General features: G+C 38.5%; 112 protein-coding genes, 1 tRNA gene, 3 pseudogenes and 1 other annotated feature (1 of these 117 running past the window's edge). Of the genes and pseudogenes, 26 read left to right on the forward strand and 90 right to left on the reverse strand.

What is annotated here, in order from left to right:
• Window positions 1–82 precede the first annotated feature (82 nt).
• The 8 genes from HMPREF2984_RS00425 to HMPREF2984_RS00460 all read right to left on the reverse strand — a co-directional run bounded on the left by HMPREF2984_RS00425 (window position 83) and on the right by HMPREF2984_RS00460 (window position 7822).
• Window positions 83–1039, reverse strand: a complete 957-nt coding sequence (locus tag HMPREF2984_RS00425; protein ID WP_003024372.1) for an ABC transporter permease — start codon at window positions 1037–1039, stop codon at window positions 83–85.
• Window position 1040: 1 nt separating this feature from the next.
• Entirely contained in the window at window positions 1041–2105 is a 1065-nt protein-coding gene (locus tag HMPREF2984_RS00430) for an ABC transporter permease (RefSeq protein ID WP_003042044.1), read from the reverse strand.
• The gene (locus HMPREF2984_RS00435; RefSeq protein ID WP_003024370.1) at window positions 2098–3633 is read right to left on the reverse strand and encodes an ABC transporter ATP-binding protein; all 1536 of its coding nucleotides are present in this window, start codon (window positions 3631–3633) and stop codon (window positions 2098–2100) included. The genes HMPREF2984_RS00430 and HMPREF2984_RS00435 overlap by 8 nt, the downstream gene beginning before the upstream one ends.
• Before the next feature lie 136 nt (window positions 3634–3769).
• The gene (locus tag HMPREF2984_RS00440; protein ID WP_003024369.1) at window positions 3770–4825 is read right to left on the reverse strand and encodes a BMP family lipoprotein; all 1056 of its coding nucleotides are present in this window, start codon (window positions 4823–4825) and stop codon (window positions 3770–3772) included.
• Window positions 4826–4897: 72 nt separating this feature from the next.
• The gene (locus HMPREF2984_RS00445) at window positions 4898–5287 is read right to left on the reverse strand and encodes a cytidine deaminase (RefSeq protein WP_070669989.1); all 390 of its coding nucleotides are present in this window, start codon (window positions 5285–5287) and stop codon (window positions 4898–4900) included.
• A complete protein-coding gene (deoC, locus tag HMPREF2984_RS00450; RefSeq protein WP_003042499.1) occupies window positions 5274–5936 on the reverse strand; it encodes a deoxyribose-phosphate aldolase in 663 nt (220 codons plus the stop codon). Before deoC ends, HMPREF2984_RS00445 begins: the two co-directional genes overlap by 14 nt.
• An 18-nt stretch (window positions 5937–5954) precedes the next feature.
• The gene (locus HMPREF2984_RS00455; RefSeq protein WP_057489677.1) at window positions 5955–7232 is read right to left on the reverse strand and encodes a pyrimidine-nucleoside phosphorylase; all 1278 of its coding nucleotides are present in this window, start codon (window positions 7230–7232) and stop codon (window positions 5955–5957) included.
• Window positions 7229–7822 (reverse strand): class I SAM-dependent methyltransferase, encoded by a 594-nt coding sequence (locus tag HMPREF2984_RS00460; RefSeq protein ID WP_070669991.1) that lies wholly within the window; start codon window positions 7820–7822, stop codon window positions 7229–7231. Before HMPREF2984_RS00460 ends, HMPREF2984_RS00455 begins: the two co-directional genes overlap by 4 nt.
• Window positions 7823–7917: 95 nt before the next feature.
• Between HMPREF2984_RS00460 and coaA the strand changes: the two genes are divergently transcribed.
• The 3 genes from coaA to HMPREF2984_RS00475 all read left to right on the forward strand — a co-directional run bounded on the left by coaA (window position 7918) and on the right by HMPREF2984_RS00475 (window position 9718).
• Window positions 7918–8838: a type I pantothenate kinase gene (gene coaA / locus HMPREF2984_RS00465; RefSeq protein WP_049533158.1), complete on the forward strand. Its 921-nt coding sequence runs from the start codon at window positions 7918–7920 to the stop codon at window positions 8836–8838.
• A gap of 53 nt (window positions 8839–8891) precedes the next feature.
• A complete protein-coding gene (gene rpsT / locus HMPREF2984_RS00470) occupies window positions 8892–9143 on the forward strand; it encodes a 30S ribosomal protein S20 (protein WP_020999623.1) in 252 nt (83 codons plus the stop codon).
• Between the two features lie 65 nt (window positions 9144–9208).
• Window positions 9209–9718, forward strand: a complete 510-nt coding sequence (locus HMPREF2984_RS00475; RefSeq protein ID WP_070669992.1) for a DNA topology modulation protein — start codon at window positions 9209–9211, stop codon at window positions 9716–9718.
• A 48-nt stretch (window positions 9719–9766) separates the two neighbouring features.
• Here HMPREF2984_RS00475 and HMPREF2984_RS00480 read toward each other — a convergent pair whose 3' ends face one another.
• Window positions 9767–11380, reverse strand: coding sequence for a M20/M25/M40 family metallo-hydrolase (locus HMPREF2984_RS00480; protein WP_070669994.1), 1614 nt, complete (start codon window positions 11378–11380; stop codon window positions 9767–9769).
• 176 nt (window positions 11381–11556) lie between these two features.
• Between HMPREF2984_RS00480 and HMPREF2984_RS00485 the strand changes: the two genes are divergently transcribed.
• Window positions 11557–13005 carry an alpha-amylase gene (locus tag HMPREF2984_RS00485; protein ID WP_070669997.1) on the forward strand — a complete coding sequence of 483 codons (1449 nt, stop codon included), beginning with the start codon at window positions 11557–11559 and terminating at the stop codon, window positions 13003–13005.
• A 386-nt stretch (window positions 13006–13391) separates the two neighbouring features.
• On the opposite strand, the gene HMPREF2984_RS00490 is transcribed toward HMPREF2984_RS00485, so the two are convergent.
• From HMPREF2984_RS00490 to HMPREF2984_RS00520, 7 genes are all read right to left on the reverse strand, one after another.
• The gene (locus HMPREF2984_RS00490; RefSeq protein ID WP_070669999.1) at window positions 13392–14738 is read right to left on the reverse strand and encodes a sensor histidine kinase; all 1347 of its coding nucleotides are present in this window, start codon (window positions 14736–14738) and stop codon (window positions 13392–13394) included.
• Window positions 14728–15402: a response regulator transcription factor gene (locus HMPREF2984_RS00495; protein WP_003024352.1), complete on the reverse strand. Its 675-nt coding sequence runs from the start codon at window positions 15400–15402 to the stop codon at window positions 14728–14730. Before HMPREF2984_RS00495 ends, HMPREF2984_RS00490 begins: the two co-directional genes overlap by 11 nt.
• A 272-nt stretch (window positions 15403–15674) precedes the next feature.
• The gene (locus HMPREF2984_RS00500) at window positions 15675–16130 is read right to left on the reverse strand and encodes a hypothetical protein (protein WP_049507117.1); all 456 of its coding nucleotides are present in this window, start codon (window positions 16128–16130) and stop codon (window positions 15675–15677) included.
• Between the two features lie 385 nt (window positions 16131–16515).
• Window positions 16516–17214, reverse strand: a complete 699-nt coding sequence (locus HMPREF2984_RS00505) for an alpha/beta fold hydrolase (RefSeq protein WP_059220783.1) — start codon at window positions 17212–17214, stop codon at window positions 16516–16518.
• Between the two features lie 130 nt (window positions 17215–17344).
• Window positions 17345–17416 (reverse strand) — tRNA-Arg (locus HMPREF2984_RS00510).
• Between the two features lie 39 nt (window positions 17417–17455).
• On the reverse strand, window positions 17456–17803 hold the full coding sequence (rplS, locus tag HMPREF2984_RS00515; RefSeq protein WP_003024326.1) for a 50S ribosomal protein L19: 348 nt from the start codon (window positions 17801–17803) through the stop codon (window positions 17456–17458).
• A 149-nt stretch (window positions 17804–17952) separates the two neighbouring features.
• Entirely contained in the window at window positions 17953–18912 is a 960-nt protein-coding gene (locus HMPREF2984_RS00520) for an ROK family glucokinase (RefSeq protein ID WP_003027901.1), read from the reverse strand.
• A gap of 315 nt (window positions 18913–19227) precedes the next feature.
• Between HMPREF2984_RS00520 and HMPREF2984_RS09825 the strand changes: the two genes are divergently transcribed.
• The gene (locus HMPREF2984_RS09825; protein WP_003027902.1) at window positions 19228–19623 is read left to right on the forward strand and encodes a helix-turn-helix domain-containing protein; all 396 of its coding nucleotides are present in this window, start codon (window positions 19228–19230) and stop codon (window positions 19621–19623) included.
• An 842-nt stretch (window positions 19624–20465) separates the two neighbouring features.
• Here the strand turns inward: HMPREF2984_RS09825 and HMPREF2984_RS00535 are convergent.
• The 6 genes from HMPREF2984_RS00535 to HMPREF2984_RS00560 all read right to left on the reverse strand — a co-directional run bounded on the left by HMPREF2984_RS00535 (window position 20466) and on the right by HMPREF2984_RS00560 (window position 27246).
• Entirely contained in the window at window positions 20466–21260 is a 795-nt protein-coding gene (locus tag HMPREF2984_RS00535; RefSeq protein WP_224785102.1) for an aldo/keto reductase, read from the reverse strand.
• A gap of 252 nt (window positions 21261–21512) precedes the next feature.
• Entirely contained in the window at window positions 21513–22355 is an 843-nt protein-coding gene (locus HMPREF2984_RS00540) for an alpha/beta hydrolase (protein ID WP_049533844.1), read from the reverse strand.
• Complete coding sequence (locus tag HMPREF2984_RS00545) at window positions 22348–23676, reverse strand: PTS sugar transporter subunit IIC (RefSeq protein WP_070670001.1); 1329 nt, start codon at window positions 23674–23676, stop codon at window positions 22348–22350. The genes HMPREF2984_RS00540 and HMPREF2984_RS00545 overlap by 8 nt, the downstream gene beginning before the upstream one ends.
• Window positions 23677–23816: 140 nt before the next feature.
• A complete protein-coding gene (locus tag HMPREF2984_RS00550) occupies window positions 23817–24746 on the reverse strand; it encodes a hypothetical protein (protein WP_070670003.1) in 930 nt (309 codons plus the stop codon).
• Window positions 24747–25091: 345 nt separating this feature from the next.
• Complete coding sequence (gene thrB, locus HMPREF2984_RS00555) at window positions 25092–25958, reverse strand: homoserine kinase (RefSeq protein WP_070670005.1); 867 nt, start codon at window positions 25956–25958, stop codon at window positions 25092–25094.
• A gap of 1 nt (window position 25959) precedes the next feature.
• Entirely contained in the window at window positions 25960–27246 is a 1287-nt protein-coding gene (locus HMPREF2984_RS00560) for a homoserine dehydrogenase (protein ID WP_070670007.1), read from the reverse strand.
• 178 nt (window positions 27247–27424) lie between these two features.
• Between HMPREF2984_RS00560 and HMPREF2984_RS00565 the strand changes: the two genes are divergently transcribed.
• Window positions 27425–28375 carry a polysaccharide deacetylase family protein gene (locus HMPREF2984_RS00565; protein ID WP_003024277.1) on the forward strand — a complete coding sequence of 317 codons (951 nt, stop codon included), beginning with the start codon at window positions 27425–27427 and terminating at the stop codon, window positions 28373–28375.
• Window positions 28376–28407: 32 nt separating this feature from the next.
• Here the strand turns inward: HMPREF2984_RS00565 and HMPREF2984_RS09555 are convergent, their stop codons facing one another.
• The 6 genes and pseudogenes from HMPREF2984_RS09555 to HMPREF2984_RS00590 form a co-directional block, all read right to left on the reverse strand.
• On the reverse strand, window positions 28408–28569 hold the full coding sequence (locus HMPREF2984_RS09555; RefSeq protein ID WP_003024275.1) for a hypothetical protein: 162 nt from the start codon (window positions 28567–28569) through the stop codon (window positions 28408–28410).
• Window positions 28570–28583: 14 nt separating this feature from the next.
• Window positions 28584–29894, reverse strand: coding sequence for a GTPase ObgE (gene obgE, locus HMPREF2984_RS00570; RefSeq protein WP_049533833.1), 1311 nt, complete (start codon window positions 29892–29894; stop codon window positions 28584–28586).
• A gap of 57 nt (window positions 29895–29951) precedes the next feature.
• A complete protein-coding gene (locus HMPREF2984_RS00575; RefSeq protein WP_003024272.1) occupies window positions 29952–30086 on the reverse strand; it encodes a DUF4044 domain-containing protein in 135 nt (44 codons plus the stop codon).
• 143 nt (window positions 30087–30229) lie between these two features.
• Window positions 30230–30433, reverse strand: a pseudogene (locus HMPREF2984_RS00580) (hypothetical protein); the annotation flags it as partial.
• A 103-nt stretch (window positions 30434–30536) separates the two neighbouring features.
• A complete protein-coding gene (gene galT, locus HMPREF2984_RS00585; protein ID WP_070670010.1) occupies window positions 30537–32018 on the reverse strand; it encodes a UDP-glucose--hexose-1-phosphate uridylyltransferase in 1482 nt (493 codons plus the stop codon).
• A 72-nt stretch (window positions 32019–32090) separates the two neighbouring features.
• Window positions 32091–33269 (reverse strand): galactokinase, encoded by a 1179-nt coding sequence (locus tag HMPREF2984_RS00590; protein ID WP_070670012.1) that lies wholly within the window; start codon window positions 33267–33269, stop codon window positions 32091–32093.
• Between the two features lie 241 nt (window positions 33270–33510).
• On the opposite strand from HMPREF2984_RS00590, the gene HMPREF2984_RS00595 reads away from it, so the two are divergent.
• Window positions 33511–34512, forward strand: a complete 1002-nt coding sequence (locus tag HMPREF2984_RS00595; RefSeq protein ID WP_059220790.1) for a LacI family DNA-binding transcriptional regulator — start codon at window positions 33511–33513, stop codon at window positions 34510–34512.
• Window positions 34513–34514: 2 nt separating this feature from the next.
• Entirely contained in the window at window positions 34515–35450 is a 936-nt protein-coding gene (gene birA / locus HMPREF2984_RS00600; protein WP_049533826.1) for a bifunctional biotin--[acetyl-CoA-carboxylase] ligase/biotin operon repressor BirA, read from the forward strand.
• Window positions 35451–35511: 61 nt separating this feature from the next.
• Here the strand turns inward: birA and HMPREF2984_RS00605 are convergent, their stop codons facing one another.
• The 14 genes from HMPREF2984_RS00605 to HMPREF2984_RS00670 all read right to left on the reverse strand — a co-directional run bounded on the left by HMPREF2984_RS00605 (window position 35512) and on the right by HMPREF2984_RS00670 (window position 49338).
• Window positions 35512–35928, reverse strand: coding sequence for a YjdF family protein (locus HMPREF2984_RS00605; protein WP_003036787.1), 417 nt, complete (start codon window positions 35926–35928; stop codon window positions 35512–35514).
• A 231-nt stretch (window positions 35929–36159) separates the two neighbouring features.
• Window positions 36160–36354, reverse strand: coding sequence for a DUF3272 family protein (locus HMPREF2984_RS00610; RefSeq protein ID WP_003024260.1), 195 nt, complete (start codon window positions 36352–36354; stop codon window positions 36160–36162).
• A gap of 38 nt (window positions 36355–36392) precedes the next feature.
• Entirely contained in the window at window positions 36393–38057 is a 1665-nt protein-coding gene (gene dnaX, locus HMPREF2984_RS00615) for a DNA polymerase III subunit gamma/tau (RefSeq protein WP_070670014.1), read from the reverse strand.
• Window positions 38057–38554, reverse strand: a complete 498-nt coding sequence (locus tag HMPREF2984_RS00620; protein ID WP_070670016.1) for a GAF domain-containing protein — start codon at window positions 38552–38554, stop codon at window positions 38057–38059. Before HMPREF2984_RS00620 ends, dnaX begins: the two co-directional genes overlap by 1 nt.
• Window positions 38555–38620: 66 nt before the next feature.
• Complete coding sequence (locus HMPREF2984_RS00625) at window positions 38621–39244, reverse strand: SAP domain-containing protein (protein WP_049533870.1); 624 nt, start codon at window positions 39242–39244, stop codon at window positions 38621–38623.
• A 554-nt stretch (window positions 39245–39798) separates the two neighbouring features.
• Complete coding sequence (locus HMPREF2984_RS00630) at window positions 39799–42420, reverse strand: pneumococcal-type histidine triad protein (RefSeq protein ID WP_070670018.1); 2622 nt, start codon at window positions 42418–42420, stop codon at window positions 39799–39801.
• Between the two features lie 8 nt (window positions 42421–42428).
• Complete coding sequence (locus HMPREF2984_RS00635; protein ID WP_070670020.1) at window positions 42429–43352, reverse strand: metal ABC transporter solute-binding protein, Zn/Mn family; 924 nt, start codon at window positions 43350–43352, stop codon at window positions 42429–42431.
• Window positions 43353–43494: 142 nt separating this feature from the next.
• Complete coding sequence (gene trmD / locus HMPREF2984_RS00640; protein ID WP_049533869.1) at window positions 43495–44220, reverse strand: tRNA (guanosine(37)-N1)-methyltransferase TrmD; 726 nt, start codon at window positions 44218–44220, stop codon at window positions 43495–43497.
• Window positions 44210–44728 (reverse strand): ribosome maturation factor RimM, encoded by a 519-nt coding sequence (gene rimM, locus HMPREF2984_RS00645; RefSeq protein WP_049533813.1) that lies wholly within the window; start codon window positions 44726–44728, stop codon window positions 44210–44212. The genes trmD and rimM overlap by 11 nt, the downstream gene beginning before the upstream one ends.
• 196 nt (window positions 44729–44924) lie before the next feature.
• Window positions 44925–45293, reverse strand: coding sequence for a 50S ribosomal protein L7/L12 (rplL, locus tag HMPREF2984_RS00650; RefSeq protein ID WP_003024225.1), 369 nt, complete (start codon window positions 45291–45293; stop codon window positions 44925–44927).
• A 70-nt stretch (window positions 45294–45363) separates the two neighbouring features.
• A complete protein-coding gene (gene rplJ, locus HMPREF2984_RS00655; RefSeq protein ID WP_070670021.1) occupies window positions 45364–45864 on the reverse strand; it encodes a 50S ribosomal protein L10 in 501 nt (166 codons plus the stop codon).
• A gap of 38 nt (window positions 45865–45902) precedes the next feature.
• Window positions 45903–46037: a sequence feature (ribosomal protein L10 leader region), on the reverse strand.
• 145 nt (window positions 46038–46182) lie between these two features.
• Entirely contained in the window at window positions 46183–47034 is an 852-nt protein-coding gene (locus HMPREF2984_RS00660; RefSeq protein ID WP_049533782.1) for a MerR family transcriptional regulator, read from the reverse strand.
• A gap of 291 nt (window positions 47035–47325) precedes the next feature.
• Window positions 47326–48207 carry a 4-hydroxy-tetrahydrodipicolinate synthase gene (dapA, locus tag HMPREF2984_RS00665; RefSeq protein ID WP_049533780.1) on the reverse strand — a complete coding sequence of 294 codons (882 nt, stop codon included), beginning with the start codon at window positions 48205–48207 and terminating at the stop codon, window positions 47326–47328.
• A gap of 54 nt (window positions 48208–48261) precedes the next feature.
• A complete protein-coding gene (locus HMPREF2984_RS00670; RefSeq protein ID WP_057489689.1) occupies window positions 48262–49338 on the reverse strand; it encodes an aspartate-semialdehyde dehydrogenase in 1077 nt (358 codons plus the stop codon).
• 347 nt (window positions 49339–49685) lie between these two features.
• On the opposite strand from HMPREF2984_RS00670, the gene HMPREF2984_RS00675 reads away from it, so the two are divergent.
• Entirely contained in the window at window positions 49686–50378 is a 693-nt protein-coding gene (locus tag HMPREF2984_RS00675; RefSeq protein ID WP_049533776.1) for a YoaK family protein, read from the forward strand.
• 194 nt (window positions 50379–50572) lie between these two features.
• Here the strand turns inward: HMPREF2984_RS00675 and HMPREF2984_RS00680 are convergent, their stop codons facing one another.
• The 3 genes and pseudogenes from HMPREF2984_RS00680 to HMPREF2984_RS00690 all read right to left on the reverse strand — a co-directional run bounded on the left by HMPREF2984_RS00680 (window position 50573) and on the right by HMPREF2984_RS00690 (window position 53546).
• Entirely contained in the window at window positions 50573–51226 is a 654-nt protein-coding gene (locus HMPREF2984_RS00680) for a DNA alkylation repair protein (RefSeq protein ID WP_049533859.1), read from the reverse strand.
• Between the two features lies 1 nt (window position 51227).
• A pseudogene (locus HMPREF2984_RS00685) lies at window positions 51228–51769 on the reverse strand (N-acetyltransferase family protein).
• A 106-nt stretch (window positions 51770–51875) separates the two neighbouring features.
• Entirely contained in the window at window positions 51876–53546 is a 1671-nt protein-coding gene (locus HMPREF2984_RS00690; RefSeq protein ID WP_049533774.1) for a formate--tetrahydrofolate ligase, read from the reverse strand.
• A gap of 137 nt (window positions 53547–53683) precedes the next feature.
• On the opposite strand from HMPREF2984_RS00690, the gene HMPREF2984_RS00695 reads away from it, so the two are divergent.
• The 5 genes from HMPREF2984_RS00695 to HMPREF2984_RS00715 all read left to right on the forward strand — a co-directional run bounded on the left by HMPREF2984_RS00695 (window position 53684) and on the right by HMPREF2984_RS00715 (window position 58108).
• The gene (locus HMPREF2984_RS00695; protein WP_057489691.1) at window positions 53684–54376 is read left to right on the forward strand and encodes a phosphopantothenate--cysteine ligase; all 693 of its coding nucleotides are present in this window, start codon (window positions 53684–53686) and stop codon (window positions 54374–54376) included.
• Entirely contained in the window at window positions 54373–54924 is a 552-nt protein-coding gene (gene coaC / locus HMPREF2984_RS00700; protein ID WP_003029349.1) for a phosphopantothenoylcysteine decarboxylase, read from the forward strand. Before HMPREF2984_RS00695 ends, coaC begins: the two co-directional genes overlap by 4 nt.
• On the forward strand, window positions 54908–55471 hold the full coding sequence (locus tag HMPREF2984_RS00705; RefSeq protein WP_003024201.1) for an ECF transporter S component: 564 nt from the start codon (window positions 54908–54910) through the stop codon (window positions 55469–55471). The genes coaC and HMPREF2984_RS00705 overlap by 17 nt, the downstream gene beginning before the upstream one ends.
• A 179-nt stretch (window positions 55472–55650) precedes the next feature.
• On the forward strand, window positions 55651–57369 hold the full coding sequence (locus tag HMPREF2984_RS00710) for a phospho-sugar mutase (RefSeq protein ID WP_049533769.1): 1719 nt from the start codon (window positions 55651–55653) through the stop codon (window positions 57367–57369).
• Window positions 57370–57760: 391 nt separating this feature from the next.
• Window positions 57761–58108: a DUF6568 family protein gene (locus HMPREF2984_RS00715; protein WP_049533767.1), complete on the forward strand. Its 348-nt coding sequence runs from the start codon at window positions 57761–57763 to the stop codon at window positions 58106–58108.
• 115 nt (window positions 58109–58223) lie between these two features.
• Here the strand turns inward: HMPREF2984_RS00715 and mutY are convergent, their stop codons facing one another.
• The 5 genes from mutY to HMPREF2984_RS00740 all read right to left on the reverse strand — a co-directional run bounded on the left by mutY (window position 58224) and on the right by HMPREF2984_RS00740 (window position 62808).
• The gene (gene mutY, locus HMPREF2984_RS00720) at window positions 58224–59393 is read right to left on the reverse strand and encodes an A/G-specific adenine glycosylase (protein WP_049533764.1); all 1170 of its coding nucleotides are present in this window, start codon (window positions 59391–59393) and stop codon (window positions 58224–58226) included.
• Between the two features lie 66 nt (window positions 59394–59459).
• Entirely contained in the window at window positions 59460–60437 is a 978-nt protein-coding gene (gene pta, locus HMPREF2984_RS00725) for a phosphate acetyltransferase (RefSeq protein ID WP_070670023.1), read from the reverse strand.
• A gap of 10 nt (window positions 60438–60447) precedes the next feature.
• A complete protein-coding gene (locus HMPREF2984_RS00730; protein WP_059220803.1) occupies window positions 60448–61338 on the reverse strand; it encodes an RluA family pseudouridine synthase in 891 nt (296 codons plus the stop codon).
• A complete protein-coding gene (locus tag HMPREF2984_RS00735) occupies window positions 61335–62153 on the reverse strand; it encodes an NAD kinase (protein WP_003029339.1) in 819 nt (272 codons plus the stop codon). The genes HMPREF2984_RS00730 and HMPREF2984_RS00735 overlap by 4 nt, the downstream gene beginning before the upstream one ends.
• On the reverse strand, window positions 62137–62808 hold the full coding sequence (locus HMPREF2984_RS00740) for a GTP diphosphokinase (protein ID WP_049533759.1): 672 nt from the start codon (window positions 62806–62808) through the stop codon (window positions 62137–62139). Before HMPREF2984_RS00740 ends, HMPREF2984_RS00735 begins: the two co-directional genes overlap by 17 nt.
• Window positions 62809–62903: 95 nt before the next feature.
• On the opposite strand from HMPREF2984_RS00740, the gene HMPREF2984_RS00745 reads away from it, so the two are divergent.
• The 6 genes from HMPREF2984_RS00745 (at window position 62904) to HMPREF2984_RS00770 (ending at window position 67522) form a co-directional block, all read left to right on the forward strand.
• A complete protein-coding gene (locus tag HMPREF2984_RS00745; protein WP_049533757.1) occupies window positions 62904–63464 on the forward strand; it encodes a CYTH domain-containing protein in 561 nt (186 codons plus the stop codon).
• Between the two features lie 83 nt (window positions 63465–63547).
• Window positions 63548–64507 (forward strand): ribose-phosphate diphosphokinase, encoded by a 960-nt coding sequence (locus tag HMPREF2984_RS00750; RefSeq protein WP_049533856.1) that lies wholly within the window; start codon window positions 63548–63550, stop codon window positions 64505–64507.
• Window positions 64508–64516: 9 nt separating this feature from the next.
• Entirely contained in the window at window positions 64517–65632 is a 1116-nt protein-coding gene (locus tag HMPREF2984_RS00755; RefSeq protein ID WP_070670025.1) for a cysteine desulfurase family protein, read from the forward strand.
• A 5-nt stretch (window positions 65633–65637) separates the two neighbouring features.
• Window positions 65638–65985 (forward strand): DUF1831 domain-containing protein, encoded by a 348-nt coding sequence (locus tag HMPREF2984_RS00760; RefSeq protein ID WP_070670027.1) that lies wholly within the window; start codon window positions 65638–65640, stop codon window positions 65983–65985.
• A gap of 172 nt (window positions 65986–66157) precedes the next feature.
• Window positions 66158–66802 (forward strand): redox-sensing transcriptional repressor Rex, encoded by a 645-nt coding sequence (locus tag HMPREF2984_RS00765; RefSeq protein ID WP_070670029.1) that lies wholly within the window; start codon window positions 66158–66160, stop codon window positions 66800–66802.
• 27 nt (window positions 66803–66829) lie between these two features.
• Window positions 66830–67522: a gamma-glutamyl-gamma-aminobutyrate hydrolase family protein gene (locus tag HMPREF2984_RS00770; RefSeq protein WP_003029325.1), complete on the forward strand. Its 693-nt coding sequence runs from the start codon at window positions 66830–66832 to the stop codon at window positions 67520–67522.
• Here HMPREF2984_RS00770 and radC read toward each other — a convergent pair.
• From radC to pcrA, 21 genes and pseudogenes are all read right to left on the reverse strand, one after another.
• A complete protein-coding gene (gene radC, locus HMPREF2984_RS00775; protein WP_003024167.1) occupies window positions 67519–68199 on the reverse strand; it encodes a RadC family protein in 681 nt (226 codons plus the stop codon). The genes HMPREF2984_RS00770 and radC overlap by 4 nt on opposite strands.
• Before the next feature lie 86 nt (window positions 68200–68285).
• Window positions 68286–68939 (reverse strand): phosphate signaling complex protein PhoU, encoded by a 654-nt coding sequence (phoU, locus tag HMPREF2984_RS00780; protein WP_049533751.1) that lies wholly within the window; start codon window positions 68937–68939, stop codon window positions 68286–68288.
• 163 nt (window positions 68940–69102) lie between these two features.
• Complete coding sequence (gene pstB, locus HMPREF2984_RS00785; protein ID WP_003029320.1) at window positions 69103–69861, reverse strand: phosphate ABC transporter ATP-binding protein PstB; 759 nt, start codon at window positions 69859–69861, stop codon at window positions 69103–69105.
• Between the two features lie 42 nt (window positions 69862–69903).
• Window positions 69904–70707 carry a phosphate ABC transporter ATP-binding protein PstB gene (pstB, locus tag HMPREF2984_RS00790; protein ID WP_003029316.1) on the reverse strand — a complete coding sequence of 268 codons (804 nt, stop codon included), beginning with the start codon at window positions 70705–70707 and terminating at the stop codon, window positions 69904–69906.
• An 11-nt stretch (window positions 70708–70718) separates the two neighbouring features.
• Window positions 70719–71603 carry a phosphate ABC transporter permease PstA gene (pstA, locus tag HMPREF2984_RS00795; RefSeq protein WP_059220808.1) on the reverse strand — a complete coding sequence of 295 codons (885 nt, stop codon included), beginning with the start codon at window positions 71601–71603 and terminating at the stop codon, window positions 70719–70721.
• Window positions 71593–72504, reverse strand: a complete 912-nt coding sequence (gene pstC / locus HMPREF2984_RS00800; RefSeq protein WP_003042518.1) for a phosphate ABC transporter permease subunit PstC — start codon at window positions 72502–72504, stop codon at window positions 71593–71595. Before pstC ends, pstA begins: the two co-directional genes overlap by 11 nt.
• 21 nt (window positions 72505–72525) lie before the next feature.
• The gene (locus tag HMPREF2984_RS00805; RefSeq protein WP_003029312.1) at window positions 72526–73392 is read right to left on the reverse strand and encodes a phosphate ABC transporter substrate-binding protein PstS family protein; all 867 of its coding nucleotides are present in this window, start codon (window positions 73390–73392) and stop codon (window positions 72526–72528) included.
• A 105-nt stretch (window positions 73393–73497) separates the two neighbouring features.
• Window positions 73498–74802 carry an RsmF rRNA methyltransferase first C-terminal domain-containing protein gene (locus HMPREF2984_RS00810; protein WP_049533746.1) on the reverse strand — a complete coding sequence of 435 codons (1305 nt, stop codon included), beginning with the start codon at window positions 74800–74802 and terminating at the stop codon, window positions 73498–73500.
• Complete coding sequence (locus HMPREF2984_RS00815; protein WP_059220810.1) at window positions 74803–75576, reverse strand: inositol monophosphatase family protein; 774 nt, start codon at window positions 75574–75576, stop codon at window positions 74803–74805.
• Entirely contained in the window at window positions 75560–75844 is a 285-nt protein-coding gene (locus tag HMPREF2984_RS00820; RefSeq protein ID WP_003029307.1) for a UPF0223 family protein, read from the reverse strand. The genes HMPREF2984_RS00815 and HMPREF2984_RS00820 overlap by 17 nt, the downstream gene beginning before the upstream one ends.
• 1 nt (window position 75845) lies before the next feature.
• Window positions 75846–76247 (reverse strand): Spx/MgsR family RNA polymerase-binding regulatory protein, encoded by a 402-nt coding sequence (locus HMPREF2984_RS00825; RefSeq protein WP_003042028.1) that lies wholly within the window; start codon window positions 76245–76247, stop codon window positions 75846–75848.
• A gap of 121 nt (window positions 76248–76368) precedes the next feature.
• Window positions 76369–77301 carry a bifunctional riboflavin kinase/FAD synthetase gene (locus HMPREF2984_RS00830; RefSeq protein WP_049533855.1) on the reverse strand — a complete coding sequence of 311 codons (933 nt, stop codon included), beginning with the start codon at window positions 77299–77301 and terminating at the stop codon, window positions 76369–76371.
• Between the two features lie 25 nt (window positions 77302–77326).
• Window positions 77327–78205, reverse strand: coding sequence for a tRNA pseudouridine(55) synthase TruB (truB, locus tag HMPREF2984_RS00835; RefSeq protein ID WP_003042441.1), 879 nt, complete (start codon window positions 78203–78205; stop codon window positions 77327–77329).
• A 56-nt stretch (window positions 78206–78261) separates the two neighbouring features.
• Window positions 78262–78396 carry a hypothetical protein gene (locus HMPREF2984_RS09790; RefSeq protein WP_257362367.1) on the reverse strand — a complete coding sequence of 45 codons (135 nt, stop codon included), beginning with the start codon at window positions 78394–78396 and terminating at the stop codon, window positions 78262–78264.
• A gap of 115 nt (window positions 78397–78511) precedes the next feature.
• Window positions 78512–81694 (reverse strand): SIR2 family protein, encoded by a 3183-nt coding sequence (locus HMPREF2984_RS00840; protein ID WP_003042869.1) that lies wholly within the window; start codon window positions 81692–81694, stop codon window positions 78512–78514.
• 13 nt (window positions 81695–81707) lie between these two features.
• The gene (locus tag HMPREF2984_RS00845) at window positions 81708–82979 is read right to left on the reverse strand and encodes a DUF2130 domain-containing protein (protein ID WP_059220814.1); all 1272 of its coding nucleotides are present in this window, start codon (window positions 82977–82979) and stop codon (window positions 81708–81710) included.
• Between the two features lie 124 nt (window positions 82980–83103).
• The gene (locus HMPREF2984_RS00850; protein WP_003043032.1) at window positions 83104–84843 is read right to left on the reverse strand and encodes an ABC transporter ATP-binding protein; all 1740 of its coding nucleotides are present in this window, start codon (window positions 84841–84843) and stop codon (window positions 83104–83106) included.
• Window positions 84836–86605, reverse strand: a complete 1770-nt coding sequence (locus tag HMPREF2984_RS00855) for an ABC transporter ATP-binding protein (protein WP_049533736.1) — start codon at window positions 86603–86605, stop codon at window positions 84836–84838. Before HMPREF2984_RS00855 ends, HMPREF2984_RS00850 begins: the two co-directional genes overlap by 8 nt.
• Window positions 86606–86870: 265 nt before the next feature.
• Window positions 86871–87770, reverse strand: a pseudogene (locus tag HMPREF2984_RS00860) (helix-turn-helix transcriptional regulator).
• A 24-nt stretch (window positions 87771–87794) separates the two neighbouring features.
• Window positions 87795–88193 (reverse strand): NUDIX hydrolase, encoded by a 399-nt coding sequence (locus tag HMPREF2984_RS00865; RefSeq protein WP_059220819.1) that lies wholly within the window; start codon window positions 88191–88193, stop codon window positions 87795–87797.
• 28 nt (window positions 88194–88221) lie between these two features.
• A complete protein-coding gene (pcrA, locus tag HMPREF2984_RS00870; RefSeq protein WP_049533733.1) occupies window positions 88222–90504 on the reverse strand; it encodes a DNA helicase PcrA in 2283 nt (760 codons plus the stop codon).
• Between the two features lie 152 nt (window positions 90505–90656).
• On the opposite strand from pcrA, the gene HMPREF2984_RS00875 reads away from it, so the two are divergent.
• Window positions 90657–91859, forward strand: coding sequence for a cation diffusion facilitator family transporter (locus HMPREF2984_RS00875; RefSeq protein WP_022525000.1), 1203 nt, complete (start codon window positions 90657–90659; stop codon window positions 91857–91859).
• Window positions 91860–92119: 260 nt separating this feature from the next.
• Here HMPREF2984_RS00875 and HMPREF2984_RS00880 read toward each other — a convergent pair whose 3' ends face one another.
• The 7 genes from HMPREF2984_RS00880 to HMPREF2984_RS00910 form a co-directional block, all read right to left on the reverse strand.
• A complete protein-coding gene (locus HMPREF2984_RS00880; protein ID WP_003029282.1) occupies window positions 92120–92953 on the reverse strand; it encodes an amino acid ABC transporter substrate-binding protein in 834 nt (277 codons plus the stop codon).
• A 9-nt stretch (window positions 92954–92962) separates the two neighbouring features.
• Window positions 92963–93592, reverse strand: coding sequence for an amino acid ABC transporter ATP-binding protein (locus HMPREF2984_RS00885; RefSeq protein WP_003029281.1), 630 nt, complete (start codon window positions 93590–93592; stop codon window positions 92963–92965).
• A 9-nt stretch (window positions 93593–93601) separates the two neighbouring features.
• Window positions 93602–94243, reverse strand: a complete 642-nt coding sequence (locus HMPREF2984_RS00890) for an amino acid ABC transporter permease (RefSeq protein WP_049533853.1) — start codon at window positions 94241–94243, stop codon at window positions 93602–93604.
• Between the two features lie 142 nt (window positions 94244–94385).
• Window positions 94386–94943 carry a signal peptidase I gene (lepB, locus tag HMPREF2984_RS00895; protein ID WP_003042836.1) on the reverse strand — a complete coding sequence of 186 codons (558 nt, stop codon included), beginning with the start codon at window positions 94941–94943 and terminating at the stop codon, window positions 94386–94388.
• A gap of 155 nt (window positions 94944–95098) precedes the next feature.
• A complete protein-coding gene (gene pyk, locus HMPREF2984_RS00900; protein WP_003024114.1) occupies window positions 95099–96601 on the reverse strand; it encodes a pyruvate kinase in 1503 nt (500 codons plus the stop codon).
• 58 nt (window positions 96602–96659) lie between these two features.
• Window positions 96660–97670, reverse strand: coding sequence for a 6-phosphofructokinase (pfkA, locus tag HMPREF2984_RS00905; RefSeq protein ID WP_003042339.1), 1011 nt, complete (start codon window positions 97668–97670; stop codon window positions 96660–96662).
• An 82-nt stretch (window positions 97671–97752) separates the two neighbouring features.
• Complete coding sequence (locus tag HMPREF2984_RS00910; RefSeq protein ID WP_070670031.1) at window positions 97753–100854, reverse strand: DNA polymerase III subunit alpha; 3102 nt, start codon at window positions 100852–100854, stop codon at window positions 97753–97755.
• Between the two features lie 155 nt (window positions 100855–101009).
• Here HMPREF2984_RS00910 and HMPREF2984_RS00915 point away from each other — a divergent pair, with 155 nt between their 5' ends.
• Genes HMPREF2984_RS00915 through HMPREF2984_RS00925 form a run of 3 tightly spaced genes read left to right on the forward strand, consistent with a single transcriptional unit; the run spans window position 101010 to window position 102893 of the window.
• The gene (locus HMPREF2984_RS00915; RefSeq protein ID WP_070670033.1) at window positions 101010–101375 is read left to right on the forward strand and encodes a GntR family transcriptional regulator; all 366 of its coding nucleotides are present in this window, start codon (window positions 101010–101012) and stop codon (window positions 101373–101375) included.
• Between the two features lie 3 nt (window positions 101376–101378).
• Window positions 101379–102074, forward strand: a complete 696-nt coding sequence (locus tag HMPREF2984_RS00920) for an ABC transporter ATP-binding protein (RefSeq protein ID WP_037597212.1) — start codon at window positions 101379–101381, stop codon at window positions 102072–102074.
• Between the two features lie 21 nt (window positions 102075–102095).
• Entirely contained in the window at window positions 102096–102893 is a 798-nt protein-coding gene (locus tag HMPREF2984_RS00925) for an ABC transporter ATP-binding protein (RefSeq protein WP_070670034.1), read from the forward strand.
• Window positions 102894–103029: 136 nt separating this feature from the next.
• Here the strand turns inward: HMPREF2984_RS00925 and recJ are convergent, their stop codons facing one another.
• The 9 genes from recJ to miaA all read right to left on the reverse strand — a co-directional run bounded on the left by recJ (window position 103030) and on the right by miaA (window position 111587).
• The gene (recJ, locus tag HMPREF2984_RS00930) at window positions 103030–105264 is read right to left on the reverse strand and encodes a single-stranded-DNA-specific exonuclease RecJ (protein WP_070670036.1); all 2235 of its coding nucleotides are present in this window, start codon (window positions 105262–105264) and stop codon (window positions 103030–103032) included.
• A 95-nt stretch (window positions 105265–105359) separates the two neighbouring features.
• Complete coding sequence (locus tag HMPREF2984_RS00935) at window positions 105360–105776, reverse strand: GNAT family N-acetyltransferase (protein ID WP_049533718.1); 417 nt, start codon at window positions 105774–105776, stop codon at window positions 105360–105362.
• Window positions 105754–106491: a class I SAM-dependent methyltransferase gene (locus HMPREF2984_RS00940; protein ID WP_049533716.1), complete on the reverse strand. Its 738-nt coding sequence runs from the start codon at window positions 106489–106491 to the stop codon at window positions 105754–105756. Before HMPREF2984_RS00940 ends, HMPREF2984_RS00935 begins: the two co-directional genes overlap by 23 nt.
• A gap of 9 nt (window positions 106492–106500) precedes the next feature.
• A complete protein-coding gene (locus tag HMPREF2984_RS00945; RefSeq protein WP_049533714.1) occupies window positions 106501–107256 on the reverse strand; it encodes an SDR family NAD(P)-dependent oxidoreductase in 756 nt (251 codons plus the stop codon).
• A 9-nt stretch (window positions 107257–107265) separates the two neighbouring features.
• Window positions 107266–107874 carry a histidine phosphatase family protein gene (locus HMPREF2984_RS00950; protein WP_070670038.1) on the reverse strand — a complete coding sequence of 203 codons (609 nt, stop codon included), beginning with the start codon at window positions 107872–107874 and terminating at the stop codon, window positions 107266–107268.
• Window positions 107875–107909: 35 nt separating this feature from the next.
• On the reverse strand, window positions 107910–108839 hold the full coding sequence (gene rnz, locus HMPREF2984_RS00955; protein ID WP_070670040.1) for a ribonuclease Z: 930 nt from the start codon (window positions 108837–108839) through the stop codon (window positions 107910–107912).
• A 10-nt stretch (window positions 108840–108849) separates the two neighbouring features.
• Complete coding sequence (locus tag HMPREF2984_RS00960; protein WP_070670042.1) at window positions 108850–109479, reverse strand: cystathionine beta-lyase; 630 nt, start codon at window positions 109477–109479, stop codon at window positions 108850–108852.
• A complete protein-coding gene (hflX, locus tag HMPREF2984_RS00965; protein WP_049533707.1) occupies window positions 109472–110710 on the reverse strand; it encodes a GTPase HflX in 1239 nt (412 codons plus the stop codon). Before hflX ends, HMPREF2984_RS00960 begins: the two co-directional genes overlap by 8 nt.
• Window positions 110703–111587: a tRNA (adenosine(37)-N6)-dimethylallyltransferase MiaA gene (miaA, locus tag HMPREF2984_RS00970; RefSeq protein ID WP_049533706.1), complete on the reverse strand. Its 885-nt coding sequence runs from the start codon at window positions 111585–111587 to the stop codon at window positions 110703–110705. Before miaA ends, hflX begins: the two co-directional genes overlap by 8 nt.
• A gap of 77 nt (window positions 111588–111664) precedes the next feature.
• On the opposite strand from miaA, the gene HMPREF2984_RS00975 reads away from it, so the two are divergent.
• Window positions 111665–111835, forward strand: coding sequence for a DUF3042 family protein (locus HMPREF2984_RS00975; RefSeq protein ID WP_003024081.1), 171 nt, complete (start codon window positions 111665–111667; stop codon window positions 111833–111835).
• A gap of 105 nt (window positions 111836–111940) precedes the next feature.
• On the opposite strand, the gene HMPREF2984_RS00980 is transcribed toward HMPREF2984_RS00975, so the two are convergent.
• Genes HMPREF2984_RS00980 through HMPREF2984_RS00990 form a run of 3 tightly spaced genes read right to left on the reverse strand, consistent with a single transcriptional unit; the run spans window position 111941 to window position 115048 of the window.
• Window positions 111941–113218 carry an ABC transporter permease gene (locus HMPREF2984_RS00980; protein WP_049533703.1) on the reverse strand — a complete coding sequence of 426 codons (1278 nt, stop codon included), beginning with the start codon at window positions 113216–113218 and terminating at the stop codon, window positions 111941–111943.
• Complete coding sequence (locus HMPREF2984_RS00985; protein ID WP_003024078.1) at window positions 113218–113910, reverse strand: ABC transporter ATP-binding protein; 693 nt, start codon at window positions 113908–113910, stop codon at window positions 113218–113220. The genes HMPREF2984_RS00980 and HMPREF2984_RS00985 overlap by 1 nt, the downstream gene beginning before the upstream one ends.
• Window positions 113894–115048 carry an efflux RND transporter periplasmic adaptor subunit gene (locus HMPREF2984_RS00990; RefSeq protein ID WP_049533699.1) on the reverse strand — a complete coding sequence of 385 codons (1155 nt, stop codon included), beginning with the start codon at window positions 115046–115048 and terminating at the stop codon, window positions 113894–113896. The genes HMPREF2984_RS00985 and HMPREF2984_RS00990 overlap by 17 nt, the downstream gene beginning before the upstream one ends.
• A 259-nt stretch (window positions 115049–115307) precedes the next feature.
• On the opposite strand from HMPREF2984_RS00990, the gene gorA reads away from it, so the two are divergent.
• Window positions 115308–115343 carry the 5' portion of a glutathione-disulfide reductase gene (gorA, locus tag HMPREF2984_RS00995; protein WP_049533697.1) on the forward strand. It continues 1314 nt past the right edge of the window, so 36 of the gene's 1350 nt are visible here — the first part of the coding sequence; the start codon lies at window positions 115308–115310; its stop codon lies off the right edge, out of view.

A 115343-nucleotide genomic window follows, 5' to 3' on the forward strand; every position in this document is an offset into this window, starting at 1 on the left:
TAAATGTTGCACTTATTCTTGCAATTTATCTTATCAAAAAAGCCAGGCTACTTTGAAAAGTAACTTGGCTTTTTGCAATAGTTTATTTTGATTTAATATAATTGACACCGTCTGCTTTTGGTGCAACAGCTTTTCCGAAGAATGCTGCCAACACAACAATAGTCAATACATAAGGTGCAATTTGTAGGTACACAGCTGGTACATGTGATAGGAATGGTAATTGACTTCCGATAACGGCCAAACTTTGAGATAGTCCAAAGAATAAACTTGAAAGCATAGCGCCAATTGGATTCCATTTACCAAAAATCATAGCAGCCAGTGAGATGAATCCTGGTCCGATAATGGTTGTAGCAGCGAAATTTACGGAAATAGATTGTGCATAAATCGCTCCACCAACACCGCCAAGAAAACCTGAAATCATCACACCGTAATAACGCATGAGATAAACATTGATACCGAGGGTGTCTGCCGCTTGTGGGTGTTCCCCTACGGAGCGCAAACGAAGCCCAAATTTCGTCTTAAACATAATGAACCATGCTAGGAAAGCAAATGCAACTGCAATATACCCCATTAAGCTGGTATGTTTAAAGAAGATATCTCCAATGACTGGAATATCTGATAATAGTGGAAAATTAAATTTACCAAATGATACTTGAATATTATCTGTTTGCCCTTTATTATAGAAAGCTTTTACCAAGAAAATCGCTAACGCAGGCGCCATCAAATTGAGCACTGTACCACTGACAACGTGGTCCGCACGGAAATTGATAGTCGCTACAGCATGAATGAGTGAGAAAATTAGTCCCACAATACCACCGACTAAAAGTGCTAACCAAGGAGTTAAACTTCCAAAGGTATTCACAAAAGTAAGGTTAAAGACAACTCCTGAGAAAGCTCCCATAACCATAATACCTTCAAGTCCGACATTGACAATCCCAGCATGCTCTGAGAAGGCACCACCGATACTAGTAAAGATTAAAGGTGCCGCATAAATCAGCATAGAGGAAACTAACAGACTTAACATTGTTACAAAATTCATCTTATTTTCCTCCCTTTACTTTTGCTTGTTTTCTTGGTTTGATAAAGTGTTCAATGATGTAATGAATACTTACAAAGAAAATAATTGATGCTGTTACAATATTGACCAATTCCGCTGGAATCGTTGCGGTGTTCATACCTGGAGCTCCGACTTGAAGCACGGCAAATAAGAATGCTGCAAAGAGAATACCAATTGGTGAATTATTTGCCAGCAAGCTAACGGCCATACCATTAAAACCGACAGCTAGGGAACTTCCTTGTACATAGACATTTTGGAAAGTTCCAAGTCCTTCAACAACACCTCCGACACCGGCAAGAGCACCTGAGATAATCATTGAAAGGATAATTGTTCTTTTAGCAGACATCCCTGCATATTCACTCGCATTTGGATTTAGCCCGACAGAACGGATTTCAAATCCAAGCGTTGTTTTTTTCAGCATAAACCAAATAAGGACAACTGCAATGACCGCAAAGAAGATTCCGATATTCATCCGTGAATTATTGGTCAATGCTCGTAGCCATTCTGTTTGATAGGTTGCATTAGCTCCAACTTTAACACTTGAGTCAATACTTTGCATAACACTTTTTGGGAAACTATGAATCATTGCATTTCCAACATAAAGAACGATGTAGTTCATCATAATCGTAACGATAACTTCACTCGTTCCCAAATAAGCACGAAGAATACCAGGAATAGCACCGATAATCCCACCAGCTACTGCTGCAATGACAACTGTAGAAAGAATCATAATTGGACGAGGAAGATTAGGAAATGAAAGTGCAAACCAGCCACTCAAAATCCAACCAGCTAAAGCTTGCCCTGGCAAGCCGACATTAAAGAATCCAGCCCGACTTGCTACTGCAAACCCAAGAGCAATTAAAATAAGTGGACCCATTGCACGGAAAATTTCACCAATACTGCGGATAGTACCAAAAGCAGCTTTGAACAACTCTTCATAACCCCAGATAGCATCATAGCCAAAAATCCACATGATAATGGCACCGAGTAAAATTCCAAGAACAACGGAAATCAAAGGCACCGCAATTTGCTGTGTTTTCTTAGTCATTTGAATCTCCCTTCTTAATTTCACCACCAGCCATCAAGATACCCAACTCTTGTTTATTTGTTTCTGCTGGGGTAACAATACCTTGAATCTTACCATCATGGATAACAGCGATACGGTCTGAAACATTCAGGATTTCATCTAATTCAAAGCTGACAACAAGTACTGCTTTACCCTTATCACGTTCTTCAATCAAACGTTTATGAATGTATTCAATCGCTCCGACGTCTAATCCACGAGTTGGCTGACTAACGATTAAAAGGTCAGGATTGCGGTCTATTTCACGAGCAATAATGGCTTTTTGTTGATTTCCTCCTGAAAGAGCAGATGCTGGAACACTTTCACTTGCAGCCCGAACATCAAATTCATCCATTAACTTTCGTGCATAAGAAGTGATATTATTGTAATTCAAAATTCCATTTTTGCTTAATGGCTCCTTGTAATAAGTTTGCAGAGCCATATTCTCAGACAACATCATATCTAAAACCAAGCCATCACGATGACGGTCTTCCGGCACATGACTAACTTGCATTTCGGTAATTTTCCGCGGAGATAAGCCAACGACTTCTTTACCCTTAATGGTAATGCTACCTGATTTCACCTTTCGAAGACCTGTGATTGCTTGAACTAGCTCGCTTTGTCCATTGCCATCAATCCCGGCAATCCCAACAATTTCACCAGCTCGTACATCCAAAGATAAATTTTTAACAGCAGGCACACCACGATTCTCATTCACAACCAAATCCTTAATAGATAGAACAACTTCTTTTGGATTTGAAGCTTCTTTTTCCGTTGTAAAGGATACCGAACGTCCCACCATCATTTCAGCAAGATCTTTATTCGTTGCGCCACCAATCTCAACGGTTTGAATACTCTTACCACGACGGATGACAGTGACACGATCAGAAACAGCACGGATTTCATCCAATTTGTGCGTAATCAAAATGATGGATTTTCCTTCCTTAACTAGATTTTTCATGATATGTTCTAGTTCTTCAATTTCCGAAGGAGTTAATACTGCTGTTGGTTCGTCAAAAATCAAGATATCTGCGCCACGATACAATGTTTTCAAGATTTCAACACGTTGTTGCGCACCGACTGAAATATCTTCAACTTTTGCAGTCGGATCCACAGCTAAACCATATTTTTCGGATAGTTCCTTGATGTCTTTGATTGCCTTTCGAATATCTAAAACACCATTTTTGGTCGTTTCACTACCCAAAATGATATTTTCAGCAACCGTAAAAGCCTCTACCAGCATGAAATGCTGGTGAACCATTCCAATTCCTAAAGATGCTGATTTCGATGGAGAATCAATTGTCACTGATTTTCCATTCACAGTAATCTCACCACTTGTTGGCTCAAGCAAGCCAGCCAACATATTCATCAGAGTAGACTTGCCCGCTCCGTTTTCTCCTAAAAGTGCATGAATTTCACCGCGTCTTAGATTTAAGTTGATTTTATCATTTGCGACAAATTCACCAAAAATCTTGGTTATTTCGTGCATTTCAATGACATTCTCATGTGCCATATGATTGATTCCTTTCAGAAATTATTTTATTTCAGTAAAACTCACTAAAAGATTAGCCAGCTTTACTGAGACAAAAGCTGTCTCAATCTCAAAAAAGCGACCCACGAAGGTCGCTTCTTGAGTATCAGGTTATTATTTATTCTGTAGGAACTTTAATACTTCCGTCAAGGATTTTTGCTTTTGCATCTTCAACAGCTTTTTTAGCATCATCTGATAAGTTCTTAGTTGTCAAATCTACCCCACCGTCTTTCAGACCGTAAGTTGTAGTTTTTCCTCCTGGGAATTTATCTTTTGCTGTTTTGTTAGCAATATCTTTTACAGTACCACCAACTTTTTTCAAGCTAGATGCCAAAACAAAGTTAGATTCTTTGCCGTCTTTAGATTTGTATTTACCTTCATCGTTTTGGTCGCGGTCAACACCGATAACCCAAACTTTGTCAGATTCATTTCTAGTTTCGTTGATAGATTTTGCTTCGTTGAATACACCAGCACCAGTACCACCGGCTACTTGATAAACAACATCTGCACCAGCTGCATATTGAGCTGCTGCAATCGTCTTCCCTTTAGAAGCATCTCCAAAGCTTTCAGCGTATTTCACATCAATCTTAATAGAAGGATCTACTGATTTCACACCAGCTTCAAAACCTTTTTCAAAACGAGTTAATACAGCACCTTTGATACCACCAACAAAACCAATCATTTTTGTTTTAGTTGTTTTGGCTGCAGCCACACCAGCAAGGTAAGCAGCTTCGTTATCTGCAAAGAGTGCAGAAGCTACATTCTTTTGACCTTTAATTTCATCATCAATAATAACATAGTTAATATCAGAGTGATCCTTTGCAGCAGATTCTACTGCATTACGAAGAGCAAATCCAATACCAAATACTAATTTGTAATTGCTAGAAGCAGCTTGCTCAAGGTTTGTAGCGTATTCAGATTCGTTTGTAGATTGGAAGTAAGTAAAGCCATGGTCTTTTGTCAATCCATTTTCTTTACCCCAAGCTTGCAAACCTTCCCAAGCAGATTGGTTAAATGATTTATCATCTACACCACCTGTATCTGTAACAATTGCAGCTTTCAAATCCGTCTTTGCATCTTTATTATCTGATTTAGATGCACGGTTACCACATGCAGCAAGTCCAATTGCTGCGACAGCTACTAGACCAAGGCCTAGCCATTGTTTCTTGTTCATCTCTGAACCTCCTAAATAAGATGTGCAACAACGTTGCAAGATTAACTATGGTCAAATGACCTTTTTTACTAACTAGTCTAAGTTAGTAAAAGAATATGGAAGTAATTCCTTGACCGTCATCACGACCGTCGATTTATCTTTGGCAACAAGCGTTACCTTTAAATCCTTAGAAAAAAATTCGGCCATTACTTGTCGACAAGCTCCGCATGGAGAAACATGCTGTTCGGTTTCACCGTAGACGATTAACTCCTCAAAGTCTGTGACGCCTTCAGAAACCGCTTTAAAAATAGCTGTGCGTTCCCCGCAATTTGTCAAACCAAAACTAGCATTTTCAATGTTCACACCTGTAAAAATCTGACCATTTTTTGCTACTAGTACGGCACCAATTGGAAAATGAGAATAAGGAACGTAGGCCTTTTTACTTGTCTCAATAGCTAGATCAATCAACTCAGTAGTCGCCACTAGCTTTTTCTCCTTTCATAATGGCTACACCAGAAGAAGCTCCGATACGCGTTGCGCCTGCTTCAATAAATGCAACTGCATCTTCATACGAACGAGCCCCACCTGAAGCTTTAACACCCATATCTGGACCCACTGTCTTTCTCATCAATGCTACATCATGAACAGTAGCTCCACCTGTTGAAAATCCAGTTGAAGTTTTTACAAAGTCTGCACCAGCTTTTTGGGCTAACTGACACGCTACAACTTTTTCTTCATCAGTTAACAAACAAGTTTCGATAATTACTTTTACAAGTGTGTCACCGCTTGCTTCCACAACAGCAGCAATATCTTCTTCTACCAACACCAGATTTTGAGATTTCAAAGCACCAATATTGATAACCATGTCTACTTCGTCTGCTCCGTTCTTAATGGCATCTTTTGCCTCAAAAGCTTTTACAGCAGGTGTATTTGCACCCAAAGGGAAACCAATAACCGTACAAACCTTAACATCTGTATCTCGTAATCCTTCTGTTGCAAAACTGACCCATGTTGGATTAACACAAACACTTGCAAAATCATATTCTCTTGCTTCTTCAATCAATTTTTCAATTTGCTCTTGTTGAGCATCTGGTTTCAAAAGCGTATGATCGATGTATTTATTTAACTTCATTTTCGGTTCTCCTGTAAGTTAAGCGATTACTTCAATAATCTCTTGAACTTTTTTTGACTCATTACTTATTTTAACATTTTTTTTGAATTCTGTAACTAGTTCTTGTGAAATTTTTTCATTTGCATAAACTTTTGCGACAATTTCACCAATTTTGATTGATTCTCCGACTTTCTTTTCAAAAACAATTCCTGTTTCAAAGTCTAATGCATCCATTTTCACAGCTCGGCCAGCACCCATCCGCATAGCAAATAGACCAAATTCCATCGCTGGTAGTTCAGAAATATAACCAGCTTCATCTGCAGTTACTTCTACAACGTATTTTGCTGAAGAAGGGCGGTACAAATCTTCTAAATCGCCACCTTGCGCTGCAACCATGGCTTCAAATTTTTGAAGAGCTGAACCATTAAATAGATGTTCTCGAACCTCGTCTACAGTTTTTTCGACATTTGCTAAGCCGAGCATGATTTGACCTAATTCACAAATAAATTCAGTCACATCTTCCCGACCTTTTCCTTGCAAAATATCCAAAGCTTCAAGGATTTCCAAACGATTACCAATGCTAGTTCCCAGAGGTTGGCTCATATCAGTAATAACTGCTGTCGTCCTACGCCCAACCGCCTTTCCTAAATCAACCATAGTACGAGCTAGAGCACGCGCATCTTCTAGATTTTTCATAAATGCGCCTTCCCCAACTGTCACGTCTAACAAAATGCTATCCGCACCAGCTGCAATTTTCTTGCTCATAACAGAACTTGCAATCAGAGGAATCGTATCGACGGTAGCTGTCACATCACGCAAAGCATAAAGTAACTTATCAGCTTTCACCAACTGATTTGACTGACCAATGACGGATAGTCCAATATCCTGTACTTGCTTAATAAATTCTTCTTGGCTGCGCTCAATTTGAAATCCTTTAATGGATTCTAATTTATCAAGCGTTCCCCCTGTGTGACCGAGTCCACGACCGCTCATTTTAGCAACAGGGATTCCAAAACTAGCTACCAAAGGCACCAGTACAAGCGTTACCTTGTCTCCTACGCCTCCGGTTGAATGCTTATCAACCTTAACGCCAGATATAGCTGACAAATCAATTTGCTGACCTGTCCCTACCATAGTCATCGTCAAATCAGAAATCTCGCGAGTGCTCATGCCTTTAAAATATACTGCCATTGCAAAAGCTGACATTTGATAATCTGGCACAGTTCCGGCAACATATCCTTCAATTAACCACTTGATTTCATCGCTGGTTAATTCTAAGCCGTCCCGCTTTTTCTGAATCACATCAACTGCTCTCATATTTCCTTCCTACTTCTAAGGATATAATATCCCTTATCTTTTTTTAGAATTTCGCAGTTTCCAAAAACTTCTTCCATCTTGGCTTTGGCACTTGGGGCACCTTGTTTTTTTTGAATAACAATGGTTAAATCCCCACCGTCTAGTAAGTGCGTATAACTTCCTGTAATCACCTCATGAACGACCTGTTTCCCAGCTCGAATTGGTGGATTGCTGATAATGTGATGAAATCTCCCTTCTACATTTTGATAAAGATTAGATTGAAAAATCGTAGCTAGAACTTGATTACGATCAGCATTCTGACGAGCTAAATCAAGAGCACGTTGATTTATATCAACAAGCGTTGCTTCAACTCCTTTAGCCTTGACTAAAGTAAGTCCCAATGTTCCATAGCCACAACCAACATCCAATATACTTTCATGCTCATGAAAATCAAGACATCTTAAAAGCACTTGACTTCCATAATCAATCATTTTCTTACTAAAGACTCCTGCATCAGTCAAGAAAGTCATCTTTTGACCCAGAAGCTGAACCTTCAATTCGTGAATATCATGCTCTGCATCTGGATTTTCTGCGAAATACATTTTAGTCATAAAACTATTTTAACATAAAGACCTTTTATTTGTAAACCGTTTACAATTTGTTTAAAATTATGATATACTAATGGTCATATTAATAGGAGTCCTCTATGAATAACGAATTTATCCATTTTGAAAAAATTAGTCGAAAAACTTGGCAAAATCTGCATCGTAAAACAACCCCGCCTTTGACGCAAAAAGAATTGAATTCTATCAAAAGTTTCAATGATAAGATTAGCCTTCAAGATGTAACAGACGTTTATCTCCCTTTAACCAATCTTATTCAGATTTACAAGCGTTCAAAAGAGGATTTGGCATTCTCAAAAGGGATTTTTTTACAGAAAGCAAGCAAGCGGCAACCGTTCATCATTGGTGTTTCTGGAAGTGTCGCTGTTGGAAAATCTACTACTAGTAGGCTGTTGCAAATACTTTTATCTCGGACATTTTCAAATGCAACTGTTGAATTGGTAACAACAGATGGATTTCTTTATCCTAATGCTCATTTGGAAGAGCAAAATCTCCTCAAGCGCAAAGGATTTCCAGAAAGTTATAACATGGAGTTGCTACTTGATTTCCTTGACAACATCAAAAATGGACAAGACTATCAGATTCCCGTTTATTCACATGAAATTTATGATATTGTTCCTGATAAAAAACAATCTGTTACAGCTACAGATTTTGTCATTGTTGAGGGTATCAACGTTTTCCAAAATCCACAAAATGAACGCCTCTATATGACGGATTTCTTTGATTTTTCGATTTACGTGGATGCAGAAGTTGAAAATATCGAAACTTGGTATCTGGACCGCTTTAAAAAATTGCTCACTTTAGCAAAAGAAGATCCAAATAACTATTATCATCCTTTCACTTCTCAGCCAGAAAGTAAAGTTATGGAATTCGCTCAAAATGTCTGGAAGTCGATTAACCTTGTGAATTTGCAAGATTATATCGAACCCACACGCAACCGAGCTGAAATTATTCTTCATAAAACAGAAAATCATGAGATTGATGAAATTTACTTAAAAAAATAAAAAGGCTTGTCAAATCTCAACTTTTCATATATAATTAGATAGTTAGTATATCATTGGAGGTGAAAACATTGGCAAATATTAAATCAGCTATCAAACGCGCTGAATTAAACGTTAAACAAAACGAAAAAAACTCAGCTCAAAAATCAGCTATGCGTTCTGCAATTAAAGCATTTGAAGCAAACCCTTCTGAAGAACTTTTCCGCGCTGCAAGCTCAGCTATCGATAAAGCAGAAACTAAAGGTTTGATCCACAAAAACAAAGCGAGCCGCGATAAAGCACGCCTTGCTAGCAAACTTGCAAAATAATCTGCATAACGTAAAAAAGAGCTCAGTGGAGCTTTTTTTTGTTGCATCGGTAAGAAAGGCTCTATATGAAAATCGCAATTATCGGCTACTCCGGCTCTGGAAAGTCTACACTTGCTAAATATTTAGCAAAACATTATGACATCTCACTGCTTCATTTGGACACGCTACAATTTCTACCCAATTGGGAAATGAGTGACCGCAGCTGGATGCAAGAGCAAGTCAAGACTTTCTTAAACGAGAATCTGTCTTGGGTGATAGACGGAAACTACAGCTCCTGTTGCTATGAAGAGAGAATGGAGCATGCAGACCAAATTATTTTTTTAAATTTCTCGCGTTGGAATTGTCTTTTACGGGCTGCAAAGCGTTATTCCAAGAACAGAGGTAAGGTCAGAGACAGTATGGCACAAGGCTGCCCTGAAAAGTTTGACTGGGAATTTATCCGGTGGATCTTACATGACGGACGAACTGCTAACATTCGGAAACGATATGAGAAACTTCAAAAAATGTATCCCTACAAATTTATAGTTCTTCATAACCAAAAAGAACTAGATAACTTTTTAGAGCAATTTTCATAAAAAACAAGAGCTATATTCAGTTCAGTTAAGAATACAGCTCTTGTTTTTTTATTTTTTAATACTGTCAATATGTTCTAGCAAATATAACAGAAATTGAGGAATCGTCTCCAACATATCCTTTTCATAGACGCGTTCTGTTAACTGATGTAAATCTTTTCCCCAAGGTCCCAGATTGATGCCGGGGACATTGATGTCCTGAATTTTCTCAAAATCAATCGAATATAAATGTTCAGGAACAGTCATACTCTCGATAATTTTCTGATATTCTTCAACAGATTTTTCTAAAGCACAATAACTAATGTCACAGATTCCCATAAAGAACTCTTCTACTGCGAGATGACCAGTCTCTGTGTCAGATAAGTATCCACTATAAAGTGCAATGAGTTTTTCTATATCAACCACGCTATTTTTCAGATGCCGACAATTCATAGAAGGATAATAAGGCGGCGCAATAGCCAGCACAACAAATGCTTCCTTTTTATCATAGAAATCTAACACCTTTTGAACAGTTGCAATGGTTATTTCTTGATAGCTTGAACCCGCTTGAAATGCTTCATGAGAAGATTGGTTTACCCTTTGCATAAATTCTTCAAATCCAGCCTTCTTTTGACATAACTGGATTAACTCTTCATAAGTCAATACATGAGGTTTTGTGACTTTTTTATCCTCTTTATAAGTTACCTGCAAAGCCTGATAACGCTCACAAAACTCATCAATGGCTTCTTGGCAGAGTTGTTGAATCGTCGTCATCAGCTCTTTTGGACTTTTATCTAAATAAAGAACACTAAAATAGCCTGCTGCTCTGAGAACGGTTGACACATCATAATTTTCCTTCAAATCACGCATGTAAGACCACGAAGGCAAAGGGGCTTGCTCTCCATAAATTGAATCCGACAAGCAGGGATTAAGGTCAATTTTTTCCACTACTTTTGCGAGGAGTGAAACAGCATTGATACCCTTGAGAGGTTCTTTCATGTGGGATAGAATACCCTGCGTCACCACGACAGGCATCATTTTCCCAACTGTTCCAACATGCAATACTTTTTCTTGAGCTGAAGGACTTTCAAATGGTTCTGAATCAATCGCCAAGATATAATTCAGATGAAATTTCTTTTTCAGATTAGCAAGCAAACCTACAGCAGCTCGCATTCCCTGAGAATAGGATTCCTCATCTCCAACTGATAAATAAAGAAGATTCACTTTTCCTTCTGCTTTGCTCGCATATTCTGTTACTACTCCCAATTGCAAAGCCAATGCAGCTTTCATATCACATGACCCACGACCAAACTGCCATTCGTTAGAACCGATATCTTCTAGTACATCTTGACCTAATGAAGCACTCGCTAAAGCCTTTTTCAAAGCAGCATTGTCAAAAGCAATTTCTTTTAAATTGCCAAAGTCCTCGATATCAACTGTATCATGGTGGTGAAACAAAATTACTGTATCTGCACGATGACGTTTTACCAAAGCCCAATTAACATTACGCTGATAAATATCATCCGGAATCTGATAGGTGCCAAAGTAATCTGAATGCTCTTGAAAATACGGCAAACTGCCAATATATTGATTGAGAAAATTTTCAATATTTCTTTCTGAACTCGTATGCGTGAAACTCTCAATCGCCATGCTCTTGTCAAAAATATCTTGAATCCTATTTTTCATCAATGGCTCCTTCAACTTTTTATAAAAATAGCTCACTAGCCTTATTATATACCTCAACAATCATCGTTTCAATCTTTTTTTCATCCTTTGACTCTATAAAATTTACGCAAACGTTTGCGTTGTAAAGATTATTTTGCTAAAATAATAGCCAACAAGACAAGAAAGAGGTATCTCGTATGAAAAATCAAACATTAATGCAATATTTTGAATGGTATCTACCAAATGACGGGCAACATTGGAATCGTTTGGCTACAGACGCTCCACATCTAGCTTCTAAAGGCATTCGCAAGGTTTGGATGCCACCTGCTTTCAAAGCAACTAGTTCTAATGATGTCGGCTACGGCATTTATGACTTATTTGACTTGGGCGAATTTGACCAAAAGGGAACCGTTCGGACAAAGTATGGCTTTAAGAAAGACTATTTGAAGGCTATCTCAGCACTCAAAGAAAATGGGATTGAGCCCATTGCAGATATCGTTTTAAATCACAAGGCGGCAGCAGATTACAAAGAGAGATTTACTGTTATTGAAGTTGACCCAAATGATCGTACAGTCGCCCTCTCTGAACCTTTTGAAATAAAAGGCTGGACCAAGTTCACATTCCCTGGTCGCCATAAAAAATACAATGATTTTGAATGGCATTGGTACCACTTTACAGGAACGGATTATGACGCTAAGCGAAATAAATCAGGGATTTACCTCATTCAAGGGGACAACAAAGGTTGGGCTGATGATGACTTAGTAGACAATGAAAATGGAAATTTCGACTATCTCATGTACGCTGACCTTGATTTTAAGCACCCAGAAGTCATTCAAAACCTTTATGATTGGGCAGATTGGTTTATCGAAACGACCGGCATTCATGGCTTTAGATTGGACGCTATTAAGCATATTGACTCTTTCTTTATGGGAAATTTTATCCGCGACATTATGGCGAAGTATGGAGAAGATTTCTATGTCTTCGGAGAGTTTTGGAATGGTGATGAAACTGCAAATAACGATTATTTAGGAAGTATTGACTATCGTTTTGATCTCGTAGATGTCAAACTGCACCACAACTTATTTGATGCTAGCCGTGCTGGGGCGGACTATGATTTGCGAAATATTTTTGAACAAACGCTTGTCAAAAACCACCCTAAATCGGCTGTTACTTTTGTCGATAATCACGACACACAACGTGGACAAGCGCTAGAATCAACTGTTGAAGAATGGTTTAAACCTGCTGCTTATGCGCTTATTTTGCTTCGTGAAGCTGGGCTTCCTTGTGTGTTCTACGGAGATTACTATGGTATCAACGGCGAGTTCGCTCAACAAAGTTTCCAAGAAGTCCTAGATAAACTGTTAGACATTCGGCTCAACTTAGCCTATGGTGAACAGACTGATTATTTTGATGACGAGCATTGTATCGCTTGGACTCGTTCAGGAAAAGACAACGGACAACCAATTGCTGTCATCATAAGTAACGACCAAGCAAATTCAAAACGCATGTATGTTGGTGAAAATTGGGCTGGTAAGGAGTTCAAAGATTACTTAGGAAACAGCTCTTCAATCGTGACAATCAAAAAAGACGGCTGGGCAGATTTCCCAGTTGCAGAAAAGTCAGTTAGTGTCTGGTCTGTGCAATAAAATAAAGAACACAGCAAGATTGAAACCAAAATTCGTTCTCTCTGTCGATTAGGGCGACAAAGCAAACCGAAAGTTGGGAGTCTTGTCCGCCGCCCGGCTGACAGCATAAACTAAAAGTCAGGCAACTCGTCCGCCCGGCTGACAGCATAAACTAAAAGTTAGACAACTCGTCCGCTCGGCTGACAGCATAAACTAAAACTCAGGCAGTCAGTCAGCTCGGCTGACGAAAGCAACGTTGGCATCCCAGCCTCAACCATTCAACTCTGCTTTTAAACAAGATAAAAACACGAACAGATCAAGATAGCCAACTACTAATCCTGACTTTGTTCGTGTTTTTCTCATCTTCCGAAACAACCTTCCCCCTATGGATACAAGTTATTCCTGACTTATTTTTTCTTTCTATTGTCCGTTCTAATGGCAATCTTCACCTCAAAAATGGTTCCTTTCGGCTTATTATCTTTCACCGTAATAGTCCCTTTAAGGGCTTCTGTGATTTGCTTTGCAAGCGACAAGCCTAGACCAAAACCGCCTGTCTGCCGAGTCCGTGCTTTATCAACACGATAAAAACGATCAAAAATCTTTTTCTTATCTGCCGTGCTAATCCCCGGACCATTATCTGCAACTTTCAAAAAAAGGGTCCGGTCATTCGCTGAAATCGTCAACTCAATTACACCGTCTTCATCTGTATATTTCAAGGCATTATCAAACAGAATTGTCATCAATTGCTTCAGCAAGGTCTTGTCTGTTTTAATCATACGGTGAATCCTATTGTCAAATCGGAAAGTTTTCCCATTTTCTGCGGCAACCATTTCATAGTTGGTAAAGGTCGTATTAAAGAAATTTGGCTCGACATCGCCAATTTCTGGTTTAATCCCGTCATCGCGTCGTGCTAGATTGAGTAGATTTGTCGTCAACATTTTCATGTTTCGCACTTCATCCAAACTAGAAGCAATACTTTCGCTTGATTCCATAATGGTGGCTTCTGGTTTTCTAAACAAGGTTTCCAAACGATTTTGCAAAACTGCTAGAGGCGTCCGCAACTCGTGACTAGCATTTTCAACAAAGTTCTTTTGCTTTTGAATACTCTCCAACAAAGGTTTTACGCTAACCCGAGCCAGATAGACACTTGCAATCAAAGAAATTCCCCAGAAACTAATCATTACCACGACTATTAGATGCTCATGATTTTGACTGGTTTGTTCCAATTGGCTGATATTGATAAAGACGGCTGCGTATTTAACGTTCGTTTCCAAATTAGGCAATTTCACCTTAAATAAAATCGTCCGATAGGTTTCTTCTCGGCCATAATTGCTTTTTACCTGGACTTGCCGAATGCGATCCAATTGCTTGCTATTAAAGGAAAGTTTGTTAAGTCCCAGAAAATTATTGCTAGTAATAATCGGCTTGTAATTCTTATCAAATAAGATAACTTCCGTATTGGCACTGACATTTGGTTTATCAGTAAGCTCTTTGTCACCCGTATCGGCTTTAGGATCTCCGTTGTCTGACTTCTGTTCCAGCCCCACTCTCCGAGCGAGCGCCAAATTGATGACAGAAGCGGAATCCTGACTGAGACTTTTCAAGTTATTATCGACCGTTGTATAAAGGCTTGAGCGCATCACCTGAATGATAATCAGAGTCATGGCTGAGAAAATGAGAGTAAAAATACCAAAATTGCGAATGAAATAAGAAAAATCATCCGCATACCATGTTTTTTTTAGTTTATTCAGCATCTTTTAAAATATATCCGACGCTGCGAAGCGTTTGAAGATTGTTCGCAAAGGTCGTCCCTTTCAATTTTTTCCGGATTTTTGAAACATAGACTTCTACGACTGAAATCGTTGTATCACTATCAAATCCCCACAAGCGATCGAAAATCTGTGTCTTAGGCAAAATGACATTTTGATTTTGCAAGAAATACACCAGCAAGTCAAATTCTTTTCCGAGCAATTCTACTTCATTTCCGTCTACAAGTGTTGTGTTAGTTGATAAATTAACAGTGACATCGCCATAAGAAAGGGTGTTTTCATTGAACTTGCCAGAACGCTTCAACAGAGCTTGAATCCGCATTTTTAACTCTTCTAGATAAAATGGCTTGGTCAAATAATCATCAGCACCCAGTTCAAAACCATGTCCTTTATCATTCAAACTTTCTTTGGCTGTCATGATTAGCACAGGAGTTGTGACACCTTTTTCACGCAATTCTTTCAAGACTTGGAAGCCGTCTTTTTCTGGCAACATCAAATCAAGCAATATAAGGTCGTACACGCCACTCTCAGCCTCGTACAATCCTTCCTCACCGTCAAAAACTTGCATGACATCTGCAAAATCATCCAAAAAGTCAAATACTGAATTAGATAGACCGAGGTCGTCTTCCACTAATAGAATCTTAATCATACGCTTTTCCTTCTAAAATATAAGTCTGGAACAAAAGTTCCTAGTTTCAAAATTCGTTATGCACTAAACTAACGATGCAGTAGCAGATTGCTCAAAACAGCACTTTGAGGCTTGAGGGGATAAGATCACGAACTAAACATTTTGAATGTTTAGTTCTGCCCACTCCTTTAATCGTGAACCAAGTACAAGTAAAGACTTCTTCTCACTTCACCTTTTTGAAAATCAATCTACTAACGTTTTGATTCTATTATATCATGACTTCCTCTGAAATATTAAGAATTTGTTGTATTTGAATCATTATTTTCTGTCGTGCTACTATTCTTATCTGATTTGGTTGAACCGTCAGCATTTGATGGAGCTTTTTTCTTTGAGTTATTACTGTTTCCTGAGCCATTTTGGCTATTACTATTGTCACTTTGGTTGCCATTTTGTTGGGGTGGCATTCCATTTGGACCACCTTGGTTATTTCCGTTTTGTTGTCCACCTGGAGGCATTCCTGGACCACCTTGATTTTGGTTCCCCTGTTGCTGGTTATTCTGTGCCTGAGTTGTTGTGCTTGTCTGTACTTTTGCCTGCTGATTGAGTGCATTTGTTGCTAAAGAGCCAATGCCTAGCCCACCGAGAAGACCAACAGCGAGTGATCCGCTCGCTACAACAGTCATCCACCATTTGGTACTTTTTTCAACCATGATCATCTTCTCTCTCTTCCTTGTGTTCTCTTGTTTCATTTTTATCAAATTCCTTCTTTCTATTTTTAAGCGATCAGAGATTGCATTCCAAAGAGTATTGCCACAATAACTTCTTTGATGCCAAAATTTATCAGACAAACAAATTTAACTTTGAGTTTTTCATCTCATCACGTCCTTTCTTTTGAATGGAACTATCATATCTACTTTTTCTTAAAAGTGACTGAATTTTTTCTTAAAAGAAACTAAAAATAAAGAGAGAAAATAGTAAAATGATACACAAAATATAAAAAGAAAAAACTAAATCAGAATATTCCAATTTAGTTTAGAAGATTATCTCATAAAACTTGTCCTAGAAAAGGCAAAGAGCATAGTCTCTTTTCTCAAAAGAGTGACCTAATTTCCATTTTATCTTCAAGTAATGCTGCTATTCTTTCGGTTTTTCCATATACAATGAATGACTACAGCTAGTCATTTCTATGAGGTTTAGAAAGTTCGGGATGGTCTGTATAGCCCTCTTTTTCCAAATTGGCGTTTCCTTATTTATTTCTGGAATGAACAAAATTGCATTTTTATTTTTCAAAAAGGACAAATTTCTAAAAGCTTGCCGTCTTATTGTCAATAAATGAGTCATTAACTTTTTAGATAAGCTTAAATGCCAATGTTTTTGAACTTTATCAAAAACAAAACTTTCTTTTGCCGCCCTCTCCAAATCTTCTGACCATACAGCAGAGCTTTGTTTTTCAGTTATAACAGCTTTCTTTAGGCTTTCATAAACACTCGTTTGAAGATAATTCAGAGAATCTTCAATTTCTACATTCAAAGGGCAAATTTTATCCATATTAATGTATCCACCATCTAATAAGACGAGATGCGTAATTTTATCATAGACACTTGTTAGATAAACTGCTAAATCTGCTCCCAAAGAATGGGCTATTAACAGAATATCGTCATCCATATCAACTTGTGCCATAAACCAATCTTTCAACGCCTGTAATGAAATCAGTTGCTCTTCCAACCTAGAATCATAAATATCTAGATAAGTAACTGGAAAAGACAGTGCATTAAAAAAGTCCTGGGGATAATAGCAATTGCAGCCTAGTCCTCCAATAAAATAAGCCTTCATATTCTTATCCTTTCAGTCAGATGTTTCCAAAACAAAGTTTACTTTTATATTTTATTGAGAATAACAAGCAAATATTGAACTCAAAAAACACAAAAGCCCTTCAACAATAAGGACTTTTGAGGACACATTATGTCCCCTGCCGGAATCGAACCAGCAACTACTCCTTAGGAGGGAGTTGTTATATCCATTGAACTAAGGGGACTAGAGAAAAACTCTGCCAAGTGACAGAGTTAATTCTACATTAACGGCGAATTTCTTTGATACGCGCTGCTTTACCTTGCAATGCACGAAGGTAATACAATTTCGCACGACGTACTTTACCGTAACGCACTACTTCAATCTTTTCAACACGTGGTGTGTGAAGTGGGAAGATACGTTCAACACCTACACCGTTAGAGATTTTACGAACAGTATAGTTTTCTGAAATACCAGCACCTTTACGAGCGATAACCACACCTTCGAAAATTTGGATACGTTCGCGATTTCCTTCGACAACTTTCGCATGAACACGAACAGTGTCACCAGGACGGAATGCAGGAATATCAGTACGAAGTTGACCTTCAGTCAAACTTTGGATTAATGGATTCATTTTTCTTCTCCTATCTTACTAATCTTGCAGTTCAAGACCACAGCGGATTAGTCGTTTTCTAGTGCTTCCATTGCGCACTAACTAATATTATAACAAATTCTATAATAATTGTAAATGCCTTATTCGGATTATTCTTCCATTTTAGCGAATTATTGAAGAACCAATGAAGCTGCTCCAATGACGCCTGCATCATTTCCAAGCGTTGCAAGTGCAAGTTTTGTTGATGTACGCACTTGAGGGAAAGAATTTTCTTCATAGACCTTACGAACACCGTCTAGCAAAAATTCACCTGCTGCAGAGACGCCACCACCAATGACAATTGTTGACGGATTTAAGATAGATCCGATATTCGCACAAGCTATACCAAGATAACGTGCAAAATTGCGATAAACAATGAGGGCTAGTTCATCACCAGCTTTAGCCAAATCAAAGACAATTTTTGCATTAACGTCTTCACCGTTATCAATCAATTTTTTCAGCTCTGCATCACCAGCATATTCATCAGCGTAGCGACGCGTTAAATTGACAATTCCCGTTGCAGAAGCTACAGTTTCTAGGCAACCTTTTTTGCCACAAGTACAGAGAATCGGCTGGTCAAAATCAACTGTGATATGTCCCAATTCTCCGGCTGCTCCAGCTACACCATGCAGTAGTTTTCCTTCCGCAACAATGCCACCACCGACACCTGTCCCAAGTGTCATAAAGACGACATCTGGTTGGTTTTCACCAGCACCTTTCCAACGTTCGCCAAGCGCAGCTACATTCGCATCATTATCAATAAAGAAAGGAATGCCAGTCGCTTTTTCAATTTTTTCTTTTACGGGTTGAAGGGTTTTCCAGTTTAAGTTGTAAGCTCCGATAACAGTTCCTTTTTCACGATCCACGACACCAGGAGAACCCATACCAATTCCAATGAAATCTTCAGCTGAAAGGTTTAATAATTTCAAGCGATGGTTGATCGATTCAATCATATCATCAACAATATGACTGCCTTCATCTAAAATATTTGTCTTAATAGACCATTTTTCTTGAACTTCTCCTTCTTGGGTCAGAATCGCAAACTTCACAGATGTACCACCTAGGTCAATCCCAATAATTTTTTTAGACATGCTACTCTCCTCTAATAACTTTTTTTCATTCTTATTATATCAGATTTTTTACGAATTGAAAAGGTTTGCATAGAACTTGAATAGTTTTGAATGACTTGTGCTACTCTCTGCTTTCATTTTACAAGACAAATAAAAAATTGCACAATAACGATAGATAATATTAGTATTCATTTTACCTATAGTTAAAACTGTCCAATTCATTGATCAAAAAGGAGACATCATGCTGAATTTACAACACTTGGAGCAACTCATTGTTTTACCTTGTCTAAGGCAGCCGAAGTCCTACTCATCTCTCAGCTATCCTTAACTCGAAATATGCAAATGCTGGAAGATGAATTGGGAGTTACTCTTTTTGAGCGAAGAAAAAATAAATTAAGTTTCACGGAAACCGGTCATCAAACAGTTAAACTAACCAAAAAATTTCTGAAACAAAAACAAAAATTTCTCGATGATGTACAACATTTTGCATTAAAAGAAAGTACTATTTTTGGTGGTGTTAATGCGCCGGGAGCCATCTTTGAACTGGAAAGTCGTATAAAAGAAAAGGGCTTGGAACAACACATTCAAATTGAGCAAAAGACGAATGACGAATTGGAAAAAGCTCTGGATGACGAAAACGTTCACTTCATTGTAACAGACTATCCTATCAAAAAGAGCATATTCTTTCCATGGGGCTTTTCATGGAGCAACTTTACTTATCCGTTCCCTTGACTCACCCGTATGCCACACGAAAAGAGATAAAACTTGCAGAATTGGCTAATTTGACTATGCTGCTGCGGATCGGATCTAGGCATTTGGCAGCCATTAGTCAATCAACTGACGCAAACAAAGTTTATTGTTCAAAAAGATTGGGTAGCCTTTGTTGATTTGGTAAATGCTTCTGAATTACCAACTTTTTCTACCAATATTACTCAACAAAACACTGAAGAATCCACTGTGAATAGTCAACGTATCCAGATTCCTATCTCGGACAAAGAAGCTACCAAGACTTTCTACATTTCCGTTTTGAAGAAGAATAAAGCTATTTTACAGGAGTTGGTGAAAACTAAATGATCTATGTTTATGAAAAAACATGATATATTCACTATAAAATAAGATTATTAAACAACTAAATACTGTTCTAGTATTAAAACTGAATAAGATGAAAAAGCCCAACTCAATCAAAATAAAAAGTTAGGCTTTTTTCTTGGTGCTATTGTATTGTAAAATAAGATGATTAGTTAAAATACTTGCCCTTTATATACAGACCTATCACCAAAATATTTTCTAATAGAAATATCACAAATACGATTAATTTAACATATTTGTTTGGAAATAACAATGCAATAATTGGTAAGATAAAATAGCTAGCAAGAACAAATAGACTAAATTTTGGAGTTAACATTAGATAACCTTTCAAAAATTATAATAAAGCATTCTTTACATCAGATTACTTACATATATAATAATCTTTTTCAAACGAAAATCAACTAATTATACCCAATTGTTATTAAAATATTATCTGAATGAAAACTAACGTAGTTATTTTCTGAAATCAAACAAAAATCCTGTTTTCATTTTCTCCCCAGAAATCCTAAAAAGAGATCTATTGTGCTGGCTTCTTGATGATTAAAGAAAAGGCTGGTTTGGGTGTCCATGCTTGCAATCTTTACCATATTCTCTGCACTGAGTTCAAAGTCAAAAACATCAATATTTTCCTTCATTCGCTCAAAACATGAAGACTTAGTTAAGCAAACGATTCCCCGTTGAACTTGCCAGCGAACCATGACTTGTGCAGTGGATTTACCATGTTTATCAGCAATACTTTTGAGAATTGGATTGTTGAAAATGTCACCACGACCTTCTGCAAAAGTAGCCCAAGATTCAATTTGCACCTTATTTTTTATCATATTTTCTTGTGCGAATATCTGTTGATTCAGTGGGTGAGTTTCCACTTGATTGACTTGTGGTGTAATCTCATTGAAAGCTACAATGTCGCTGAGACGATCTGGATAGAAATTAGACACACCAATCGCTCGAAGTTTTCCTTCTTTGTAAAGCTTTTCCAAAGCACGGTAGGCACCATAATAGTCACCAAAAGGTTGGTGGAGCAACATAAGATCCAGATAATCTAACTTCATTTTGTCAAGAGATTCTAAAACCGAGGCATAAGCCTTGTCGTAGCCATAGTTGGATAGCCAGACTTTACTAGTGATGAAAAACTCTTTGCGGTCAATCCCAGACTCTCGAATCGCCTCACCTATTTCCTTTTCATTGGCATAGGCTTGAGCAATATCAAAATGACGATAACCTGCCTTGACAGCATTTAGTACAGCACTCTTGGTATCTTTGGGAGCAATTCGGTACACTCCAAAACCTTAAATTGGAATTTCGACACCGTTATTTAAGGTTATATTTTGCATGTGATTTCCTCTTTTAGCAATTTTTATCATAAGTATAACGCTCTTTTCAGAAAAAGTACAATAGCAAAATTGCAGAGTAATATGCAAAAAATGAATAGCAATTATCGTCCGATTCATAATTTATAACAACAAAAAGAGGAGATTAGGGTAGATGACCATGATTGTGTCAGCAGCCCTAGTCGTCTGTCCTACTCCTTCTCAATTTCTTTGATTTCGCTGGTTTTGTCTATCTATAAGGCGCTCTTGAACTAAGGAGACAACCTCATCATTGGTTGGCAAGTCCGAGTGCTGGGCATCCGCACCTGTGACTGTGGTTTCAGTATAGTGCGCTGCTTGTCCTTGATAAATATATTTCCCTGCACTCACGCTCGCATCTGGTACCAATTCGTCTGAATCATAAGTAATGGTTCCTGCAACAGAATACATAGCTAAAGTAGTCGGAATATTTTCGCGATTTTTGATGAAATCAGCTAACATCTCAGTTTTGTTGTTGATATTGGTTTCAGTAAAGTTATAAGGCGTTCCGATTGTCATCAACTTCTTCAATTCCACATCATAGCTGCCGAGGTAATTTTCAATAAAAGCTGTGTAAATTAAACCACCATTCGAGTGACCCAAGCCTTTAAAATTATTGAAATTGTATTTTCCTTGGAGATTTTCAAAGGCAGCGTCAACCATTTTGGCCTGTTTTTTGATGTTACTATAGCCATCTTTATTATTTTCAAAACCAATTACAATGATTGGCTCGTTATCATTCGCTGCGATAGAGCCATTATATGTAATTCGTCCGTCATTCCAGACCTTAACTTTGAGCAAGCTATGCTTCACGCCACGACGTCTTTGATTGAGCTTTTGAACCAAGCCGTCAAAGCGGCTCTCCGTAGCAGAACTACCTGGTATCATAATGATTGGCGACATCCGAGCATTATAAAATTTAGCAATTTGATCAATGTTTTTTCTCGTCCAACTATAAGAGGGAATTGCTAGTCCTATCAAAAAAATTAGAACAATTAGTAGCACTATTTTTACCTTTTTAGTCATGTTCGCCTCCTTTCTGATCCATTTGTCTGAGTTCCCCATGAATCCGGTCATTAAATCTCACAAAGGGGATATAAATGAGAACATCGATAATAAAAATGAAAATTCCTACTGCTAATGCTCGCAAACTTCCGCCTGTCCCAATAAAAGCATAGAGTACACTTGGCGCTCCGCTAGGAACTGGATAGACAGCCGGAGGCATTATTCTAAAATATAGAAAAATACTAGCTACAAAGACATTCAGCATTGGTACGAGGATAAAAGGGATTAAAAATAGAAAATTGAAAAATATAGGAATCCCGACCATAAAGGCTACGCCGTGGTTAAATAAGGAAGGAAAGATACTCTTCAAACTGACATCGCGATCCTTGTCACTGCGTGATTTCCATAAAATGGCTACGAGAAGAGCTAAAACTCCGCCCAGACCTGAAAACGTTCCATAAGCATCATACAGATTGGTCGTTGAAAAGAGATAAGGTACCCCTGTTGTAGTATGATGTTTCAAAGCATAATTAAGATTATCTAATGCAAACGAATCATTTATAAAAGGAATATTGTTGAAGAGATTGCTATTTCCAATCCAAGCGCTAAAAGTCCGTAAGGCAGTATTCATTTCAATGACAAAGATATTGTTTCGATTGACAATTAAGCCTGACAAAAAATTTGCAATTGTTGAGAAAACATTGTATCGATTGCCCAGATTAATGAGAAAACTAACCAAGACAGCCAGAGCAAACGAGCAGAAGATAGGGCGCAACGTTTTAGGGTAATAAATAAAATGCTCATCTACAATGTGATCATCATTCGGACTTGAAAATCGAAAAATTTGTCCCACCACATAACCAATCAATATTGCAACAATTAGATTGATATTGACAGGAAGATTGATTCTCGTCAAAGCGCCGTCATTTAAAACCACCGAAAATAATTCGCGTGAATTGATTAATAAGCTAAAAATAAAGGCTGTAATCCCAGCTGTCCCCGTACTACGACCATAATAACCAGCTGTGTACTTTGCACTAAAATAAGTTGCTAATGGTCCTGCCAATCCTCCTATTAGATAGGTGAAATTTGTCGTAACTAAGCTAATAGTTGAAAAATGAGGAAACCAATGCCGAATCGCAAAAAGATTGTTGATATAGCCATTTATACCAAAAATGGATTCAGAAAAAACCATTGTTATCGTCGTCAGCAAGAAAAACGGAAAGAGCGATACCAATGTTTCTTGTGTAATTTTAATGAAACTCATTTGCCGAAAGGCAATCATTTTTTTTATTAGGTATTGATCTATACTACTTTTTCTGGTTAATTTATTGAATATCATAGCTTGATTGTAGCATAGTTGAGATGACGATTCAATTAGCTTCTTTAAAATTAAATGCTAAATGTTTTGAATAGTTATTCTTTAATGTTTTTGATCAGATCTAAAAAGGCTCAGATAAAAATCTAAACCTTTGAATTCTTTTACCCTAATTTTCTTGTAACATATTTTTGTGACTGTGCAGACAAAACGCTAATAATCGTTCCCACAGCACCGGCACCTGTGAATAATAATAGCAAACCAAGATTTGTCCAATAAGAGATATGCACTTCATTGCCATTAAAAATATACTCTGTTAGATCAGTAAAGGCTGTAAAAACATCCACTCCTTCTGCTTTTGCAAGCTGAATAGCATAGTCAAACTGATGTGCAACCAACATCATCACAAACATAAACACGACACTGATTGCAATCCCAACTTTAGATAACTTTTTACCTAACAATTCATATCCTTTAATCGTACAAACTCCCATGACAATCCCTGCAACAACAGCTACATATCCAAGTTGAGCAATCACCAAGATAACAATTCCCCCTATCAAGCTCCCTAGAAAGGCTCCTACCGTCCCTGCTAAGATACTTTCCTTTTGGTGGTCATAAACTTGGTTTTCAATTGACAAGTTTGAGCTTAATTCTTGAAATGCTTCTGGTGAAAGCAGTAAAAGGTTCCCTCCGACTTGATAAAGATCTACTTGCCCTGCTTTTCCGGTCTGCTCACAAACATTCGTAAGATTTTTTTCTTTCAAGAACACGATAATGTCTTGTAATCCTTGACGAATATGTTCACGTGTTTTTCCTTTAGTCATACCAGTTTTAATATAAAAAGTTGCTTTATATAAATTAACCTGATAAGTTTTCAAAGCCTTAGAAGATTTCGTCAACTCTTTAAATTCTTCCAAAGACGGTAATGCTTCACCATTTTTTACCGAACAACAAATACAGTAATGATTTTTTTGATTCGTTTGTTCAATATAGAAAGTATAACCATCTTTTTGACCAAAAATAACAGATGAAGTCTCATCAAACTGCAACCCTAACTCATCCGCAAGCGCCTGCAAATCAAGTTTATTCATAACCGTGCTCCTTTATATATTCTTTATTTATTATAGCATACATTTGAATAAATAGACAAGAGGAGATTTTTTGTAAAAATATTAAAAGAGGTTAGGACAAAAATTCCCAACCTAAAAAGTACACTATCGCAGCGACTGATTGCTCAAAGTACTGCCTTGAGGTGGCAGTTCGAGCTTTCCAAGCGGTTCACTTTTCAAGCTCAGAAGAGCCACTTTTGGCGAAAACTTCGTTTTCCTTGTCTGCCCTCACAATAGTTGCTCAGACTATTGAGCAACCTTACGAAAGTAGGATTACGAACTAAATTTTCGTTTCATTAGTTCTGTTCCACCCTCTTCACTCTCTTCTCAATTTTCTACTCGGACGCCTTGGCCATCAACCTGAAGTTCAAAAACTTGTCCTTTAAATTGTTGCTCTTCTATTTTATCTTTTAGCATATTCGACTGTTCTTTTGGTGCTAGAACCATCACAGTAGGTCCTGCTCCTGATAGATAAGTCGCATACGCACCGTTTTTCTTTGCCAACATCTTGATTTTTGGAAATTCCTTAATCAAACCTTGGCGAAAACGCTCATGAAAACGGTCGGACTCAATAGCACGCCCCGCTGTTACCATATCGCCCTTCATTAAAGCGGCAATAGCCACATTCGCTACAGAGCTTGCAGTGACAGCTTCACGATAAGATAAACCTTTTGGAAGAACGCTACGGCTGTCTTTAGTACGCAATTCATAATTTGGAACATAGGCAATAAAGCTTACTTCTGGAAATTCCGTCACTACAGTTGAAACTTTCTCGTTTAAATAACTAGAAATCGTCAAATTACCATAAATAGCAGGTGCTACATTATCTGGATGTCCCTCAATTTTCGTCGCAAAATTCAATTTTTCAGCATTTGACAACTGCAAATTTGCCAATTGATTTGCAAGTTCAATCCCTGCAACAATAACGGAACTAGAAGAACCCAGACCACGCGCTAAAGGAATATCACTTGTCATTTTTAAATGATGAGGTTGAATAGCTGGAGCAATTCTGCGCGCCACTTTAATCAATAAATTCCGTTCGTTAGAAGGAATACGCCGCTCCAAATCATGCTCAATCATCCAATGGTCGCTTTCTCCCAAAACTTCAATGGTTAGATATTTACTGACAGCTACACCAACCGAATCAAATCCCGGACCAATATTCGCACTCGTTGCAGGTACAATAATTTTCATTTTATTCTCCTAATACTTTGAAGGTGTTTAATAATTTAAAATCAGAAGTTGCCTGCAATTTTCGAGTGACATTTTCTAGCTGCGTTTTGTTGACAGCATGAGTAATAATCACAACACGTGCGGTATTTCCGTCTGTTCCTTGTTGCAGAATTTGTTTAAAGGAGATATTTTCAGCATTAAAAATTTCTGCTAAGCGTAAAACTTGTCCTTTCGCATCAGGTGCTAATATCGAAAAGTAGTACAGGCTCTTACGATCTTCTGGTTTAGCCAGAACTAATTCACGCCGGAACTCATTAAAGGCTTTTCCAACGGTTCCTTCGTTTATCCGTCGAACAATCCGAATAATATCTGCGACAACGCTTGTTGCAGTGGGTTTTTGTCCAGCACCTGGACCGTAATACATCGACTCACCAATACCTATAGATTCCACAAAGACTGCATTCATCACGCCATTCACACTAGCAAGAGGATGAGATTTTGGTAAAAAGGTCGGTGTGACTTCTGCAGCGAGACCTGATTCCGTTTCTTCAATGGAACCAACTAATTTGACAACATAGCCTAATTGCTGCGCAACTGCTACATCTTCTGGTGTAATATTGCGAATGCCTTGGTGGGCGACATCTTCAAATTTAACCGTCATTCCAAAGGCAAATTGACTCAAAATAACCATTTTATATGCAGCATCAATCCCATCCACATCATTGGTTGGGTCACTTTCTGCAAATCCAAGTCGTTGTGCTTCAGCAAGTGCCGCCTCATAAGACCAGCCCTCTTCTACCATTTTGGTCATCATGAAGTTGGATGTCCCATTGACCACACCAAGAATACGTGTAATTTTATCAGAAGCTAGGGAATTAACAAGCGTGCGTAAAATCGGAATTCCTCCCGCTACTGCCGCTTCATAGTAAAGAGCTACCTTGTGTTTTGCAGCAATCTCAAGCAACTCAGCGCCATGAACTGCCAGCAAGTCTTTATTTGCAGTGATAACATGCTTACCTGCCTCTAGCGCTTGAGTGATGAAAGTTTTTGCAGGTTCAATACGCCCCATCAATTCAACGACAATCGTTACTTCATTATCATTTAAAATTTCATCAATCGTCGTGACAAAATTAAAATGATTTCCTGCTGCTAACAAGCATTCTTTTTCAGCATCATCTTTTACCAATACTTTCGCAATTTCAATTTCTGAATGAGCTGCTTGCACAATCTTTTCACTATTTTCTTTCAATAAAAATGGAACACCACTAGCAACTGTCCCAAAACCAAGTAAAGCAATTTTAATAGACATGACTACTCCTTGAGATTTTATGCTTTTTATTATAGCAAATAAACTTGTTTTTTTCTAGTAAGCAGACTTTAGGATTTTTATAAAAATAATAGAAATCTATTTTAAAAAATTGTGAACGGTTAGTCAGAAATATGGTAAAATATACATAGTGATTTAAAAGTAAAAGGAGTTCCACATAATGGGAAAACATTCTGGTAATCGTTCTGTACGAAATCGTATTCGTAAGAGGAGACAACGACGTGCTATTATAAGCTTCATCTTATTGGTTGTTCTGGTTATTGCAGGAACATTTATGTGGAAACGCTCTGGAACAAATCTGGCTAATAACCATACCAGAACTGCCACTTCAAAAGTGAGCAAATCTTCTACTTCTCAAGCAACTACTGAAGAAACATCTGGATCTAGTGAAAAAGTAAGCAAAGTGAAATGGATAAAGCAAGATCAGCCTGTTAAATTCCCTATTTTGATGTACCATGCGATTCACAATATGGATCCTTCTGAAGCAGCAAATGCTGGTTTGATTGTCTCGCCTGAAACGTTTGAAAGTCATTTGAAAGCTCTAAAAGACGCTGGCTATTATACTCTCACGCCAAAGGAAGCCTATAAAGTTTTGACTGAAAATGTCCTTCCGAAAAATAAAAAAGTCGTTTGGTTGACCTTTGATGATAGTTTGAGAGATTTTTACACCAATGCTTTCCCACTTCTTCAAAAATACCAAATGCGGGCAACCAATAATGTCATTACTGGTTTTGTCGAAAATGGACGCGAGGATATACTGACGCTTGCGCAAATCAAGGAAATGAAGCAAAAGGGAATGTCTTTTGAAGATCATACCGTTAATCATCCGGATTTATCCCTTTCAAGTGCAGAAACACAAACGACAGAATTGCAAGCTTCTAAGCAATATCTAGACAGCAACCTGTCACAAAACACAACGACGGTTGCTTATCCTTCTGGACGTTATAGTGAAACAACGACACAGATTGCTGAAAGCCTCGGCTATAAAATGGGGTTAACAACCAACAATGGACTAGCTTCTCTTAATGACGGACTTCTAACCCTCAACCGTGTCCGTGTCAATCCAACCACAACTGCCCAAGACTTATTAAACGAAATTACCACAAACTGAAAAATAGGACTTAGCTCAAAAATGAGCAAGTCCTATTCTTTTTTCTTTTGTGCTAATTTTTCACGTTCCAAGCGAAGCTTTCGGTTCGGATTGAGTTTGTTAAAAAGTTTTTCAAGCTTTTTTTCATTCCAAACGTCAGCTGCAGAAACGAAATTGCCATTTTCATCGCGAAAGGATATTGGTTTATCACCCATGATATCACTCCTTTTTAGTCTACAAATTCAAATTCAAACTTGCCGATGCGAACTAAGTCACCATCCTTAGCACCACGCGCCCGCAATGCTTCGTCTACCCCCATACCACGTAGTTGCCGTGCAAATTTCATGACAGCTTCCTCACGGTCAAAGTTCGTCATGGTAAAGAGTTTTTCCAACTTATCACCAGATAAAACCCAGGCAGCGTCATCATCGCGTGAAATTTCAAAGGCTGGAGCATCTTCATCAAAGCCATAGTAGGCTTCTTCTTCCATTTCAGACTCATCATAAAGCAGAAATTCAGGTGTTTTATCAAGCAATTCTGCAGTTGCATCCAAAAGCGTTGACAAGCCTTGTTTCGTCAAACTTGAAATTGGAAAAATCTGTGGCAGTTCATCAAATTCATCATAATTTGCTACTAATTTTTCTTTAAAGACTTTTAGATTCTCTGCACTTTCAGGCATGTCCATTTTATTAGCAACAATAATCTGTGGACGTTCCATTAAGCGAAGATTGTAGGATTCCAATTCCTTATTGATAGCAAGATAATCTTCGTAAGGATCACGTCCTTCGCTAGCTGACATATCAATGACATGCAAGATGACACGAGTTCGCTCAATATGGCGAAGAAATTGTGTCCCAAGTCCTACACCTTGGCTAGCTCCTTCAATCAAGCCAGGCAGGTCTGCCACAGCAAAGGATTCACCGGACTGTGTCCGAACCATTCCAAGATTAGGTACAATGGTCGTGAAATGATAAGCGCCAATTTTCGGTTTAGCAGAAGTGATAACACTCAAAAGAGTGGATTTCCCAACAGACGGAAACCCAACCAAACCAACATCTGCCAAAATTTTCAGTTCCAACTGGAGTTCACGTTCTTGTCCCGGTTCACCGTTTTCAGAAATTTCTGGTGCTGGATTTTTAGGCGTCGCAAAGCGAATATTGCCACGACCTCCACGACCTCCATGAGCTACGACGAACTCTTGCCCATTTTCAATCAAATCTGTCAGGATTTTCCCTGTTTCAGCATCACGAACCGTCGTCCCTTGCGGTACATGAACAATGAGGTCTTCTGCTCCACGACCGTGCATTCCCTTGGTCATCCCCTTTTCACCAGACTGAGCCTTAAAATGACGATTGTAACGAAAATCCATCAAAGTGCGAAGCCCTTCATCTACGACAAAAACAACATTGCCGCCACGACCACCGTCACCGCCCCAAGGTCCTCCATTTGGGACATACTTTTCACGGCGGAAAGCTACCATGCCATCACCGCCATTGCCAGCCTTGACTTTTATCTTAGCTGTATCCAAAAACATACTCATATTTTTCTCTTTTCTCGTTTTCCACTCTAAAAAAACGCTCTTTCAAGCGTTTGAGGATTAGAAATTGCTCAAAGCACCAAGTGCACTTGCAAAGATTGCTCCAACCGTTACCAATAACATGATAACAACTACAATCAAAGTCAATTTTTCAAATCCTGTTTTTTTCCGTTGTCCATTATCACCAAAAGCCACGATATTACCTCTATGTATTTAATTTACTCTTCTAATTGTAACATGAAGAAGATAGTTTTTCAAATGATAGCTGAAATAAAAAGATTACAACTGAAAATTACTAAAAAGTAAAAATCCAACAGGCTTCCTGCTGGATTTCAATGTCAATCAGCGTAACCGTTTGGATGTGTCGAATGCCATTTCCAAGCTGTTTCGATAATCATCTCAATATTGTCAAATTTCGGTTGCCAACCCAAGACCTGACGTGCCTTGTCAGACGATGCGACAAGTGTATCCGGATTTCCTGGACGACGATCTGCGATTTCAAGTGGAATGGGGTGCCTTGTCACCTTTCGTTCGGCTTCAACCAATCAATCAACTATGTGGGAGCCGATATAACCAACTCCTCCTAATGCTAAAATTGCCATAACCATTCCTTCCTATTTTTTAGATTATATCATAAAAAGGGCGCTATTTCTTAAGACCAACTGATTCAACGAAACGCATAAAGGCGATTTGACCTTCTTTTGTGCGCTTGTAAACACCTGCATCTTCCAAGACACGTTTGAAAATCTGACCAACCGAAGCACGCACGATTGTCTGGACTGATTCTGCTGTTATATCTGAATGGCTATCTTTTAACTGCTCAGCCCACGTTTGATGATAAGGAGCCACTTCTTTTCTTTGTCCCAAAAGAAATTCTTCAACTTCTTTTAACTCATTTTTCAAACGAGGTGGGAGAATCGCTAAGCCCATGACCTCAATCAAACCAATGTTTTCTTTCTTGATATGCTGAACATCTTTATGAGGATGATAAATACCATCTGGATGCTCTTTTGACGTTTGATTGTCCCGAAGAACCAAATCTAACTCAAACTTGCCATTTTTTTGGCGTGCGATTGGAGTAATGGTATGGTGCGATTCACCATTTGACTCAGCTACAATCTGAACAGTCGGATCGGAGTAACTGCGCCATTTCTGTAAAATTTTATCCGCCAAATCTATCAATACGGATTTATCAGTTGATTGCAACCTTAAAACCGACATGGGCCAGTTGACAATACCAGCTTCTACATTTTCAAAACCTGCAAAGATGAAAGTTTTGTCCAGCTCTGCCTTTTCCATAGGAAAAGTATGTCGTCCACCTTGATAATGGTCGTGAGTGAGAATGGAGCCTCCTACGATAGGAAGATCCGCATTGGAGCCTGCAAAATAACCCAGAAAAGTCTCTACAATGTCCAAAAGACGTTCAAAAGTAGCACGACTGATAGCCATAGGAGTATGCTTGCTATCTAAAAAGATACAATGCTCATTAAAATATGCATAGGGCGAATACTGAAAGCCCCATTCTCGTCCGGCTAAATCAAAGCGGATAATTCGATGATTCGCTCGCGCTGGATGATCTAGTCGCCCTTGATACCCTTCATTTTCAAAACAAAGCTGGCAAGCTGGATAGTAGCTCGTCTTGGCTTTCTTAGCTGCTGCAATTTCCTTGGGATCTTTTTCTGGCTTAGAAAGATTGATTGTAATCTCCAAATCACCATATTCAGTCGGTGTTTGATAGGCAATGTTTTTAGAAATGGCTTTGACCTTGATATAATCATTACGCTTACTAAGCTCATAAAAATCAGCAATAGCCCGCTTGGGATCTTGTTCATAAGTCTGCCAAAATTGCTGATTGAGCTGACCGGGTGCTGGCGTGACTAAATTCATCAACTCTGCCCCAAGAATATCCTGTTCTGCGAGAGTTGAGCCGATTTTTCCAACTGCTAAAGCAACTTCTAGTAAATCATCTTTGAGATCAATTAAGCTGGTTGCTGCTGTCTCTTGCTTTGCAGCTTCTTCTCCAACCAGACTCATGACGCGATTTGCTAGATAAATCCGGTCGATTTCTGTAAAAGAGCTATTTGCTATGACCTCCGTTACAAAGGCATTCAGTAAATTTCGTGCCATTGATTTTCCTTTCTTTTATAGAAAGGGCTGAAATCCTCGTCAGCCCTTATTACTATTATGTAAAACGCTCGCTTAATCCAATACGCGACTGCCACCAGCAATTTCAGCAATATAGAAGCTCGGTGCATAACCTACGACTTCTTCATATTTTTGACCAACATTTTTTTGAAAAGCTTCCACTGCGTCTTTACGAACCAAAGCAATGGCACAACCGCCAAATCCTGCTCCTGTCATGCGAGCGCCCAGCACTCCTTCTTGCTCCCATGCAGTATGAGCCAAGGTATCCAACTCTAATCCTGTGACTTCATAATCATGTTCAAGTGAGACATGAGATGCATTCATTAAGCGACCGAATTTTTCCAAATCGCCAGCTTGCAATGCAGCTTGAGCTTGGAGTGTCCGTTGATTTTCCAACACAGCGTGACGAGCGCGTTTGAGTCGATTTTCATCTTGAATTAAGTAGCTGTATTCATCAAAATCCCACTCATTTAATTCACCCAAGGTTGCAATAGAGAGTTTTTGCTTTAATTCCTCTACTGCTTTTTCACACTCTGCACGGCGTTCATTGTATTTGGAGTCTGCTAGTTCACGACGCTTGTTTGTATTCATGATGACAACCACATTGTCTTTAAGATTAAGCGGCACTAACTCGTATTCGAGCGTGTTCGTATCTAAGTAAATTGCCCGTTGATCTGCTCCCATGCCAATGGCAAATTGATCCATGATACCAGAATTAACACCGATAAATTCATTTTCTGTTTGTTTACCAATTTTTACTAAATCCAAACGATCTAATTTTAAATCAAACAGTTTCTCTGCAATAATTCCTGTCAATAGTTCCAATGAAGCTGATGAAGATAGGCCTGAACCATTTGGGATATTTCCAAAAACATAGATGTCCATTCCTTTGTCAATGACATACCCCGCCTTTTGCAAGAAATGAAGCACACCTTTTGGATAATTCGTCCAATTATGCGCTTTTTCAAAACGAAGATCTTCTAGCGGCACCTCAATAATTCCCTTATCTTCAAAATTTGCTGAGTAAAAACGAAGTAAATTATCGTCACGCTTGCGCGCTGCCCCATAAGTTCCTAATGAAATAGCTGCAGGAAAGACATGCCCGCCGTTGTAATCGGTATGCTCACCAATCAGGTTAATGCGACCTGGTGAGAAGAATGTATGATCTGCTTCTGTTCCAAAAATTGTTGCAAAGTTTGAACGCAATTGTTGAGTTGAAAGAGTTGTTGACATAAAAAGTCTCCTTTTATTTTGTTAGGTCTTGTAACCGTTTTATCATTTTTATTATAAAACACCATTAGTAAAATTTCAAGTATTTTAGTAAATTTTTACCGGAATTTTATCAATCAAGTTGTAAGAAGTATTACTCACCAACTTTTCATAGTAAAGTTTAGGAAATTTACTAAATATTTTTGTATTTTACTAATTTTTAAGATATAATAGACATATTCTTTAAAGAAATTAGGAAACAATCATGGCAACGATTAAAGATATTGCAAAAAGTGCTGGTGTCTCTCCAGCAACTGTATCGCGCGTTTTAAATCACGACCAATCTATGTCTGTGAGTGACGAGACTCGCCAAAAAATATTTGACATTGCAGAAGAATTAGAATACAAAAAAACAAAAAGAGGAAGCAATCGCAATTCTCAAAACCGCAGAATTGCGATTGTGGAATGGTACACAGAAGAGGAGGAACTAGACGACCTCTACTACTATGCTATCCGAATCGGCGTAGAGAAAAAAGCCCAAGAGTTGGGTTATGATGTTATGCGCTTTTTCAATAATGAAGAATTAGAACAGCTCGTTCAAGTTGACGGTATCGTTGCGATTGGAAAATTCAGCCCTCAAAAGATAAAGGAGTTGGAACTCCACACAGAGCAGCTTGTTTTTATTGATAGCAATACGCTTGCCTATGGCCATAGCTGCGTCACAATAGACTTTGAAAATTCTGTTATAGCTGTTCTTAATCACTTTTTAGAAAATGGGCACCGGCAAATTGGACTGCTAGTGGGGCAAGAACAAACTTCTGACAAAACCACTACCTTATCTGACCCACGCTTAGTAACCTTTAAAAATTATCTAACTGAAAAGCAACTCTATCAGGAAAAATACGTCAAAATAGGAAACTTTTCATCTGAATCAGGTTATTCTATGATGAAAGAATTGATTGAAAATTTAGGTGAACAACTTCCAACTGCATTTTTCATGGCAAGTGACGCCTTAGCTGTTGGTGCTCTTCGAGCACTTCAAGAAGCTGACATCCCTGTACCAGATCGTGTTAGTTTGATTGCTTTTAACGATACATCTATCGCCAAGTACGTCTATCCACCACTCAGCACGGTTACTGTCTTTACAGAAGAAATGGGCAGACAAGGCTTGCAACTGCTGCACGAGGAATTTCAACATGCTGAACTAACCATTCCTCGTATGGTAACACTTGCTACCACCCTAACCCTTAGAAAGAGTAGCTTATAGAAATGAAAACATACGAAATTTTATTTGACATTTTAAGTCGAGAATCTGACTATATCAGCGGTGAAAAATTAGCACAGGAGTTAGGAATTTCACGCACTTCTATCTGGAAAGCTATTCAGCGTTTGGAAAAAGAAGGGATTCGTATTGAATCCATAAAAAATAAAGGTTATAAACTCATCTCTGGTGACTTGCTGATTACTAAAAAAATAGAAGAAGCTGCTCCCATCCACGTTTCCTTCAATCCAAACTGCCAATCCACTCAGTTAGATGCCAAAGCTGGTATTGAAGCTGGTAAGCCTGCCAATACGCTCTATCTTGCTTCCTATCAATCAGCTGGTCGTGGACGCTTTGGCAGAAATTATTTTGCTCCAGATCAAGGCGGGATTTATATGTCCCTTCATCTGAAACCCAATCTCCCTTTTCAACAAATTCCCGCCTATACTATCCTGACTGCTGGAGCCATTTATAAGGCTATTAAAGACCTCACTTTAATGGAAATGGACATTAAATGGGTCAATGACATTTACTACAAGGGCAAGAAAATAGCCGGCATTTTAACCGAAGCTATTACTTCTGTCGAGACGGGCTTAGTCACTGATGTGATTATTGGAGTGGGCATCAATTTCGCAATCTCTGATTTTCCGAAAGAGTTAAAAAATAGGGCTGCCTCTCTCTTCCACGAAAAGCAACCTATCACACGCAATGAACTCATTGCTGAAATTTGGAAAGATTTTTATGAATGTGAGCCAGACGAGCTGATTTACCTTTACAAACAACACTCCCTTGTCTTAGGTCGGACGGTCACTTTTTGCCAAAATGACAAAGACTACAAAGGAGTTGCCAAGGAAATATCAGATACCGGGCAGCTATTGATCCAATTAGATACCGGACAAGAAATGTGGCTAAACAGCGGTGAAGTTTCTTTAACAAGTTGGTAAATAAAAGAAGGAGATAAATTGAATAAACATCAACTTGTCTCCTTCTTTTTTCGGCACAAAATCAATGACCTTTGTGCTTTTCTTTGCGTTTTTGCTGTTTTAATTGGAATTTTCTATTTTGCATATATTCTTTTTGAGCTTTCAATCTGGAACGTTTAGCTTGTTTATCTAACTCTTGTTGCAGTTTTAGTGCATCTTGTGATTTCGTTGAGCGTTTTTCACGCTTCATTTCTTTTTTTGCTAATCGCTGCAAGCGTTTGGGATTTGCACAATGTCTTTTTTTCTTTAGTGCAACAGCCGGGCTAAATTGTAGTTGTGAAAACTTCTGATTAACAAATTCCAAAACCTCGTTCATTTGGGGCTCAACTCCAAATGTCACCCGACAAACGGACAAACCTTGAGCATTTTCTTGCTCAAATAGGCCATAATAAAAGCCATTTTCAAAGTATATGGTCAATTCTAATGAAACATGTTCCATACAGCATCCTCCTTAAATACATTACAAAGAAGGGACAACCAAGGAGGAGGGTTACTGATAGTCGTGACCTACTTCAATTGTCATTAGAAAAACAAATCTAGCCTGTCACGAATATGTTCGGACTACCAACCGAAACTGTGTTTTTATCTTTGCACTTTTATTTTACAGCAAGCAGAATATTTTTTCAAATTGAAAAGAAAAGGTTGAGGATTTTCGCCCCAACCTTTCTTGTTATTTTTTACGTTTGATATGTTTGTCAATTTCGTCCACTATTTTACCCATGACATAGCTCACCTGTAAATTGCGAATCACTAGAAGCGCCCAGAAAACGGCAAATAAATAGTGTCCTGACATCATTGCTTCGTTAAAAAAATACGTTTCAATTGCTGTGAAAAAAGCTGTTGTAAGAAATTGTTGTCTTGTCATGATTCTATTATAGCACGAAACAGCAGAAAAATCTAAATTCAGTCCTCTTGAACGGTAATTTTTTCCGCTAAGAAATCAAATCCTTCTGGAATGACTGTATTCTCTTTTTCTTCAGCTTGTGGTGCGTTTTCTCCACGCGCTTTAGCCGAAAATTCAGCCCGAATCTCTGTCCAATCTGTCATAGAAACCGCCAAGATGTCTGGTGAAAATCCAGCAGCATTGCTTAATAAATTCCCAAACATGGTGTTGAGATTTTCCCGTTTCATGGTTTGTTCTGCATTAAAGCTTGACTCAAATGCAAGAATAGCGTGGTTTTCGTTAGCTGCGACGGGTTGTGAGCCGACTAAAAGTGCCTTATCTGCTCCGGCTAAACTTTCAATAATTTCTCCCCAAGCATTCTGCAACTTGGTTAAATTACTGCGAGCCAGGCTAGGATTTTCAACTGCTTCTTGCAGAATGGCATTCACTTTATGGCGGTCTACTCGATAACCCTTGCTTGTTTTGGCTGAGCGTGTTGCCTGTACTGGCTTACTAGGTGCGGAACTTGACTGCAAACTTGCCAATTGATTTTTAAGCTGGCTGATTTCTTCTTTGAGCGTTTCTATCTCGCCTGCTATATTGGAGGGTAATTCTGCTTTATCTTGCCCTTCTGCCAGTCGAATGGTCATCATTTCTGTATAAATCTTGGGTTGCAAGCTGTTCTTGATTTCCGCAAGGCTCTTCGTTGCAATCTCAATCAACTCAAACAATCTTTCTTGCGGAGTCTTGAGGTTTTCTAAAAAGCTTTCACTCGTATGCGTATTTTCTCCACCCGTTTTAATGATGAGCAAATCTCTAAAATATTGCAGCAGGTCTGTGACAAAGCGAGCCATATTTTTGCCGCTGTCGAATATGACATCAAGATTTTTTAATGCCACTGACGTATCATGCGCTAATACAGCTGCTACATACGCGTCTAATGCTCCTAAACTGATAGAACCCGTGATTTCTTCAGAAATAGCCGTTGTCAGCTGATTGTCTTGAGTCAAGCTGAGGGCTTGGTCCAAGATAGATAGGGCATCTCGCATACCACCTTCTGCTCGTCTTGCAATAATCTGCACCGCTTCATTTTCAAAGTCAATATTTTCTTGCTGCAAAATCCACTCAATATGCTCTACAATATCTTTGGTCTTAATCGACTTAAACTCAAAGCGCTGAACACGCGAGAGAATGGTTGCTGGTATTTTATACAACTCTGTCGTTGCTAAAATAAAGACGACATTCTCTGTTGGCTCTTCCAAAGTCTTAAGAAGCGCATTAAAAGCGCCCGTTGAGAGCATGTGAACCTCATCAATGATATAAACCTTGTGTTTAGCTAAGCTAGGAGCGTAAGTAGATTTGTCACGAATATCTCGGATTTCATCTACACCATTATTGGAAGCCGCATCAATCTCGATGACATCTTCTAGGCTTCCTTCGGTAATGGCCTTACAAATATAGCACTCATTACAAGGCTCGCCGCCCTTTTGGTTGGGGCAATTCATGGCTTTGGCAAAAATTTTGGCTACACTGGTCTTTCCTGTTCCTCTAGGACCTGAAAAGAGATAAGCATGACTGATTTTATCTTGCTCAACTGCCTGCCGCAAGGTTGTCGCCACGACTTCCTGCCCGACTAGCTGACCGAAGGTTTGGCTTCTATATTTTCGATATAAAGCTTGATACATTAGGCTTTGTCTCCAAACATTTCAAAATTCCAACTTGTTTTCTCTAGTAAGAGAGCCACAAAATTTTCCAAATATTCTCGATCAATCTCATCGTAATCCGCTACCAGATGAGAATCCAAATCCAGCACTCCTATTAATTGGTCGTTTTTGACCATTGGCACCACAATCTCACTACGTGCCCTGCTATCACAGGAAATGTAGTTACCATACTGGGTAACATCTTCGACGATCACCGTCTGCCGTTTGGCTGCTGCTTCACCGCAAACACCTTTTCCTAAAGCAATGTGCACGCAGGAAACGCCCCCTTGAAAAGGACCTAACACCAACTCGTTTCCGTCATAAAGATAAAAGCCAGTAAAGACAGAATGAGGCAAGGCTTGGTTTAGCAGAGCAGAGCTGTTTGAGAGATTCGCCAACGCATTGCTTTCGCCTTCTAGTAATGCTTCAAGTTGTGCTAAAAGTAATTGATAATTTGAAATTTTTTCTGATTGATTCATACTTTCTATTATATCAAAAAAAACAGCCTCGTGACTGTTTTTTCGCAAGTGGGCAAATCATTCTTCTTATTTCCTTTTCCAATACATAGAAATATCATCCCAAAAGTTCTTTACTAGCTGCTGGTGATAGACTTTAGGAGCGGTTGAATGTTTTACTTTCTGCCAAAGAATAGCGGCAACTTTTAGTTTAGGCTGAAAAGAAGCATTGCTTGTGTCAGCGCAGAAATCTTTGACAAATTGATTCCACTGACAGCTAGAAGTATCATATTGAGCATAGCTTGATTGTCCTTGATAAATCGCTATCATATCTCGCAGTGTGAATTCAACATCTTTTTCTGCTTTTACCTTTCGCCAAGCTGCCGCCATGTCCGCTGTAAACTTGAATGAACTGCTACCCATCTGCTGAGCGAAAAACTCCCGAAATCGGGTATTAAAGGCAAAACCACAAGTAAGTAAGGGCGTGTCTAAAGTAAGCTCTACATCTTTCTCTTTCTTAGTCTTTAAACGGACTTTCTTTTGAGCAACATTCCCTGCAAAATATTGTTTGATTTGTGCTTCTAGCTCTTTTTTGACCCCTGAATGCTCCTTCCCCAATCGTTTGCAAATGTCTGCCAATTCTGCACGATACCAATAATATTGAGAAAACTCTTGATAAGTCTTTATCGTTGTAAAATCCGGTCTATCCCACATGATGTGTTTCCCTTCCCTCTTTTTCATAACCTATTATACCACCAATAAAGTCATTCCTCAAAAATGATAGATTTGTTAGTTTATAAAAAGTCGTTCGAGGGTCGGACGAAGTGAATTAGTTTTAATTGAGACAATCCGACCCTCGGATGGAGTGAATCTCTTTTGGTTGAAGTAATCTGACCCTCGGACGGAGTGAATCTCTTTTGGTTGAAGCAATCCGACCCTCGGACAGGATAAATTAGTTTTGGTTTGTTCTATTCGCTCGGCGGACAGAATGAATTCCTTTTGGTTTGGCTTGTCTGCTCGGCGGACGAAATGAAATCATTTTGTTTTGTCCTATCCGCCCGGCGGACGAAGTGAAATCATTTTGTTTTGTCCTATCCGCCCGGCGGACAGAGTAAATTGCTTTTAGTTTGTCTTATCCGCTCGGCGGACGGAGTGAATCTCTTTTAGTTTGTCTTATCAGCCTGGCGGACAAGATAAAACTTCCCTTTATAAACATAGAATAACAAAAGAGCTGGAAAGTCAATTTCCAACTCTTGAGGGGTGCATTATTAAGAAACCAATTCTCCTGTGAGTACATTGATAGACTTGACAGTTCCTGTCGAATCAGTATAGCTGACTGTCTTGTTTTCAGGATGATAGGTAAAGTTTTCTAAGCTCAAACCATATTTAAAAGCAATGTTAATCAGTTTTTTTCGGAAATCTTGCAGAGACAATCCATAGCTTGCTGCGCGTGCCTTTTCAGCTTCTTCTTCAGCATTAACTGTTGGTTTTTCAGTCCCTTCTGAATTTTCCTTTTCATCATCTACCTCTTTACTTGCAGAGTCGTCTTTCTTATCTTCTGGCTCTTCATTTGGTGCATAGTTCTTTCCGTTATCTGATTGATTTTTCTTACCATGCTGACTAGAATTACCAAAACCATTGTCAGAATGCGGACGGTCTTCTGGATGAGTGACGTAATATTTCACGGTCGCAAGGAAATCTTCCATGCTGTAGCCGTCAGGTGCTTTGTAAAGTCCTTGATCAAACCAAGAAAGAGAGATATTATGATAATGGTCATAATGCGGAATAATCAATTGACCATTTTTATAATCAACGACATAAGCTGTATGATATGGCATTGCCTCAACAGGTACCTTTTTAGCCGGTGTCACGCGTTCATAGATTGATTGCGCACTTTCTTTTTGAGGTTGCTTTGGATCAGTTTTAGGCTTGTCTTCTTTCTTTTCATTCGGAGTTTTTGTTTTCAGATACTCTTCCGTCGCCTTACGCTCAGATTCTGACAAATCTTTCTTAGGAATATAATGGCTGTGTGTCATGTGTGGCGCAGTGTAGCCATCTCCCTCATCCTTAATCACATCATGCGGATCAAAGATATAACCATCTGATGTCGCATAACGACCTGCAGCTTTAGCTAGCGCAACTTCATCAGCCGTATAAGCAATTTGAGAATTTGCTTTACCTGCGCGGTCAGGGTGCTGTACCTCACTTGACAATTTCAAAACCTTATCCAATAAGGCAAGCTTATCCACATTCGGATTGGCAGCCTGTTGCATGAGGTCTTCAACCGTTGCCAGTTGTGCTTTATCCCCTTTGCTTTCAAGCGTTTGACGAATTGGTGTTAAGACTTTCTTGAAAGCAGCAACGATTTCAGCATTTTTCTTTGTCAGTCCCGCTTGTGTTTCCGGTTCAACCGCCTTGACGATTTCAGACAACAAATCTTTCACTTTTTGAAGCACTGTTGCTTTTTCTTCTGTTCCAAGAGTGAAGCCAGATTTGATACCAGCGAGTTGCTCTTCAAAGCTTGCCTTTTGACTAGCATTTGTCACCTTACTCATCAAACTTTCAGCCTTATTGATAAAGGTTTGAATCTGTTCATCCGTCACTTCTGTCTCAGATGGTTCTTCTTTTGGCTTTTCAGGCTCTTTGCTTGGCTCAGTTTGCTTGCCATCATTAGGTTTGTTTGGCTGTGTTTGGTCCTTGCCCGTATCTTGGTTCGGTTTACTTGGGTTTGTCTGTTGATTACTTTGACCAGCTAGCTTTTTCGCTTCTGAATAGTCCGTACCAGGAACAATCATCCGCGAAATTTTTTCTTCTAGTGGCGACATTTGACTATAGTAAATGAAATGATAATGATTACCATGTGGCACTGCCACCCCACTAGAAGATTTTTTAGTAATCTGTGCCGGGTCAAATATCAAACCATCAGATTCCACATGACGTTGGTTTAACGGCATCAAGTACAGTTGTTTTAACAGATTGATGATTTCTTGATGAGCAGATGGAGTATTCTGATGACTTGGTTGTGATGGCTGCGCATGATGATTATTGCCCTGATGAGTCTGTGTTCCCGGCGTTGATGGTTGGTAATGGATAGAAGGTAGTGTAGTTCCGCCATTTGATGGTCTTGATGGCGTTGGACTTGGACTCGGAGTTGATGTCGTACCGCCAGATTTGTGTTTATTGTCCCAATAGCTCTGAGCAGCAGCTAACTCACTAGGAGACAAATCTTTCTTTGGAATATAATGGAAATGATTACCATGCGGTACGATGAAGCCATCTCCAGTATCTTCTATCACATCTGTCGGATTGAAGACATAGCCGTCATCCGTCGTATAACGACCTTGCGCACGAGCTTCTTTGACAGCTGTTGTTACAGCACCACCTTTCGCTCCCTTATGGCCTTTGCCACTATATTCTGCCCTTTGGCGAGCAATTTCTTCTTTTGTACGAACATTACTGGTATGATTTGGATCTTTCAAGTAAAGGTAATATTTCCCATTTACCTTGATAATGTAGCCATCTTTCACTTCGTTGATAATATCAGACTGCTGCAAGGTATAGTTTGGATCCCGCATAATCAGCTCTTCACTGATAATCGCATCATAAGGGACTTTCCCATTATAATAGTGATAATGATCACCGTGAGAAGTTACGTAACCTTGGTCTGTAATTTTGACAACAATCTGTTCCGCATTGATTCCTTCTTTTGCACTCACTTCATCAGGCGACAAATTCTCTGCTTGCTTGCCCTTGTTTGCTTTAGATTTTCCATTTACATAAGCAACACGGTTATTTTCCTTGCTAGATACTGTCTGATGACGCCCCAGCTCATAGCTACACAAACTTAAGACAACAACTGCAACAGAACCGATAAGATATTTTTTCTTCATGATTCTCCTCATTTTTTCAATTCTTTTGCCAATGTCGCTAGATTGGCTTCTAGATTTTCAAGATAAGTATGATTATTTTGCGGATCAGCTTCCAAAGGATTTAATTGTTTTAGTTTAACGCCTGTAGATTTGACCAAAGTTTTCGCAACTTTTGATGACGCATTGCTTTCCACGAAAATTGTTTTGACCTTGTATTGTTTCACAAACTCTTCGATTTCTGTCAGTTGGCGCGGACTTGGTTCTTGTTCTGGTGAAATCCCAGCAATCCCCAATTGGGTCAATCCAAATCGCTTTGCCAAGTAAGAAAAGGCCGTATGCTGCGTCACAAATGTTTTTTGTTTCGCTGCTTTGAAAATCGGCTGATATTTTTTAGTCAACTCTTTTGCCTTAGCTGCCAGCTCTTTCGCATTTTTTTGATAGGTTTCTTTATTTTTACTATCAATCTTCGAAAGTTTATCAGCGATGATTTGCGCTTCTTCTGCTACTTTTTCTGGGTCTAACCATGTATGCGGATCGTATAGAGTCTTTTCATCCACTCCCTCACCAGTAGCTACATCTTCTAATCCCGGTACGCGCTCCAGCTTCATCCCTTCTGAAGCTTCAAGCACCTTCACTTTGGATTTTTTTAGATTTGGATCCAATTTTCCTGCCCATGACTCTAGTGTATGAGAATGGTAAACAAAGACATCCGCATCATAGATAGCAGCTACATCATTCGCCGATGGCTCAAAAGAATGAATTCCCGTGCTTGACTGAATCATCCGAACATCATTCAAATCGCCTGATACTTCTTTGACCATAGCATAAATCGGATAAAAACTTGTTACAATTTTCATTCCCTTGCTCTGCTTTTTGCTACCTGCACCGCACGCTGTCAACAACAAAGTCAATCCTACCACAAAAATAGAAAATAAATATTTCCTTAATTTCATATATCACTCCTTAACTAGTATTTAACCAGTTCATTAACTGGTTAATATGATACCATGATAGAAATTAGCTGTCAAGAATTTTTTATCTGTTTTTTAACAATAATAAAAAAGCTTTCTAAATAACATTAGAAAACTTTTACTCTTACCAATCGCTTTTTTCTTTACGAATCTCTTCCAGCATTTCAGTTTCTTCGGCTGTTAATTCATATTTTTCTAATAAATCTGGACGACGTTCATAAGTCTTTTTCAAACTCTCATACAGACGCCATTTTCGAATATTTTCATGATGACCACTCATCAAAATATCTGGCACAACCATTCCACGAAAATCATAAGGGCGCGTATATTGAGGATATTCTAAAAGACCTGATGAAAAACTGTCATCAGTATGACTAACTTCCTTACCAAGAACTTCAGGAATCAGCCGTACTGTCGCATCGATTATCGTCATAGCAGCCAATTCTCCACCTGTTAAGACATAGTCTCCAAGCGAAACTTCGTCCGTCACCAACCTTTTAATCCGCTCATCGTAGCCTTCATAATGCCCACAAATAAAAATCAATTCTTCTTCTTGGGAAAGCTCTTCCGCATAGGCTTGATCAAAAGTACGACCAGCGGGATCTAACAAAATAACCCGTGGTTGCTTTTTTTCAATCGCATCATAAGCATCAAAAATCGGTTGCGCTCTAAGCAACATTCCTTGACCGCCTCCATAAGGCTCATCATCAACATGTCGTGATTTCTCTGCATTTTCCCGAAAGTTATGATAGTGAATCTCTAGCAATCCTTTTTCACGTGCCTTACCAACTATTGAATGCTCCAGCGGGGCAAACATCTCCGGAAATAATGTTAAAATATCAATCTTCATCATCCAGCCCTTCCGGAATTTCCACATCTACTCGATTATTTTCAAGATCAATATTCAGCACAACAGGTGGAATATAAGGCAAGAGTAAATCGCGCTTACCTTTAAGCTTTACCACCCAGACATCATTGGCACCCGGCTGCAAAATTTCTTTAATGGTTCCAATCAAAATATCCTGTTCATAAACATTTAAGCCAATAATTTCATGATAATAAAATTCGCCCTCATCTAAATCCGATAAATCTTCTTCAGCCACTTTCAAAGTAAAATCACGATATTTCTCAATGTCATTGATATGGTACATTCCTTTGAATTTGATAATATCAAAATTTTTCATCTTACGATGACTGGCAATTTCCACATTCATGACAAAATTATCTTTCTTATCAAAAAGGGCCAGCATACTTCCCTTTTTAAAACGTTCCTCTGCAAAATCCGTCACCGATAGTACACGCATTTCACCTTGCAAACCTTGCGTATTTACAATTTTTCCAACATTATAATAGTTCATTTTCTCTCCAAATACTAGCATTATCCTATTTATTCTATCATGAATAAAGGGAATTCTCAAGAAAACAAAAACCCCACCAAGATAAATCCTTAGTAGGGTCATTGGGGAATGACATCATTCCTCTAATTTTAAATCGCCTTAAGCAACCTTAAAACCTTGATTTATTAGGCTTCCGCAATCAAATTGCGGTACTCTATTATTTAAGAGTAACAGAAGCTCCAGCTTCTTCCAATTTAGTTTTGATTTCTTCAGCTTCTGCAGTTGCAACACCTTCTTTAACAACAGTTGGTGCTCCGTCAACAAGTTCTTTAGCTTCTTTAAGACCAAGACCTGTGATTTCACGAACAGCTTTGATAACGCCGACTTTCTTGTCGCCTGCTGCAGTCAACTCAACGTCAAATGAATCTTTTGCAGCGGCAGCTTCACCAGCACCAGCAGCAGCTACAGCTACAGGAGCAGCTGCAGTTACACCAAATTCTTCTTCGATAGCTTTTACAAGGTCGTTCAATTCAAGGATTGAAGCTTCTTTAATTTCAGCAATAATATTTTCAATGTTCAATGCCATTGTTATTTCCTCCAAATATATTTCATTAGTTTAAAATTAGTTTGTAGCATAGGCTACGCGCAACTTAACATTAAGCCGCTTCTTCTTTGTTGTCTGCAACCGCTTTGACTGCAAGAGCAACGTTGCGAACTGGCGCTTGAAGTACAGATAGTAGCATAGATAGAAGTCCTTCGCGGTTTGGAAGAGTTGCAAGAGCAACAATTTCTTCTTTAGATGCAACCGCACCTTCAATAGCTCCACCTTTAATTTCAAGTGCATCAGCTTCTTTAGTAAAATCATTGATGATTTTTGCTGGTGCTACAACATCTTCATTTGAAAATGCAACAGCAGATGGTCCAACAAACGCATCAGCAAAACCTTCAAGTCCAGCTTTTTCAGCTGCACGACGTAAGATTGAGTTTTTAATGACTTTATACTCAACTTCGCTTCCACGAAGATTACGACGAAGAACTGTGTCTTGTTCAACTGTAAGACCACGAGCATCCACAACAACGATACTTGCAGCTGCTTTCATTTTTTCAGCAACTACATCAACTAGTTCCGCTTTTTTAGCAATACTTGCTTCACTCATTTAGTGTTTCACCTCCGTAATTATTTTGCTTGGGGAATTTTTCCAAAAGAAAAACGCGCCCAAACCTAGACACGAAAGTACAATACGTTTCTTTTACATGATCCGTTTTGTCCTCGGTAGGATCTTTATGAGTCGAGCTCCCCTACTGTCTTAGGCAGTTTTTTCAAACCATTAATGATTGTAACATAAGAAAAAAAAGATTGCAAGAGTTTTTGATAATCTTTTTATAATAAAGTGAAAGTCTATCCTTTGGGGTAAGCAGATACATTAAATTTTTGAAAAAAGCACCAGCTCACTCGGAGTAGATGCCTTATACTCTTATAAATCTCTAGCCTTCAAATATTGCTCGTTTGTAATAAGCGTTTTTTTGTAATACTGATTATAACTCTTACTAAATTTCCTTATTAGTGGAATTGCTATTTCATAATATTTATTGTCTAACATAAATGTTTGTAATTTATCTTGAATTGTTTTCATAGGACTATTTTTATAATTGTCGCTATTTTTATAATCTTGATATTGAGCTATAATATTCTTATTTTCTGTTAGCCACTTTTCGGCATTTTCTATTGCTTCAATTTTTGACGCATTAACTTCTTTTAGTACTTTCATATCAAAAGCAGAGCTTACTTCTTCAATATAATCTTGTTCTTCTTTACTAAGGTTAAAAGAAGGAAGGCTATCTAGATAGTTAACAAATTTTTTATAAGCTTCTTTTCCATCCTCTCTTAAATGTTCATTCAAAAATGGCTGGTATGCAGAAAAAATTAATTGTCCAAAATGTCCTGGAAATATTTTTTCCAATCTCTCATAAATACTTTCTTCTGCTTCGATCAAAGCTATCTTATCATCAATAAGAGTCTGGCTTTCTTTCTTAACGATTAGCTCAATAACCTCTCTCCTCATTTGTTCAATATCCAGCTGATGTTGTTTTCTTCTAAGTATGGAAGATAATGAATTCCCATTTGAAGATAAATATTCTTTTATCTCAGATACACTAAGCCCAACTTTTCTAAATAAAGATATCTTACTCAAGATTTTCATGTCTTCTTCGCTATAATCTCGATAACCATTTTCTAATTTCAAAGGCTTAATCAATCCTTTTTCCTCGTAGTACTCAATTGCTTTTCTGGTCAAACCAGTTTTATTTTGAATTTCATTTCTCAACATGATGCACCACCTCCTCAATTAGATAATACCCCAGCCCCTAACGGACAGGTCAAGCCCTTTATTTAATATTTTCTCGTAATATCCGGTGATGAAAAACATAATTAATGGAGACATCCAACTGAAATCTCAACAGAATCGCTGGTAAATAAGCCTTTACAGGAATACAAATAACAGCATTCATCCTCATCAAAGGCATTAGATGCCAAAGTCCTCCGTAATGAAAAAATTAACTACTTCACAATAAATTTTGACAATATCTTTACGACTTTTTAGAAATCTAAAATGCTTATTTCAATCTTCAAAAAATGGAAGAATAGAGGCTTTTTCTTTCTCTGTACAGGCAACAAGCGGGAGGCGGAGTGGTCCGACTTCAAATCCTTGAGAATTTAGCACAGCTTTAAGTGGTGCTGGGCTTGTCACAGAAAAGAGAGCTTCTATTTTTGGTGACAGCTGACGTTGAATCTGAGCAGCTTTTTTCAGATTGCCCTCATCTAAGGCTGAAAACATTTCATAAAAATCATCACCATTGGTATGAGCCGCAACAGATATAACACCCTGTGCTCCAATTGCCTTTGCATGAAAAGCTTGTCCGTCTTCCCCAGTATAAATTAGAAAGTCCTGTGGCGCGTTTTCAACCAAATGAGTAAGAGTATCTATACCCGTACAGTCTTTGATAGCAATAATATTTGGCAACTGCGCCAAGCGCAAGGAAGTTTCTACTGTCAAACCAGCAACCGTTCGGCTAGGAACATTATAAACGATGACTGGCAGATTTGAAGCTTCCGCAATCGCTTTATAATGCTGATATAGACCTTCTTGAGTCGGTTTGTTATAATAAGGAGTCACTGCAAGTCCGGCAGCAAAACCACCAAATTTGTCAACTTCACGCGCGAATTCAACTGAATCTCGAGTATCATTTGTACCAATTCCGGCTATCAGCGGAACTCGCCCTTTTACAATCTTTTGAACTACTGCAAATAATTCCAGCTCCTCTTCATGCGTCAGAGTTGGGCTTTCGCCTGTCGTTCCTGCGATAATCAATCCTTCTGTATGATGCGCTAGAAGGTGTTCAATCAGCTTAGGAAGAGCCTCAAAGTTAATGCTACCGTCCTCTTTAAACGGTGTTACAAGTGCTGTTATGATTCTTGCTTTTTTTAAATCTTCTATAGACATAACTATCGTCCTCCTAGCCTGCAAAATACAACTATACGAATATTATCTCACATTTTACTTCAATTTGAAAATGACCTCCGCTGTTGGATGGACCAAGCCACGTTCATGCAAAGTCTCAGCGATTTGAACAGAATTCCAAGCAGCACCTTTAAGCAGATTGTCTGAAACCACCCACATATGGATGCCTTTTTCAGCGTCCAAATCCTTGCGAATTCGTCCCACGAATGTCTCGCGTTTTCCGACAGCATTGACAGCTTGAGGGTAGACTTGATGAGCAACATCATCCTCTAATACTGCTCCTGGGAAGTTCGCAATAGCTGCTTTGACCTCTGCGATGGGTGCTACTTCTTTTGTCTCGATGTAGACAGACTCTGAGTGCGCTGAAAGAACAGGGATACGAACACAAGTAGCAGAAACCGCAATCGTGTCATCTTCCATGATCTTCTTGGTTTCATTGGTCATCTTCATCTCTTCGTAGGTGTAGTCATTGTCCGTAAAGACATCGATTTGGGGAAGAGCATTAAAAGCAATCGGATAGTGCTTCTTGTCGCCGCCAGAAGGCAAAATCTCAGCCTTGACATCACGCGGATTGACTCCGTCATTTAAGACCTCACGCAGTTCACGCTGAGTCTCAAGAATAGCTCCCATACCAGCACCGGACACAGCTTGATAGGTCGATACGATAATGCGCTCCAAGCCCCATTTCTGACGAACAGGTTCCAGCGCCACCATCATCTGGATGGTGGAACAGTTAGGGCAAGCAATAATCCCGTTATGAGCATCAAGTGCATGAGAATTCACTTCCGGTACCACCAGAGGCACATCAGGATTCTGACGGAAATGAGAGGTATTGTCAACGACAACAGCTCCTGCCTTAACAGCGTAAGGAGCATACTTGGCAGACGTTGAGCCACCTGCTGAAAAGAGAGCGATATCTACACCTTCAAAGGCAGTTTCCGTTGTTTCTTCAATTGTGATGTCTTGGTCTTTGAATTTCAAAACTTTCCCAGCAGAACGAGCTGAAGCCAAGTAGCGTACTTTCTCAATTGGAAGACTTGATTCTTCCAGCATTTTAATCATTTGAGCTCCAACGGCACCTGTAGCACCAACCACAGCAACTGTATATCCCATAACATACCTCTCTGAATTTTCAAAAAATTTGTGTATTGCTGGTATTATACTACTTTTCTAAAGAATTGAAAAGACTTATAAGAAAAAAATCCCCACTAAAAAGTAGGGATTGAGGGCACTTTCGTGTGATGAGCAGGTTCACACAACTCATCAAGGTCCGCTCCTGCGTATATGACCTCCCATGCTCAATATGTGGCTTGCGCCACTTATCGACTCATCGCATATCTAGCATTCTACTATAGAAAATCCTAAAAGTCAAACTATTTTTTATGAGAGATTTTCTAGCTTATCAATATTTGAAATTGGTGTCTTAAAAGAGTAAAATAATTTTAGGAGGATAAAAAGTTATGGATACAACAAAACAGCCTGTCCTTATGCCTCAGGATACGAGAATAATGGCCCTCTTACTTGGTGCTGTAGGTGGCTGCCTTGATGTTTTCTCGCATATGCAATTTAGTACGCTAATCGCAACCCAAACAGGGAATATTCTTTTAATCGTAGCCAATTGGGATGGACCAACCGTAAAGACTGCTTACCGTATCCTTTCGCTTATCTTTTTTACCTGTGGCTTTGTCTTCGGTATTCTACTTAAGGAACGGGCGCAAAGTTCACATTGGCGTACTTGGGGGGTCTTACCATTGACTCTCACGACTTTCCTCTTTCCTTTCTTTCATTCTCATTATTTTATCTGGGTGATATTGCTTGCAACCTCTACCGGAATGGTCATGCTAACTTATACAGGCTCAAAAATCGAGTCTTATCCCTATATGATTATGATGACTTCAGGAAACTATCGGAGAATGGTCACTGCTTGGTATGAGTATATTCGTTTTAAAGACCGTAGACATATTATTAGAAGGCAAGCGGCTAATTACTCTATGATTGTCGCTAGTTTCATCGGCGGTGCTGTTTTTACTGGTTTTCTCACACGCTTCATTCACCAATACGCTATCTGGACAGTCACCACTATTTTGACGATTATTATCATTCATTATACCAGATACAATCATATACATCACTTAGAGCAAAAAAATATCTAACACTCAATGAAAATCGAAAAGCAAACTAGGAACTAAGTAAGACAAAAAACCGAACCAATCCTCTTGGGTAATGCTCACAAAGAGAATTGGTTCGGTTTTTGCTAGTTCATCAATACTTGCCTGCGATATTTCATTTATCAATCCTCTTCATCAGTTTTTAACTACTGATGGAAAAACTTCCTCATCTATCAATCTCACAAATACTTGCTTCCTTCTTTAATGCTGAGTCTGCTCAGTTTATCCTTGTATTTTTCGATAAACTCCAGCACCCAGTCGGGATTGGTTTTAGAGTAGTCTCGCAGAGCCCAGCCGATGGCCTTATTGATGAAAAACTCGGTTTGATTAAGATTATTAATCAGGATTTGCTCCAGCAGCTGGACATCCGTTTCTTCTTTTTGAAGCAATTGATGCTCGATAGCAATTCGGCGCAACCAGAAATCTTTATCCCTGCTCCAATCTAATACTATTTTCTTTGTCTCAGGATAATGCAAACTAATATAGCCTACCGAGCGACACAAAAAGTCAATTGTGTCCCACCATGGCTTTGTTTGTGCTAATTTCTTTATCTTTGGCAAATCGCTTGGTGTCAAAGCTTTTTGTTTCAGTTGCAAATAATCCAGCACCACATATTGCATTTCACGATAGGGATTGTCCCAAGCCTGATGGATAAATTTCCAATCAATTGCAAGACTGCTATTTTTCTTAAAAAATACCTTGGAAAGCTTTCGTCTAACAGGTGTTTTGACCCCTAAAAACTCGAGCTGGTCTTTCATGTATGCTTTCATGTGAATAGCATCTTCAGGGTTTGCTACTTCTTTTAATCCTTGGAAAATATCTTCTACTTTCATATTACCATTCACTTTCAACATTCATATCTTTGAATAATTTAATTGGTCTTGCTGGTTTATCTAAACTCTTCTGCAACCAAACTGTATCATGCCAACAGCCAAATTTATAGCCGATTTTTGGGAATGCGCTACTTGCTGATAACCACGTTTTTTATGGAAAGAAATACTAGCGTCATTCGGCAGAGCAATACAAGCTAGAAAATGAACAAACCCTTGCTGTTCAAGAATTTCTTCCAATTTGTCATAAAGCTGCTTCCCAATCCCTCTACCGCGATTCTCATCAGCTACATAGACCGACAGTTCAACAGCCCAGTTGTATGCCTCTCGACCATAATAAGTCGAAGCATAAGCATAACCTAGAATGACTCCCTCTTCTTCAGCCACCAGATAAGGATACCTTTCCAATGTCTTCTCAATCCGGTCAGAAAATTCCTCCACCGACGGAACATCATACTCAAAAGTAATGGCTGTTTTCTCCACATAAGGCGCGTAAATAGCTACAAGAACAGCGGCGTCGTTTTTATTTGCTAATCTGATGTTCATCATCCGAACCTTCCTTTCTTCTTATTACTTTCATAAAAATGAAGTATATCACCATGTATATTTTACCAAATTCAAAAAGAAAAGGCTCTCTCGAACCTTTTTCGTTTTAAAATAGTCCAATAGCTGTACCATCTGGTGCGACATCCATATTAAGGGCTGCTGGGCGTTTTGGCAGACCTGGCATGGTCATAACATCACCGGTCAGGGCTACAATAAAGCCTGCACCCAATTTTGGAACGACTTCACGGATAGTGATTTCAAAATCTTCTGGCGCTCCCAGAAGCGTTGGATTGTCTGAAAAACTATATTGGGTCTTGGCCATACAAATTGGTAGCTTATCCCAACCGTTCTTGACAATTTGAGAAATTTGAGTTTTGGCTTTCTTTTCAAAATTGACTTTTGTTCCACGATAGATTTCCTTGACAATTTTCTCGATTTTTTCTTCGATAGACAGATTGTTGTCATAGAGTCGGCTGTAGTGAGCAGGAGTCTCTTCAATCGTTTTAACCACAGTTTCAGCAAGAGCTAGACCACCGTCAGCTCCGTCTGCCCAGACACTAGCCAATTCCACAGGGACATCAATCTCCGTGCAAAGTTCCTTGAGAACGGCAATTTCAGCCTCAGTATCAGAGACAAATTCATTGATAGCCACCACAACCGGAACACCAAATTTACGGATATTTCCCACATGGCGTTTGAGGTTGGCAAAACCTGCTTTAACCGCTTCAACATTCTCAGTTGTCAGATCTTCTTTAGCAACACCACCGTTCATTTTCAATGCTCTGAGAGTTGCAACAATAACCACTACATCTGGAGCAGTCGGAAGATTGGGTGTTTTGATATCTAGGAATTTTTCAGCCCCTAGATCCGCACCAAATCCAGCTTCAGTCACCGTGTAGTCCGCCAAATGCAAAGCTGTTGTCGTTGCCAAAACGGAATTACAGCCGTGAGCAATATTGGCAAACGGTCCACCGTGAACGAAGGCAGGGGTTCCATAAATAGTCTGTACTAGATTGGGCTTTATAGCATCTTTCAAGATGAGAGCAAGAGCACCTTCTATTTCCAAATCTCGAACATAAACAGGCGTCCGATCATAACGATAACCAATAACGATATTAGCTAGACGTTCTTTCAAGTCTTCAATACTTGTCGCTAAACAGAGAATAGCCATGATTTCAGATGCAACCGTAATATCAAAACCATCTTCCCGCGGAATTCCATTAACCGGACTGCCCAGACCGACTGTCACATGCCGCAAAGCACGGTCATTCAGATCTACCACGCGCTTCCAGATAATGCGACGTTGGTCAATTCCTAGAGCATTTCCTTGATGTAAATGATTATCAATTAAAGCAGAAAGGGCATTGTTGGCAGTGGTAATCGCATGCATATCTCCTGTGAAATGCAAATTGATGTCTTCCATTGGTAGAACCTGTGCATAACCACCTCCAGCGGCTCCGCCTTTGATTCCCATTACTGGTCCAAGAGATGGTTCACGAATCGCAATCATGGTTTTCTTGCCTATTTTGTTGAGAGCGTCTGCTAAACCAATAGTAATAGTCGATTTCCCTTCGCCAGCCGGTGTTGGATTGATTGCTGTTACCAGAATCAGCTTACCAACTGGATTCTTTTGTAATTCCTGAATCTTATTAAAAGACAATTTAGCCTTGTATTTACCGTAAAGCTCCAAATCGTCGTAATCAATTCCAACTTTCTTCACTACATCAGCAATCGGCTGTAAGTCAACGCTCTGAGCAATTTCTATATCCGTTTTCATTTGGAATCCTCCAGTTTTGATAGGATTATTATACCAAAAAATAAAGAAAACAAACACTTTCAAAGCTAAACTTCTCAAAAACGTTCGGGAAAGTCTTTTCTATTTACGAATTAAGTTTTTTTGTGTAAAATTTAGTTATGAAACTATTGATTACTTCTGGCGGAACAAGCGAAAAAATTGATCAAGTTCGTTCTATTACGAATCACTCAACAGGAAGACTTGGTACTCTTATTGCAGAGAGTTTTTTAACACAAGGTGATCAGGTCACCTTAATCACTACACAGAGTGCTGTCAAACCTGCTGCTCATCCAAATTTAACCATTCAAATCATTGAAAATGTTCAGGATTTGCTAGAAACAATGCAGTCTTTGGTCAAAATTCATGATGTTTTGATTCATTCAATGGCCGTCTCTGACTACACGCCTATTTACATGACAGGTTTTGATCAAATTACTGCTTCACAGGATTTAACAGAATTTTTGAATAAGACCAATGATCAAGGCAAGATTTCATCAAAAGATGAATACCAAGTACTCTTTCTCAAGCAAACTCCAAAAATTATTAGCCAAGTCAAAAAATGGAATCCCGATATCCATCTAATTGGTTTTAAACTCTTAGTTGATGTTTCTAAGGAAGAACTACTGTCAGTTGCTCGTGCTAGTTTCATAAAAAACAAAGCAGAAATAATTGTGGCAAATGACTTGTATGATATTTCTAATAATCAACATCATGCTTACTTGGTCAAAGAAAATTCTGTCATAGAAGCCAGCACCAAAGAGGAAATCGCTCAACAACTCGTAACACACATTCACGCAAAGGACAATCTATGAAACATATTACTTTAGCTGTTACAGGAAGTATCGCTGCATATAAAGCTGCCGACTTGGTCAGTCAATTGACAAAAGACGATCTAAATGTAACTGTTCTGATGTCTCAAGCAGCTACAAATTTCATTACACCACTGACTTTGCAGGTATTGTCGAAAAATGTAGTACATGCAGACGTCATGGACGAGCCTGCGCCAAACAAGGTCAATCATATTGAAATTGCCAAGCAAACGGATCTTTTCTTAGTTGCACCTGCTTCTGCCAATACAATCGCTAAATTAGCCAATGGCTTTGCAGACAATATGATAACCAGTACCGCACTTGCTCTGCCATCAATAGCTAAAAAAGTGCTGGCTCCCGCTATGAATACAAAAATGTATGAAAATCCAATCACTCAAGAAAATCTATCTAAATTAGAAAAATATGGCTGGCAAATCATTCAGCCTATAGAAACCGTCCTCGCTTGTGGTGACAAAGGAATCGGCGCACTTGCTGATATAGAAACAATTATAAAAAAAGTAAAGGAAATGATTTATGAAGAAACAATCTAATATTGCTCAAATTGCTATCTTTTTTGCGATTATGCTCGTCATTCATCTATTGAGTTCAGTAATATTTAACCTATTCCCTGTTCCGATCAAACCAACGATTGTCCACATTCCCGTTATTATTGCAAGTATTTTATATGGACCAAAAGTAGGTGCTATTTTAGGGGCGCTAATGGGTATCATTAGTCTGGTTACGAACACACTTGTTCTCTTGCCAACCAGTTACTTGTTTAGCCCGTTTGTACCTAATGGGAATATTTATTCGCTCCTCATTGCCCTCGTTCCACGAATCTTAATCGGAGTCACTCCTTATTTTGTTTATAAATATCTTAAAAATAAGACCGGACTTATCTTAGCTGGAACAGTCGGTTCGTTGACAAATACCATATTTGTTTTAGGAGGGATTTTCCTGCTATTCTCCAAAGTGTATAATGGAAACATTCAGTTGCTGCTTGCCTCTGTCATTTCAACCAATTCTATTGCTGAAATGATTATTTCTGCGGTTCTGACAGTTACCATTATCCCAGCACTTGAAAAAGTTAGAAAATAATCACGTGAAAACGTGATTTTTTTATGAAAAAATGCTATAATGAAAACGGTTAAACAAATGCAGAAAGCTGAAAAATTGAGAAAAATGGATATGCTCGTTCCTTTATTAAATAAGCAATGATATTTCCTGTTTTCACTGATTTTTCATAAGCTTTCCTATTTTAAAAAGGAGATTTCGTAATGACTTACCAAGAAAATTTCAAAAAATGGCTTGATTTTGCAGAACTTCCAGACTATCTTCGTAAAGAATTGGATTCAATGGATGAAAAAACAAAAGAAGATGCATTTTATACTAATCTTGAATTTGGTACTGCTGGTATGCGTGGTCTGATAGGTGCTGGTACGAATCGTATCAATATTTATGTCGTTCGTCAGGCAACTGAAGGTTTAGCACGTTTGATTGACGAAAAAGGCGAAGATTTCAAAAAACGCGGTGTCGCTATTGCTTACGACTCTCGCCACTTCTCACCAGAATTCGCCTTTGAATCTGCTGCTGTTTTAGCAAAACATGGCATTAAATCTTATGTATTTGAGAGTCTCCGTCCAACACCAGAACTTTCATTTGCAGTTCGCCATTTAGGAACTTTTGCTGGAATTATGATTACTGCTAGCCACAACCCTGCTCCATTTAATGGCTATAAAGTTTATGGCGAAGATGGTGGTCAAATGCCGCCTCATGATGCTGATGCTCTAACAGCTTATATTCGTGCTATTGAAAATCCATTTGCCATTGAAGTAGCTGATGTTGAAGCAGAAAAAGCATCTGGATTGATTGAAATCATCGGTGAAAATGTCGATATTGAATACCTAAAAGAAGTAAAAGACGTGAATATCAATCAACAATTGATTGACGAATATGGCAAAGACATGAAAATCGTCTACACTCCGCTTCACGGTACAGGTGAAATGTTAGCACGCCGAGCATTTGCTCAAGCTGGTTTTGACTCTGTTCAAGTCGTTGAAGCTCAATGTGTGCCAGATCCAGACTTCTCCACTGTCAAATCACCAAATCCAGAAAACCAAGCTGCTTTCGCTCTCGCTGAAGAATTAGGGCGTAAAGTTGGTGCGGATGTCCTTGTCGCAACAGACCCAGATGCTGACCGTGTGGGCGTTGAAGTTCTCCAAAAAGACGGCAGCTACCGCAATCTTTCAGGAAATCAAATCGGTGCAATTATGGCTAAGTACATCCTTGAAGCGCATAAGACTGCTGGAACACTTCCTGCCAATGCAGCACTTTGCAAATCCATTGTGTCTACCGATCTTGTAACCAAGATTGCTGAAAGCTACGGCGCAACCATGTTCAATGTCTTAACTGGTTTCAAATTTATCGCCGAAAAGATTCAAGAATTTGAAGAAAAACACAATCACACTTACATGATGGGCTTTGAAGAAAGCTTTGGCTACTTGATTAAACCATTTGTGCGTGACAAAGATGCTATCCAAGCTGTATTAGTTGTTGCAGAATTAGCTGCCTACTACCGTTCTCGCGGCTTAACTCTTGCAGACGGAATTGAAGAAATCTACAAAGAATATGGTTATTATGCTGAAAAGACGATTTCAGTTACTCTGTCTGGTGTTGATGGCGCGGAACAAATCAAAGCTATTATGAGCAAGTTCCGTGACAATGCACCAAAAGAATTTAACGCTACTGCTGTTGCAGTCACAGAAGATTTCAAAGCACAAACTGCTACTGATTCTGACGGCGATGTAACGAAATTAACAACTCCACCAAGCGATGTATTAAAATACACACTTACTGATGGTTCATGGATTGCTGTACGTCCTTCAGGAACTGAACCAAAAATCAAATTCTACATTGCTGTTGTCGGAAATTCCAGCCAAGACGCTCAAGCAAAAATTGCAAAAATTGAAGCAGAAATCAATGATTTTGTAAAATAAGCAAAAAGTAAGAAGGCTTTGATTTCTCAGTCTAACTTCTACAATATTCAAACTTCGAGTCTGGGACAAGAGTGTCTCAGACTCGAAATTGTCTTGTAACAAATGACAGATAATTGCTCAAACGCTGCTTTAAGATGGCGGACAGAGCTTTCGAAGTAGGTCTCAAAGTCTTTTCGCTTTTTAACATTTGCTCAACGTTACAGGGGAGACTATACAAAATAGCTGGGAAACATTTTATAGCGGAGTCTTGAGATAAGAGGATGACAATTAAAATTTTCAGTTTCTAGTTCTGTTTCACTTCTCTTTCAATATTTTACATTTCATTTCAAATCTCTGCATTATTTTCCTATTTGTGGCATACTAGAATGAGCAAAAGAAATGAGGTTATTTTATGGATAATTTTACGCAAGATATCAAAGATTTAGAAGTCACGACTGTAGAACGTGCCCGACAAGCCATTGAGAATAAAGAAAACGCAACTTTTTTCATTGGGCGTAAAACGTGCCCTTACTGTCGTAAATTCGCCACTACGCTAGCTAGTGTTGTCGCTGAAACCCAAGCATACATTTTCTTTATCAACAGTGAGGAACCTAGTGAACTGGAAGAACTCCAAGCTTTTCGTTCCGAATATGGAATCCCAACTGTGCCAGGATTTTTACACACAGAGAATAGCCAAGTAGCTGTCCGTTGTGACTCTTCTATGACGGCTGAGGAAATCAAGTCATTCGCTAACTTATAAAAATGAAGCTGGAATTAAAATTTCCAGCTTCAAAGTATATTATAAACTAACTAAGCAGTAACTTTTTACTATCACCAAACGAGGCAGAGATCATATCGTCCCTGTCTCTTAATATTTAATTTCCTTTTAATTTTCCTTTTTGAAAGGCTTGCCACATCTTTTGCTGAGGTTTAGCAAATGGATAGTTGTCAAATTCATCAGGATGCAACCATAAAACTTGTTCCTGTTTAGGCATTTCCGTAGCATTTACTACCTGACCATAAAGCAAACGAATCTGCCACTTGCGATGACTGAACACATGTTGAATTGTCGGAAAAGCTTGCTCCTGCCAATTCACTACCACATCATAATCCTGCTCAAAGCTTTCTTGAGGAGATAATTCAATTGCAACTTGATTTTCTGCTACTTCAAAAAGGGATAACTGTTCATCATCCGAAAATTCGTCTACTTCAATCAAAGGAAAGTGCCAAAATCCTGATAAAAGACTGCTTGCTTCATTTTTCTCTAAAAGAAATTCTCCTTGATTATTCTGGATAATCAAACCATACAAATAAACTGGAATAGGTTTTTTCTTAGGAGCTTTGATAGGGTATCTATCCATTGTTCCATGTAAGTAAGCAGCACTAAATTCCCTTACTGGACTGTCCTCAGGTCTAGGGTTGACAGGCGCTTCAATATCTGAGCCCAAATCCATCAAAGCTTGGTTGAAATCTCCCGGTCTTTGGGGGTCAATCAGAATTTCCATCATCGCTTGAAAAACCTTTCGGTTAGCAGGGACACCAATATCCAAATTCACCTCAAATAAACGGCTCAGGACCCGCATAACATTCCCATCAACCGCTGGCTCAGGCAAGCCAAAAGCAATACTTGCAATAGCTCCTGCTGTATAAGGACCAATTCCTTTCAGACTAGAAATCTCCTCGTAAGTGTGAGGAAACTCGCCACTAAAATCTGTCATAATCTGCTGAGCAGCCTGTTGCATATTGCGTACTCGCGAATAGTAACCTAGCCCCTCCCAAGCTTTAAGCAAACGTTCTTCTGAAGCCATTGCTAAATCTTTAATTGTCGGAAACCAGGCTAAAAAACGCTCATAGTAAGGAATAACCGTATCTACCCGTGTTTGCTGAAGCATAATTTCTGAAATCCAGATATGATAAGGATTGCTGCTTCTCCGCCAAGGTAAATCGCGCTTATTTTCATCATACCAAGCTAATAATTTTTGGCGAAAAGAGATAATCTTTTCATCCTCCCACATCTCAATCCCATATTTTTTCAAATCTAACATAGCTTTAGTATAACACAAAATAAAAAGAGAACCCAGAACTTGAATTCTGGATTCTGTCTTGGCTTTCTAATAATGACCAACTGCTTGGCTGGCAGTAATCAATGTTAATTTATAAACATCATCAGCATTGCATCCACGGGAAAGGTCGTTTACTGGGTGGTTCAATCCTTGCAAAATAGGACCGACTGCTGAAAAGCCACCGAGGCGCTCTGCCATTTTATAACTGATATTTCCAGCTTCAATACCAGGAAATACAAAGACAGTCGCTTGACCAGCTACATTGCTTCCAGGAGCTTTTAACTCTGCCGTTTTAGGCACAAAAGCTGCATCAAATTGTAATTCTCCGTCAATAGCCAAATCTGGTCGCATTTCTTGCGCAAGTTTCGTTGCTTCGACGACTTTATCAACCTTTTCACCAAATCCAGAACCTTTAGTTGAATAGCTCAGCATCGCCACTTTAGGGTCAATGTCAAAGATTTGCGCGGTCAAGGCAGAGTTAATAGCAATTTCTGCTAATGTTTTAGCATCTGGGTCAATATTGATTGCACAATCACTGAAAACATAGCGTTCATCACCGCGAACCATGAGAAAGGCACCAGATGTGCGAGAAACCCAAGGAAGTGTTTTAATAATTTGAAGAGCTGGACGAACCGTGCTTGCTGTAGAATGAATCGCACCAGAAACCATACCTTGCACTTTACCAAGATAAACAAGCATGACACCAAAATAATTGACGTCCTCTTTCAATAATTTACGCGCTTCGTCTTCTGTGATTTTTCCTTTACGGCGTTCTACAAAAGCTACAACCATTTCTTCAAAGCATGAACAATTTTGAGGGTCAATGACTTCATAACCTTCTGTCACACCTTCAATTTCAAGGTAAATACGAATTTTTTCAGGATTTCCCAATAAAACAGGTGTGATACTTGTTTCCTTTACCAAACGTTTAGTAGCTTGAAGAATACGTGGTTCTTCACCTTCTGGTAAGACAATCTTCACTTCTTTGCCTTGCAATGTTTCACGAATTGTTTCAAAAATTTTCATGTTTTACTCCTTACTTATTGCTTAATTTTTGAATGACTGTTTGAAAATCTTTCGGAAGAGGACTTGATTTATTCACAACTTCCTCATGGAATGGATTGTAAAAACGCAATGAATGACAATGAAGTGCTTGCCGCGTTATTCCGTCAGTCATGCTCCCACCATATAAATCATCTCCCAAGAGCGGAAAACCAATATAAGAAAAATGAACCCTAATCTGGTGTGTCCGTCCTGTATGAAGGTGAATATCCACGAGATAAATGTCATCATACTGCGCTAAAACTTTATAACTCGTATGAGCATATTTTCCATTTTTTGCTACACAGCGAGTAATGATACTACTACCTTCACGCGCTATGGGAGCAATAATATCTCCTTCTGGCTTTAACGGTGCCGAACCCTTGACCAAAGCATAATAATGCTTCTCAATGACTTTCTTTTGCAACTGCTTGTCCAATCTTGCATGAGCATAACCGTGCTTTGCAAACAACATCAGACCACTCGTATCACGGTCTAAACGAGTCACAATATGAATCTGCTGATTTTCATAATGATTCGCAATGTAATAAGCCTTCACAAAATTAGCCATTGTATTGGAATGATTCACGCTAGGAATACTGGCTACGCCTGCCGGCTTGTTCAAAATCAGAAAATGTTCATCTTCGTAGACAATTTCTAAATCTTTCTCTACAGCTTGCAAACTGCCAAAACCTTCTTCTGCAGGAATATCGACGGCAACTTTGTCGCCAATATCTAACAAATAAATGGCATTTTGCTTTTTACCGTTTACCTGAATATCCCCACCAGAAAACTTTATTTTTGCAAGCAAACTTTTGGAAATTTCATGTTTTTTTAGAAATGTTTTGACTTTCACATGCTCATCTGCGATAAATTCAAACCTCATTCCTCCACCTCGCCAATAAAGGCATCTTTGACACGATTCCAGAAGCTCGTATGACTCGGTGTAGCAAGAAAGTTAATCTTATGTTGATCAATTTGAAATTCAATTTTAGAAATATTGTTTATCATAAAATTTTGATTGTCAATCGAAATCGCATGTCGGTCATTCCAAGTCGGCACAATTTCAATTTTATCTTTCTTAGGGACAATAATTGAGGAGCCCAAGGTCCGAAACACACGATTGTTCAAGCTTGCAACTTCTGCAATCTGAAGAGCTTCGATGGTTGGGTGCAGAACAGCTCCACCCAACGATTTATTGTAAGCTGTGCTTCCTGTCGGAGTTGATACTGAAATGCCGTCACCACGAAAGCGCTCAAAATGCACTTGATTGATAATGATATCAGCGACCATTGTTCGTCCAGAACGCTTGACCGTCGCCTCGTTCAACGCACGTTTTATACAAATCTCATTATTTCCGTGGAAAATTTTCACATTCAAAATCGGATAAGACACCTTTGCGCCTGTGTCTAATTTTAAATTATCGATTAGTTTGTCCAACTCAAAATCTCGATAATCTGTATAAAAGCCCAAATGTCCTGTGTGAACGCCAACAAAGCGAACTTTGTCTAGCTGATCTTCATAATTGTGAAATGCTGACAAAAGCATCCCGTCGCCACCAATTGAAATGACAATATCAGGATTATTATCATTCAAAATAAAGTGATTTTGTTTTAGTTTCTGTTTCAATTGGCGACAAATTTCCTGACTTTGCCGTCTGCGATTACTGATAATCCCTATTCTTTTACCTGTATTCTTCATCTGTATCGTCACTATTTCCTACGCCATCATTCAATTTGCGACTAATTGGGTCAAATAAAGCTTGTGCCTCTTGAATATCATCACGAATTTTTCCCATTTCTTCGTCTAATTGATAGGCGATTTTTGCTGTAATTTCCAAACGTTTCTTAATTTCATCTGGAAACTCACCTTTGTATTTATAATTCAGCGAATGTTCAATTGTTGCCCAAAAATTCATGGACAGAGTACGAATTTGAATTTCTGCTAAAATCGTTTTGCTCCCATTGATGGTATCAACGGGGTATTCAATAATAACATGGTAACTGCGATAACCACTAGCTTTACGATTTTTAATATAGTCTCTCTCTTGAATAATCCGCATATCATGACGTTTTCGCAAAACATCCAAAACTTCTTCTACATCATCCACAAATTGGACCATTACGCGCAAACCAGCTATATCTTGCATATCTTGTGCCAGATTTTCTTCTTTAATTCCACGCAAAGCCATTTTTTCTTTGATGCTTTCTATCGGTTTTACACGCCCCGTTACAAATTCAATCGGAGAATGCTGCTTTTGTTTTCGGTATTGTTTGCGAATCCCGCGCAGTTTGATTTTCAACTCACCAACCGCTTGAATATAAGGATCCAGGAACTCTTCCCATCCTACTTCCATACTATCACCTTGTCATTTTACTTATTTTTTTATAAAATAAACACAATACTTATTATAACATAAATCGCTTTCAAACAAAAGAAAAGGATTGGGAAATGAATCACCTGGAAATTGAATACAAAACACTTCTGACAAAAAATGAGTACCAACAGCTGTTACCGCTGTTTTCAGATATAACAGCTACCAAACAGACAAACTACTATATTGACACAGCCGACTTTTCAATCCGAGATGCAAAAATGGCACTACGCGTCCGTGCTTTTGAAAATCGTGCCGAATTAACTTTGAAAATTCCACAACAGGTCGGTAATATGGAATACAATCAATCTCTCACTTTAGAAGAGTGTCACACACTCATCAATACATGTGTGCTACCTGAAGGAGAAATACGCATACTGCTGACTCACGCTGCTATCAATCTCGATGAACTAAAGGTGCTGGGGAGCTTAACAACTATTCGCTATGGAAAAGAAACCACTATTGGCTTAATGGCACTTGATGAGAATCATTATTTTGACAAAACAGACTACGAATTAGAGCTAGAAGTGATAGATGCTGAAATGGGTAAAGAACAATTTGACTACTTTTTACAAGCTCATCATATCCATTATAAATATGCAAAACCTAAAGTTGCAAGATTTGCTCAAAACTTATGAATAAAAAGCTGAAATTTTACTTATTTTTTGATAAAATGGAGTGTAGAAATCAAAAGGAGTCTTAATAAGTTATCATGGATATACTGACGGATAAAGCACAGATGAAGTTGTTTGCACTAAATTCCAATCACGATATTGCCGAAAAAATCGCTAAAGCTGCTGGTGTGCCTCTTGGCAAACTTTCATCACGTCAATTTTCGGACGGAGAAATTCAAGTAAACATCGAGGAAAGTGTGCGTGGCTTTGATGTATTTATCATTCAATCAACAAGTTTTCCTGTCAATAATCATTTGATGGAACTTCTCATCATGGTGGATGCTTGCAATCGCGCCAGCGCTAATTCTGTCAATGTTGTGATGCCATATTTTGGCTATGCTCGTCAAGACCGTACAGCCGCTCCTCGCGAACCAATTACAGCCAAGCTCGTAGCGAATATGCTAGTAAAGGCAGGAGTTGATCGTGTTCTAACCCTAGATTTACATGCCGTCCAAGTTCAAGGCTTCTTTGATATCCCTGTTGATAATCTTTACACCGTTCCTCTTTTTGCCAAACATTACTGCGAAAAAGGCTTGTCTGGCGAGGACGTAGTTGTGGTCAGTCCCAAAAACTCTGGTGTTAAACGTGCTAGAAGCTTAGCAGAACATTTAGATGCTCCAATTGCGATTATTGACTATGCACAAGACGATTCTCATCGTAACGAAGGATATATTATCGGAGATGTTGCTGGCAAAAAAGCTATTCTCATTGATGATATTTTAAATACCGGACGTACCTTTGCGGAAGCTTCAAAAATCGTTGAACGTGAAGGTGCAACAGAGATTTATGCAGTTTCTAGTCATGGTTTATTTGTTGAGGGAGCTGCTGAAAAGTTAGACAATGCCCCAATCAAAGAAATTCTAGTAACCGACTCAGTTGCAACCAAAGAAAAAACTCCGAAAAATGTTCAATACATTACTGCAAGTGAGCTAATCGGAGATGCAATCGTTCGTATTCATAAAAGAAAACCAGTTAGTCCTCTCTTTGCTTACAATAAAAAGAAATAAGGAGAAATCTTGATTTATTTCGATAATGCAGCAACAACTCCCATGTCAAAAGCTGCTATTACTGCTATGACACAGGTTATGGAAAATACCTTCGGCAATCCATCTAGCATTCATAGCCCCGGAAGAGCTGCTAGCAAAATTCTTCGTGAAGCCCGACAAGAGCTTGCTGAACTGCTTCATACTAATAGTCAACATATCATCTTTACATCTGGTGGGACAGAAAGTAACAATACAGCCATAAAAGGATATGCCTTAGCCCATCAAGATCAAGGAAAACACATTATTACTACTGCTATTGAGCATCATTCGGTTCTTGAAACGATTGAATATCTGGTAGGTAAGTTTGGCTTTGAAGCGACTTATATCCAACCCCAAAATGGAGAAATCACAGCTCAGCAGATAAAAGAAGCTCTTAGAGAGGATACTATACTTGTCTCCACTATGTATGCCAATAATGAAACAGGCTATATGCTTCCAGTCAAAGAAATTGCTGAAGTTTTGAAACATCATCCCGCTGCTTATCATGTGGATGCTGTGCAAGTTATAGGTAAATTACCTGTGTATCCTGAAGAACTAGGAATTGACTTCATGAGTGCATCAGCTCATAAATTTCACGGTCCTAAAGGAGTCGGCTTCTTGTACTTCAATCATGTAAAATTTGACAAATTTTTACATGGTGGAGATCAAGAGGATAAAAGGCGTGCAGGAACTGAGAATTTAGCGGCTATTGCCGGTATGGTTGCGGCTCTAAAAGAGAGCCTCAATTGCTACCAAGAAAACATGGAACATGTTGAAAGTTTGAAACAGCAACTTCTCTCTGAACTTGACGGAATCCATTACTATATAAATAATGATTCACACCTACTTCCCTATGTCGTAAATCTTGGCTTTCTAAATCAGGCTAACGATTTATTGCTCATGCGTTTAGACTTGGCTGGAATCTCTATCTCAACTGGCTCTGCTTGTACGGCCGGAACGGTTGAGCCAAGTCATGTGCTTAAAGCTTTTTATGGTAGCGATTCAGAACGCTTAAGGGAATCTATTCGCATTAGTTTCTCGGAGCAAAATACTTCAGAAGAAGTTCGACAATTTACTACAACATTAAAAGAAATTTTAGGAGGATAAAATAGATGGCTTTTCAGACCACTATTCACTTAAAAGACTGCCCCTACAGTTACTCTCTTGGAGAAAATGTAAAAAAATTTACTTTGCGTGATAACACATTTGCCGAAACAAAAGTCGGAAATTACGAATTAACACGCTTATTAGAAAATGTTCCCAATAGTGGAGACGGCTTTTTGTTGAAAATCATTATCAACAAAAACCTTTCAGGTGCAAAAATCAACATCACAGACAAATCTGGCCTTCGGTTAGTGAATATTTTTAAATCAGAAGACAATCACATCATTCAAGAAAAGTTTTATTTCTTAATGGATAGCTTGGTAGAACGTGGTATTTTCACTAAACAAGAACAATAAACAAATAGCTTAAAAACTCATTTTTAAATCATCAGTAAAACAATAAAGAGTAGGAAACAAGCCAAAAATCTTTGATTTTCTTGATTTTGTCCTACTCCTTTTCTATTTTTATCAAATAAGTTGATTTTTTCACAAACTTTCTATAAAATAGTCTTTGAAAGGATGTGATTTTGTGAAATCTGAAAATAATACAACCATTCCACGCGCAACTGCTAAAAGGCTCTCTCTGTATTATCGGATTTTCAAACGATTTAATTCCGAAAAAATTGACAAAGCCAATTCAAAACAAATCGCAGATGCGATCGGGATTGATTCTGCAACTGTCCGTCGAGATTTTTCTTATTTTGGCGAATTAGGTCGTCGTGGATATGGTTATGATGTAAAAAAACTCATGAATTTTTTTGCTGACTTACTTCATGACAATTCCATTACCAATGTGATGTTAGTTGGTATCGGTAACATGGGACATGCTTTGCTCCACTACCGTTTCCACGAACGGAACAAAATGAAGATTATTATGGCATTTGATACAGATGATCATCCTGAAGTTGGGACTACTACAAATGACGGGATTCCTATTTATGGCATTTCACAAATCAATAACAAATTAAAAGGTGTGGATGTTAAAACAGCTATTTTAACAGTTCCTAGTGCAAAAGCGCAAGAAGTTGCAACTGTTCTTGTGGAGGCTGGTGTAAAAGGTATTCTCAGTTTTTCTCCTGTTCACTTAACCGTTCCAAAAGATGTTGTTGTTCAATATGTTGATTTGACAAGTGAGCTACAAACACTCCTTTATTTTATGAAAAAAGAGCATTAAGTAATTAGAAAGAGCAGACATTTATTTATGAAGAGACCTATTATCGGCATTACTGGAAATGAAAGACCAAACCCTGAAGATGAATTTGCCATCATGAGTTATGCTGCTAAGGGATTTGTAGAGGGCGTAAAAGAAGTTGGTGGAACTCCTATCATATTGCCGATTGGAGATGCAGATATGGCACGGCGCTACATCCAGATGATTGACAAACTTATCCTAACGGGTGGGCAAAATGTATCACCACAATTCTATGGCGAAGAAAAAACAATTGACAGTGATGATTACTATTTGGAACGTGATTTGTTTGAATTAGCCTTAATCCATGAAGCTATCCAACAACAAAAACCAATTTTTACCGTTTGCCGCGGTACGCAATTGTTTAATGTTGCAATGGGCGGAACTCTTTATCAAGATATTGAGCACCATTGGCAAGACAGTTCTGCTGAATATACTACTCAAAAACTAGTCACTAAATCCGATTCTGTTTTGGAAAAAATTTACGGCGAAGTATCTCATATCAACTCTTTCCATCATCAGAGTATCAAAGATTTAGCAGAAAATGTCGAAGTCATTGCCCGTGATCCGAAAGACAACACCATTGAAGCCATTACAACAACTGATGAAATCGCTTATCTGGGAGTCCAGTGGCATCCAGAATTCTTATTTGAAACACGCCCTAAAGATCGAATGCTATTTGACTATGTTGTCAATAGACTTTAAATCAAGTCTGTTTCTTCGCGATAACTATAATAATCTTTCTCTGCGACGATGAGATGATCCAGTAAGATGAAGCCCATTAGCTCACACGCTTCTTTTACATGTTTGGTCACTTCATCGTCATTTTTGCTTGGCAGTACAGCTCCTGATGGATGATTGTGCACCAAAATAATGGATGTCGCCATGTGTTTCACAGCATAATGCAGAATTTCTCGTGGTTCTGCAATACTGCGTGACACACTACCAATAAAAATCGTCTGCTGATGAATAATTTTGTTTTGAGTATTCAAATATAAAGCTACAAGGTGTTCCTGCTTCTTATGCCCCAATTCCTGTTGCATTTTTTTCGCTAACTTTTGACTACCTAAAATTTGCTCTTGCGTAATCAATTCTGCCTTACTGACTCGTTGGCCTAATTCAATCATGGCTTGCAATTCAATAGCTTTGATACGACCAATTCCAGAGATTGATTGCAATTCTTGTAGCGTCATATTGCGCAAATCATTCAAACTAGAAATAGTTGATAAAATCCGTTGAGAAACTTGAAAAACAGTTTCTTTTTTATTGCCTGTGCGGATAAGAATGGATAACAATTCTTGATTGCTCAATTGTTCTGCACCTTCTGCGACTAAACGTTCCCTTGGCAACAAAGAATCTTCCTGAAATGAAATACTATACATAAAAAACCTCCTCATATCCTTATTCGGAAAAAGAAGAGGAAAATAAAAAATCTGAGAAATGATTCTCAAATTTTTTAAGTTAGTATTTACATTTCAACAATTTTACCTGTTTCAAAGTAAACAACCCATTCACAGATATTTTTAGCGTAATCACCAATGCGTTCTAAGTACGAAATAACTTGGAAGTAATCACGACCTGTAACAATCAAATCTGGATTTGCCTTAATTTCTTGTGTAGCTAAATCGCGAATATCATCAAAATACTGATTGATTTTCTCATCCATAGCTGCTATTTCGTAAGCCTTGTCCACATCGCCATTAAGGTAAAGATCAAGTGCTGCTTCCACAAAATTTTTGACATCGCGTCCCATTTTGCTGATTTCTTCCTCAACAGACTGGATGCGAACTTCTCCTTTCATGCGAATCGTTGCCTGTGCAATGGAAACAGCGTGGTCGCCCATTCTTTCCACATCACTACTAGCCTTCAAAACTGTAATAACGGTTCGTAAGTCTTGCGAAACAGGCTGCTGCAAAGCAATGATTTCCAGAGATTTTTTCTCCAACTTTACTTCATATTCATTCACTTCTGCGTCTTCTTCGATTACTTCTTTTGCTAATTCACGGTCGTGGGTCACAAATGCACGAACTGTGCGATTAATCTGTGACAAAACTTCATTTCCCATTGCATAAAATTGGTTATGGAGTTTTGCTAAGTCTTCTTCAAATTGTACTCTAAGCATAAATTTTCCTTTCCTAAGATCTAAAGAATTTTATACGAAAATCCATCTTTTTACATAATTCTTGTCTACAAGTATATGTGCATTTTATATATAAATATATAGAGAATTAGTAGTCGCCAAAACATTGGAATAGCCATAATATTGTAGTGACCAATTACAATCTCTAACCAAACTTGCCTGTGATATAATCTTCCGTTTCCTTATGAATCGGACTGAGGAACATCTCTTTCGTGGCATTAAACTCAATCAAATCGCCATTTAGGAAGAAAGCAGTCTTGTCTGAAATACGACTAGCCTGTTGCATTGAGCGGGTCACGAGTAACATTGTATATTGATCTTTCAGTCCATGAAGTGTTTCTTCAATTTTTCCTGCAGAAATGGGATCAAGTGCCGACGTTGGCTCATCTAAAAGAATGATTTTCGGACTCGTTGCTAAAACGCGAGCCACACAAACACGTTGTTGCTGACCGCCTGACAAGCCAATCGCTGAATCATGTAAACGATCTTTTACTTCATCCCAAATGGATGCTCCCTTTAGTGAAGTTTCAACAACTTCATCTAACACTTCTTTGTCCTTGACACCATTGATCCGCAAACCATAAACAACATTTTCATAAATCGTCATTGGAAATGGATTGGGCTGTTGAAAAACCATTCCAATTTCTTTGCGAAGCTCCACCGTATCTGTCCGTGGGCTGTAAATATTGTGCCCATTATAAATTACAGTGCCTGTCGTTGTCACCTCTGGATTTAAATCTCCCATGCGATTGATTGCCTTTAAAAGGGTTGATTTTCCTGATCCAGAAGGACCAATCAAAGCGGTAATCTCCTGCGGTAGTATATCTAATGATACACTATTGAGAGCTTTCTTTTTATTATAATAAACCGACAAGTCCTTGATTTGTAAAATAGGTTCTGTCATTCTGATAGTCCTTTAATTAATTCTAATTAATCAGCAATTTTCTTAGCCAAAATGACCAGAAACATAGTCATTCGTAGACTGCAACTTAGCATTTTGGAAAACATTGGCTGTTTCATCATATTCAATTAAATCACCAAGATAGAAGAAACCGGTATAGTCACTAGCACGTGCCGCCTGCTGCATGCTGTGGGTCACGATGATAATCGTATAGTTCTTCTTCAACTCTAACATCGTTTCTTCTAACTGCGCGGTTGCAATTGGATCAAGTGCAGAAGCAGGTTCATCCATTAGAAGTATTTCTGGCTTCACGGAAATGGCTCTGGCAATGCAGAGACGTTGCTGCTGACCGCCTGATAACATCAAAGCAGATTTATGAAGGTCATCCTTTACTTGTTCCCACAGAGCCGCTTGTTTTAGAGATGTTTCTACAATTTCATCTAAGATTTTCTTATCCTTAACACCGGCACGTTCATGCGCAAAGGTGATGTTGCGGTAAACAGATTTGGCAAAAGGATTTGGTCTTTGAAAGACCATTCCGATATGTTTCCGCATTTCATAGACATTGATATCTGGACGGTTAATATCAATTCCTTCATACCAGATCTCACCAGTAACCTTAGCAATGTCAATCGTATCATTCATCCGATTCAAGCTGCGAAGATAGGTTGATTTACCAGAACCTGAAGGCCCGATAAGAGCTGTAATCTTATTTTTCTTGAACTGCATATCAACCCCTTTAATGGATTCGTTTTTACCATAGTAAACGTGCAAATCCTTCGTTGATAAAACAACCTCTTCCTCAGGAAAAGTAACAATATGTTTTTCATTCCAGTTATATTCTGTCATTTCTTCTCCTTTTAGGCAGATGTTAATTTCTTATGCAGGTAACTTCCGAGCTTACGAGCTCCAAGGTTAAAGATTAAAATAAAGATAAGAAGCACTGCTGCTGACCCAGCTGACACTTCTACTGCATCGGGAATCGTTCCTTCACTATTGACTTTCCAAATATGAACAGCCAAAGTTTCAGCTTGACGAAAAACAGAAATTGGACTAGTTACACTGAAAATATTCCAATTTGACCAGTCAAGTGCTGGGGCAGACTGACCTGCTGTATAGATAAGCGCAGCAGCTTCCCCAAAAATACGACCAGAAGCTAGGACAATCCCCGTCACAATACTTGGTAATGCTTCTGGAACGACGACATGGACAATCGTTTCCCAGCGAGAAATGCCAAGAGCAAGTCCAGCTTCACGCTGTGTGTGATGCACATGCTGTAAGCTATCTTCTACACTACGTGTCATCTGTGGCAAATTAAATACAGTTAAAGCCAGAGCACCAGAAATGATTGAAAAACCATATTGGAATTGAATAACAAAAATCAAATATCCAAAGAGACCGACAACAACGGAAGGCAAAGATGATAAAATTTCAATACAAGTTCTGACAAAATCTGTTACCAGGCCTTTCTTCGCATATTCAGATAAGTAAATTCCTGCTCCCATTGATAAAGGAATGGAAATAATCAAGGTAATAACTAACAAAAACAATGAGTTATAAAGCTGAATTCCAATTCCTCCACCCGCTTGGTATGAAGACGATTGACCAGTCAAGAATTTCCACGAAACATGAGGTAAGCCCCTTACTAAGATATACAAAATCAAGGAAGCGAGAATAGCAACAATGATTCCTGCAATGGTATAGAGGACGCCTGTTGCTAATTTATCCATTTTTTTAGCGTGCATAGTTCTTCTTACCTCTTTCCTTTGTAATCAATTTAATCACAGTATTGAAGGCTAAACTCATCAAAAGCAGAACCAGAGCAAGCGACCACAGAACGTTATTATTAACAGTTCCCATAACGGTATTTCCGATTCCCATTGTTAAAATAGAAGTCAAGGTTGCAGCAGGTGTTGTCAGAGAAGTTGGGATAACCGCTGAATTTCCGACAACCATTTGAATCGCCAAAGCTTCACCAAAGGCACGAGCCATTCCAAAGACAATAGCTGTAAAAATACCTGAGCGAGCTGCTTTTAGCGTCACACGCCAAATCGTTTGCCAACGAGTCGCTCCCATTGCCATACTAGCTTCTCGATAATGCCGCGGTACAGCACGCAGGCTATCTGTTGTCATAAAGGTCACCGTTGGTAAAATCATGACAAAGAGAACAAAAATCCCTGACAAGATTCCAAAACCTGTTCCACCAAAGATACTGCGAACAAAGGGAACAACTACCTGTAATCCAATAAATCCATACACAACTGATGGAATTCCGACTAGAAGTTCAATCGCTGGTTGCAGAATTTTTGAGCCTTTAGGGGAGACCTCCGTCATAAAAACAGCTGCTCCAATTGCAAATGGTGTTGCCAATAAAGCTGATAGGAGAGTTACGAGGAAAGAGCCCAAAATCATTGGTAAAGCACCGAATTCCTTACCGGATGGATTCCACCTTATTCCAAAAAGAAAACTGAAGATGTTTACTTTATTAACAAAGAAAGTCGAAAGTCCTTTCTCCGCTACAAATAATAAAATCATTGCGACGACAAAAACAATTAAACTCATGCAAAGAAAAGTAATGGTTTTTCCAAATGTTTCTAAACGAGAGTTTTTTGACTTTGTCAGCATTTTTTTTGCTACTTCGTTCATGTTATTCCTAAATTCTTTCTTTTACTTTGAGCTGATAGTTCCGTCAAGACTACGAGTAACCTTCATATCGTTAATCGGAATGTAGCCCATTTTACCAACAATATTATTTTGGACTTCTGCTGTCATCATATACTCTAGAAACTTTTTAGCTAATTTGTTAGGTTCTCCCTTAGTATACATATGCTCATAAGACCAAATAGGCCAGTTGTTCGTCGTCACATTCTTCTTCGTTGGCTTATAACCATTCAAGTTTAATCTTTTCACACTAGTATCAACATAAGAAAAAGCTAAATAAGAAATGGCACCTGGAGTTTGCGAAACAATCGTTTTGACCATTCCGTTAGAATCTTGCTCTTGCGCTTGCTTAGCTTCTTTGCCATTCATAATAACACTATCAAAAACTGCTCGACTACCAGAACCAACGGCACGGTTGATGATGGTAATTTCCAAATCTTGACCACCAACTTGCTTCCAATTGGTGTATTCTCCGGTAAAAATTTTACGTAGCTGCTCTGTGGTTAAGTTGTTTACTTTAATTCCTTTATTTGCAATAATCGCAGTACCCGCTACAGCAACTTGGTGATCCACCAAAGTTTTAGCCTTGATTCCGTCTTTTTCTTCTGCAAATAAATCGCTATTTCCAATATCTACTGCACCAGATTGGACTTGTGATAATCCTGTTCCCGATCCTCCACCTTGCACATTGACAATTTTTTTCGGATTTTCTTCGGTGTATTTGTCCACGACTGCTTCAACCAACGGTTGTAGAGCTGTTGAGCCAACTGCTGTTATCGCCTCACCGCGGTTAATCCAGGAAGAACAAGCTGAAAGACCGATGCTGCAAATCACGAGAGTGACTGCCCAAAGTATTTTTTTGTGTTTAATCACATGAAACTCCTTTTCAGATGTGAAAGCATTTTCATTCTAAGATTTCCCTAATCTTTTCACATCTAATCTCACTATAACATATCTTTAGATATTTGGAAAGATTCTTTATTGAAATCTCAGGCCTTTTGGAAAATAATTTTTCAGAATATTTCCAGTCACTTTTGCAAACCCTAAACCATTACCTTGGATAACAACTTGATACCAACCATTTGCAGGGTTCTGATTGAGATTGACTGTCTCCCCAGCAACGTACTTTTTAAACTGCTCTTCATCAATTTCAATTATGTGCTTTACTTCACTTGGTTTTAAAGCCAGTCCCAAAGCAAAACTCGGTTCAAATCGTTTTTTCTTAAAAACACCTAGGTGCAAGCCATTTCTGGCAATTTTGAGTTTCGATAGATCTGGAAGACCTAGTGGCAATAGATATAAATGATCTCCAAAAGTCTGTAAATCGCCATTTAACTCTAAAGCCAAATGTTGTTTTTGAAATTCCTGCCACAACGTCTTCTGCTCCGATGTCAGATTGCTCTTTTTGGCTTTTATTTTTTTAGCTGACTGCTCACCATAAAAACGAAATTTTGCAACAAATTGTCCTTCACCCTTAAAACGATGAGGATACATGCGTGCAGTTTCCGAAAAGTGAATACCAGCCACCATACCATTGATTTTTGAAATTTCAACCAATTCAAGGGAATAGTTTTCTAACAGCCAGTCAACGATTTCCTCGTTTTCTTCTGGTGCCCAAGTGCAAGTAGAGTAAATCAGTTCACCACCAGTTGTCAACATTTTCAAAGTATCCGCTAGTATCTCACGTTGAAGCTGTGCACATTGAGCAGGATAAGTCTCGCTCCAATACTCCGTTGCTTCTGGCTGCTTTCTAAACATTCCTTCACCAGAACATGGTGCATCTAAGACAATCATATCAAAATAGCCCTGAAAGATCTGGCTTAATCTGCCAGCTGACTCATTCGTCACCACAATATTTCTCGCTCCAAAACGCTCAATATTTTCTACTAACACTTTAGAACGTTTTGGATTGATTTCATTGGAAACAAGAATACCTGTATTATTCAAGTATGACAATAGGTGAGTGGATTTTCCACCCGGCGCTGCTGCCAAATCAAGTACTTTCATATTCTGTTGTGGTGCTGCAGCCTGGGCAACCATTTGTGCAGCAGGTTCTTGTGAATAGACTAATCCTGTGATATGCTCTATTGATTTTCCAGAAACTTTGCCATAATGACCCCAGTTCGTATCAGGAATAGGTTTTGGAAAAGTTTTTTGCTGCTCTTTTAATGGATTGACTCGGAAAGCGGAAACTGGCTCCTCATCGAAAGTTAGAAAAAAAGAGGGAGCCTCCTCTCCCAAAAGATTGTAGTATTTTTCTTTAAACCCTTTTGGAAAATGCATCTAATCCTCTCGCTTTCGATATATGTATGTTTTAATTTCGTCCAATTTCATCATTGGAATCATCATAATCCCCTGATGACTTTCAAAATCAGGCTGCTTACCATCAAATGTCACTGTCGTATATCCTAATTTATCTCCCATAATGGAAGCAGCAGCATAATCCCAAGGCCAAATATAGGAAATATAGGTCAACAGTTGACCTGACAAAACCTTACTAAAGCTGATTGCAGCACTTCCATACACTCGAACTCCTAAAGTTTCTTTCGCCAAATCAGCAATTCCCCAATCATTGCGCTCAAAAATCCCAGCATTTGAAGCTATTAAAAATTGATTTAAAGGGCGATCTTGGTAAGGTGGCAATTTCTGCTCATTGCAATAGACATCAAATTGCCCACCACCGTGGTACAACTTATCTCCTATCACATCATAAATAATACCAAATTGACCAATGCCATTTTCAAAATAAGCCAGAACAACAGCAAAATCTGCTTTTTGTGCCACAAAATTATTCGTGCCGTCAATAGGATCAATGACCCAAACATTGCCATCTGAAATAGAATGTCGTAAACCATTCTCCTCAGCTAAAATGTGATCCGCAGGATAAGCTTCTAAAATCCAGGTTACTAAATTATCTTGAACTTCTTTGTCCATTTGAGTTACTAAATCAGTCGGACTGGACTTAGTCTCAATTTGCAACTGATCATTCAAATGCTCTTTGATATAAGAAGCCGCATTCAGTACAATTTGTTTGGCAAAATTAAATTTCTTTTCCAAGAGAAAACATTCCTTTCTCCTTTTGTTTTGCAGCTTGAACAGCTCGATATAAGGAATAGCCACTTGCTATTTCAAATTCACGTCCAATCCGCTTTTCTTCAGCTTTGCTTGGAACAATTTTTTTGAAGAGTTTGTAAGATGATAGTATTTCTTCTGCTGTTATTTTTTCTTCATAAGCCTGCTCAACATCATTCAAAAAAGAAAGCACTGAAGCAAGCTCTTCAGTGCTCCACGATATGTCTAGTGGGTAACGATAGTTTTTATTCATATTATTCAATCTCAGCTCTTAAAGTTGCATCGCGCAATTCCTGTTTTCGATATCCGCGAGGCAAAAACGCACGGATTTCATCTTCGTTAAATCCAATTTGCATTCGCTTGTCTTCCAGAATAATCGGGCGACGCAAAAGGCTTGGATTTTCCTCAATTAAACGAAGCAATTCAGAAATTGATAAATTTTCAACATCCAAATTTAATTTTTGAAAAATTTTTGAACGAGTTGAAATAATGTCGTCTGTTCCATTCTCCGTCAGAGAAAGAATATGTTGTAATTCGGGTGCAGATAAAGGGCTCGTCATGATATTGTGCTCCTCAAAAGGAACTTCATGATTGGATAGCCATGCACGCGCCTTGCGACAACTTGTACAACTCGGTGATAAAAATAGTGTAACCATGCATTTCTCTTCTTATTATTTGTAACTGTTATCATTATACTAAATTTTATGTAAGATTACTAGGTATTTTTACAAATTTTCTCCTATTTTTTTAGGAAAAATAAGAAGCTTACTACATGATTTAGTGGTTTGCGTTTTTAGGTGTCCAATATCTTGCGATTTCCTCATCAGCCTGCAGTTGTTTGACTAGTTTGTCCACATTATCGAATTTTACCATATCTCGGATTTTATCCAACCAAAAAATACGAATAGTATCACCGTAAATATCTTGTGAAAAATCAAAAATATTAGCTTCAAAACGAAGTTCATCTCCTTCAAAAGTGACATTTTTGCCGACGCTAGCCATCCCGCGATACATCTTTCCATCGTGTTCTACATCAACCACATAGACACCATCGGCTGGTAAAATAACCCGATCTAGCGGAGCAAGATTTGCTGTTGGATAGCCAATCGTTCGCCCTCTTGCATTGCCATGAACGACAATTCCTCTAGTGGATAACGAATAGCCTAACAATTGATTGCTTTCTGCTACATTTCCTGCTAGTACTGTTTCTCGAATGCGAGTTGAACTAACTTTTTCTCCATTGAAATTTACAGAAGGAACTACGATAACTTGTCCGTCAAATAGTTTCTCCAAATCTTCTGCATTGCCTCGATCTGAACCAAAATGGTAATCAAATCCCGCAATGACTGCTTCTGCTTTCAAACGTGAGATGTATTTTGTAAAAAATTGTTCAGCCGTATTACGAGCAAACTGGCTGGTGAAATCAATCAAATAAAGGTAGTCTACACCAAGATTTTCCATTTGCTGCAAGCGATCTTCTGGACTAGTCAAATGAAGCATTAAAGAAGGCTGGTAGCGTACAAAGGCCAATTTGGGAGATTCTGGAAATGTCAGCACTGCAATCTTCAAATGCTTTTCTGCTGCCATTTTTCTCGCTTCAGCAAACAAAGCTTGATGTCCTTTATGTAACCCGTCAAAATACCCTAGCACTAATACTGTGTGTTCAATTTGCTGAATGTCTTTTTCATTTTTTATTCTAATCGTTTTCATCACTTAACTATTTTATCACAAAATTTTAAAGAAATACTTTTCTAGGTTTATATTCTTTGTCGCGCTTTTCTAAAATGGCTTGTAATTTCCCTTGATAAAAGCCAGCCACCTGTTCTGCCTTGGTATCTATATGAATAAAGCGTCCAAATCGCACTTCTTCAACCTGCTCTTCCGTAAGGTTTACCTTAGGTAAATCTCCTATGCCAAATTCAATGGGCTGCAAAAATGAAAAGTCGCCTTTGTTCACCTTCTCGTCAATTTCTACTAAAGTCAAAGCTTCTTTCAAATCCATGCCAGCCGCAGCAGTGCGAGTTAGTTTAGACATGTGGGAAGCATAATTCAACTTCGCTCCTAAATCAACTGCCAATGTTCGCACATAGGTTCCCTTGCTGCATTTAACTCGAAAAGGAAAACGTGCCAAGTCACTTTCATAGACAATAGCTCCTGTCCGCTCAAAGTTGTAAATTATCACCTGACGCTTTGGTCGCTCTACTACCTCCCCAGCTCGAGCATACTCATAGAGTTTTCGTCCATTGACCTTGACAGCCGAGTACATAGGGGGCACTTGGGTCTGTTCTCCAACCATACTGGCAATGACTTGATCCACTAATTTTTCATCCAACATTTCCGTCACAGGACTGAAAGCCACCTGTTCTCCACTGGCATCCTCTGTCGTTGTCGAAAAACCTAAAGTAACTTCTCCCTCATAGATTTTGCCTTCATCCTGCATAAATTCTACTAATCGCGTTGCCTTTCCGACTGCAATGGGCAAGACACCCACCACATCTGGGTCCAAAGTACCACCATGACCGATTTTTTTAGTTCCTAAAATTTTACGCAGTTTAAAAACCGCATCATGCGAGGTCATTCCAGCTTCTTTTTTTAAATTGATAATTCCGTTCATTGATTCCTTATTCTGCTAAAAATTCTATTAGTAGTTGATTAAATTCCTTGTTTTTTTCAGCACCACAAGAGCCATAATGAAGCTGTATCTAAACATCTAGTCAGACTTGAAGCAGTCGTCGGATAGCCTAAATCTTCATAGAGGGGGAGCAAGGCTTCTATGTCTTTCAAGGTTACTTGTCGTATCTGCATAGTTTCTTTCCTCCTAGTCGTTCTTCAACGCCTCAAACTTAGCTTTCATGGTTGGATTTTTGCGGGTCAGTTTTCTCTTAAATACACCAAGTATTTTTTGGTTTCAAAGATATACTCATGAGTTCAAATTGTTAATTATTTTTTGAATTTCTTCAATTTCAAGAGGTGTACAATTTTTTTGTTCTCTAATATTTTGTAATACATTCATTCTTTCTTTTGAAGACAATAAAGGGAATATGCCTTTTATCGTTTCTAAATAATATAAATCATTCTCTAACTTATTATTCTCTAATAGCAACAAAAAATAACTTTTTATCAGAGGGAAATCTCCCATGTCTTCTTGATTCAACTTATATTTTATTCTATGCAAAGACAGTTTAAATTTATAGCTTGATACAAAATTTTTGAATTCCATAATAAACTGAATTAATCTATCTTTATTAACGTTATCTCGGTACAACAAATTAGAAATTGTTTCTAAATAGTTTACTGTTGAATCATGTCTAAATAATTCTTGTAACCACTGTTTATAATATTTAAATTCATATTTCTCCATAAAGATAGTGTTGATCATAATGCCATAATTATTCTTTGATAATTCAAGATGCTCTTTGATTGGGTCGATGCACTCCAAAGCAATCATATAGACTTTATTTAGAATTTGATTATCTTCAATTTTTTCTTTTAGAAGTTTTTTAATAACATCTGTAAAAATTTCAGCAGCTTCTGAGGTCACTGTGGAATGATAATATGCATACCCTAAAAAAGTATGGTATGTTACATCAATTTCTTTAACGTCGTACTCACTGATAAGGACGCCTTGTGCAATTTCTTTATAACTTGAATCTTCAAGCTCATCGACTTTCTGAATAATTTTAGGACTATATTCTGAATGATTAACAATTAGGGATACCAAACATTGCAAGTATGATCCCAGTTCACTATTTATAAAATGAAGCATATCTAGATGCCCGCTATCATCTCTCAAAGTTGATAGTTTATTTGGGTCAACAGTAAGTAATTTTTTAAAAATCGTTTTTTCATTATTTTTCTGAGTTACAAAGTAATTAAAGAATTTTTCATCATTACTATTAAACGATTCTTTTTCAAATCGTTCTAAACATTCTCTTTTGATTGCATTTCTTAGCTCATTCGAGATTTCCGGTGAAATAGCAATCTCTACATAAAGCCGCTTATACTTTATATACAAATCTTCAACATGATTTTCCAACAATTTAGAAATTTTTTCAGATAATTCATTTGAAGCTTTTAAGATACTCATTAAGAAGTTTTCAGTTTCAAAAACAGTTTCTTCTTCTAAGAATGACGCACGTCTTTCTCTATCCGTTGTATTTACTAAAATATCTAACAATTTAGGTTCATCATACTCTGCAATGTCTTCTTGAGTTAAAAATGAAAACTGTGAAACAAAGCCTCCTTCCATTGGGGATATCATGTTTCGATAAAGCTTTTCTGGCATTTCTATATTTTTAGACTCAATAATACTTCTGCGTTTCTCAACAAATGTATTTAATTCTTCTCCAAAGTGAATGTCAGAAAAATTAATAGAATCTATTAATTTATTTACTAAATCTAGGTTCAAATCAGTCTCGTAATCAATTCGAACTAATATTTTTTGAACCAACCGATTCTTTAACAGTTCCTCAGAAACACTTTCTATAAAATCTTTTCCTTCAATCAGCAATCTCCTAGATTTCAAAAGGTCATAAAATAACTTAATATTATTACCTTCTTTTAAAAGTTCAGTTATTGAATAATAGTTAAAATGCTGAGAAGAACTTAGTATTTGATTCAATTTTTTAACACAATCTGAATTTAAATTAACTTCTATTTCCTGATCATCTTCTGTATATAAATAGACATCGCTATATTCAAAAGTATTTACAAACCAGTAACCTAGTAGTGTCCTATCTTGATTGAAACTAGAATTAATAACATCTCTATCTCTTGCTAAAATTTTTCTGAGTTCATTTACTTCTTCATTGGAAAATATTTTTTGTTCTATCACCTGAAGATAGACCTCGTACATATCATCCATGAAATATCTTTGATTTCCTTGGATAAGGATGCCATAAATTGTTTTCCATTCATTAGCAGTTAGCTTTTCGGTGCTTTTAGCAATAAATTTCCAAAATACTGGAAATGAATTAGTTTTGATTTTCTTCAGCGTTTCTCCTTGGAGAATACCTTTTAATAATAAATTGTTTAGATCATTATTATTAATTTCAATAACTTTATTGATAAGAGAAAATAGATAATGAGAATCAGTAGAAATATTATCCAACGATTGATTGTATTTCTTTTGTTCTCTCGAAGGATTTAAAAGTTTATTCCACTCACTATGAAATTCATGCACTCCCAGTTCTTCATTTATATCTGAAACCAATTTCTCTATAAAAATCGGTAAATCCTCAAATTTATCTCCAAACCATATAATCTGAGTATGATTTTCAAAATTAAAAAATTCTTCAACAATGTTTTTATAGCGTTCATCAACTTTTGAATTGCCTGTATTTTCTGACTTCATTAATGCATAATTTTTACTCCCCTCATGAAGCAATGATAAGATTTCATCCTCTTCAAGTCCAGCACCAATAAATAGTACAGTTGGTTTTGTATTTTTAAACCATTTTACTAAACTATCAAAGTTTTCCCTAGCCTTCAAATATGTTTTTGAATAATCTGCTGACGAACTAACAAAGTAGTCTACATCACAATCAGGAGTACCATGAATGTGCAGAACGTCTCCAAATTGTAACTTACCATTTTTCTTATACTGAAATTCGTTTAAATCATTGATTGTTACTACAGTATTCTTTAAACGTTTAGTATGATTTTCAATTTCATAATCATAATTTGAAGTTATAAATATTGCATCTAAACTTGCTAAAGATTCTAATATTGGATTAACCATTGAATAAGGAAGCAGATTTTTGAAATATCCTCTTTCAAAATCTAATCGCCTTTTTTCAAAATCTTCACCAAAAACTTTTTTTAATTCATAGTTAACTAGATCAACTTTGCGTTTATTGCTAATATCAGATTTACTAATTAAATCAAAAATCAAATGATGCTCTCTACCAAGATTTTTCTCGCTACTTTCAGCCAAAATCTGCCCTTGCCAGTATTTAATAAGATGTTCAATATAATTATTCCAGTTCGGATACCCTTGAGAAATAGAGACTCCTGCGCCAACAAAAATAACTAATTTTTGTTGTCTTATTGCTTCACCTAAATCTTTTACCAATTTTTTATATTCAGTATCATTATCTTTCATAATTTTTATAAATCTACTCCTTCAAAGCTTCAAATTTAGCTTTCATGGTTGGATTTTTACGGGTTAATTTTTTGACAGACACGTCATCAAGTTTGTTGTTGGCCAAGCGCAGTTGATTATCTGATGTCTGAAGCGCCTGTTTAACTGCTTCCATTCGCTTAATAGCTTTGTCAATCTCTTCGATTGCCTTATTGAAATTCTTAGAAGCTGAGTTGTAATTCTTCGCAAACGCTACTTTAAAGGTTTCTAAATCATCCTCAAAGTGAGTAATGTCAATATTTTGCTCCCGAACCAGAGCCAACTCCTGCTTGTATTTAAGAGAATTGAGCGCTGCATTGCGTAAAAGTCCAATGAGCTGGATAAAAAATTGAGGACGAACCACATACATTTTTTCATACTCATGGCTAACATCAACAATGCCAGTGTTGAAATAGTCATTGTCTGCTTCCAGCATACTCACCAAAACAGCATACTCACATTTCTTTTCCCTGCGGTCCTTGTCCAATTCTTTGTAAAAATCAGCGTTTTTATGCTTTTTCTCAGTACCATCTGCTTCATTTTTCATCTCAAACATAATAGAAATGATTTCTACTCCGTTTTCATCTTCCTCACGAAAAATGAAATCCCCTTTGGAGCCTCGTGCAGAAACCTGATTATCTTTCTCAAAGTAAGCATTTGGAAAGGCAAAACTGCGAACCTTGTTAAATTCGCTTTCAGCGTAATGCTCTAAACTCTCTCCAATCGCTTTAGTAGATTGTTGTGCTTTAAAGTTCTTGTAAAATTCTACTTGTTCATTGGCCGCCTTTAGCTGAGCTTCGTAATTTTGTTTAACAGATGCAAGGGATAATTCATTTTCTTTCTCTTGCAATAAAAGCTGATTTTGGATTTGGTCGCGTTCTTTTTCAATATTTGTCAACGAAGCTTGCAGCTCATTTTGGTGTTCCAGCTTCATACGATCCAGTTGCGACCGCAAGCCCAGCAACTCCTTGTCTTTATTGATGAGTTTTTCAGACAGAGCCTGCTCCGTATCCTTTTTTATCAGCTCCTTTTGTGATTCAAAATTGGAAATAGTCGCCTTGAGTTCCTGGATTTCAGACTCTTTCTGACTTAAGACCTGCTGTTGCTCATTCTGTGCCTTTTGTTTTTCCAGAGCTAACGCCTGCTCAATCCGAGCATGAATCTCCTTGTCAAACTCTGCAGTTCGAACCTGCGACAAAAGCTCACTGTACTGGCTATCATTAACTGTAAAAACTTCCCCGCAGTTGGGGCATTTGATTTCGTTCATGGATACCTCTTCATTGATTGTTCTCTATAACATCTTATTATACCATTTCTTATGGTTATTTTAAATTAACAGCTTAAATATAAAAAGACCGTTGCACATGAACAACAATCTTTTTGTTTGTAAATTAAGCCTGTATCCGCCAGCTGGCAGCACTGCGTCTTTCCTGAATAAATCGGCTATATAAACCTCGTTTGGCAAGCAATTCTTGGTGCTTGCCTTGCTCAACTATACGACCTTGATTAAGAACAATAATTTGATCGGCATGCTCTACTGTTTTTAGCCGATGAGCAATCATAATAATGGTTTTATTCTTTGTTAAAGAATGAATGGCTTGCATAAGCGCTTCTTCATTTTCTGGGTCGACATTAGCAGTTGCTTCGTCCAAAATAATAATTGGAGCGTCCTTGATAATGGCACGAGCAATGGAAATCCGCTGCCGTTCTCCACCAGAGAGACTGGCTCCGCCTTCACCAATCTTGGTCTGATAACCCTCTGGCAAAGACAGGATAAAGTCATGACAAGCAGCTTTTTTCGCAGCAGCTACAACTTCTTCATGACTGGCATCTGGTTTTCCAAATTTAATGTTATTTTCAATGGTATCTTCAAACAGATAAACCGTTTGAAAAACAAAGCTGAAATTACGAATAAGGCTGTCATAGCTGTATTCTTTTACATCATGACCATCTAAGCTGATGCTGCCACTCTCTACATCCCAGAAACGGGCAATGAGATTGCAAAGAGTTGTCTTTCCAGAACCAGAAGGCCCTACCAGAGCTGTCGTTGTCTTTTCTGGAATATCCAACGATACATCATCAATAATTTTCTTACTTTCATAGGAGAAACTGACATGATCCAGCTTGATATTGCTGGTTTTTGGCTGCAAATCTTTTCCGCTAATATCCATTGGTTTAATGGACAAAACTTTATTGACCATATCAACCGATAAATCAACAATGCGAAGAAGAGAAGAAAAACTACCAACTCCGTCCAGACTTTCGTAAATCATAAAAGCACTGATGAGCATCATGATACAAATCAAAAGACTCATACTTCCTTGCAGGTAAAAGTAAATGGAGAACAGCCCCATAATCGTTCCAGTCAGCTTGGTAATCATCCCTTGCAGAGCGATATAAGGCGAGGTAACCCAAGTCAGCTTTGTATCTAAATGCCTTTTATTCTCAATAGCACGCGATAGTTTTTTAGCCGATGATTGAACAATATTATAGTTCTTTACTTCCGCTATCCCTTGACTGTATTCTAGCACAACTGCTACCAAATCTGTATCAGCTTGTTGTTTAGCTTCTGACACATTTCCAGCTTGCCAACGCATCAATCCATTTGGCAAGAGAAACAGTATCAATCCTACCAACAAGATTAAACCAATTCTCCAATCGTAGATAAATACAAAAACCGTAATAGTTCCTGCTGTTAGGAATCCTTCCAGCGTCATCATAACAACTCGAGTAGCAACATCTGCTAGACTTTCAAGCGTATTGGTTGTGACGCTGGTGATTTGTCCCAGACTATTTTGATTGAAATACCCCATTGGCAGGTAGCGCATGTGTTCAGCAATTTCAATCCGCTTATGAGTACATGTATGATAGCCCGCTTCTGTCTGCAACATTGTAATTTTCAAGCTAATCAAAATGTTAAGAATAACAGACAAGAGCATAATTCCGAGAGAGAGCCATACAGTCTGCATAGAAACAGTATCATGAATGATAGCCATAACAACCAACCCAATAGCTGGAATCCGAAAAGCAACGATAAAGGCTTTTAGAAGCCCTAAACAAACAGAAGTGTAGAATTTCTTACGATCTTCTTCCGTACAAAAATCAAAGAATTTTTTCAATGTACTAAGCATCTGCCAATCCTCCTTCCGTCATTTTATCGCTATCTTTTACTGCTATATGAGCTTGCCACATAGAAGCATAAAGCGGACAAGTCTTCTGCAAATCTGCATGTTTTCCTTTTGCCTCAATACGTCCGTCATTAACTACGACAATCTGATCTGCACTTGCAATCGTTGAAAGACGGTGAGCAATGACCAAAAGCGTACGACCTTCTATCAAACGAGCTAAACTAGACTGAATAAGAGCTTCATTTTCAGGATCGGTATAAGCCGTTGCCTCATCCAAAATAATAACCGGTGCGTCTTTCAGCATAGCTCGTGCAATTGCAATCCGTTGCCGTTCTCCGCCAGATAAATGACCGCCGCCAGTACCAACGCGCGTTTCAAACCCATTTTCCAACTTCATAATGAAATCATAGCAGCCACACTTGCGAGCAATCTCTATCACGTCTTCGTCTGAAGCAGCAGAATTCCCCATACGAATATTTTCCATAATCGTTTCATCAAAAAGGTAATTATCCTGTGTGACATAGGCAATCTGACGACTGTAATAATCAAGAGGTAGGTTTCGAATGTCCACGCCACCAAAGGTAATACTACCAGAACTAACATCCCAGAAAGAAGCTAGAAGTTTAGCAATCGTAGATTTCCCTGAGCCAGAAGGACCGACAAGAGCAGTTACTGTATCAGGCTCAATCGTTAAGGAAATACTATGCAATACTTCTTCCTCATCTGAATAACCAAAGCTAACATCTGTCATTTGAAGTTCTGTTCCCTTTGGAATGTCCGTTAATTCTGTCGGACGAGGCAAATCAGGCTTTTCCAAAATAGCAATCACTTCACCAAAGATTGTCGCAATTTTCCGTAGATCATCCATATAGGAAGCCACTAAAATAAACGGCGTCAAAAGACTAAGAGACAGAATGATCAGTAAAATAAAGTTGCTAGCTGTTAGGCTACCTTGAAGGTAAAAGAGAGTTCCAAAAGGGAGTAAGAAAAGCAAGCCGGACGGTAAGAAAGCTGTAACAATGCCCATTTCAACTACGCACTTGCGCATCCATTCAATAAAGCAATCAGCTCCTTCTTTGACAGCCTTGACAAATTTATCGTAAGAAAATTTCTCTTTTCCAAAAACCTTGATGACTTCAATCCCATTGATGTATTCTACTGCTGTATCATTGAGCTTCTTCGTTTTCTCTACTGTATTTTCAAAATCACCTTCGCTCTTGCGTAGCATATTCCCATAAGCTAAGATAACAATCGGGATTGTCAGTAGCGAAAGCAAAGTTAGGCGCCAATCAATCACCAACATGGCAATTAAGATAATAAAGGGACCAAATAGCCCAGATGTAAACTCAGGAATTAAGTGCGCCAAGGTTACTTCTGTGGCATCCACTCGCTCAACAATGATATTTTTGTAAGTTCCAGAAGATTGACTTAAAACCGTTCCCAGAGGCAATTTGGCCAATTTCTCTGTCAAACGATAGCGCATTTCTGCTAAAATCTTAAAAGTTGCTGTGTGAGACAAGAGTGTCGAAATCCCGTGAAATCCCCAATGTGCTATCCATGCCAGTCCTATCCAAATGGACTGAAGGACATAAAAATTCCAATCTCGATTGCCTTGTAAAAGCTGATTGATGATATTACCCACAAAAAAATAAGGCAAAAATCCACACAAAACAGATAAAAAGGCAAAAACAAGACTAACAATAAAATAAAATTTGTGAAGAGAGACAAATTCCAGTATCCAAGATACAACCGACTTTTTCTTCATACAAATCCCTTCTTTCTCCTAAAAAACGAATAAAGAACCCTAGTCAAACAATTCATGATATGCTGACAATGCTGTCATTTAATTTATACTTATATTATAAATTCTGACAATTCTAATGTCAAACAAAAATAAAAAAGTGAGACAGAAATCAGTAGTTTCGTAGAAACCTGATTTCTATCCCACCTCCACACAGCTCGAAAGGTTTGGGGAACCTTTCGAGGTTGGAAATAAAGTCAAATGTAGCTTGAAAAAATAGACACTGCTATCAGTTTTTATATTTTTGTGCCATACGTTCAATCATTTCTGTTATTTGCTCACGAATCTTTGTTGGCTCCAGCACTTCCACATTGTCTCCAAAAGAAAGAATATAGCAGTACAGACTATAGTCATTCGGAATTTCTATCTCTGCGTACAAGTTTCCTTGCTCATCTTATTTGACTGGACAATCCAGTTCATCATATACTCTGAAAGCAGCTTTTTTATTAAATTTCAGCTTGACTCGTACGACCTCTTCTAATCGCGCTTCTTTTTCCAAGCTCACATTGTCAAAGTTATCTGCAAAATGTTGTGGTAAAAGCTTTAGCTCGCTTATGCGAGAAAGTTTAAAATAACGAAAATCATTTCGTACTAAGCAAAATGCATGAAGATACCATGATTATCCTTTAAAAAGCAGGCGAACTGGTTTTACTTGACGCTGGGTACACTCTTCTTTGTTGCTAACATACGAAAAGGAAATCACTTGCTTACTGATGATTGCATTTTTCAAATTCTGAAATAGCTCTTCATATTTCTTGCTATTGGACCAGCTGGTAAAATCTACTTCTATCCAGTTTGGTTGGTTCAATTTAAATAAAGCCGATAGTTTGGTCAAAAGCTCGTTTTCATGCAGAAGACCCGTAACCCCTAATCCTTGTAAAGCAACCAACAGTTGCTCTTTTTCTGATTGATTAAGCAAAGAACTATTTAGTACAAAATCCTCCGTCAGTCGAATGCCTCCATCTCTGCCTTGCATGGTGTAGATTGGAATGCCCGCACTGCTAAGTCGGTCAACATCTCGATAAATCGTTCTAACAGATACTTCAAATTGTTCTGCCAGCTCCTTCGCTGTAACATTATCTCTTTCTAAAAGAACATACACTATTCTAAATAATCTACTCTCTGTCATAGACCGTGCCTTTCCATGAACACCTTATCTCAATTTCTCTAAAATCTTTTGAAAAGTCTCTTGATTGCTCTGCCAGTACAATATATCAGGCACCTTTTTAACTTCTGTCCACATAAAATCAATGTGCTCATCAGAAATATGAATATCTTTTTGCTTTGTTTCCACAAGAAAAAGTGTTTTAAAAATGGTCAAGTCTTCATCAATAACAACTGTGTGATGACCGACTTGCAACAGTTTTGTTAGCTCGATTTCCAGTCCAGTTTCTTCAAAAATCTCACGAATACAAGCTATTTCAGGACTTTCATCACTTTCAATACCACCAGTAATCGGTTGCCAGAAAGAACGTTGTTCAGTTTTAACTTTTAAGAGCAAAATTTCCTTAGCAATCGGGTCATAAATCCAGGCTTCAATAGAATATTTCATCGCAGTAGTCCCATTTAAAATTTAGATTTCACTTCTTCTCAATCGGCGCAACACTTGCCAACAGTTTCTTTAATCCAACCTCTGGGAAATTGATTTTCAATTCTTGGCTACTGCCACTGCCTGACACTTCCAATACCGTTCCGTCCCCCCATTTTTTATGGTGAGCAATATCACCGATAGCCCAATCAATAGTCGGCTGATTAGCAGCTACATTCTTACCAAATGGCAACTGGCGCGAGGAAATGCTGCTCGGTGCAGCTTGCCGCTTGCGTTCCTGCAATGCTTGAGCGAGACTCATTCCTTGACCAAACTGAACAGCTTTGCCATTCACATAGGAAGCTTTAAAGGATGTATTAGCAGGTCGAGCCAAGCCTTGATAATCTAGCAAGCTTGAGTTAATTTCATTGAGAAAACGAGTTGGACGATTGTAATTGGTTTTTCCGTATAGCAGGCGCGAGTTTGCATTGGTTAGGAACAAGACTTTTTCAGCACGAGTAATTCCGACATAGGCTAATCGGCGCTCTTCCTCTAGCTCATCTTCATCTTCTGCCGCACGACTAAGTGGGAAGACATTTTCTTCCATACCGATAATGAAAACCACTGGAAACTCTAATCCCTTGGCAGCATGTAGCGTCATAAGTGTCACTTCTGAGCTTTCCTGATCGCCATCATCTGTATCCGCAATCAAAGCCAAATCATTGAGAAAACGGCTAAGTCTGTCTAAACCAGTCTCTTCAGTATCATTTTCTGGATTTTCGTCAAAATTCTTAGTAACAGAAAGAAATTCTTCGATATTTTCAATCCGAGCCTGACTTTCCAGCGTAGCTTGAGCTACTAATTGCTCGGTGTAACCAGTCTTTTCAAGCACCAGCTCTACCACTTCTGTCACGGTCAACTCGTCCAATTGCTCGCGCAGATTCAAAATGAGATTGGCAAAGTCAAAAACAGCCTGAGCAGCTTTCCCCTTAACAGGTGAGAGCATAATCTGTGAAGAAGCATCCAAAAGAGACATCTCTTGACCAGCTGCAAAATTACGAATTTTCTCCACTGTACCCGGTCCGACACCCCGTTTAGGCTCATTCACAACACGCTCAAAACTGATGTTGTCGCTAGTATTAGCGATGAGATTGAGATAGCTGATGACATCTCGAATTTCCTTACGACTATAAAACTTAGTCCCCCCCACCATAGTGTAAGGAATATTAGCTTTTAGAAGAGCTTCCTCAATATTCCGAGATTGGGCGTTAGTTCGATAAAGAACAGCAAAATCCCGATAGACATAGTCAGATGTGCTAGATAGCTCATCAATGGTTTTAGCTACAAAGAGAGCTTCGTCTTGCTCATCATTAGCCCGATAATAAACAATATTTTCACCATCAGCATTTTGTGTCCAGAGATTCTTTGGACGGCGGTTGCGGTTGTTTTTGATAACATCATTAGCAGCTTGCAGAATGGTCTTAGTTGAGCGATAATTTTCCTCCAGAAGAACAACTTTAGCTTCAGGATAATCCTTTTCAAAGTCCAAGATATTCTGCATATCAGCACCTCGCCAGCCATAAATAGACTGGTCGGCATCTCCAACCACACAAATATTTTTAAAGCGTGAAGCTAACAGTTTAACTAGTTGGTACTGAGCGTGGTTCGTATCTTGATACTCGTCCACATGGATGTATTGATAACGCTGCTGGTAATAAGTCAACACATCTGGATTTTTATCAAAAAGCCGCAAGGTCAGCATGATTAAGTCATCAAAATCCATCGCCTCCGACTGGCGGAGTTCCTTTTGATACATTTCATAGCATTTCGCTACAATCTCTGTGTACATGTCTCCTGCTAAAGCTGCATAGGCCACTTCATCAATCAAATCATTTTTCGCATTGGAAATCGTCCCTAAAATAGATCGTTCATTCCACTTTTTAGGATCTAAATTGAGCGTTTTAAGTATTCGTTTCATCAAAGTTCGCTGCTCGCCAGGATCGACAATCGTAAAATTGCGGTTATAGCCGATATGGTCAGCTTCCCGACGCAAAATCTGCACGCACATTGAGTGAAAAGTCGCAATCAAGCAATCCTCTGTCGCTGGATTGAGAGTGTAAGCACGCTCCTTCATCTCACGAGCTGCTTTATTGGTAAAGGTAATCGCTAAGATATTCCAAGGATTGACTAACTTTTCATCAATCAAATAAGCAATACGGTGAGTTAAAACACGGGTTTTCCCAGACCCAGCTCCTGCCATAATCAGTAAAGGTCCTTCCGTTGTTTGAACTGCCTCCGCCTGACGGTCATTCATACCAGTTAATAAGGGATTCATCTTTTTTCCTCTTTCAAAGTCAATGATTCTATTATAACAAAAATCACTCATAAGCTAAACTAGAAAAGAAAATCTTTGCTTTAGTTCTTCCTCATAAAAGTTTGAAAAATCATTTAAAAAGCGTTATAATAAACATTCTGAAAGGAAAACGCATGAATAATCCAGCAAAGAATCTTAAACTCGCAGAGCGTGGTGCTATCTTAGCCATTCTAGCCTATATCGTTTTATCCATTGCTAAAATCATTGCCGGATCTGTCTTACAATCCTCCAGTTTGACAGCCGATGGTTTTAATAATGTTTCAGATATTGTTGCTAATATTGCCGTTTTAATAGGACTTCGTATGGCACGCAAGCCAGCTGACACGGACCACAAATTTGGTCACTGGAAAATTGAAGATTTAGCTAGCCTTATCACTTCTCTTATCATGTTTTTTGTCGGATTTGATGTTTTAATTGATACCGTTCAAAAAATCATCTCTAACCAAGAAACGACTATCGATCCCTTAGGCGCCATCGTCGGGATTATTTCCGCTTTGGTCATGACAGGAGTGTATTTTTACAATAAAGCCTTAGCAAAAAAAGCTCAGTCTAAAGCACTCGACGCAGCTGCCAAAGACAATTTATCTGATGCTATTACTTCGCTTGGTACAACCATTGCAATCATCGCAAGCGCCTTCAATTTCCCGATTGTAGATAAACTGGTCGCTATCGTCATTACCTTTTTCATCCTTAAAACGGCTTATGAAATTTTCATGGAATCTTCTTTTAGTCTATCAGACGGCTTTGATGAAAATCTTTTAAAAGAATACAAAGAAGCCATTTTAGAAATTCCTAAAATTTCCCGTGTTAAATCTCAAAGAGGGCGAACCTACGGTAGCAACATCTATCTTGACCTCATTTTAGAAATGAATCCCGACTTGTCTGTCTATGAAAGCCACGAAATTGCCGATCAGGTTGAAAATATGCTCAAAGAGCGCTTTGGTGTCTTTGATATTGACATCCACATTGAGCCTGCTCCTATCCCCGAAGATGAAATATTGGACAATGTTTATCGAAAGCTCTTTATGAGAGAGCAATTGGTTGATCAGGGAAGCCAATTAGAGGATTTACTAGCACCTGAATTTGTGTACATTTCTCAGGATGGCTGCCAAATGAACAAAGAGGAATTTCAAATCGAAAAAGGGAAACAATCTCCTATCAGAAATTTCCAATTAACTTCTATCAGCCAAAAAACCAAACTAATTTGCTACGAAGAAGACGGGATTATTCATACCAGCCTTTGGCGTCGTCACGAAACGTGGCAGAATATTTTCCATCAGGAAACACGAAAAAACGAGAGCGAACAACAGTCGTAATGCCATAGAAATCGACTTTCTTATCTCGCTCCTACAAGGCTAATAAGGAGTTTTACTATAAAAATAAGGCTGAGATAAAAGTATTCTCAGCCTATAATTTTTAGGAATTTATCAGTAAAGCAAACTAATTTGGCCCTCATTTCTCACAATCAATAAATCATCAAACCCCAAGCCCTCACTAAGATGATACTCCTAGCGAAAACTTTGGGTTTTGTCTTTACTTCTTCTGTGGGTGATTGGGGCAACAATCAGATGTTCTCTCATTTTTTGACTTCATCTGCCACAATATCCTCACCAAACCACTTGTCTGCTATTTTTTGAAATTGACCTGTTTGATATAATTTTTTAAATGCTTGGTTTATATTTTCAACGAGCTGCTTATCCGTTTTTCTAGCGCCAACTGCAAATGATTCACTATCAAATCCGGCTGGGAAAACATAATAATCCTGCAAAATCCCCTCTTCTTTTAAATAATAATTGGCATAAACTCGGTCAATCAACAATCCATCAATCCGGCTATTTTGCAAATCAATCAACGCCTCTGTAAAACTTTGATATTGAGCAGCTTTATGATTTTTAACTAGATTCTTCAAAAGCTCCGGATGAGCTTCAAACTCATCGTAACCCGAAGAACCCGTCTGAGCACCAAGAATTTTATCCTTCATGTCAGCTGTTTTTGCAATGTTCGATGATTTTTTAGTAACCAGTACTTGTTCATTTTTCATATAAGGAATGGTGAACTGTACTTTCTTTCGTCGCTCATCAGTTGCCGAATACCCATTCCAGATAAGATCAATCGTTCCATTTGTGAGCTCAGTTTCTTTCATGTCCCAATCAATCGGCTGCCAATTCACTTTTATCCCATATTCTTTAAAGACAGCATTTGCCAAATCAATATCAAAACCAACATATTGACCATTTTTTTGTTCAAATCCCATAGGAACAAATGTATTGTCAAAACCAATAGTAATGCTCTTTTTTTGTTGGTATTTTGACCAATTATCTACTTTAGGGTTGCTAACGTTGCTACAAGCTGTAAGGAGCAAAAAGAGAATCAAACCACAGATCGCAAGAACATAACGTTTTATCTTCATATTCTCCTCCTATTTAGGCTGAACTTTAAGAATCGTATCTGCGATATTTTCCGCAAACTGCAAATCATGGGTCACTACAATTTGCGTCATTCCTAGCTCACGATTCTGAAGAATCAACTTTTCAACTTCAAGACGCAATTCCGGGTCCAATGCGGAAGTTGGCTCATCATAACCGATAATTTCTGGGTCAATCATCATCGCACGAGCTAATGCTACACGTTGTTTTTGACCACCTGATAAAGAATAAGGATAAGCATTTACATGTTCTGCTAACCCCAATCGGTTCAATAAGCTAATTGCTTTCTTTTCTGCATCCTCTTTTGCGACATTTTTTGTTTTAATGGGTGATAAAGTTAAATTCTCAAGAACCGTTAAATGTGGAAATAGCTGAAAATCTTGAAACACAAATCCCAATAAATTACGTTTTTCAAGTTCATCCAAGGGCAGCTCTTCTCCATTATAAATAATGTCACCCGAATCAATTGTTTCCAAGCCAGCCAACATCCGCAATAATGTCGTTTTCCCGCCGCCAGACGGTCCTACAATGGCAAGGATTTGCTTTTCTGGCACCTTTAAATTCAAGTCGGAAATAATTTGCTTTTCGCCAAAACGTTTGCTAATATTCTTTAATTCTAACATAAGCGCCTCCTACTTATAATAACTATATCTCTTTTCAACTTGCTTCGATACAATCGTCACAAGACCAATCAAGACAAGGTAAATAGCCCCTGCTATAAACATCGGTGCTAAACTCGCATCACGATTGGCTGCAGTCCGACTAGCCAAGATTAAGTCGGAAACACCAAGCGCATAAACAAGGGATGTATCTTTTACCAACGTCATCACTTCATTAAAGACACTCGGAAGCACCACTTTGACAACTTGCGGTAAAATAATAAACCGTATCGTTTGAAATGGTGTAAACTTCAAAACCTTAGCCGCCTCATATTGCCCTGCTGGAATAGATAAAATCCCACCACGGAAAATTTCGGCGAAATAAGCAGCATAATTTAGCGTGAATGCTATGATAGCCGCTGGAAGCCGATCCAAACGCACACCAATGCTTGGCAAAACATAATAAATAAAAATCAGTTGTAGCAAGAGAGGTGTACCGCGCATAATCCAAATATAAATATTTATAAGCCAATGAAGCAGCTTAAAGTGGATCTGCATTAAAAAGGAAATCACAATTCCAAGTGGTATGGATAAAACTAAGACTAAAACAAATACTTGCAAAGTCACCAATGCGCCATTCAATAAGCTTGGCAAAACTTCAAAAATATAGTTCATGCGTACACCTCCTAAATAAATATTTATCATTATATCAAAAATTTTTATATTTTCAACATCTTTTTGCAAATATATCCATAAATTTTTACTAAATATCGCAAAAACTTCATTTTCCAAAGAATAAAAAAACAAAATAGTTGAACTACTTTGTTTTAATAAATCCAAATTGATTAAACGGGAGTACTCTAAATGAGATAACTCCTTTAATTTGTTTCTCTGTAATCAAGCCAAACTTCCGACTATCTTCCATATCTTGCCGATTATCATTCAGAATCAGATATGACTGCGCTGGAATTTTATTTGCATTCGATTTAGTTAATGTCTGAATGGTGAAATCATGAGTGAAATAACCTGTACTAGTAGCTTTTGCTAAGTATTCTTCCTTAGCCTTCGTTAAATAATCTTCTGACTTGATTTTATTATTTAAGTAAAGAACATCATCCATATAAACAACGGAGTCATTTCCTAGACCAATGACACGTCCGACATGCTCTTTTCCCTTCACCTCGTACAAGACAAAATCATCTCTTTTGATTTCTTCGTTTTTATTGGCAACAACAACATCTTTATCTTGTAAAAAATGATTCGCATCTTTTACAGTAATCCTGTATGGTGTAAAAATAAAAATTCGCAAACAAGCAATGATTACCACAACAATAGATAAAAAAATAACATTCCTAATTAAATCTCTTTTAACCATAGTCTCTCCTCTTCTTCTACTCATTATATCATGTTTTCAGAAAATAAACAAAGGTAGGAAAGTCAACTGTTATCTCTGCTCCCATTTGCAACTAAAAAGCCTATCAATCAGATAATCGTTGGATTGATAGACTAGTTTTTTCTGAATGAGATAGATTACCGTACTGTACGGATACGCATTGTGTTTGTTCCACCAGTTCCGACTGGCACACCAGCTACAATCACAATATTGTCGCCAGATTCTACAAGACCACTTTCAAGAGCAACTTTTTCAGCAACTTCAAACATATCATCAGTAGATGCAGGTTTTTCAGTTACTACTGGAATAACACCCCAGTTCAACATCAATGAACGTTGTGTCAATTCATCGAATGTAATTGCCAAGATATCAGCATCTGGACGATACTTAGAAATCAAACGAGCTGTATTTCCTGATTCAGTCATTGTTACGACCAATTTGATGTCCATTGAGTTTGTAGCATCTTTAACAGCTGAAGCCACAACTTCTGTTTTAGAACTACGTGCGTAGTCAACTGATGACAAGCGTCCATACTCGTTCAATAGAGTTTGAGCGTTTTTATCAATTGTAGCCATTGTTGTTACAGATTCAAGTGGGTATTTACCATTTGCAGATTCACCTGAAAGCATTGTCGCATCTGTTCCATCAATAACAGCGTTAAATACGTCTGATACTTCTGAACGAGTCGCACGTGGTTTTTCAGTCATTGTTTCAAGCATGTTTGTTGCTGTGATCGCAATTTTACCAGCTGCATTGACTTTTGTGATAATCATTTTTTGGTAAACTGGAACCATTTCAAATGGTACTTCAATACCCATATCACCACGAGCAATCATGATACCGTCCGCTACTTCAAGGATTTCATCCAAGTTTTCGATACCTTGTTGGTTTTCGATTTTAGCGAACAATTTCACATGTCCATTACCAGTTTCTTCACAGATTGCGCGAACTTCGTTGACGTCTTTTGCAGTACGTACGAATGAAATAGCAATAAAGTTGATTCCTTGTTCAAGACCAAAACGAATATCGTCATTGTCACGTTCAGCAAGTGCTGGGAAAGGAATTTTTGTATTTGGAATATTAACACCTTTTTGTTTAGCGATAATACCGTCGTTTTCAACTTCTACTTCAAATTCACGTGTAGCAGGATCTTTTGCAATAACGCGAAGACCAAGTTTACCGTCATCAACAAGAACTTGTTTTCCAACTTCAACATCGTCATAGATATCAAGTGCACCAGCAACATTCAATGCGATAACTTCACGAGTTGATTTGATACCTTGTTTAGTTGCAACACGGATTTTTTCACCTGTTTTGTAAGAATATTCTTTAGCATCGCCTTCAAATAATTCTGTACGGATTTCAGGACCTTTAGTGTCAAGAAGGTAACCAACTTTTTGACCAGCAATTTCTTCAGCACGATGAACAGTAGCCATACGGTCACCTTGCTCTGCGTGGTCACCATGTGAGAAGTTGAAACGGAAAGTGTTAGCTCCAGCTTCGATCAATTTAGCGATATTTTGCGCTGATGCTTCAACGTCAAGTTTTTCGCCCCAATATCCGTCTTCACCGAATCTTTTACCACCACGGATTTCTACCGCAGGACCTAAAGTTGCAACGATTTTTACACGTTTATTCATGATATATGAAAACTCCTTTTTATTTAATGGTCTTTATGACCAGGATAACAAATTAAAATTACATTGAAATGCTACGGTTTAATTTAGCGAGATCAAGATCAGCTTTGTGTGGATTATTAACAATAATCTTGCCGTCTTCAGTTAAACTAAACAAAGCACCTTCTTCTGCTGTACCGAGGATTGGATTTTCAACCATTTGTTCGTTGCGAATACCAACTGCAACACCACCAATGCCCTTTTTAAGAAGGCTAACAGCATGAGCACCCATACGTGAAGCAAGAACACGGTCACGTGCAGTTGGTGAACCACCACGTTGAATATGTCCAAGTTCGGTCACACGGAGGTCACTCACATCACCAGCTTCTTTCAATTTCTTGCCAAACTCATTCGCCGACATGACACCTTCTGCCAGAACGATAATGTTATGTTTCTTACCTTCTTCATAGCCACGTTTAATGCTAGCGACGATATCTTCAATCTTGAAGCCTTCTTCGGGAACGATGATTTCATCGGCTCCTGTAGCAATACCAGCCCAGAGAGCGATGTCTCCAGCATTGCGTCCCATGACTTCAACAACAAAAGTACGACGGTGACTAGATGATGTGTCACGAATCTTATCAATGGCGTCCATTGCAGTTGTTACAGCAGTATCAAAGCCGATTGTAAAGTCTGTACCAACAATATCATTGTCAATCGTACCAGGAAGTCCGACAGCTGGAAAACCATGTTCTGTCAAACGCATAGCACCATGGTAAGAACCATCACCACCGATAACTACGACTCCTTCAATACCATGTTTTTTAAGTTGCTCAATCCCTTTTAATTGTCCTTCTAATTGGGCAAATTCTGGATAACGAGCTGAGTGAAGGAAAGTACCACCACGTGAAATAATATCTCCAACTGATGCAGCATCAAGTGGATAGATCTCACCAGCAACCATACCGGCATAACCGTCATAGATACCGTAAACTTCCATTCCTTCTGAAATTGCTTTACGAACAACTGCACGGATAGCAGCATTCATACCAGGGGCATCACCACCACTAGTCAAAACAGCAATACGTTTCATTCGTTTGTGCTCCTTTTTCTTTTTACATTCACCCTTGATTATACCACAATCAAAACCAAAATTCTTCTTTTTTCCTAATTTTTTATTGATAAATCGTTTTCATGGTTATTTTTTTCAATTCTTCTTGTAATTTCTCTGATTTTTGAACACGATATTGAGTAATTGCTACTGTTTTTCTTTCATTTTCATATCGAAGAACAACCGGAATATCTCCTCGAAATTGTCGTAAAATAGCGGATATTGCTGCATCGCTTTCATGATCTTCTACTTGTATCCAAAAACGTTCGGTGATAGCTTCCTGCAAATCATTTAAAATTAACTGCAAACGCTCCTCGCGTTTTTGAACCCGACCAGTCAGATAATAAAAGCCTTTTTCATGCAAACCTTTGCTGAACTGTTTAAAAGCATCTGGAAAGACTGTTACCTCCATTTTTCTTTTAGCATCACTCACTTGTAAGAAGGCCATATTTTCACCCGTTTTGGTACGGATAACACGAATGGACAAAATCTCTACTAAAATCGTTGCATGATTGTTTTCAACCAAGTCTTGAATAGGGGTAAAGGCTTGAGTAGCAGATTTTGCAAGTTTTACCAAGGGATGCTCGCTCAAACCGACACCGATAATTTCTTTTTCTAACTCAAATTTTTCTGCTTCTGTATAATCCTCTGCTTCTGTCCAGCTATAATTTGTATCTGCAAAAAGACTACCCAGCTCATCCGCAAAGACAAATAAATTCGGAAGATTTTGCAGGATTTTTTGACGATTTTTTTCAAATACATCAAATAAACCAACTTGCACTAAAGGAGTTAGTAACTGAACCTTATGATATTGCGTTGGCAACTTCAAAACGAAGTCTTCTACATTTGAAAAAGGACGATTTTCAATAATCCAATAAGCAACATCACGTGGTAAGCCTTTGATATTTTTTAACCCTAAATAAATCTGCTTGTCTTGAAACTTATCTCTATAAGGAATGTTATTGATATTTAAAGAAGCAACTTGGAAGTCGAATTCTAGCGCATCTGTGATGTAATCACTGCTTGAATAATTCAGCATAATATCAAAGAAAATATCAGGATAATGTGCCTTAAAATAAGCCAACTGAAAAGCAAGTGCAGAATAGGCATAAGCGTGACTACGGTTGAAGCCATAACCTGCAAACTTTTCCATAACTGCAAATACTTCTTTTGCTTTAGTTTCAGAATGCCCAAGTTCGAGAGCTCCTGTGACAAACTCTGCTTCCATTTTGTGCATTTCGGCAACATTTTTCTTCCCCATAGCACGACGTAAAATGTCAGCCTTCCCCAGTGAAAAGCCCCCAAACCGTTGCGCTACTTGCATTACTTGCTCTTGATAGAGCATAATGCCGTAAGTTGGCGCCAAGATGTCTTCCAAACTTGAGTCCAGCATTTCTACTTTTTCTTGTCCATGCTTTCTTCTGACAAAATTATCTATATAGTCACTAGCTCCTGGACGATTGAGTGAGGTTGTTGCAACCACTTCTTCAAATCGAGCTGGCTGCACTCGTTTCAAAAGGTTAATGGCACCTGCTTGCTCAAATTGAAAAATCCCTTTAGTTCTGCCAGCAGCAAAAAGCTGTAAGGTTGCTGTGTCTTCTAAGTTAATCTTTGCAATATCAATAGCGACACCGTATTTCTCCAAGGCTGCTTCTTTCATTCGTTGGACAAAGGTTAGATTGCGCAAGCCAAGGAAATCCATCTTGAGCAGACCGTTACTCTCAACACCATGCGCATCGTATTGCGTGATATACATATCTTCCCCATATTTAAGCGGAATGTGATCTGTCAGGTCATTGTCACTCATCACGACACCTGCTGCATGGATAGAAGTTTGACGAGGATTTCCTTCGATTTTTTTCGCAATTTCAAAAGCTTTTTGATATTCCAGCTTACTGTTGATAATTTGGCGGAAAGACATATTTTTTTCATAAGCAGATGTCAGATTATCACGGAAACTAATTTTACGGGTAATATTGGTCAATTCATACTCTGGAACACCGTAGCGTTTAAAAACATCACGAATCGCTTGCTTAGCTCCAAAGGTCGAATAGGTCACGATTTGAGCTGCATGCATGGTTCCATAGCGATCGCGGACATAGCGGATAAATTCTGGACGATAGACATCAGGAATGTCAATATCAATATCGGGCATAGTATAACGTTCCACATTTAAAAAACGCTCAAAAAGGAGGCCCTTTTCGACAGGATCAATCCCTGTAATCTCTAGCGCATAGGCAACTAGGCTTCCAACGGCAGAACCACGTCCCATGCCCATATAATATCCCTGACTGCGACCAAAGCGCAATAAATCCCAGACAATCAAAAAGTAGTCGTCAAAACCCATTTGGTGGATGACAGACAGCTCTTGCTGCAATCGTTCTTTATAAATCGAACCATTCAGCCCTTTTTTCTCCAAGCCTGCTTCTGCCCGTTCTCGTAGTTCCTTTACCGCTGATTGTTCTGGATTAAAGCGCGGTAATTTTAACTCTGTATTGATTTCATAATGAATGCCTGCAACTAGCTGCTTTAAATTATCCAGACTTTCTGGATAATTTTCTTGAAAGGATTGTGTGAATTGCTCAGGTGATAAGAGGTAGTCGTGATTTGGCAAATTTCCAACTTCCCGCAAGCTACTATTTTCACGAATGGCACATAGCATTTGCAAGGTTTCTAAATCCCCTGTATCAAAATAGCGAACTGTCTGCAAAGGCAAGGTTGGATGAGGAAACGCCTGCTTAGGAGTGTCAGAAAATACGCCAATATAAAACTCTCGTCCCAAGTCTAAGGCTTCAATGCCCTCAAACACAGGCACAATAACCGCTATTCCTTCCAATAAATGCTGAAATTCTTCCCACTTGCTTTTTCCTATCATTTTTAAAGTAGAAAGTTTCATTAAATTGCGATACCCTTGACTATCAAGAGCTAGAAAGCGAAGATTAAGAGGAAGTCCAGCGTAATCCAAGGTCATTTCCACGCCTAAAAGCGGCTGAATTCCTTGCTCGATCGCCGTTTCCATGAAATGATAAACTCCATAGAGATTGTCAATGTCCATTATCCCTAGAGTTTGATAGCCTAAATTTTTAGCTGTTTCTACATATTTTTTTATAGAAATCAAACTATCCATAAATGTATAAACAGTTTTGGTATCTAATTGAGCAACCACGGCATCCTCCTTTGATTCTTCTTTTTTCTATTATACTAAATTTCTGGCTTGCTTGCTAAAGAAAAAATAATAGAAGTTTTTTCTAAAGGCTTGCTATTTTTTAAAAAATACTGTATTATTTAATTAGTACAAAGATACAGAAGAAAGGAGAAATCATGAGTTGGACTTTTGATAATAATCTGCCCATTTATTTACAAATCATGGACAGGATAAAATTACAAATCATCTCCAATCAACTGCAAGCTGGCGAAAAGCTACCTGCCGTCAGAGAATTGGCTGCTGAAGCGGGGGTCAATCCCAATACAATCCAGCGTGCTTTATCTGACTTGGAAAAAGAAGGATTTGTCTATTCTCAACGAACATCAGGACGTTTCGTCACAGATAATCGCGACTTGATTTTACAAGCAAGACAAAAACTTTCTAAGGAGGAAGTGGAAAAATTTGTAAATGGTATGATTCATTTTGGTTATCAGAAAGAAGAATTACCAACAATTGTTGAAGATTATATAAAAGGAGTTTAGGAAATGGTCTTACTTGCATTTGAAAATGTCTCAAAATCCTACGGCAGCACACTTGCTTTAGAACACATCAATTTTGAAATCGAAGCTGGAAAAATTATCGGCTTGCTCGGTCCAAATGGCTCTGGAAAGACAACTATAATTAAACTTATCAATGGTTTGCTCCAGCCAAATGATGGGAAAGTTCTCATCAATGGGCTTCAACCGTCACCAGAAACCAAAAAAATCGTATCTTATTTACCAGATACGACCTACCTGAATGAAAAAATGAAAGTCAAAGATGCTTTGCAGTACTTTCAATCTTTCTATGCAGATTTTGAGATGGAGCGTGCTCAAGCCTTGTTACAAGATCTTCACATTGACGAAAATCTAGCATTCAAAAAATTATCCAAAGGAAACAAAGAAAAAGTTCAGTTGATTTTGGTCATGAGCCGCCAAGCCAAACTTTATGTTCTTGATGAACCAATTGGAGGAGTTGATCCAGCAGCACGAGACTACATTTTACAAACGATTATCAACAATTATTCACCTAGTGCTTCTGTTCTCATTTCAACACATTTGATTTCAGATATTGAACCAATCTTAGATGAAATTATCTTTATTGATAATGGCAAGGTCGTTCGGCAAGGCAATGTAGATGATATTCGTTATGAGTCTGGTGGATCCATTGACCAACTCTTCCGACAAGAATTTAAAGCTTAAGATAAATGAAGGAGATTAACTATGTTTTGGAATTTATTAAAATATGAATTTAAAAATGTAAATAAGTGGTATTTAGGATTATATGGAATCGTACTCTTTCTATCTATTAGTATTGGACTTTGGCTAAGACATTTTGCAAATGGAAGGAACTTTTTCGACCGTTTGCAGTCTTCTACTAATGAAGCAGGGAGTATGACAAGTACTTTCTTCGGTTTTACAATGCTGATTTTCTCAGGTCTCCTTGTGGCACTTGCAATTTCAACACTCTTTCTGATTATTCGTCGTTTTAAAAATAGTGTTTATGAAAGAGAAGGATACCTAACGCTCACCTTACCAGTTAATGAACACCAAATTATCCTTTCAAAATTACTTGGCGCTATTATATGGACGATTCTTAGTACCATTGCATTATTTCTTAGTTTTTTCATCATTGCCCTTATTGTGGGAACTGCTTTTCATACACAATCTGAAATTGAAACAGTTGTTCGATTACTTGGTAAACACTTTTGGGAAATGACTGGTGAAGCCTTGAAATCATTTGGATACTATCTTGTAGTCCTTATCCCAAATATCCTATTGATTTATCTTTCTATCTCTATCGGTCAACTCTTCCAAGATCACCGCACTGCAATAGCCTTTCTAACTTATTTTGGAATTTATTTTTCTCTGCTTATCGTCGCTAATTTGAGCGTTTCGGCTTTCCCATCACTTTCAACTTCTTTAGGTAGTTTGAGCGGAGTCATAGCCTATCTTCTTTTAGGGCTTATCTACTATGCCGGAACGTATTATATCCTCAAAAATAAAGTGAATTTGCAGTAGGTAACACAAGCTGATAGTAATACTTATATAAACAATAAAGTCATGAGATCCATCTTACTCATGACTTTTTTATTATGCGACTTTCAGTCCGTCTCGCAGCCTTCGGTGCGAGACCAATAAATAGTTCATCTAAAATTTAGTTTGAAAATTCATCTTTTTCTATCAGATAATCATAAATTTCCTGCACCGTTCCCAGAGCCATAAGCTCCTGCTCTTTGACTGTTTTCTTCAGTTCTTGATAAATATGGCTGTTTTCAATAGCCTTTTTTTCTGCTTTTTTGTTTACTTGCATCACTCCATCTTGAATTGTCACAAAGTCCAGCTCTTCAAATATCTGAATCATCTTGATGAGTAGAATTGGGTCAATCTTGAGATAAACAGCTAGTTCTTTGAGCTTATAACGAATGTCAAACTCTGGAAATTGATAAATTGTTTTATAGAGTTTTGCAAACTGGTCTCTCGTTCCGAAACCTGTCAGATAATAGGGCTGAGCAATCTCATTTTTAAAGTAAATTGCTTCAAAATGTCCTTGCTGAATGATTACTTTGAGCTGATTTAGGCGTTCAGGCAAGTCATACACCACAACTGCTCTGCTCTTTTCCAAATTAGGCATTTCTTCTGAAAAACGCAGGACGGGCACATTTTCAGGCAAAGGAGCATTTTTACCTCGGATATTAAAGAGCTGAATCCCATTGACCCTAGCATCCACCAGCATAAGCTGGAGACTAGTTTGACCATTCCATTTATTGACCGACAGAGTAACCGCCAGCTCTAAGTTTTTAGTTTGGGAAAATTCTGTTGCAAGATTACCTAGACCAAAAGCTACTACCTCAAAAACTGCGTCAGCCTGAGAAATTTTCAGCTTAAGGTGAGTATTTCCCGCCCCCATGGTGTGGGCATTTTCAACCTTAAAATCTTTCAAATAAAAAACAGGCTTTTTATTGTCCATGCCAAAAGGAGCTAACTTTTCAAAGTTTTTGAGGGGCTCTAGTGTCAAATCTGGCAAGGATAATTCCTCATCCAAAAAGAGCTCATTCTTAGTGGACAAATCCACTTGATTATCTTCAATATATGCTACCAAAACCTGACTGAGTGCTTCTAACTTGCTGGCCTCTAGAGTCATCCCAGCTGCCCCTGCATGCCCACCAAAAGCCACAAATAAATCTCGATGAGGGTCTAACGCTTCAAAAATATCAACTGCTTCAATGCTGCGGGCGCTGCCTTTTGCCAAATCATTTTCAATATTCAAGACGATGACCGGCTGGTGTAATTCTTCCAAAAGCCGACCTGCCACAATTCCCAAAACACCTGGATTCCAACCTTCACTAGCTAGAACTTGAACAGGATTATCGGGATCAACCATGGTCTTGGCTTCATCATAAATCTTCTGAACAATCTCTTTGCGCTCTTCATTTTTCTGGTTAATCATCAGGGCAATATCACGCACTTCATCTTCATCAAAACCCGTCAGAAGTTCAATAGCAGGATTTGGATCATCCAATCGACCTAGAGCATTGAGTCTAGGGGCTATTTGAAAACCGACTGTTTCTTCATCCACTTCATTTTCCTGAATACCTGCAATCTTAAAAAGCTCCTGCAAGCCGATTCGTTGAGTATTTTTGAGGACGCTTAGCCCATATTTGACCAGAATGCGATTTTCATCCGTTAGGCTGACCATATCTGCGATAGTTCCAATAGCGACTAGATCTAGCAACTCTACTTGTACTTCCTCTAAAAGAGCAGTCGCTAACTTAAAAGCTACACCGCAGCCAGCTAAATGCTTAAAAGGATAATCAGCTTCCGGATGTTCTGGGTGAATAATTGCATAAGCATCAGGAAGTACCTCTGGCATAGAATGGTGATCCGTCACAATGACATCCACTCCCATAGACTGAGCTAGTTCGATTGCTTCATGTCCTGCAACTCCATTATCCACTGTAACGATGAGTGAAATTCCCTGATTTTCAATAAAATACTTGTAAACACTCGCGTTAGGACCATAACCGTCTGTAAATCGATTGGGCAAATAGACCTGACACTCTGCTCCAAGTTGTTCTAGTGCTTCTTTAACAATAGAAGCCGAAGTCATGCCATCCGCATCATAATCGCCATAAATCAAGATCTGCTCATAATTTTCAATCGCTTGACGAATGCGCGTCACTGCCTTATCCATATCATGCAGTTCATAAGGATCATGCAGCTGGTCCAAACTAGGCTCTAGAAAATCTCGCAGTGCTTCTTCTGTCTGAATTCCTCTCTGGTAGACCAGATTAGCTACCGAAGCCTCCAAGCCAAGTTTTTTAGCTTTTTTAATAAAACCCTCATCTGAAAAATTTGTGGCAATCTGCCAATCATATTTTGATGTAATCATGCTTTTATCTTTCTGTTGCAATATAAAGTCTATTATAACACGAAAAGACTAGCTTTCACTAGCCCAAACCTCCAATTTTATACACAAGCATTTATCTAATAGCTTTTACCTCTATAAATCAAACCCGTGCAATTCAAATCCGACAGTTCCCGAAATCCTAAAGAGCGATAAAAGGCTAAATTTTTGTCTGACTGCTCTGTTACTAGCTGAATCTGATAAACATCTGCAAATGTCTCCAGCGTTTGTCGAACCAATTCTCGACCGATACCTTGGCGCTGATAAGACGAAAAAACTAACAAGTCCTGAATGAAAACACTAGAAAATCCGTCTCCGACTGCTCGAAGGAGACCAACTAACTGTTCCCCATCATAGGCTGATACAGTAAATAGTGAGTGCTGAAATGCTTGTTCTAACATATCTGACCGTTCTGTATAGTTGGTCCAGCTAACAGATTGATAAAGTGGAAGTAAGTCTTCAATTGTAATTTGTCTATTTGCAAAATAACGAATCATTCTTGCCTCCTTTTTGTAGCCAAATATGCTGAAAAGCCGCAATATCTCGATAAGGAGACTGTTGGCAAACTACAAGCTCTACCTCCAGCATCTTTTCCCGCCAGTCATTAGCAGTCTTCACTGCATTGTCTTGCAGACCATAGAAAATTCGGATTCCTTGATAGTCCTGAACAGTCAGTTCAGTGTCAGCTTTTTGTAATACGTCTGCTATTTCATAATAGGTTGCTTGCCCCATTGTATGTGATTGATAGGACTTACCTGATAATAAATCCAATGCTAAATTTGTATCATTTGCAAACACAACAGTCTGCATGATTCGCCCCACTTCATTGTGCTTGATGAGAGAAATCTGTCCGCCTTTTTTCAGCAATCTGCTAAATTCAGCTAGGTAAAGAGCTGGCTCATCCACATACTCCAGAACATTGTGGCAAACGATCAGGTCAAAACGAGCACTTGGAATTTCCTTCAACAATTCCAGACTGCCTTGTAGTTGATGATAATGAAAATTCTGCTTCCGCTCTGCAATCATTTCGCCATTTGGCTCTATGGCTGTTACCTGATTGTTTTGTGCTAAAAAATCTGCTACCAGACCAAAACCACTACCGAAATCCAGTACTTTCTTGTTTTTTATATGTGCTAGCTGAGCAAAGAGAATATCATAATAAAGCTTACCCCAAGGTTGTTTTAAAAATTCTTTGTAAGCTGTCACATCCATAAAATTCTCCTACTTATAATTAAACATTTTACTAGCTAGTTTATCACCAATATTTGGAAAAAGCGTATAAAGTTTGTGGGCTGCTTTCAGAGCGAAAGGCATCGTCAGCTCCCGTTTCTTCTTTCCAAAATTGTCCACAATTTGCTTAGCAACGACATCCGCTTCTAAAATATACTTATCAACTGCCTTAACATAACTACCGTCAGGGTCAGCTTTGTCAAAGAAAGCCGTCTTAATTGGTCCCGGATTAACGGTGGTCACATAGACATTGTAAGGCATGAGCTCTAAGCGCAAAGCATTAGAAAAGCCAATTCCAGCAAACTTGGTAGCCGAGTAAAGACTGGATTTGGCACTGGCAATCAGCCCAGCTGTACTAACAAGATTGACAATATGCCCATGACCCGCTTGCTTCATCTGCTCTCCGAAAAGACGAGACAGATTCATCAGAGCAAACGTATTGACCTCAAACATGGCATGAATATCTTCGTTGCTAATCTTGTCAAATTCCTCAAAAATCCCGTAACCAGCATTGTTGACTAGAACATCCACCTGAGCATACTTCTGGTAAATTTCTTCATTAAAAGCTTCTAAAGCTTTGTAATCTGTAATATCCAACTCAACGAATTCGCAATGCGCATGATTTGAATAAAGTTTTATTAATTTTTCTTGACTGCGTCCCACTAAAATCAGCTGGTCATTTGGCAACAACTTCACCATTTCCTGAGCCACACCGCCACTAGCCCCTGTAATAACGATTGTTCGCATGTGTTCTCCTTATTTTTCTTCTAAAAAATCCGTTTGGTTTTCAACCTCAAAAACAAGCGTTTTTGTATTCAATATACTAATGCTGCAATGTTTGACGTGAAATAGATTGCTTTTATTCGTCCATTCTATTTGGTTCACTAAATGATAGATAATGTTGATTACTCCACCATGTGTGACCACAATTTGCATCTCATCTGAGTTATGATTTTCCTTCAAAAAAAGTTCAAACCAAGTTTTTATCCGTTGATAAAATTCTATCGGGCTTTCTCCATTTGGATAATGCTCGTCCATTGCAAGACTTCTAAAATAAAGACGAGGAAATTTTTGATCAGCTTCACTATTTAACATTCCTGCTAAATCACCATTATTCGTTTCTCGTAAGCTGCTTTCTTTCTCCAACGGCAGTTGAAGCGCCTCCACTAAAATTGTTGCAGTTGTCTCAGCTCTTTTTAAATCACTCGTAATAATTTTTGTAAAATGGTAGTCTTCTTTGTATCGGACTAAGTAATCTGCTAACATTTTTGCTTCCCTTTTTCCCTCAGGAAGCAAATCGAGCTGACTCCAGCCACCTCTGTGTTGATCAGAATCTTTCCCATGTCTGACAAATAATAGATTCATGAATTTCTTTCCTCTAGCTGATTCTCGCTAAAATTTTATAGTTCTACTTCTTCTAAATCCTTGACCAAGTGAACGTTTTTAAAAATGGAACTGGCATCTTTGCGCATTTGACCAATATCTTTCGACAGAAAGCGTGCGCTAATATGATTGAGAAGGAGGCGCTTGGCACCAGCATCTCTAGCAACTTCTGCTGCCTGCATATTAGTAGAATGCCCGTGATTTTTAGCAATTCTTTCGTCCCCTTTACCATAAGTAGACTCGTGCACCAAAACATCTGCATTAACAGCAAGCCGCACACTGGCATGCGTTTTACGTGTATCTCCCAGAATAGTAATGATCTTGCCAGGTCGCGGAGCTGAAATGTAATCCGCTGCTATAATCTTTGTTCCGTCTTCTAGCACTACATCCTCTCCATTTTTTACCTTACCAAAGAGAGGCCCAAAAGGAAGCCCCGCAGCTTTTAACTTCTCTGCATCCAAGGTTCCCTCTAAGTCTTTCTGCATAATGCGATAACCCACACAAAAAATACTGTGGTCTAGCTTCTCGGCATAAACTGTAAATTTGTCAGTTTCCAAAATTTTCCCTAAGCTTTTTTCATCAAACTCATGAAAATGAATCCGATAAGGCAGACGAGACCCTGACACACGCAGACTTGTCATGACAAAACTTTTGATGCCAACTGGTCCATAGATTTCAATATCAGTTTGCTCTTCATTGGCTTGAAATGCTCGACTGGAGAGAAAACCCGGCAGACCAAAAATATGATCCCCATGCAGATGAGTGATAAAAATTTTTCTAATCTTTCTAGGACGAATCGTTGTCTCTAAAATACGATTCTGGGTTCCTTCACCGCAATCAAACATCCAGATTTCATTGATTTCATCCAATAATTTCAAAACCAGACTGGATACATTGCGAGCCTTAGACGGCTGACCTGCTCCTGTACCTAAAAATTGTAGTTGCATATTATTCTCTCTATTTTTCCTTAATATAAATCATAGCAGAGCGATTCTGCGAGCGATAGTAAAGCTGACCAGAATAGTCTTGAGCCAACTGGATTAGCTCTTCCTGATTGTACCCTTCCAGTTTCAGGCGACCATCTGCTAGCTTATAAAGATCTGTCAGAGCAGAGAGCGGCTGCTTTTGGACTACTTCTTCAGGAATTGCTGGCATCATCCGAATGACATTTTCCTCTTCATAAACCAGATAGTGAGGAAAAATCTGAGCAATTTCAAAAAGCAGATCAGACTGAATTACCTCTGGACGTTCTGGAAAAATCAAACCAATCCCATCTTCGTTTTCAAAGCAGAAACCATAAGACTTACCTGAAAGATTCAGGCGGATAAAAGGCTTTTCCTCCTCAAAGCTAGGGTGGTCGTTAAAAAGAGCCAATTCTTTACTTAATTCTAAAAAATAATCCATTGCAGCTTCCGGACTCTTTTTTTGATAGAGTTCCGAAAAATACGCATTGATAACGCTAGGTGGCGGTGTGATAAAAGTCATTTTTTGCGAATCAGACAACTTGTCCAAAACCTTTTCTAGGTAAACACGGTCTAAGCTCGTAAAACCGCCATATTTAAGCGCTAAATTGATATAATCAGTCATAAAATTCTTCTAGTCTCCATTTATTCTTTTCTGCTATGTAGCCAGAAAGTGTTTCACTTTCTTCCAGATATTCTCTCTTATCAATGATTGATAGACTTTCCAATTCATGTAACTTATAAGCCTTGCTAGGGCTAACCTTGATCCAAAAAGGGACAAAGAGTTCTCTCATCTTATTCAGCAGGGCCTCCTGCAAGACTGCTCTGCTATTTTCCTTTTTCGCCGAAATCAGGACATAGGGAGTTAAAGTTGGAGTAAAGTTCTCTGCTTTGTCCGCTTTATTATAGAGGGTCAAGCGAGGAATGTCTAACATATCCAAGTCCTTCATAATAGCCAAGACCGTTTTTTCATGTTCCTCGTGGTTAGGGTCGCTAGCGTCAATCACATGAACCAAAAGGTCCACATTTTTACTCTCTTCTAGAGTAGACTTGAAGCTAGATACCAATTCCGTTGGCAAATCCTGAATAAAACCAACTGTATCTGTCAGTGTCACATTCAGCCTACCTATCAAATTGACGCTTTTTGTTGTCGCATCTAGAGTGGCAAAAAGCTCGTCCGCTTCATATTGATTCTTGTTCGTCAAGACATTCATTATGGTAGACTTCCCAGCATTGGTATAACCAATCAGACCGATTTTAAAAACACTAGAGTCCAGACGTTTCTCCCGTACAGTTGCGCGGTTTTTCTCTACAATTTTGAGTTGGCGCTCAATATCATGAATCTGATTGCGAACACTACGACGATTGAGTTCCAACTGACTTTCACCAGGACCGCGGGAACCAATTCCCCCAGCCTGACGGCTGAGCATAATCCCCTGCCCGACCAAGCGAGGCAAGAGATATTTGAGTTGAGCCAAGTGAACTTGAAGTTTTCCTTCATGACTTCTAGCCCGCATAGCAAAAATATCCAAAATCAATTGCATGCGGTCAATAACCTTGATCCCTAAAATTTCTTCCAAATTGATATTCTGGCGAGGTGTCAGACGATTATTAACAATGACAGTTGAAATCTCATCTGCTTCTACCATACGCTTGATTTCTTCTAATTTTCCAGCACCAACAAAAATCTTGCTGTCATACTTCTCTCGTTTCTGAGTGTAAGAGGAAACCACCTGAGCGCCAGCAGTCTTTGCTAAACTGGCTAATTCTTCCATAGACATAGAGAAGTTTTCTATTCCCTGCAATTCTACTCCGATGAGGATGACTCGTTCCTGCTGTTTTTCTGTTTCAATCATTCAAAAATTCCTCTATATCCTGCATAATCCGCTCTTTGACATTCGGCTCTGAAACCTGATAAAAAGTAGCATTCATGCGATTTCTGAACCAAGTTAGCTGACGTTTAGCAAAGCGGCGAGTATTTTGTTTAAGTTTATTGATAGCTTCCTCTAAGGTCAACTCCCCAGCAAAGTAGGGGAAAAGTTCTTTGTAGCCAATTCCTTTGCTGGCTTGGACATGTGGATAGTTGTCATAAAGCCACTTCGCCTCTTCTAAAAGTCTAGCCTTTAACATTAGATCCACTCGCTGATTGATACGCTCATAGAGAACTTCTCGGTCATCGTCCAGACAAATCAGCAGGGCTTCATAGTCAGGCTGTTTGTTTTCAAGTTCATTCCCCAAATGAGCAATTTCCAGCGCTCGCATAGCCCGCCTGCGGTTAATCTGGGGAATTTTGATGCCCAGCTCTGCTATTTTGCCAAATAATTCCTCATCAGCCAAGGTATCTAGTTCAGCTCGATAAGCTAAAATCTCCTCATAAGAAGCTGAACCGCCCAGATGATAGCCCTCCAGCAAACTTTGAATGTAAAGCCCCGTTCCGCCTGCAATAATCGGCAGTTTTCCTTTTGCTACAATCATCTCAACAGCAGCCTCGGCTTCTTTTACAAAGTCAAAGGCTGAATAAGACTCGGTCACTTCCCGAACATCTATCAAATAATGAGGAATCCCCTCCTGCTCATCTGGAGTAACTTTAGCCGTTCCGATGTTCAGTTTTCTATACACTTGCTGACTATCACCGCTAATAATCTCACCATTGAAACGTTTTGCGAGGTCTATACTGAGAGCTGTTTTTCCGACAGCAGTTGGTCCTACAATTACAATTATCTTGGTTTTCATCTTTTCCCTTGAAAAAAATTTAATTTTTCGTTACTATATATTATAACATAAATAAAGTTCAGAAAAGGAGAAATCTCATGGCTAAAGGATTTGTTAAAGGTGTTGTAACTGGCGTAGCTGGTACTGTTGCTGCTGTTGCAGGTGCAGTTTATACATTCAAGAAAAAAGTGATTGAACCTGAAGAAAAGAAAGCAGCTTTCATCGAAGAAAACCGTAAAAAAGCAGCTCGCAAACGTGTATCACACTAAAAACCATTCATTTCATATAAAAACTCCAATAGATAACTCACTAGAAAAATGAGTATCTGTTGGAGTTTTTTACACGTTTTTTCTCATACTGCAACGGTCAGTTTTTTATTCATAACGCAAGGATTCGATTGGATCCAATTTAGAAGCCTTATTAGCTGGCAAAATACCGAAAACAATTCCGATAGTTGCAGAAAAAAGCACACTTCCGACAGCAGACACAGTCGTAATGGTAGGTGGAGCTCCGAAAAATGCATCCAAACTATGACCGATAGATGCCACGATAAGAGCTGCTAAAGCAAGCCCAATCAAACCGCCAATCGCTGTCAACACCATTGACTCAATGACAAATTGCATCAAGATATTGCCACGGGTTGCTCCAAGGGCTTTTCGAAGACCGATTTCACGGGTTCGTTCTGTCACTGATACAAGCATAATATTCATAACACCAATACCACCAACGAGAAGTGCTATCCCGGCAATCGCTCCAAAAACCACTTGCACAATGGCAACCTGACTTTGGATAGCAGCCAATTGACTGGCTTGATCAAACATCTGGTACTCGCCTTCTATCACACCAGACAATTTTGTCATCAAGCGCGCAGCTGCGCTTCCGTCTTTCAGCACATCATCTAATTTTTTAACATGTACCACGACATTCATAATCTCAGCAACATTGTATTCAGCTGCCAACTGAGTGTTAGCCATTAGTAAATTTCCGTTGTTCATATTGGCTAAGCGATTTCGCGTTTCATTTGGATCTTTATAAACCCCAATCACACGGTAATTATTAGATCCCAGCTGGACAATCTGATTGAGCGCCTTATCTGCACCTCCAAAAAGAATATCAGCTAGTTTCGTATCCAGTAATACAACTCTTGCAAATGTTTGATAATCATTTGATTTCAATGTCCGTCCTGCAACGATTTGGTATTTCTTTACCGTAAAGTAAGTGGAATTGATACCTGTTATAGGAATATTATCCGCCTTTTTCTTACCATAATTTACTGTAGCGGTTGTGTTATTTGTAACATAATAATTGTCAATTCCGCTAATATCATTAACCGCTTGCTTGACCCAAACTTCTTGGATTCGAGGCTCTTCTTCTGTCGAAACTGTCTCATCACCATTTCCACTTTCAGCATCGTCACGCATCTCTTGATACGTCATAACACCATCACCGTTTTTACTTCTCTTGTGTGAGTAAAATAAGGAAACATCTTGCTGTGCACCACCCAAAACATCTGTGAAGGCATTGGACATACCACTTCCTAGAGCCACAATAACCACAACAGACATAACACCAATGATAATGCCCAACATCGTTAAGAAAGAGCGCATTTTATGCCCCATAATGGAGTTGATTGCAAATTTCCAATTCTGCATCATGCTTCTCCTTTCTTACTGTCTGATGAGATGACACCGTCTCGAATAACGATTTGTCGTTTTGCAAAGGCTGCAATCTCAGGCTCATGAGTGACCATGATAATGGTTTTTCCTTCACGATTTAGCTCCGTCAGCAATTCCATAATTTGCTCACCCGTCTTGGTATCCAAGGCTCCCGTCGGCTCATCTGCTAAGATAATGGAGGGATGATTGACCAAGGCACGCGCAATAGCCACCCGTTGCTTTTGCCCACCAGAAAGTTCTGATGGTAAATGGTGCATCCGCGTTTCTAACTCAACTTTTTTAAGATATTGCTCTGCTAAAGCTTTCCGTTTGGATTGAGAAACCCCTGCATAAATCAAAGGAAGTTCTACATTTTGAAGAGCATTTAATTTTGACAAGAGGAAGAATTGTTGGAAAACGAAGCCAATCTGCTGATTACGCACTTTGGCTAGCTTTTTCTCACTGAGCTTGGCAACTTCTTCACCTTCCAAGTAATATTCACCACTCGTTGGGCGATCCAACATACCAATGATATTCATCAAGGTTGACTTTCCTGAGCCAGAAGGCCCCATAATCGCAACAAATTCACCTTCTTCAACTTCTAAATGAACATCTTTCAAAACTTGAAGCTCCTGATCTCCATTGCGATAACTTTTGCTAACATTTTTTAAATCAATGAGTTTCTTCATACGATTTCACCTCTTGACCGTCTTTCAAGCTATCTGTTGGATTGGTGATAACTTTACTATCTTTTGTCAAACCAGATGAGATTTCTTGATTTTTAGCATCTGCATTTCCCAGTGTTACTTGCACTTTTTTTGCAGTTCCTTTTTCTAATGTCCAAACATAGTTTTTATTATTTTCAGAAACAACACTGTTGACCGGCACTAAAATCCCTCTTGTATTGTTTTTTACTTCAACATTGACGGAAAATCCTTGCTTCAAATCACCAATTTCGCTTGTAATATCTACTGTATAAGGGTATTTTGCTCCTGAATTTACAGTGCCTGCACCAGCTGCCGCTGCATTTTGACTGTCTTTTGGATAATTTGAGATATAGCTGATTTTCCCAGTCCATTTCTTATCTGGATAGACCTTGGACGTAATCGTCACTTCTTGCCCGACTGAAAGATTTGCCAGATTATACTCTGATAATTCGCCCTTCACTTGAAGGTTGCCGTTATTGACAATATGAACGAGTGTTTGATTAGTACCTGTCGTAGACTTAGAAACATCACGATTGACTTCTACTACAGTCCCATTATTTGTACTGGTGACAGTCGTTGCATCTAGTAATGCCTGTGCTTTATTGACATTGTCCACAGCATCTGCGCGACTGTCCTGCAAATCGTTTAATTGAGAATCCACCGAACGTTGTGCAGACGCAGTTGTTTTATTATCTGCCGCTTCATCACCCGTCACATCAACAGTTGTTCCATACGTTTTCAAATCATAAATTTGGCGATCAATCTTGTTTAAAGCACGAACAGCAGTATCATATGTAGCTTGTGCTTCAACACTCTTGTATTGAACTAAGGCTTGTCCGGCTGTAACTTGATCTCCAACATTTACAAGAACATTATCCAAATCGCCCTTTGTCCCGTCATAGTAGACATATTGCTCATTGTTAGCCGCAACATTTCCTGACAGCAAAGCAGATGAAGCAACTGACCCTTCTTTTGCTTTCTGCACTTGAATCGTTTCTTCTTTATCTTTATCAGCAGTACTATTACCATTAAACAATAACATGGTACCTATCGCTCCTAAAACGACAACCACAGTTACACCAATCAAGCTGTACAACTGCCACTTTTTCAATTTTTTCATCTCTTTCTCCTCCTGATGAAAACGGTCTATTTTTTATATTATAACACATACGATTAAAAATAAAATAACATCTATAAGAAATCCTTTACTCTTTTAACATCCATCTACCTTCTTTCTAGTTATTTCATATTGTATTAAATATATAATACAATAATACAATTGAATAATCAAGCCTTTTATCAATTTTTGTAGCAGATTTTTGCAATCATTTTCCAAAAACGTTACAATGATTTCATACTATAGATAAAAGGAGACTCGTATGAGAACATTTGACATCATTGCTATTGGGGGCGGT

The sequence above is a fragment of the Streptococcus sp. HMSC066E07 genome (genome assembly GCF_001814695.1).
Taxonomy (GTDB): domain Bacteria; phylum Bacillota; class Bacilli; order Lactobacillales; family Streptococcaceae; genus Streptococcus; species Streptococcus hominis.

Excerpts from the sequence above, each read along its gene's own strand:
- HMPREF2984_RS00425 (WP_003024372.1), bottom strand. The coding sequence starts at position 1,039 with ATGAATTTTGTAACAATGTTAAGTCTGTTAGTTTCCTCTATGCTGATT.
- HMPREF2984_RS00430 (WP_003042044.1), bottom strand. The coding sequence starts at position 2,105 with ATGACTAAGAAAACACAGCAAATTGCGGTGCCTTTGATTTCCGTTGTT.
- HMPREF2984_RS00435 (WP_003024370.1), bottom strand. The coding sequence starts at position 3,633 with ATGGCACATGAGAATGTCATTGAAATGCACGAAATAACCAAGATTTTT.
- HMPREF2984_RS00440 (WP_003024369.1), bottom strand. The coding sequence starts at position 4,825 with ATGAACAAGAAACAATGGCTAGGCCTTGGTCTAGTAGCTGTCGCAGCA.
- deoC (WP_003042499.1), bottom strand. The coding sequence starts at position 5,936 with ATGAAGTTAAATAAATACATCGATCATACGCTTTTGAAACCAGATGCT.
- HMPREF2984_RS00455 (WP_057489677.1), bottom strand. The coding sequence starts at position 7,232 with ATGAGAGCAGTTGATGTGATTCAGAAAAAGCGGGACGGCTTAGAATTA.
- HMPREF2984_RS00460 (WP_070669991.1), bottom strand. The coding sequence starts at position 7,822 with ATGACTAAAATGTATTTCGCAGAAAATCCAGATGCAGAGCATGATATT.
- coaA (WP_049533158.1), top strand. The coding sequence starts at position 7,918 with ATGAATAACGAATTTATCCATTTTGAAAAAATTAGTCGAAAAACTTGG.
- HMPREF2984_RS00475 (WP_070669992.1), top strand. The coding sequence starts at position 9,209 with ATGAAAATCGCAATTATCGGCTACTCCGGCTCTGGAAAGTCTACACTT.
- HMPREF2984_RS00480 (WP_070669994.1), bottom strand. The coding sequence starts at position 11,380 with ATGAAAAATAGGATTCAAGATATTTTTGACAAGAGCATGGCGATTGAG.
- HMPREF2984_RS00485 (WP_070669997.1), top strand. The coding sequence starts at position 11,557 with ATGAAAAATCAAACATTAATGCAATATTTTGAATGGTATCTACCAAAT.
- HMPREF2984_RS00490 (WP_070669999.1), bottom strand. The coding sequence starts at position 14,738 with ATGCTGAATAAACTAAAAAAAACATGGTATGCGGATGATTTTTCTTAT.
- HMPREF2984_RS00495 (WP_003024352.1), bottom strand. The coding sequence starts at position 15,402 with ATGATTAAGATTCTATTAGTGGAAGACGACCTCGGTCTATCTAATTCA.
- HMPREF2984_RS00500 (WP_049507117.1), bottom strand. The coding sequence starts at position 16,130 with ATGAAACAAGAGAACACAAGGAAGAGAGAGAAGATGATCATGGTTGAA.
- HMPREF2984_RS00505 (WP_059220783.1), bottom strand. The coding sequence starts at position 17,214 with ATGAAGGCTTATTTTATTGGAGGACTAGGCTGCAATTGCTATTATCCC.
- rplS (WP_003024326.1), bottom strand. The coding sequence starts at position 17,803 with ATGAATCCATTAATCCAAAGTTTGACTGAAGGTCAACTTCGTACTGAT.
- HMPREF2984_RS00520 (WP_003027901.1), bottom strand. The coding sequence starts at position 18,912 with ATGTCTAAAAAAATTATTGGGATTGACCTAGGTGGTACATCTGTGAAG.
- HMPREF2984_RS09825 (WP_003027902.1), top strand. The coding sequence starts at position 19,228 with ATGCAAATGCTGGAAGATGAATTGGGAGTTACTCTTTTTGAGCGAAGA.
- HMPREF2984_RS00540 (WP_049533844.1), bottom strand. The coding sequence starts at position 22,355 with ATGACTAAAAAGGTAAAAATAGTGCTACTAATTGTTCTAATTTTTTTG.
- HMPREF2984_RS00545 (WP_070670001.1), bottom strand. The coding sequence starts at position 23,676 with ATGATATTCAATAAATTAACCAGAAAAAGTAGTATAGATCAATACCTA.
- HMPREF2984_RS00550 (WP_070670003.1), bottom strand. The coding sequence starts at position 24,746 with ATGAATAAACTTGATTTGCAGGCGCTTGCGGATGAGTTAGGGTTGCAG.
- thrB (WP_070670005.1), bottom strand. The coding sequence starts at position 25,958 with ATGAAAATTATTGTACCTGCAACGAGTGCGAATATTGGTCCGGGATTT.
- HMPREF2984_RS00560 (WP_070670007.1), bottom strand. The coding sequence starts at position 27,246 with ATGTCTATTAAAATTGCTTTACTTGGTTTTGGGACAGTTGCTAGTGGT.
- HMPREF2984_RS00565 (WP_003024277.1), top strand. The coding sequence starts at position 27,425 with ATGGGAAAACATTCTGGTAATCGTTCTGTACGAAATCGTATTCGTAAG.
- HMPREF2984_RS09555 (WP_003024275.1), bottom strand. The coding sequence starts at position 28,569 with ATGGGTGATAAACCAATATCCTTTCGCGATGAAAATGGCAATTTCGTT.
- obgE (WP_049533833.1), bottom strand. The coding sequence starts at position 29,894 with ATGAGTATGTTTTTGGATACAGCTAAGATAAAAGTCAAGGCTGGCAAT.
- galT (WP_070670010.1), bottom strand. The coding sequence starts at position 32,018 with ATGGCACGAAATTTACTGAATGCCTTTGTAACGGAGGTCATAGCAAAT.
- HMPREF2984_RS00590 (WP_070670012.1), bottom strand. The coding sequence starts at position 33,269 with ATGTCAACAACTCTTTCAACTCAACAATTGCGTTCAAACTTTGCAACA.
- HMPREF2984_RS00595 (WP_059220790.1), top strand. The coding sequence starts at position 33,511 with ATGGCAACGATTAAAGATATTGCAAAAAGTGCTGGTGTCTCTCCAGCA.
- birA (WP_049533826.1), top strand. The coding sequence starts at position 34,515 with ATGAAAACATACGAAATTTTATTTGACATTTTAAGTCGAGAATCTGAC.
- HMPREF2984_RS00605 (WP_003036787.1), bottom strand. The coding sequence starts at position 35,928 with ATGGAACATGTTTCATTAGAATTGACCATATACTTTGAAAATGGCTTT.
- HMPREF2984_RS00610 (WP_003024260.1), bottom strand. The coding sequence starts at position 36,354 with ATGACAAGACAACAATTTCTTACAACAGCTTTTTTCACAGCAATTGAA.
- dnaX (WP_070670014.1), bottom strand. The coding sequence starts at position 38,057 with ATGTATCAAGCTTTATATCGAAAATATAGAAGCCAAACCTTCGGTCAG.
- HMPREF2984_RS00620 (WP_070670016.1), bottom strand. The coding sequence starts at position 38,554 with ATGAATCAATCAGAAAAAATTTCAAATTATCAATTACTTTTAGCACAA.
- HMPREF2984_RS00625 (WP_049533870.1), bottom strand. The coding sequence starts at position 39,244 with ATGTGGGATAGACCGGATTTTACAACGATAAAGACTTATCAAGAGTTT.
- HMPREF2984_RS00630 (WP_070670018.1), bottom strand. The coding sequence starts at position 42,420 with ATGAAGAAAAAATATCTTATCGGTTCTGTTGCAGTTGTTGTCTTAAGT.
- HMPREF2984_RS00635 (WP_070670020.1), bottom strand. The coding sequence starts at position 43,352 with ATGAAATTAAGGAAATATTTATTTTCTATTTTTGTGGTAGGATTGACT.
- trmD (WP_049533869.1), bottom strand. The coding sequence starts at position 44,220 with ATGAAGATTGATATTTTAACATTATTTCCGGAGATGTTTGCCCCGCTG.
- rimM (WP_049533813.1), bottom strand. The coding sequence starts at position 44,728 with ATGAACTATTATAATGTTGGAAAAATTGTAAATACGCAAGGTTTGCAA.
- rplL (WP_003024225.1), bottom strand. The coding sequence starts at position 45,293 with ATGGCATTGAACATTGAAAATATTATTGCTGAAATTAAAGAAGCTTCA.
- rplJ (WP_070670021.1), bottom strand. The coding sequence starts at position 45,864 with ATGAGTGAAGCAAGTATTGCTAAAAAAGCGGAACTAGTTGATGTAGTT.
- HMPREF2984_RS00660 (WP_049533782.1), bottom strand. The coding sequence starts at position 47,034 with ATGTTGAGAAATGAAATTCAAAATAAAACTGGTTTGACCAGAAAAGCA.
- dapA (WP_049533780.1), bottom strand. The coding sequence starts at position 48,207 with ATGTCTATAGAAGATTTAAAAAAAGCAAGAATCATAACAGCACTTGTA.
- HMPREF2984_RS00670 (WP_057489689.1), bottom strand. The coding sequence starts at position 49,338 with ATGGGATATACAGTTGCTGTGGTTGGTGCTACAGGTGCCGTTGGAGCT.
- HMPREF2984_RS00675 (WP_049533776.1), top strand. The coding sequence starts at position 49,686 with ATGGATACAACAAAACAGCCTGTCCTTATGCCTCAGGATACGAGAATA.
- HMPREF2984_RS00680 (WP_049533859.1), bottom strand. The coding sequence starts at position 51,226 with ATGAAAGTAGAAGATATTTTCCAAGGATTAAAAGAAGTAGCAAACCCT.
- HMPREF2984_RS00690 (WP_049533774.1), bottom strand. The coding sequence starts at position 53,546 with ATGAAAACGGATATAGAAATTGCTCAGAGCGTTGACTTACAGCCGATT.
- HMPREF2984_RS00695 (WP_057489691.1), top strand. The coding sequence starts at position 53,684 with ATGAAACTATTGATTACTTCTGGCGGAACAAGCGAAAAAATTGATCAA.
- coaC (WP_003029349.1), top strand. The coding sequence starts at position 54,373 with ATGAAACATATTACTTTAGCTGTTACAGGAAGTATCGCTGCATATAAA.
- HMPREF2984_RS00705 (WP_003024201.1), top strand. The coding sequence starts at position 54,908 with ATGAAGAAACAATCTAATATTGCTCAAATTGCTATCTTTTTTGCGATT.
- HMPREF2984_RS00710 (WP_049533769.1), top strand. The coding sequence starts at position 55,651 with ATGACTTACCAAGAAAATTTCAAAAAATGGCTTGATTTTGCAGAACTT.
- HMPREF2984_RS00715 (WP_049533767.1), top strand. The coding sequence starts at position 57,761 with ATGGATAATTTTACGCAAGATATCAAAGATTTAGAAGTCACGACTGTA.
- mutY (WP_049533764.1), bottom strand. The coding sequence starts at position 59,393 with ATGTTAGATTTGAAAAAATATGGGATTGAGATGTGGGAGGATGAAAAG.
- pta (WP_070670023.1), bottom strand. The coding sequence starts at position 60,437 with ATGAAAATTTTTGAAACAATTCGTGAAACATTGCAAGGCAAAGAAGTG.
- HMPREF2984_RS00730 (WP_059220803.1), bottom strand. The coding sequence starts at position 61,338 with ATGAGGTTTGAATTTATCGCAGATGAGCATGTGAAAGTCAAAACATTT.
- HMPREF2984_RS00735 (WP_003029339.1), bottom strand. The coding sequence starts at position 62,153 with ATGAAGAATACAGGTAAAAGAATAGGGATTATCAGTAATCGCAGACGG.
- HMPREF2984_RS00740 (WP_049533759.1), bottom strand. The coding sequence starts at position 62,808 with ATGGAAGTAGGATGGGAAGAGTTCCTGGATCCTTATATTCAAGCGGTT.
- HMPREF2984_RS00745 (WP_049533757.1), top strand. The coding sequence starts at position 62,904 with ATGAATCACCTGGAAATTGAATACAAAACACTTCTGACAAAAAATGAG.
- HMPREF2984_RS00760 (WP_070670027.1), top strand. The coding sequence starts at position 65,638 with ATGGCTTTTCAGACCACTATTCACTTAAAAGACTGCCCCTACAGTTAC.
- HMPREF2984_RS00770 (WP_003029325.1), top strand. The coding sequence starts at position 66,830 with ATGAAGAGACCTATTATCGGCATTACTGGAAATGAAAGACCAAACCCT.
- radC (WP_003024167.1), bottom strand. The coding sequence starts at position 68,199 with ATGTATAGTATTTCATTTCAGGAAGATTCTTTGTTGCCAAGGGAACGT.
- phoU (WP_049533751.1), bottom strand. The coding sequence starts at position 68,939 with ATGCTTAGAGTACAATTTGAAGAAGACTTAGCAAAACTCCATAACCAA.
- pstB (WP_003029320.1), bottom strand. The coding sequence starts at position 69,861 with ATGACAGAACCTATTTTACAAATCAAGGACTTGTCGGTTTATTATAAT.
- pstB (WP_003029316.1), bottom strand. The coding sequence starts at position 70,707 with ATGACAGAATATAACTGGAATGAAAAACATATTGTTACTTTTCCTGAG.
- pstA (WP_059220808.1), bottom strand. The coding sequence starts at position 71,603 with ATGCACGCTAAAAAAATGGATAAATTAGCAACAGGCGTCCTCTATACC.
- pstC (WP_003042518.1), bottom strand. The coding sequence starts at position 72,504 with ATGAACGAAGTAGCAAAAAAAATGCTGACAAAGTCAAAAAACTCTCGT.
- HMPREF2984_RS00810 (WP_049533746.1), bottom strand. The coding sequence starts at position 74,802 with ATGCATTTTCCAAAAGGGTTTAAAGAAAAATACTACAATCTTTTGGGA.
- HMPREF2984_RS00820 (WP_003029307.1), bottom strand. The coding sequence starts at position 75,844 with ATGAATAAAAACTATCGTTACCCACTAGACATATCGTGGAGCACTGAA.
- HMPREF2984_RS00825 (WP_003042028.1), bottom strand. The coding sequence starts at position 76,247 with ATGGTTACACTATTTTTATCACCGAGTTGTACAAGTTGTCGCAAGGCG.
- HMPREF2984_RS00830 (WP_049533855.1), bottom strand. The coding sequence starts at position 77,301 with ATGAAAACGATTAGAATAAAAAATGAAAAAGACATTCAGCAAATTGAA.
- truB (WP_003042441.1), bottom strand. The coding sequence starts at position 78,205 with ATGAACGGAATTATCAATTTAAAAAAAGAAGCTGGAATGACCTCGCAT.
- HMPREF2984_RS09790 (WP_257362367.1), bottom strand. The coding sequence starts at position 78,396 with ATGCAGATACGACAAGTAACCTTGAAAGACATAGAAGCCTTGCTCCCC.
- HMPREF2984_RS00840 (WP_003042869.1), bottom strand. The coding sequence starts at position 81,694 with ATGAAAGATAATGATACTGAATATAAAAAATTGGTAAAAGATTTAGGT.
- HMPREF2984_RS00845 (WP_059220814.1), bottom strand. The coding sequence starts at position 82,979 with ATGAACGAAATCAAATGCCCCAACTGCGGGGAAGTTTTTACAGTTAAT.
- HMPREF2984_RS00850 (WP_003043032.1), bottom strand. The coding sequence starts at position 84,843 with ATGCTTAGTACATTGAAAAAATTCTTTGATTTTTGTACGGAAGAAGAT.
- HMPREF2984_RS00855 (WP_049533736.1), bottom strand. The coding sequence starts at position 86,605 with ATGAAGAAAAAGTCGGTTGTATCTTGGATACTGGAATTTGTCTCTCTT.
- HMPREF2984_RS00865 (WP_059220819.1), bottom strand. The coding sequence starts at position 88,193 with ATGAAATATTCTATTGAAGCCTGGATTTATGACCCGATTGCTAAGGAA.
- pcrA (WP_049533733.1), bottom strand. The coding sequence starts at position 90,504 with ATGAATCCCTTATTAACTGGTATGAATGACCGTCAGGCGGAGGCAGTT.
- HMPREF2984_RS00875 (WP_022525000.1), top strand. The coding sequence starts at position 90,657 with ATGAATAATCCAGCAAAGAATCTTAAACTCGCAGAGCGTGGTGCTATC.
- HMPREF2984_RS00880 (WP_003029282.1), bottom strand. The coding sequence starts at position 92,953 with ATGAAGATAAAACGTTATGTTCTTGCGATCTGTGGTTTGATTCTCTTT.
- HMPREF2984_RS00885 (WP_003029281.1), bottom strand. The coding sequence starts at position 93,592 with ATGTTAGAATTAAAGAATATTAGCAAACGTTTTGGCGAAAAGCAAATT.
- HMPREF2984_RS00890 (WP_049533853.1), bottom strand. The coding sequence starts at position 94,243 with ATGAACTATATTTTTGAAGTTTTGCCAAGCTTATTGAATGGCGCATTG.
- lepB (WP_003042836.1), bottom strand. The coding sequence starts at position 94,943 with ATGGTTAAAAGAGATTTAATTAGGAATGTTATTTTTTTATCTATTGTT.
- pyk (WP_003024114.1), bottom strand. The coding sequence starts at position 96,601 with ATGAATAAACGTGTAAAAATCGTTGCAACTTTAGGTCCTGCGGTAGAA.
- pfkA (WP_003042339.1), bottom strand. The coding sequence starts at position 97,670 with ATGAAACGTATTGCTGTTTTGACTAGTGGTGGTGATGCCCCTGGTATG.
- HMPREF2984_RS00915 (WP_070670033.1), top strand. The coding sequence starts at position 101,010 with ATGAGTTGGACTTTTGATAATAATCTGCCCATTTATTTACAAATCATG.
- HMPREF2984_RS00920 (WP_037597212.1), top strand. The coding sequence starts at position 101,379 with ATGGTCTTACTTGCATTTGAAAATGTCTCAAAATCCTACGGCAGCACA.
- HMPREF2984_RS00925 (WP_070670034.1), top strand. The coding sequence starts at position 102,096 with ATGTTTTGGAATTTATTAAAATATGAATTTAAAAATGTAAATAAGTGG.
- recJ (WP_070670036.1), bottom strand. The coding sequence starts at position 105,264 with ATGATTACATCAAAATATGATTGGCAGATTGCCACAAATTTTTCAGAT.
- HMPREF2984_RS00935 (WP_049533718.1), bottom strand. The coding sequence starts at position 105,776 with ATGATTCGTTATTTTGCAAATAGACAAATTACAATTGAAGACTTACTT.
- HMPREF2984_RS00940 (WP_049533716.1), bottom strand. The coding sequence starts at position 106,491 with ATGGATGTGACAGCTTACAAAGAATTTTTAAAACAACCTTGGGGTAAG.
- HMPREF2984_RS00945 (WP_049533714.1), bottom strand. The coding sequence starts at position 107,256 with ATGCGAACAATCGTTATTACAGGGGCTAGTGGCGGTGTGGCTCAGGAA.
- HMPREF2984_RS00950 (WP_070670038.1), bottom strand. The coding sequence starts at position 107,874 with ATGAATCTATTATTTGTCAGACATGGGAAAGATTCTGATCAACACAGA.
- rnz (WP_070670040.1), bottom strand. The coding sequence starts at position 108,839 with ATGCAACTACAATTTTTAGGTACAGGAGCAGGTCAGCCGTCTAAGGCT.
- HMPREF2984_RS00960 (WP_070670042.1), bottom strand. The coding sequence starts at position 109,479 with ATGACTGATTATATCAATTTAGCGCTTAAATATGGCGGTTTTACGAGC.
- hflX (WP_049533707.1), bottom strand. The coding sequence starts at position 110,710 with ATGATTGAAACAGAAAAACAGCAGGAACGAGTCATCCTCATCGGAGTA.
- miaA (WP_049533706.1), bottom strand. The coding sequence starts at position 111,587 with ATGAAAACCAAGATAATTGTAATTGTAGGACCAACTGCTGTCGGAAAA.
- HMPREF2984_RS00975 (WP_003024081.1), top strand. The coding sequence starts at position 111,665 with ATGGCTAAAGGATTTGTTAAAGGTGTTGTAACTGGCGTAGCTGGTACT.
- HMPREF2984_RS00980 (WP_049533703.1), bottom strand. The coding sequence starts at position 113,218 with ATGCAGAATTGGAAATTTGCAATCAACTCCATTATGGGGCATAAAATG.
- HMPREF2984_RS00985 (WP_003024078.1), bottom strand. The coding sequence starts at position 113,910 with ATGAAGAAACTCATTGATTTAAAAAATGTTAGCAAAAGTTATCGCAAT.
- HMPREF2984_RS00990 (WP_049533699.1), bottom strand. The coding sequence starts at position 115,048 with ATGAAAAAATTGAAAAAGTGGCAGTTGTACAGCTTGATTGGTGTAACT.